The organism is Alteromonas lipotrueiana (assembly GCF_019249245.1).
Lineage (GTDB): Bacteria > Pseudomonadota > Gammaproteobacteria > Enterobacterales > Alteromonadaceae > Alteromonas > Alteromonas lipotrueiana.
The window spans coordinates 1-115,343 of record NZ_JAESDK010000005.1 but is presented as its reverse complement, the minus strand read 5'-3'; the positions used below and the strand labels follow the sequence as shown (position 1 = coordinate 115,343).

General features: G+C 45.0%; 97 protein-coding genes, 3 tRNA genes, 1 other RNA gene, 2 pseudogenes and 1 riboswitch (1 of these 104 running past the window's edge). Of the genes and pseudogenes, 71 read left to right on the top strand and 32 right to left on the bottom strand.

Translation table 11 applies throughout. The features are described from left to right. Window positions 1-823, bottom strand: the 5' portion of a protein-coding gene (locus tag JK130_RS05355) for a GNAT family N-acetyltransferase (RefSeq protein ID WP_218353185.1). It extends 356 nt beyond the left edge of the window; only the first 823 of its 1,179 coding nucleotides appear in the window; its start codon is at window positions 821-823; its stop codon lies off the left edge, out of view. A 58-nt stretch (window positions 824-881) separates the two neighbouring features. Between JK130_RS05355 and JK130_RS05350 the strand changes: the two genes are divergently transcribed. The 8 genes from JK130_RS05350 to JK130_RS05315 all read left to right on the top strand — a co-directional run bounded on the left by JK130_RS05350 (window position 882) and on the right by JK130_RS05315 (window position 8,774). After that, entirely contained in the window at window positions 882-1,355 is a 474-nt protein-coding gene (locus tag JK130_RS05350; protein WP_246587700.1) for a regulatory protein RecX, read from the top strand. A 133-nt stretch (window positions 1,356-1,488) separates the two neighbouring features. Further along, entirely contained in the window at window positions 1,489-4,086 is a 2,598-nt protein-coding gene (alaS, locus tag JK130_RS05345; RefSeq protein ID WP_218353184.1) for an alanine--tRNA ligase, read from the top strand. 134 nt (window positions 4,087-4,220) lie between these two features. Continuing rightward, the gene (gene csrA, locus JK130_RS05340; protein WP_218353183.1) at window positions 4,221-4,418 is read left to right on the top strand and encodes a carbon storage regulator CsrA; all 198 of its coding nucleotides are present in this window, start codon (window positions 4,221-4,223) and stop codon (window positions 4,416-4,418) included. Between the two features lie 491 nt (window positions 4,419-4,909). Further along, a tRNA-Ser gene (locus JK130_RS05335) sits at window positions 4,910-5,000 on the top strand. Between the two features lie 38 nt (window positions 5,001-5,038). Then, a tRNA-Arg gene (locus JK130_RS05330) sits at window positions 5,039-5,115 on the top strand. 414 nt (window positions 5,116-5,529) lie between these two features. Then, entirely contained in the window at window positions 5,530-5,796 is a 267-nt protein-coding gene (locus tag JK130_RS05325; RefSeq protein ID WP_218353181.1) for an OadG family protein, read from the top strand. A 14-nt stretch (window positions 5,797-5,810) separates the two neighbouring features. Continuing rightward, window positions 5,811-7,640, top strand: a complete 1,830-nt coding sequence (gene oadA, locus JK130_RS05320) for a sodium-extruding oxaloacetate decarboxylase subunit alpha (protein WP_218353180.1) — start codon at window positions 5,811-5,813, stop codon at window positions 7,638-7,640. 3 nt (window positions 7,641-7,643) lie between these two features. Then, entirely contained in the window at window positions 7,644-8,774 is a 1,131-nt protein-coding gene (locus tag JK130_RS05315; RefSeq protein ID WP_218353179.1) for a sodium ion-translocating decarboxylase subunit beta, read from the top strand. Here JK130_RS05315 and JK130_RS05310 read toward each other — a convergent pair. From JK130_RS05310 to pspF, 6 genes are read right to left on the bottom strand one after another with little or no spacing between them, the layout of a single operon-like run. Then, window positions 8,771-9,577 (bottom strand): ATP-binding cassette domain-containing protein, encoded by an 807-nt coding sequence (locus JK130_RS05310; protein ID WP_218353178.1) that lies wholly within the window; start codon window positions 9,575-9,577, stop codon window positions 8,771-8,773. The two genes, JK130_RS05315 and JK130_RS05310, sit on opposite strands and share 4 nt — an antisense overlap. Then, window positions 9,574-10,569: an oligopeptide/dipeptide ABC transporter ATP-binding protein gene (locus tag JK130_RS05305; protein ID WP_218353177.1), complete on the bottom strand. Its 996-nt coding sequence runs from the start codon at window positions 10,567-10,569 to the stop codon at window positions 9,574-9,576. The genes JK130_RS05310 and JK130_RS05305 overlap by 4 nt, the downstream gene beginning before the upstream one ends. Beyond that, on the bottom strand, window positions 10,569-11,462 hold the full coding sequence (locus JK130_RS05300; RefSeq protein ID WP_218353176.1) for an ABC transporter permease subunit: 894 nt from the start codon (window positions 11,460-11,462) through the stop codon (window positions 10,569-10,571). The genes JK130_RS05305 and JK130_RS05300 overlap by 1 nt, the downstream gene beginning before the upstream one ends. Beyond that, window positions 11,449-12,480, bottom strand: coding sequence for an ABC transporter permease subunit (locus tag JK130_RS05295; protein WP_343210981.1), 1,032 nt, complete (start codon window positions 12,478-12,480; stop codon window positions 11,449-11,451). The genes JK130_RS05300 and JK130_RS05295 overlap by 14 nt, the downstream gene beginning before the upstream one ends. Beyond that, window positions 12,477-14,093 (bottom strand): ABC transporter substrate-binding protein SapA, encoded by a 1,617-nt coding sequence (sapA, locus tag JK130_RS05290; RefSeq protein WP_218353175.1) that lies wholly within the window; start codon window positions 14,091-14,093, stop codon window positions 12,477-12,479. The genes JK130_RS05295 and sapA overlap by 4 nt, the downstream gene beginning before the upstream one ends. 8 nt (window positions 14,094-14,101) lie before the next feature. Beyond that, complete coding sequence (gene pspF / locus JK130_RS05285) at window positions 14,102-15,202, bottom strand: phage shock protein operon transcriptional activator (RefSeq protein WP_218353174.1); 1,101 nt, start codon at window positions 15,200-15,202, stop codon at window positions 14,102-14,104. A 197-nt stretch (window positions 15,203-15,399) separates the two neighbouring features. Between pspF and pspA the strand changes: the two genes are divergently transcribed. The 9 genes from pspA (at window position 15,400) to maiA (ending at window position 23,675) form a co-directional block, all read left to right on the top strand. After that, window positions 15,400-16,071, top strand: a complete 672-nt coding sequence (gene pspA / locus JK130_RS05280) for a phage shock protein PspA (RefSeq protein WP_218353173.1) — start codon at window positions 15,400-15,402, stop codon at window positions 16,069-16,071. An 86-nt stretch (window positions 16,072-16,157) separates the two neighbouring features. Continuing rightward, complete coding sequence (pspB, locus tag JK130_RS05275) at window positions 16,158-16,397, top strand: envelope stress response membrane protein PspB (protein WP_218353172.1); 240 nt, start codon at window positions 16,158-16,160, stop codon at window positions 16,395-16,397. Continuing rightward, on the top strand, window positions 16,394-16,849 hold the full coding sequence (gene pspC, locus JK130_RS05270; RefSeq protein ID WP_218353171.1) for an envelope stress response membrane protein PspC: 456 nt from the start codon (window positions 16,394-16,396) through the stop codon (window positions 16,847-16,849). The genes pspB and pspC overlap by 4 nt, the downstream gene beginning before the upstream one ends. A 218-nt stretch (window positions 16,850-17,067) precedes the next feature. Then, the gene (gene phhA / locus JK130_RS05265) at window positions 17,068-17,877 is read left to right on the top strand and encodes a phenylalanine 4-monooxygenase (protein ID WP_218353170.1); all 810 of its coding nucleotides are present in this window, start codon (window positions 17,068-17,070) and stop codon (window positions 17,875-17,877) included. An 80-nt stretch (window positions 17,878-17,957) separates the two neighbouring features. Then, window positions 17,958-19,514 carry a transcriptional regulator TyrR gene (gene tyrR, locus JK130_RS05260; RefSeq protein WP_218353169.1) on the top strand — a complete coding sequence of 519 codons (1,557 nt, stop codon included), beginning with the start codon at window positions 17,958-17,960 and terminating at the stop codon, window positions 19,512-19,514. Window positions 19,515-19,718: 204 nt separating this feature from the next. Continuing rightward, window positions 19,719-20,825, top strand: coding sequence for a 4-hydroxyphenylpyruvate dioxygenase (hppD, locus tag JK130_RS05255; protein WP_218353167.1), 1,107 nt, complete (start codon window positions 19,719-19,721; stop codon window positions 20,823-20,825). Then, entirely contained in the window at window positions 20,818-21,960 is a 1,143-nt protein-coding gene (locus JK130_RS05250) for a homogentisate 1,2-dioxygenase (protein WP_218353166.1), read from the top strand. The genes hppD and JK130_RS05250 overlap by 8 nt, the downstream gene beginning before the upstream one ends. Window positions 21,961-21,987: 27 nt before the next feature. Then, on the top strand, window positions 21,988-23,001 hold the full coding sequence (locus JK130_RS05245; protein WP_218353164.1) for a fumarylacetoacetate hydrolase family protein: 1,014 nt from the start codon (window positions 21,988-21,990) through the stop codon (window positions 22,999-23,001). 17 nt (window positions 23,002-23,018) lie between these two features. Continuing rightward, complete coding sequence (gene maiA, locus JK130_RS05240) at window positions 23,019-23,675, top strand: maleylacetoacetate isomerase (RefSeq protein ID WP_218353162.1); 657 nt, start codon at window positions 23,019-23,021, stop codon at window positions 23,673-23,675. Between the two features lie 37 nt (window positions 23,676-23,712). On the opposite strand, the gene JK130_RS05235 is transcribed toward maiA, so the two are convergent. After that, a complete protein-coding gene (locus JK130_RS05235; protein ID WP_218353161.1) occupies window positions 23,713-24,180 on the bottom strand; it encodes an Lrp/AsnC family transcriptional regulator in 468 nt (155 codons plus the stop codon). A gap of 190 nt (window positions 24,181-24,370) precedes the next feature. Between JK130_RS05235 and JK130_RS05230 the strand changes: the two genes are divergently transcribed. Continuing rightward, a complete protein-coding gene (locus JK130_RS05230; protein ID WP_218353160.1) occupies window positions 24,371-25,429 on the top strand; it encodes a Glu/Leu/Phe/Val dehydrogenase dimerization domain-containing protein in 1,059 nt (352 codons plus the stop codon). Between the two features lie 79 nt (window positions 25,430-25,508). Continuing rightward, window positions 25,509-25,605: signal recognition particle sRNA small type (ffs, locus tag JK130_RS05225), an RNA gene on the top strand. A gap of 17 nt (window positions 25,606-25,622) precedes the next feature. Here ffs and JK130_RS05220 read toward each other — a convergent pair. Continuing rightward, a complete protein-coding gene (locus JK130_RS05220; RefSeq protein ID WP_218353159.1) occupies window positions 25,623-25,898 on the bottom strand; it encodes a late competence development ComFB family protein in 276 nt (91 codons plus the stop codon). A gap of 97 nt (window positions 25,899-25,995) precedes the next feature. Between JK130_RS05220 and JK130_RS05215 the strand changes: the two genes are divergently transcribed. The 4 genes from JK130_RS05215 (at window position 25,996) to JK130_RS16730 (ending at window position 36,163) form a co-directional block, all read left to right on the top strand. Continuing rightward, window positions 25,996-27,081, top strand: a complete 1,086-nt coding sequence (locus JK130_RS05215) for a tryptophan 2,3-dioxygenase family protein (protein ID WP_218353158.1) — start codon at window positions 25,996-25,998, stop codon at window positions 27,079-27,081. 238 nt (window positions 27,082-27,319) lie between these two features. Then, on the top strand, window positions 27,320-30,238 hold the full coding sequence (locus JK130_RS05210; protein ID WP_218353157.1) for a TonB-dependent receptor plug domain-containing protein: 2,919 nt from the start codon (window positions 27,320-27,322) through the stop codon (window positions 30,236-30,238). A gap of 368 nt (window positions 30,239-30,606) precedes the next feature. After that, entirely contained in the window at window positions 30,607-33,495 is a 2,889-nt protein-coding gene (locus JK130_RS05205; protein WP_218353156.1) for a TonB-dependent receptor domain-containing protein, read from the top strand. Window positions 33,496-34,342: 847 nt separating this feature from the next. After that, window positions 34,343-36,163, top strand: coding sequence for a 2OG-Fe(II) oxygenase family protein (locus JK130_RS16730; protein ID WP_218353155.1), 1,821 nt, complete (start codon window positions 34,343-34,345; stop codon window positions 36,161-36,163). On the opposite strand, the gene JK130_RS05195 is transcribed toward JK130_RS16730, so the two are convergent. Next, a complete protein-coding gene (locus JK130_RS05195) occupies window positions 36,150-36,857 on the bottom strand; it encodes a 2OG-Fe(II) oxygenase (protein WP_218353154.1) in 708 nt (235 codons plus the stop codon). The two genes, JK130_RS16730 and JK130_RS05195, sit on opposite strands and share 14 nt — an antisense overlap. 571 nt (window positions 36,858-37,428) lie before the next feature. Here JK130_RS05195 and JK130_RS05190 point away from each other — a divergent pair. The 6 genes from JK130_RS05190 to JK130_RS05165 are packed head-to-tail and all read left to right on the top strand — an operon-like array spanning window position 37,429 to window position 42,375. Further along, entirely contained in the window at window positions 37,429-38,193 is a 765-nt protein-coding gene (locus tag JK130_RS05190) for a DUF3450 domain-containing protein (protein WP_218353153.1), read from the top strand. 6 nt (window positions 38,194-38,199) lie between these two features. Next, the gene (locus JK130_RS05185) at window positions 38,200-39,558 is read left to right on the top strand and encodes a MotA/TolQ/ExbB proton channel family protein (RefSeq protein ID WP_218353152.1); all 1,359 of its coding nucleotides are present in this window, start codon (window positions 38,200-38,202) and stop codon (window positions 39,556-39,558) included. A gap of 1 nt (window position 39,559) precedes the next feature. Next, window positions 39,560-40,084 (top strand): MotA/TolQ/ExbB proton channel family protein, encoded by a 525-nt coding sequence (locus JK130_RS05180; protein ID WP_218353266.1) that lies wholly within the window; start codon window positions 39,560-39,562, stop codon window positions 40,082-40,084. 11 nt (window positions 40,085-40,095) lie between these two features. Next, on the top strand, window positions 40,096-40,494 hold the full coding sequence (locus JK130_RS05175) for an ExbD/TolR family protein (RefSeq protein WP_195809974.1): 399 nt from the start codon (window positions 40,096-40,098) through the stop codon (window positions 40,492-40,494). 1 nt (window position 40,495) lies between these two features. Continuing rightward, on the top strand, window positions 40,496-41,107 hold the full coding sequence (locus JK130_RS05170; protein WP_218353151.1) for an energy transducer TonB: 612 nt from the start codon (window positions 40,496-40,498) through the stop codon (window positions 41,105-41,107). Window positions 41,108-41,109: 2 nt separating this feature from the next. Next, a complete protein-coding gene (locus JK130_RS05165) occupies window positions 41,110-42,375 on the top strand; it encodes a tetratricopeptide repeat protein (RefSeq protein ID WP_218353150.1) in 1,266 nt (421 codons plus the stop codon). Between the two features lie 191 nt (window positions 42,376-42,566). Here the strand turns inward: JK130_RS05165 and JK130_RS05160 are convergent, their stop codons facing one another. After that, window positions 42,567-44,657 carry a GNAT family N-acetyltransferase gene (locus tag JK130_RS05160; protein WP_218353149.1) on the bottom strand — a complete coding sequence of 697 codons (2,091 nt, stop codon included), beginning with the start codon at window positions 44,655-44,657 and terminating at the stop codon, window positions 42,567-42,569. A 59-nt stretch (window positions 44,658-44,716) separates the two neighbouring features. Here JK130_RS05160 and JK130_RS05155 point away from each other — a divergent pair, with 59 nt between their 5' ends. Further along, complete coding sequence (locus JK130_RS05155) at window positions 44,717-45,145, top strand: acyl-CoA thioesterase (RefSeq protein ID WP_218353148.1); 429 nt, start codon at window positions 44,717-44,719, stop codon at window positions 45,143-45,145. Between the two features lie 3 nt (window positions 45,146-45,148). Here JK130_RS05155 and JK130_RS05150 read toward each other — a convergent pair whose 3' ends face one another. Further along, on the bottom strand, window positions 45,149-46,912 hold the full coding sequence (locus JK130_RS05150; RefSeq protein WP_218353147.1) for a helix-turn-helix domain-containing protein: 1,764 nt from the start codon (window positions 46,910-46,912) through the stop codon (window positions 45,149-45,151). 397 nt (window positions 46,913-47,309) lie between these two features. Next, window positions 47,310-47,410: riboswitch (TPP riboswitch) on the top strand. A 55-nt stretch (window positions 47,411-47,465) separates the two neighbouring features. Here JK130_RS05150 and JK130_RS05145 point away from each other — a divergent pair. From JK130_RS05145 to lysS, 19 genes are all read left to right on the top strand, one after another. After that, window positions 47,466-49,526: a TonB-dependent receptor gene (locus JK130_RS05145; protein WP_218353146.1), complete on the top strand. Its 2,061-nt coding sequence runs from the start codon at window positions 47,466-47,468 to the stop codon at window positions 49,524-49,526. A gap of 9 nt (window positions 49,527-49,535) precedes the next feature. Further along, window positions 49,536-49,799: a YkoF family thiamine/hydroxymethylpyrimidine-binding protein gene (locus JK130_RS05140; RefSeq protein WP_218353145.1), complete on the top strand. Its 264-nt coding sequence runs from the start codon at window positions 49,536-49,538 to the stop codon at window positions 49,797-49,799. Window positions 49,800-49,804: 5 nt separating this feature from the next. Next, on the top strand, window positions 49,805-50,416 hold the full coding sequence (gene pnuC / locus JK130_RS05135; RefSeq protein ID WP_218353144.1) for a nicotinamide riboside transporter PnuC: 612 nt from the start codon (window positions 49,805-49,807) through the stop codon (window positions 50,414-50,416). Continuing rightward, window positions 50,403-51,170: a phosphotransferase gene (locus JK130_RS05130; RefSeq protein ID WP_218353143.1), complete on the top strand. Its 768-nt coding sequence runs from the start codon at window positions 50,403-50,405 to the stop codon at window positions 51,168-51,170. The genes pnuC and JK130_RS05130 overlap by 14 nt, the downstream gene beginning before the upstream one ends. 120 nt (window positions 51,171-51,290) lie before the next feature. Further along, window positions 51,291-51,367: transfer RNA gene (locus tag JK130_RS05125), tRNA-Trp, on the top strand. A 66-nt stretch (window positions 51,368-51,433) separates the two neighbouring features. After that, the gene (locus tag JK130_RS05120; RefSeq protein WP_218353142.1) at window positions 51,434-51,925 is read left to right on the top strand and encodes a hypothetical protein; all 492 of its coding nucleotides are present in this window, start codon (window positions 51,434-51,436) and stop codon (window positions 51,923-51,925) included. A 5-nt stretch (window positions 51,926-51,930) separates the two neighbouring features. Then, complete coding sequence (gene rimI / locus JK130_RS05115) at window positions 51,931-52,398, top strand: ribosomal protein S18-alanine N-acetyltransferase (RefSeq protein WP_218353141.1); 468 nt, start codon at window positions 51,931-51,933, stop codon at window positions 52,396-52,398. Between the two features lie 244 nt (window positions 52,399-52,642). Continuing rightward, entirely contained in the window at window positions 52,643-54,589 is a 1,947-nt protein-coding gene (locus JK130_RS05110) for a hypothetical protein (protein ID WP_218353140.1), read from the top strand. Window positions 54,590-54,762: 173 nt separating this feature from the next. Beyond that, complete coding sequence (locus JK130_RS05105) at window positions 54,763-55,062, top strand: 2OG-Fe(II) oxygenase (protein WP_218353139.1); 300 nt, start codon at window positions 54,763-54,765, stop codon at window positions 55,060-55,062. Window positions 55,063-55,149: 87 nt separating this feature from the next. Then, window positions 55,150-57,009, top strand: a complete 1,860-nt coding sequence (locus JK130_RS05100) for a DUF294 nucleotidyltransferase-like domain-containing protein (protein WP_218353138.1) — start codon at window positions 55,150-55,152, stop codon at window positions 57,007-57,009. After that, window positions 57,006-57,731: an exonuclease domain-containing protein gene (locus tag JK130_RS05095; protein ID WP_218353137.1), complete on the top strand. Its 726-nt coding sequence runs from the start codon at window positions 57,006-57,008 to the stop codon at window positions 57,729-57,731. Before JK130_RS05100 ends, JK130_RS05095 begins: the two co-directional genes overlap by 4 nt. A gap of 837 nt (window positions 57,732-58,568) precedes the next feature. After that, complete coding sequence (locus JK130_RS05090) at window positions 58,569-59,861, top strand: hypothetical protein (RefSeq protein ID WP_218353136.1); 1,293 nt, start codon at window positions 58,569-58,571, stop codon at window positions 59,859-59,861. After that, a complete protein-coding gene (locus JK130_RS05085; protein ID WP_218353135.1) occupies window positions 59,851-60,189 on the top strand; it encodes a hypothetical protein in 339 nt (112 codons plus the stop codon). Before JK130_RS05090 ends, JK130_RS05085 begins: the two co-directional genes overlap by 11 nt. Before the next feature lie 5 nt (window positions 60,190-60,194). Beyond that, window positions 60,195-61,013 (top strand): hypothetical protein, encoded by an 819-nt coding sequence (locus tag JK130_RS05080; RefSeq protein WP_218353134.1) that lies wholly within the window; start codon window positions 60,195-60,197, stop codon window positions 61,011-61,013. A 180-nt stretch (window positions 61,014-61,193) separates the two neighbouring features. Next, window positions 61,194-62,777 carry a peptide chain release factor 3 gene (gene prfC, locus JK130_RS05075; protein ID WP_218353133.1) on the top strand — a complete coding sequence of 528 codons (1,584 nt, stop codon included), beginning with the start codon at window positions 61,194-61,196 and terminating at the stop codon, window positions 62,775-62,777. Window positions 62,778-62,786: 9 nt separating this feature from the next. Next, window positions 62,787-64,520: an arginine--tRNA ligase gene (gene argS, locus JK130_RS05070; protein ID WP_218353132.1), complete on the top strand. Its 1,734-nt coding sequence runs from the start codon at window positions 62,787-62,789 to the stop codon at window positions 64,518-64,520. A gap of 95 nt (window positions 64,521-64,615) precedes the next feature. Continuing rightward, window positions 64,616-65,191, top strand: a complete 576-nt coding sequence (locus tag JK130_RS05065; RefSeq protein ID WP_218353131.1) for an NADPH-dependent FMN reductase — start codon at window positions 64,616-64,618, stop codon at window positions 65,189-65,191. A 136-nt stretch (window positions 65,192-65,327) separates the two neighbouring features. Continuing rightward, a protein-coding gene (prfB, locus tag JK130_RS05060; protein ID WP_218353130.1) for a peptide chain release factor 2 occupies window positions 65,328-66,426 on the top strand; the annotation gives its coding sequence in 2 pieces (ribosomal slippage) (window positions 65,328-65,402 and window positions 65,404-66,426; 1,098 coding nt in all). A gap of 19 nt (window positions 66,427-66,445) precedes the next feature. After that, a complete protein-coding gene (gene lysS / locus JK130_RS05055; protein ID WP_218353129.1) occupies window positions 66,446-67,984 on the top strand; it encodes a lysine--tRNA ligase in 1,539 nt (512 codons plus the stop codon). Here the strand turns inward: lysS and JK130_RS05050 are convergent. From JK130_RS05050 to JK130_RS05040, 3 genes are read right to left on the bottom strand one after another with little or no spacing between them, the layout of a single operon-like run. Then, window positions 67,975-68,898, bottom strand: coding sequence for a ketopantoate reductase family protein (locus JK130_RS05050; RefSeq protein ID WP_218353128.1), 924 nt, complete (start codon window positions 68,896-68,898; stop codon window positions 67,975-67,977). The two genes, lysS and JK130_RS05050, sit on opposite strands and share 10 nt — an antisense overlap. Window positions 68,899-68,916: 18 nt before the next feature. Beyond that, on the bottom strand, window positions 68,917-69,600 hold the full coding sequence (locus JK130_RS05045; RefSeq protein ID WP_218353127.1) for a pseudouridine synthase: 684 nt from the start codon (window positions 69,598-69,600) through the stop codon (window positions 68,917-68,919). Continuing rightward, window positions 69,601-70,146, bottom strand: a complete 546-nt coding sequence (locus JK130_RS05040) for an Hpt domain-containing protein (RefSeq protein ID WP_218353126.1) — start codon at window positions 70,144-70,146, stop codon at window positions 69,601-69,603. It abuts the gene before it with no gap. A 227-nt stretch (window positions 70,147-70,373) separates the two neighbouring features. Between JK130_RS05040 and JK130_RS05035 the strand changes: the two genes are divergently transcribed. The 3 genes from JK130_RS05035 to JK130_RS05025 all read left to right on the top strand — a co-directional run bounded on the left by JK130_RS05035 (window position 70,374) and on the right by JK130_RS05025 (window position 75,648). Then, complete coding sequence (locus JK130_RS05035; protein ID WP_246587699.1) at window positions 70,374-73,256, top strand: M16 family metallopeptidase; 2,883 nt, start codon at window positions 70,374-70,376, stop codon at window positions 73,254-73,256. Between the two features lie 93 nt (window positions 73,257-73,349). Continuing rightward, on the top strand, window positions 73,350-74,948 hold the full coding sequence (gene gshA, locus JK130_RS05030; RefSeq protein ID WP_218353125.1) for a glutamate--cysteine ligase: 1,599 nt from the start codon (window positions 73,350-73,352) through the stop codon (window positions 74,946-74,948). A gap of 67 nt (window positions 74,949-75,015) precedes the next feature. Then, window positions 75,016-75,648 (top strand): transglycosylase SLT domain-containing protein, encoded by a 633-nt coding sequence (locus tag JK130_RS05025; protein WP_218353263.1) that lies wholly within the window; start codon window positions 75,016-75,018, stop codon window positions 75,646-75,648. 390 nt (window positions 75,649-76,038) lie between these two features. On the opposite strand, the gene smrB is transcribed toward JK130_RS05025, so the two are convergent. Next, window positions 76,039-76,602 (bottom strand): endonuclease SmrB, encoded by a 564-nt coding sequence (gene smrB, locus JK130_RS05020; RefSeq protein ID WP_218353124.1) that lies wholly within the window; start codon window positions 76,600-76,602, stop codon window positions 76,039-76,041. Here smrB and JK130_RS05015 point away from each other — a divergent pair. Genes JK130_RS05015 through JK130_RS04995 form a run of 5 tightly spaced genes read left to right on the top strand, consistent with a single transcriptional unit; the run spans window position 76,601 to window position 80,966 of the window. Continuing rightward, on the top strand, window positions 76,601-76,747 hold the full coding sequence (locus tag JK130_RS05015) for a hypothetical protein (RefSeq protein ID WP_218353123.1): 147 nt from the start codon (window positions 76,601-76,603) through the stop codon (window positions 76,745-76,747). The genes smrB and JK130_RS05015 overlap by 2 nt on opposite strands. Beyond that, a complete protein-coding gene (gene prmB / locus JK130_RS05010; RefSeq protein WP_218353122.1) occupies window positions 76,747-77,688 on the top strand; it encodes a 50S ribosomal protein L3 N(5)-glutamine methyltransferase in 942 nt (313 codons plus the stop codon). The genes JK130_RS05015 and prmB overlap by 1 nt, the downstream gene beginning before the upstream one ends. 3 nt (window positions 77,689-77,691) lie before the next feature. After that, window positions 77,692-78,792: a chorismate synthase gene (gene aroC, locus JK130_RS05005; protein WP_218353121.1), complete on the top strand. Its 1,101-nt coding sequence runs from the start codon at window positions 77,692-77,694 to the stop codon at window positions 78,790-78,792. 3 nt (window positions 78,793-78,795) lie between these two features. Continuing rightward, window positions 78,796-80,004, top strand: coding sequence for an MFS transporter (locus JK130_RS05000; protein ID WP_343210980.1), 1,209 nt, complete (start codon window positions 78,796-78,798; stop codon window positions 80,002-80,004). Window positions 80,005-80,030: 26 nt separating this feature from the next. Next, window positions 80,031-80,966, top strand: a complete 936-nt coding sequence (locus tag JK130_RS04995) for a hypothetical protein (protein ID WP_218353120.1) — start codon at window positions 80,031-80,033, stop codon at window positions 80,964-80,966. On the opposite strand, the gene JK130_RS04990 is transcribed toward JK130_RS04995, so the two are convergent. From JK130_RS04990 to JK130_RS04975, 4 genes are all read right to left on the bottom strand, one after another. Next, window positions 80,963-82,483: a SpoVR family protein gene (locus JK130_RS04990; RefSeq protein ID WP_218353119.1), complete on the bottom strand. Its 1,521-nt coding sequence runs from the start codon at window positions 82,481-82,483 to the stop codon at window positions 80,963-80,965. The two genes, JK130_RS04995 and JK130_RS04990, sit on opposite strands and share 4 nt — an antisense overlap. 1 nt (window position 82,484) lies before the next feature. Then, a complete protein-coding gene (locus JK130_RS04985; RefSeq protein WP_218353118.1) occupies window positions 82,485-83,771 on the bottom strand; it encodes a YeaH/YhbH family protein in 1,287 nt (428 codons plus the stop codon). Between the two features lie 35 nt (window positions 83,772-83,806). Next, window positions 83,807-85,729, bottom strand: a complete 1,923-nt coding sequence (locus tag JK130_RS04980; protein WP_218353117.1) for a PrkA family serine protein kinase — start codon at window positions 85,727-85,729, stop codon at window positions 83,807-83,809. Window positions 85,730-85,963: 234 nt separating this feature from the next. Next, window positions 85,964-86,548, bottom strand: a complete 585-nt coding sequence (locus tag JK130_RS04975; RefSeq protein ID WP_218353116.1) for a superoxide dismutase — start codon at window positions 86,546-86,548, stop codon at window positions 85,964-85,966. Between the two features lie 395 nt (window positions 86,549-86,943). On the opposite strand from JK130_RS04975, the gene JK130_RS04970 reads away from it, so the two are divergent. The 5 genes from JK130_RS04970 to JK130_RS04950 all read left to right on the top strand — a co-directional run bounded on the left by JK130_RS04970 (window position 86,944) and on the right by JK130_RS04950 (window position 95,169). Then, window positions 86,944-87,291, top strand: coding sequence for a Grx4 family monothiol glutaredoxin (locus tag JK130_RS04970; protein WP_218353115.1), 348 nt, complete (start codon window positions 86,944-86,946; stop codon window positions 87,289-87,291). A 348-nt stretch (window positions 87,292-87,639) separates the two neighbouring features. Beyond that, window positions 87,640-90,231 (top strand): TonB-dependent receptor plug domain-containing protein, encoded by a 2,592-nt coding sequence (locus JK130_RS04965; RefSeq protein WP_218353114.1) that lies wholly within the window; start codon window positions 87,640-87,642, stop codon window positions 90,229-90,231. Window positions 90,232-90,437: 206 nt separating this feature from the next. Continuing rightward, window positions 90,438-90,995, top strand: coding sequence for an RNA polymerase sigma factor (locus JK130_RS04960; protein ID WP_218353113.1), 558 nt, complete (start codon window positions 90,438-90,440; stop codon window positions 90,993-90,995). Continuing rightward, window positions 90,992-92,080 carry a FecR family protein gene (locus tag JK130_RS04955; protein ID WP_218353112.1) on the top strand — a complete coding sequence of 363 codons (1,089 nt, stop codon included), beginning with the start codon at window positions 90,992-90,994 and terminating at the stop codon, window positions 92,078-92,080. The genes JK130_RS04960 and JK130_RS04955 overlap by 4 nt, the downstream gene beginning before the upstream one ends. A gap of 206 nt (window positions 92,081-92,286) precedes the next feature. Beyond that, window positions 92,287-95,169: a TonB-dependent receptor gene (locus JK130_RS04950; RefSeq protein ID WP_218353111.1), complete on the top strand. Its 2,883-nt coding sequence runs from the start codon at window positions 92,287-92,289 to the stop codon at window positions 95,167-95,169. Between the two features lie 38 nt (window positions 95,170-95,207). On the opposite strand, the gene JK130_RS04945 is transcribed toward JK130_RS04950, so the two are convergent. Both JK130_RS04945 and rnt read right to left on the bottom strand, forming a co-directional pair. Beyond that, window positions 95,208-95,402 carry a (2Fe-2S)-binding protein gene (locus tag JK130_RS04945; RefSeq protein ID WP_218353110.1) on the bottom strand — a complete coding sequence of 65 codons (195 nt, stop codon included), beginning with the start codon at window positions 95,400-95,402 and terminating at the stop codon, window positions 95,208-95,210. 456 nt (window positions 95,403-95,858) lie between these two features. Beyond that, window positions 95,859-96,533 (bottom strand): ribonuclease T, encoded by a 675-nt coding sequence (gene rnt / locus JK130_RS04940; RefSeq protein WP_218353109.1) that lies wholly within the window; start codon window positions 96,531-96,533, stop codon window positions 95,859-95,861. Window positions 96,534-96,753: 220 nt separating this feature from the next. Here rnt and JK130_RS04935 point away from each other — a divergent pair, with 220 nt between their 5' ends. Further along, entirely contained in the window at window positions 96,754-97,626 is an 873-nt protein-coding gene (locus tag JK130_RS04935; protein WP_218353108.1) for a flagellar protein MotY, read from the top strand. On the opposite strand, the gene glpQ is transcribed toward JK130_RS04935, so the two are convergent. Together glpQ and JK130_RS04925 are read right to left on the bottom strand one after the other, a co-directional pair. Further along, window positions 97,623-98,621 (bottom strand): glycerophosphodiester phosphodiesterase, encoded by a 999-nt coding sequence (gene glpQ, locus JK130_RS04930; protein WP_246587698.1) that lies wholly within the window; start codon window positions 98,619-98,621, stop codon window positions 97,623-97,625. The two genes, JK130_RS04935 and glpQ, sit on opposite strands and share 4 nt — an antisense overlap. Window positions 98,622-98,650: 29 nt before the next feature. Then, window positions 98,651-99,361 (bottom strand): SDR family oxidoreductase, encoded by a 711-nt coding sequence (locus JK130_RS04925; RefSeq protein ID WP_218353107.1) that lies wholly within the window; start codon window positions 99,359-99,361, stop codon window positions 98,651-98,653. Between the two features lie 126 nt (window positions 99,362-99,487). Here JK130_RS04925 and JK130_RS04920 point away from each other — a divergent pair, with 126 nt between their 5' ends. After that, complete coding sequence (locus JK130_RS04920; RefSeq protein WP_218353106.1) at window positions 99,488-99,835, top strand: hypothetical protein; 348 nt, start codon at window positions 99,488-99,490, stop codon at window positions 99,833-99,835. Between the two features lie 95 nt (window positions 99,836-99,930). Here JK130_RS04920 and JK130_RS04915 read toward each other — a convergent pair whose 3' ends face one another. Beyond that, window positions 99,931-101,130, bottom strand: a complete 1,200-nt coding sequence (locus JK130_RS04915) for a benzoate/H(+) symporter BenE family transporter (protein WP_425514589.1) — start codon at window positions 101,128-101,130, stop codon at window positions 99,931-99,933. Between the two features lie 83 nt (window positions 101,131-101,213). Here JK130_RS04915 and JK130_RS04910 point away from each other — a divergent pair, with 83 nt between their 5' ends. Then, window positions 101,214-101,771, top strand: coding sequence for a helix-turn-helix domain-containing protein (locus JK130_RS04910; RefSeq protein ID WP_218353105.1), 558 nt, complete (start codon window positions 101,214-101,216; stop codon window positions 101,769-101,771). A 214-nt stretch (window positions 101,772-101,985) separates the two neighbouring features. On the opposite strand, the gene JK130_RS04905 is transcribed toward JK130_RS04910, so the two are convergent. Next, window positions 101,986-102,876: a LysR family transcriptional regulator gene (locus JK130_RS04905; RefSeq protein ID WP_218353104.1), complete on the bottom strand. Its 891-nt coding sequence runs from the start codon at window positions 102,874-102,876 to the stop codon at window positions 101,986-101,988. A 103-nt stretch (window positions 102,877-102,979) separates the two neighbouring features. Here JK130_RS04905 and JK130_RS04900 point away from each other — a divergent pair, with 103 nt between their 5' ends. The 3 genes from JK130_RS04900 (at window position 102,980) to JK130_RS04890 (ending at window position 106,427) form a co-directional block, all read left to right on the top strand. Further along, window positions 102,980-103,978 carry a zinc-dependent alcohol dehydrogenase family protein gene (locus JK130_RS04900; protein ID WP_218353259.1) on the top strand — a complete coding sequence of 333 codons (999 nt, stop codon included), beginning with the start codon at window positions 102,980-102,982 and terminating at the stop codon, window positions 103,976-103,978. Window positions 103,979-104,133: 155 nt separating this feature from the next. Next, the gene (locus JK130_RS04895; RefSeq protein WP_218353103.1) at window positions 104,134-104,934 is read left to right on the top strand and encodes an SDR family NAD(P)-dependent oxidoreductase; all 801 of its coding nucleotides are present in this window, start codon (window positions 104,134-104,136) and stop codon (window positions 104,932-104,934) included. Window positions 104,935-105,191: 257 nt separating this feature from the next. After that, a complete protein-coding gene (locus tag JK130_RS04890; protein ID WP_246587697.1) occupies window positions 105,192-106,427 on the top strand; it encodes a Vgb family protein in 1,236 nt (411 codons plus the stop codon). A 299-nt stretch (window positions 106,428-106,726) separates the two neighbouring features. Here the strand turns inward: JK130_RS04890 and JK130_RS04885 are convergent, their stop codons facing one another. Then, entirely contained in the window at window positions 106,727-107,770 is a 1,044-nt protein-coding gene (locus tag JK130_RS04885; RefSeq protein WP_218353102.1) for a WD40 repeat domain-containing protein, read from the bottom strand. 280 nt (window positions 107,771-108,050) lie between these two features. Next, window positions 108,051-109,301, bottom strand: coding sequence for an APC family permease (locus JK130_RS04880; protein WP_218353101.1), 1,251 nt, complete (start codon window positions 109,299-109,301; stop codon window positions 108,051-108,053). A gap of 82 nt (window positions 109,302-109,383) precedes the next feature. On the opposite strand from JK130_RS04880, the gene JK130_RS04875 reads away from it, so the two are divergent. Then, the gene (locus JK130_RS04875) at window positions 109,384-109,689 is read left to right on the top strand and encodes a PadR family transcriptional regulator (RefSeq protein ID WP_218353100.1); all 306 of its coding nucleotides are present in this window, start codon (window positions 109,384-109,386) and stop codon (window positions 109,687-109,689) included. A 66-nt stretch (window positions 109,690-109,755) separates the two neighbouring features. On the opposite strand, the gene JK130_RS04870 is transcribed toward JK130_RS04875, so the two are convergent. After that, the gene (locus tag JK130_RS04870; protein WP_218353099.1) at window positions 109,756-110,073 is read right to left on the bottom strand and encodes an integrase core domain-containing protein; all 318 of its coding nucleotides are present in this window, start codon (window positions 110,071-110,073) and stop codon (window positions 109,756-109,758) included. Window positions 110,074-110,593: 520 nt separating this feature from the next. On the opposite strand from JK130_RS04870, the gene JK130_RS04865 reads away from it, so the two are divergent. After that, window positions 110,594-111,685 (top strand): MBL fold metallo-hydrolase, encoded by a 1,092-nt coding sequence (locus JK130_RS04865; RefSeq protein WP_246587696.1) that lies wholly within the window; start codon window positions 110,594-110,596, stop codon window positions 111,683-111,685. A gap of 157 nt (window positions 111,686-111,842) precedes the next feature. Here JK130_RS04865 and JK130_RS16810 read toward each other — a convergent pair whose 3' ends face one another. Then, a complete protein-coding gene (locus JK130_RS16810; RefSeq protein ID WP_425514590.1) occupies window positions 111,843-112,007 on the bottom strand; it encodes a phage integrase N-terminal SAM-like domain-containing protein in 165 nt (54 codons plus the stop codon). Window positions 112,008-112,790: 783 nt separating this feature from the next. Here JK130_RS16810 and JK130_RS04855 point away from each other — a divergent pair. Further along, window positions 112,791-113,387: pseudogene (locus JK130_RS04855) on the top strand (pyridoxine/pyridoxamine 5'-phosphate oxidase); the annotation flags it as partial. 215 nt (window positions 113,388-113,602) lie between these two features. Here JK130_RS04855 and JK130_RS04850 read toward each other — a convergent pair. Together JK130_RS04850 and JK130_RS04845 are read right to left on the bottom strand one after the other, a co-directional pair. Then, complete coding sequence (locus tag JK130_RS04850; protein WP_218353097.1) at window positions 113,603-114,724, bottom strand: serine hydrolase domain-containing protein; 1,122 nt, start codon at window positions 114,722-114,724, stop codon at window positions 113,603-113,605. A 278-nt stretch (window positions 114,725-115,002) separates the two neighbouring features. Then, window positions 115,003-115,343 (bottom strand): annotated as a pseudogene (locus tag JK130_RS04845) (transposase); the annotation flags it as partial.

Below are 115,343 nucleotides of genomic sequence, written 5' to 3'. Positions count from 1 at the left end.
AGAACAGGGCACTTGCGCAGCGTTCATCGTTTTGTTTTGCCATAACAAGTAATACGTTGTCTGACATAGCAGCAAAAATATGCCGTAAAAAGGGCTCACTTAAATAGCCGGTATGACCACTGCGTTTAAGATAGGTGCGCTGATAGCACAAAATGAAAAAATCGATATCCTGTTCGGTAATTGTGGCAGCTACCTTGCGTTCAATGGTTATCTGCTGGCGGGTAAGTTGTTGCCGGGATTTTTTAAAAGCGCGACGTTTGCGTGAGGTCAGTGCCTGAAGAAAGTCGTCAAACTGCGCATAGTCATAGTTGTACCACTGAAACTGCACGCTATAGCGGGGATGCCACGAAAGACTTGCGTCGAGGGGACCAGCAAATGCAAACAAGATATGTAGCGAGGATACCTGAGTGCCCAGCAAGGCTGCTGCCTCACGGTAAAGCTGGGAACTTACAGTATCAGCCGGATAATCGGGATGCACCAATACTCGCTGACCGCTGACCGGGGTAAAGGGAATAGCGCTTACCCATTTAGGGTAATAGTTTAAGCCGTGTTGTTGATAGGCCTGAGCCCAGCCCTGGTCAAACACGTATTCGCCCAGGCTATCGGTTTTCAGATAGCCCGGCATTACCGCTATTAAGGTTGCCTCATCATGCATCACCGCAAAATAGGGCTGCCAGCCCGTATCCTGGCCTACGCAATAATGTTCTTCAAGGCCTTTTAAAAACTCGTAGGCCAAAAAGGGGTTCGCATTTTGAGCTAAAATCTGCCAATCACTGGACTGAATTTGCGAAATACTATTGAAAAACGATGTTTGATATCCCATAAAGAAACGACGCGCCGCAGGGTGTGAACTAACCGTTATTGAAAAAGGGAACAAAAAATTGCCCTGTGATAGTCAAAGTACCATGTCAGACCCGGATAGAAAAATCATTATCGACGCGATTACCCGCATGTTGGCACGACGAGAGCACAGTGTGGCTGAGATTGTCAAAAAGCTGGCTCAAAAAGAGGTAAACGAAGCTACGGCATTACAGGTGATCAGTGAATTCTGTGAGGCCAACCTACAAAGCGATGAGCGCTATGCAGAGGCAAAGGTGCGTTCATCGGTTTCTCGTGGAATAGGGCCTCGCCGGCTCAAGGCTGAACTTAGCCAACATGATATCAGCGAGTCGATGACGGCACAGGCAATAGAAGAGGTAAACCCGGACTGGTATGCACTAGCTCTGGCCGTTAGGGAAAAAAAGTACGGTTTGGCCGAGCCTGAAGATTTTAAGCAGCGCCAAAAGCAAATGCAGTTTCTACAGTACCGGGGATTTTATCAAAGCCAGATTCAGTACGCCATGAGCGGCGACTGACGACAATGCAAGTTGCTTAACAAAACCTTGTGTTCCGTGGTATTGTTATGCTAGCCCAGCGCCTGCCTGATATGGTTTGCAGCGCTACTCACTTTTGTATATCAACAGTTTTAAATAGGAAGTTTGGATCTCAATGACATTATCAACTGCCCAGATTCGCCAGAAGTTTATCGACTATTTTAAACGTCATGGTCATCAGCCCGTGGCCAGTAGTTCGTTAGTACCGGCAGACGATCCAACGCTGTTGTTTACCAATGCCGGCATGAATCAGTTTAAAGATCTATTTTTAGGCGCAGAAAAGCGTAGTTACACCCGTGCCACATCATCACAACGTTGTGTGCGCGCCGGAGGTAAGCATAACGACTTAGAGAATGTGGGCTATACCGCACGCCACCATACTTTTTTTGAAATGATGGGCAACTTTAGTTTTGGTGATTATTTCAAACACCAGGCCATTGAATTTGCCTGGAACTTTTTGACTCAGGAACTGGGGCTGGCGAAAGAAAAGTTATTGGTAACCGTTTTTAGTGATGATGACGAAGCATTCGATATTTGGGAAAACCATATTGGTGTGCCCAAAGAAAAAATCATCCGTATCAGCACGTCTGATAATTTCTGGTCTATGGGCGATACCGGCCCGTGCGGGCCCTGCTCAGAAATTTTTTATGACCACGGCGACCATATTTGGGGTGGTCCTCCGGGCACGGCAGAAGAAGACGGTGACCGGTTTATCGAAATCTGGAATCTGGTCTTCATGCAGTACAATAAGCAGGAAGATGGCACCATGGCGCCATTGCCAAAACCTTCTATCGATACCGGTATGGGGCTTGAGCGTATCTCTGCCATTATACAAAATGTGCATAGCAACTATGAAATCGACCTGTTTCAAAATTTGATTAAGGCTTCAGCGCAGTTAGTCGGCGCATCCGATTTAGACAACAAATCATTGCGGGTAATTGCCGACCACATCCGGTCGTGCAGCTTTTTGATTTGTGACGGCGTAATGCCCGGCAATGAAGGTCGTGGGTACGTGTTAAGGCGCATCATTCGCCGGGCGGTACGTCATGGTTACAAATTGGGCGCCAAAGATATATTTTTCTACAAGCTTGTCGATGCGCTTACCAGCGAAATGGGTGAAGCTTACCCTGAACTTGCTGACCAAAAACCGGTCATTGAAAAAGTGCTAAGAGTTGAGGAAGAACAGTTTAGCAAAACATTAGCACGCGGTATGACTATGCTTAACGATGTACTTCGTGATTTAGAAGGTAACGAAGTACCAGGCGAAATTGTTTTTAAATTATATGATACCTATGGCTTTCCGGCCGACTTAACTGCTGATGTTGCCCGCGAGCAAGACTACACGATTGATGAGGCAGGCTTTGAAGCCAGTATGCAGCAACAACGTAAGCGTGCCCAACAGGCCAGTAACTTCGGTGCAAACTACAACAGTCAGCTGACCACAGAGCACGTTACTGAATTTACCGGGTACACTGATGAACAGGGTGAAGGTAGAATTCTGGAAATAATTCGTGAAAACGAATTTTCTGATTCTCTGAATTCTGGCGAAGAAGGCGTATTATTATTAGACAATACTCCTTTTTATGCTGAAGCGGGCGGTCAAACTGGCGACAAAGGTGTGCTGAAGATTGGTGATAGTGAATTTGTTGTTTCTGATACCAAAAAAATGGGCAATGCGTTTGCTCACTATGGTAAAGCCAATGGGCCCGTTTCAAAAGGCGATAAAGCTGAAGCCAGCATTGATGCTTCTAACCGGGCGGCGATAAAGAAAAATCACAGCGCCACTCATTTGTTGCACGCGGCGTTGCGTGAAGTACTGGGTGACCATGTTACTCAAAAAGGCTCATTAGTTGACGCCGAACGTATGCGCTTCGACTTTTCGCACTTTGAAGCACTGACCGGTCATCAGGTTACGCAAATAGAAAAGCGTGTAAACGAAGAAATTCGGGCAAATCATACGCTCACCACTGAACTTATGGAGTTGGATGAAGCCAAAGCATCAGGTGCTATGGCATTGTTCGGTGAAAAGTACGACGAAAAAGTACGAGTGGTAAAAATGGGCCCGTTTTCTATAGAGCTGTGCGGTGGCACCCATGTAAAGCAAACGGGTGAAATTGGCTTATTCAAAATCGTCAGCGAAAGCGGTATTGCCTCAGGAGTACGCCGGCTTGAAGCCATTACCGGTGAAGCAGCAGTGTCGTATGTACAACAACAGCAGCAGCTGCTTTCTGAAATAGGTAGCTTATTGAAAAGTGATGTTTCGGGTATTTCTAATCGAATTGGGCAAATACAAGCGCACCAAAAAGAATTAGAAAAAGCATTGGCAGCGGCAAAGCAAAAACTGGCCAGTCAGCAAGGCGCGGATATGCTGGGGCAGGCCGTAGAAATTAACGGTGTAAAGGTGCTGGTTTCAAAGCTAGACGGTGTGGAAGCGAAAGCATTACGCGGCATGGTTGACGATCTTAAAAACCGAATCGGCGAAGGTGTCGTAGTACTAGGTGTCTCAGGAGAAAATAAGGTAAATCTTATAGCCGGCGTCACCAAAGGACTAACCGCAAACGTTAAAGCCGGCGAATTGGTTAATTTTCTGGCTAAACAAGTGGGCGGTAAAGGAGGAGGCAGACCCGATATGGCTCAGGCGGGCGGTGATCAGCCTGAAAACCTTGGTACTGCTCTAGACTCTGTTAACGCTTGGCTGTCAGATAAGCTATAATCTTTTGTGAAGGGTACACAGCGAGTTTTTGCAAGTGACACAAAAACACGGAATCGCTGCTGCCTTTATCGGGTCGTGCCGATAGGGGCAATAAATAATGGAAGTGTCCATAAATAAGGAACAGGAGCAAGCGAATGCTTATTTTGACTCGTCGTGTGGGCGAAACATTGATGGTAGGTGACGAAGTTACCGTGACCGTACTGGGTGTTAAAGGCAATCAGGTACGTATCGGAGTGAATGCACCTAAAGAAGTATCGGTACACCGAGAAGAAATCTATATGCGGATTCAGGCTGAAAAAGGTGGTCAGGCTGGCTCTACAGACTCAGAATAATCTGAATAGACTTTTTTGTATTACAAGGCCGGTTATTTAATACCCGGCCTTTTTTATGTCCACCATAAAATCAGTTGAAAATGCGGTAGCAGAACGACATCAGGTAGCTCTGGTCTAGTGGGATGACTCCGTTATAGAGGGGCAATTCAGCAACGGTATCCAAGCCGCGAGCCTTATTTAGTTTGAAAAATAACCATTACGCTCATTTTTTAAGTAAACAGTGTAAAAATTTCATCTTATCGTTTTTCTTATCGCTGAACTTTGTTACTATTCTTCGCGTTGACAAAGCAGACATATTTTAACGAAAGTCTTGAAAGACTTGAGTTTTTGTTCTGCCCGATAATGTAAGTGTTCTTTCATATAGAAGTTATTATGAAAGATACAATATGAAGATTATTTGTATTGGCTTAGGTTATCATCGGGTTTGCATTTTTCTTTGAAAAAAGAATTGACACCATCAGGTGAATCCGTAAAATGCAGCCCCACGTCACGGAGAGGTGGGTGAGTGGCTGAAACCAGTTCCCTGCTAAGGAACCATACCTATTACTGGTATCGAGGGTTCGAATCCCTCCCTCTCCGCCATTATTAAGGTTGGATGTGGCAGCCAACAAAAGTTTTGCGCGTGTGTAGCTCAGCTGGATAGAGTACCTGGCTACGAACCAGGCGGTCGGAGGTTCGAATCCTTCCACACGCGCCATATATAAAAGCCCACCTCAATGGTGGGTTTTTTTTGCCTTTAAAAAGGTCGAAATTATGGTTCAACGTTTTTACTGAGCACATCGTTTTTTCTACAGCATGTACTTTGCTATCCGGCTTTCTTCTGAAATAAGATCCCGCCCTCTGCCATTGCCTGAACCGCCAGGAGCAGAATCGAATCTGTTACCTCTATGGCAATCTTTTGTTGATATACCAATCTATGGCAATCTTTTGTTGATATACCAATCTGAGGCAAAGTGCGTGTGCATACACGTATTATTAAAGAACAGAAAAAAACTAATATTTCATTATAAAATGCTTTTTTTATGAATATATATTCAATATTACGTATCGGAATTTGTACTTGGCGGGCAATCGTGATACTAAAAGCAATCCAATAGAGAGTAGGCGTGTTATGAACAGTGAAATTACCGCTCAGCTTTATGAAGCTGCCAGCTTAATGATGGTAGGAATGGGCTTTGTGTTTGCCTTTTTAACGTTACTTATTGGTGGCGTTAAAGTTATTGAACAGTTTTGCCAGCGCTTTAGTGGCCCGGCCCCTGCGGCTGCAGCGATAAAGCCAGGATCTGCGGCCAAACTGAAACAAGATACCATGCCCGATTCTTCCACAGTGGCGGCTATTAGCGCCGCTATTCATCTTCATCGCCGTTCAAACAAGTGATATCAGGAGAACCCATGACAAAACCTCTGGCGTTAACAGAGCTGGTGTTACGAGATGCCCATCAGTCATTATTAGCTACCCGCATGCGTATTGACGATATGCTACCTATTGCTACAGAACTGGATGATGCGGGTTTTTGGTCAGTAGAGTCCTGGGGCGGGGCCACCTTCGACTCCTGTATTCGCTATTTAGGTGAAGATCCGTGGGAGCGCATACGCAAGCTAAAAGCCGCCATGCCAAAGACCCGACAGCAAATGCTGTTACGCGGTCAAAATTTGCTGGGCTACCGGCACTATGCCGATGATGTAGTAACACGGTTTGTAGAGCGGGCACGCAGCAATGGTGTGGATGTTTTTCGTATCTTTGACGCTATGAACGATGTTCGTAACCTTAAAACAGCGATAGCGGCCGCGATTGACTGCGATGCACATGCTCAAGGCACAATCTCGTATACCGTAAGTCCGGTACACACGCTAGATACCTGGTTAACTATGGCGCGTCAGCTCGAAGATATGGGGGTTCACTCAATTTGTATCAAAGACATGGCTGGCTTGTTGAAACCCTATGAGTGCGAAGCGCTTATCAAAGGATTAAAAGAGACGGTAGATGTGCCTATTGCCATGCAATGTCATGCCACAACCGGTTTATCGACAGCAACCTATCAAAAGGCAGTGGATGCGGGCATAGATATGCTTGATACGGCTATCTCTTCAATGAGTATGACCTACGGACATACTGCTACTGAAACTATGGTTTCTATAGTGGAAGGCACTGAACGTGATACCGGATTGTCGTTACCCCACCTTGAGTCTATTGCCGCGTATTTTCGCGATGTGCGTAAAAAATATGCGCAGTTTGAAGGCAGCCTGAAAGGGGTTGATGCCCGTATTTTATTGGCTCAGGTGCCTGGTGGAATGTTGACCAATATGGAAAGCCAGCTAAAAGAGCAGGGCGCCGAAGATAAATTTGACGAGGTTCTTAAAGAAATTCCCAAAGTTCGTGAAGACTTAGGCTTTATTCCCTTGGTGACGCCTACCTCACAAATTGTGGGTACGCAGTCGGTACTAAATGTACTGACCCAGGAGCGCTATAAGAGCATTACCAAAGAAACTGCGGGTGTATTAAAAGGCGAATACGGCGCGACTGCCGCTCCGGTTAATAAAGATTTGCAGCAACGGGTGCTTGATGGCGCAGAACCTATTACCTGCCGGCCCGCTGACCGTATTGAACCTGAGCTCGACAGGCTGGAAGATGAGCTTAACGAATTAGCGCAAACAAAATCTTTTTCACTGGCAGACGATAAAATTGATGATGTGCTGACCTACGCTTTATTTCCGCAAATCGGTTTAAAATTTTTAGAAAATCGGGGTAATCCTGATGCCTTTGAGCCTGCGCCTTCAAACGCTGATGAAACCCAGCAGCCAACATCAACCCAAAAGCCTGCTGCTAAACCAGCCGCTTCAGAGCAGGGAACCGGCGCTGCCAGCTATGACGTCAGGGTTGACGGTAAAGTGTATCAGGTGGAGGTAGCAGCTAGTGGCGAGCTGGAAACCATTAATGAAAAACCGGCAGCAAGCGCTGCCTCGTCGCCGGCAGCTAACCCTGCACAACCTGAATCAGACGCTAACAGTGCCCATACTATCGAAGCGCCTTTGTCAGGAAATGTGTTTAAACTGATGGTTAGTGAAGGTGAGGCCATTCAAGATGGCGATGTGGTAATGATAATGGAAGCCATGAAAATGGAAACTGAGGTACGCAGTGCCTTCGAAGGTACGGTAGCGCGTATTATGATTAAAGAAGGCGACTCAGTCTCCAGTGGTCAACCCTTGATAGAGCTTAGTTAATTCATGGAACAACTTGCCATACTTTGGGACAGCACCGCGCTGGCTCATTTTCACTACCAGCAGGTCATTATGATGGCGGTAGGTTTGTTATTGCTGTATTTGGCTATCGTTAAAAAATTCGAGCCTTTACTGCTGATTCCTATCGGGTTTGGAGCCATTTTAACCAATATCCCCTTAGCGGGATTTTCTGAAGCTCAAGGCTTACTGCACTACATTTACGCGGTGGGTATCGAAACCGGGGTGTTTCCTCTGCTTATTTTCATGGGCGTTGGCGCGATGACCGATTTTGGTGCATTAATTGCCAATCCGCGCATGTTATTGTTAGGCGCGGCCGCGCAATTTGGAATTTTTGCCACTTTATTCGGAGCCATAGCGTTAAACTTTGTGCCCGGTTTTGAGTTTACTCTCAAGGATGCCAGCGCCATTGCCATTATCGGAGGGGCCGACGGTCCTACCGCAATCTTTTTGGCATCGCGGCTGGCCCCCGATCTTTTAGGTGCCATTGCTGTCGCTGCCTACTCTTACATGGCGTTGGTTCCTATTATTCAGCCACCCATTATGAAAGCGTTAACCACCAAGGCGCAACGCGAAATTAAAATGGAACAATTGCGGCATGTCTCTCAGCGCGAAAAAATCATTTTTCCACTGGCTGTACTGATGTTGACAATTTTGTTCTTACCTTCGGCCACGCCGCTGGTAGGTATGTTTTGTTTTGGTAACCTGATGAAAGAATGTGGCGTGGTTGACCGGCTAAGCCATACTGCCCAGAACGAGCTTATTAATATCGTAACGATATTTTTGGGGCTGGCGGTAGGCTCAAAGTTGTCGGCAGATAAATTTCTTACCGTAGAAACATTAGGTATTTTAGGCTTGGGTGCCATAGCCTTTGCCATTGGTACTGCCACTGGAGTGTTAATGGCTAAATTACTGGCGCGCTTTTCCGACTCGCCTATTAACCCGCTTATCGGCGCCGCCGGTGTGTCGGCGGTACCTATGGCTGCCCGGGTAGTCAATAAGGTGGGTCTTGAAGCTAATCCGCATAATTTTTTGCTGATGCACGCTATGGGCCCCAACGTAGCCGGAGTTCTAGGCTCGGCGGTGGCGGCGGGGGTTTTACTGGCGCTGGTTGGCTAATTAAGCTTTTGCTGGGGCACCAGCGACTGATACGCCATGATCAGCTTTTTGGTCATGGCGTGCTCTGGCCAGCGAAATATTGTTTCAGTTTTACCCGACTCTACAATCTGGCCTTTTTGCATGACGATAACTTTGTCGGCAATATGACGGACAATGCCCAGGTTGTGGGAGATAAAAATAAACGACAACCCAAGCTCACTTTGCAACCTCAGCAGCTGATTAACAGTTTGTGAGCGAATAGAGGGATCGAGTGCGGCAAAAGGTTCATCGGCCACCAGAATTTTAGGCTGCAATACCAGGGCACGCGCTAGCGCAACCCGTTGCTGTTGACCGTCAGAAAGCATGTGGCGATAAAAATAGATATGGTCACGTAACAAACCCACTTTGTATAATGTTTCTTCTATACGCGCGCGGCGCTCTTTGTCTGAAAGTCGTGTATTGAGCCGCAGGGGTTCGTCTAAAATCATGCCTACGGTAATGCCCGGATTCATCGCTTCGCTGCTATGCTGAAAAATCATGCGAATATCATTACTGCTATTATAACTTTTTATCGCTTTGCGTTTAGCCGCATCAAAGCGTGAGTTACTTAAATAAATCTCACCTTCATCAGCGGCTATAGCGCCCACCAGCATTTTTGCCAATAACGACTTGCCGGCACGGTTTTCGCCAATAATAGCAATGGTTTCGCCGCGGTTTACCGTCAAATCGATAGGGCCCAGGCTAAACACTTCAGGCTTTTTCATCCAACGTTTCTTATCACTATGGCGAAACATCAACCCCTTAACCTGCATCAACTCTTTCATAGTTTTTCCATATGTAGCGGAAAGTGACAGCTGTAAGTGTGGTCATGTATACGTCTTACGGCAGGGGTAATAACACAATCTTTTTGCGCTCTGGGACATCTTGGCCCCAGTCGGCAACCTATAGGCACATGTTTAAGCGATGGAATCGTGCCATCCATATTAGGTAATATACTTTTTGGTGGTAAATCGTGCCGAAAGCTGGGAGCGCTATCAAGCAGGGCTTTAGTGTAAGGATGTAAAGGCCGTTTACGCAGCATTTTCATTCTGCCTGACTCTACACTTTGTCCGCAATACAACACGGTCATCGTGTGCGCCATACTGGATATTGCCAGCAAGTCGTGGCTAATAAATAATATCGATAATGACCGTGTTTGGTTTAGCCGGGTTAACAGCTTTAGCACTTGTGTTTTGGTGGTGGTTTCCATTCCCCGGGTTGGGTCATCTACTATCAGTAGTTTTGGCTGAGAAATAAGCGCCATAGCAATCATAAATTTTTGACCAATATCGGTCGGAATTTGGTGCGGGTAGGCGTTTAAATAGTTACGGTGATGTTTAATACCCACTTTATGAACTGTAGAGATAGCTGCTTTACGGCGCGATTTGCGGCGCTGCCAAAACCATTTTCCTTCTACCAGTTCGGCAGGGATACTTTCTTCTAACTGCTCGCCAAGAGTGGCCGAAGGATCCAGCGCACTGATTGGATTTTGGAACACCACCGCAATGTCCCGGCGCATTATTTCACGGCGCTGTTCTGAGGACATACTTAACAGGCTCTCGCCATTCCAGTCCATGCGATCAGCCGTTAAGTAGAATTGATCCGGCAGCGCGCCGGATATTGCGGCTACGATTAAACTTTTGCCCGAACCTGACTCGCCGACTAACGCGCGAATTTCGCCACTTTTAATGGTCAGATTGACCCGGTCTAATGCTTTTACCCGGCTGGTGCCGTTGTCTATCTCAAGGGTCAGGTTTTTTATATCTAACATTGGCATTAGCGACTGACCCTCTTGCGCAGTGCTGAACGTAAACCATCACCAACAATATTTATTGCCAGCACCATTAAAAAGATAGACAAGCCAGGCAGTGCTACGTTCCATGGGGCTAAATACGCTACATCCAGGCCGTCGGCTAATATTGCGCCCAATTCTGGCAATGGCGGTTGAGCTCCTAAATTCAAAAAGCCTAACGCGGAAACATCGATAATAGCAATAGACAACGCCAACGTGCCCTGTACCACCAGCATTTCAATCATATTAGGCAAAATAGAATGGGTAAACAGCTGCCACGCGTTAGCACCATCAAGCCGTGACGCCAGAACATATTCTTTTTTCATTTCACTGCGTACAAATGTCCGGGTGTAATGAATAAATTGTGGGGTTAGCGCTAATGTAATAGCCCACATACTGTTTACTAAACCGGTACCCACAACCGCCACGATAATAATGGCAATAAGCAAGGTAGGAATGGCCATCAACGCATCAAGCAAATGGTTCACTACGCTTGAGCGCACGCCACTTAACATGCCAGCCACGGTACCAATGGTGACGCCTAATCCCATGGCAATGATAACCAATAGCAGGCTTGAGCCAAAGGTTACTCGGCAGCCATAGATTATCCGGCTAAATACATCGCGGCCCAAAGCATCGGTACCAAACAGGTGGTCGATGGTCCCGTTACGTTCCCAGCTAGGCGGAATCAACAGCGAATTCAAATTTTGCTGAATAGGATCATAAGGAACGACCAGCGGCGCAAATAATGCAAAAAAGAAAAAGACGGCAAGCACGACCAATCCGACAAAGGCGATGTGGCTGGCCCGAAACTCCCGCCAGGTACGCTGTAGGGGAGTAGGGTGGCTTTCTTCTTCGTAAAGGCTAAACTGCGACACGTTCGTATTTTTCCCTGCTTGGGTCAATAACCCGATTAAATAAATCGATAAGAATAGTAAGAGTAACCACCATAAAGGCTACCGCTAACATTCCTATTCGCAGCGCCGGATAATCGCGTTGATAAATAGCCTGAATTAACCAGTTCCCGATGCCCGGCCACGAAAATAACGTTTCAACAATCATGGCGTTAGTGATCAGAGTGGTTATCTGGATTGCCATAAGCGGGAGTATTGGCAATAACGCATTGCGTAAAATGTGTCGGTAAAAGATTTGCCCTTGTGATAATCCGCGCGTGCGGGCCGCGGCCACAAAAGGCTTGTTTTTAACCTCAATAACCGAACGTCGGGTAATGCGTACCATTGAAGCGATAGAGATCACACTGATTGCCAAAGTGGGAAGCATCAAGTGGTGCAGAGCATCCCGAAACGCTAATAAACGATTAATATTATCAGCAAACAAAATATCAATAAGAATAAAGCCAGTTTTAGGGGGCACCTCGAACAGTAAACTTATACGGCCAGACAAGGGCGCGATGTTCCATTCCAGACTGAACATCAAAATAAACAGTAGAGCCAGCCAGAAAACCGGAAAAGAATAGCCTATCATACTGGCTGAATTTATCGTGTAATCGGCCGCGGTATAGCTGCGCAAACCTGCATAGCACCCTACCGGAATACCAATCACAATGGCTAACAGCATCGCGTAGGTGGCCAGCTCAATTGTTGCTGGTAATGCCAGCCTGACCTCCTCGCTAAGCGGCATGCCTGAGATAAAGCTGTAACCCCAGTTTCCGGTTAACAGGTTTTTCAAATAATGATAAAACTGAACAATATAGCCTGAGTCTAAATGAAACTGCTGAGCCAGGGCAGCGCGCTGCATCTCATTTTGTGCGGTAATACCGGTAAGATTAGCTAAAACATCTCCCGGAAATAAATAAGCCAGCGAAAACGACAGGCCCGCTAACACCAGCAGGGTTAGTACAAACAAAATGATATAACGCAATAATATACGAATCACAGCTTTTTGGTTACCCCGCCAAAGCGTATCCCGCCGTAGGGATTAATTTGCATGCCTTTGAGTTCTTTTCGATAAGCCCGATACCGAAAGGCATGGGCAATTGGAACAAGTGGTAATTCGTCAAACAACAAATTATTGACCCGTTGATAAATGGCTTTACGCTTGGCCAGATCTTCAGTTTGTAACGCTTCGTTTATCAGCGCATCATATTTTTCGTTGCACCACATCGCCCGGTTGGTTCCAGAAGGGATAGCCCCGCAACTTAACAACGGTCGATAAAAATTATCAGGGTCACCGTTATCGGCAGACCAGCCAATTAAAACAGAGTCGTGCAACCCTTCGCGTAAATGTTTGCGAAAAGTAGTCCAGTCATAGGTGACAATATTAACGACTATGCCCACATCAGCCAAATACCGTTGCATTAGTTCAGCCATTTTAGCGGCATTGGGGTTGTAGGCACGTTCAATGGGCATGGCCCATATTGTCATGGTAAACCCCGGCTCTATTCCCGCCTTTTTCAACAACTGCCTGGCCACCGCAGGATTATACGCCGTATCTTCAGCGTCGGCCTGATATGCCCAGCTTGCAGCAGGCAAAAGGCTACGAGCGCGGGTAGCACTATCAAAATAAACGGCTTCTAGTAGGGTGTTTTTATCAATAGCGTAGGCCAGCGCGCGGCGAACATCCGGATTGTCAAAAGGGGGTCTTCGAGTGTTGAAGGCCCAAAAACCGATATTCAATCCCGGCTTTTTAGCTAATTCAAGCTCTTCCCGGTCGCGTATGATATCTAACTCTGTTTGCGCCGGAAACGCAATAGCGTCACATTCTCCGGTAATCAACTTGGCTAAACGTAATGAGCTTTTGGGGGTTATATCGTAAATTAGTCGCGGTGCCTGAGAAAGCGCTTTCCAGTGTTCGGTATGGGTAACATACCGTATATGATGATCCTTTCTATAGCTTTCGAATTTATAGGGTCCAGTACCAATAGGGTAGTGGTCCAAACGCTCGGGCGCAGCTTCGCGCAGAAGGGCTTCGGCGTACTCAAAAGACAAAATAACTGAAAAATCGGTGGCCAGATTAGCTAAAAATGAACTGTCGCGCTGAGACAGAGTAATTTTGACCCGGTAGCCATTAATACGCTCAATTTGGCGAATATTATCGGCAAGGCCAAGGCTTTCGAAGTAAGGGTAACGCCCACCTGAAACCTGATGAAACGGATGTTGCGGTAAGCGCCAGCGGTTCAGGCTAAAAATAACATCATCTGCGTTCATCGGCCGCGATGGGGTAAAATAATCGGTAGTATGAAACGGCACATTTCGGCGTAGCTGGAATGTGTAGGTAAGACCATCGTCAGAGACTTTCCAGCTGCTGGCAAGGCTGGGAATAATACGTCCTGAATCTGCATCAAAGTCGAGCAGGCGATCGTAAATTTGATGTGAGGAGGCATCGGATGTGGTTGAGGATGTATCGAGCTGAGGATTAAAGTTTGCTGGGTTGCTTTCTGAACAATACATAATTCCGGATTGATAAAAGCCCTCTTTTGGCGGCTGACTGCACGCGCTTATCGCCACTAACGAAATAAAGCAGATAAGTATAAATTGAAGGCTATTCATTATAAGTTTCACTGGGTATCAACCGTTTCAGGTGCTGAGTCTAACAAATTGTATTTCTTTAGATAACCTCGTAGCTGATGATAGGTCAGAGATAATTTTTCGGCAGTCTTTTTTTGATTGTACTGACTGTCGGCCAACGCATGTTTAAGCATATCAATTTCATATTGCTGTGAACGCTCTTTTAAATCAATAGGGTAATGATTACCCAACACGCCGGTTGCTATGGGTTCTGTCACCGGTTTGTCCTCTACCGGTTGCCGGGGTTCACTATTTACGCTGGGGGCAGGTGTACACCGGTCCTGCGTTTTAATACGTCCGGTGGGGCGAAAAGGTGAATCAAACGGGTCAAGGACAATCTCGTGCACGGGCACATGTGAATTGTTACAACGGTATACCGCACGTTCTACAACATTTTTCAGTTCTCGAATATTACCTGGCCAATGATACTCAAGTAAGCTGCGGCGGGCTCTTTCGGTAAAGCCGCTAAATAATTCCATTTCCATTTCGCGCGCCATATTAATGGCGAAATGCTCGGCTAACATAAGGATATCGTCACGGCGTTCGCGTAACGGGGGGATAGTAATAACATCAAAGGCCAGACGGTCGAGCAAATCGGCTCTGAATTCACCTGCGGCGGCCAGGGCCGGTAAATCCTCATTAGTGGCGGCCACTAAACGAACATCGGTTTTAATGGTTTTACTGCCACCCACACGTTCAAATTCGCCGTATTCAATAACCCTTAACAATTTTTCCTGAATAAGGCCTGAAGTATTGGCTAATTCATCCAGAAACATGGTTCCGCTGCTGGCAACTTCAAAGCGCCCTTCCCGGCGTTTAGCCGCCCCGGTGAAGGCCCCCGCCTCGTAACCAAAAAGCTCACTTTCAAGCAGGTTTTCGTTTAACGCAGCGCAGTTTAGCTTTACATAGTTTTGATCCCAGCGCTGTGATAAAAAATGCAGTCGCGCTGCCACTAGCTCTTTTCCTGTGCCGCGTTCCCCAATAATTAAAACGGGTTTGTTCAGTGGCGCAAGCCGAGAAATTTGCTCTAACACCTCTAAAAAGCTATTGGCCTGACCTAATAAATTGTCAGATTGGCGAAATCTACTCATCTGTGTCCTTAATGTTAGCCAATTCGACCAATTAATAGTGTAGATGAAAACCACCCTAGAAACGATGTTTTATTAGTCAATAAAAAATGTTTAGTTTCAATAGGTTAAAATTATGGCTTAGCTGGCAAGCAAATTGAATAGTGTTATACCAGTAGGTGCTTTGTGCACCGTTTTTAAAACGAGTCTGAGGAATTTTTATGGGTATCTTCTCGCGTTTCACCGATATAGTGAACTCAAATATCAATGCATTACTGGATAAAGCTGAAGATCCAGAGAAAATGGTTCGCCTGATTATTCAGGAAATGGAAGACACGCTGGTTGAGGTACGCTCAGCCTCAGCAAAAACATTAGCCAGTAAAAAGGAAATTGCAGCGCAAATTTCAAAGTACGAATCTGATGCTAATGATTGGTCTGCTAAAGCAGAGCTGGCGTTAAGTAAAGATCGTGAAGACTTAGCCCGGGCAGCCCTTCAGGAACGCAAAAAGTCGGCCGAAGCGGCTGATGCGTTGAACCGAGAGTTAAGTATTGTTGATGAGCAAATTAGCAAGTTGCAGGAAGAGATAGGCCAGTTACAGGAAAAACTGGCAGATGCTAAAGCACGGCAAAAAACCATCATAATGCGTCAGAAAACGGCGAGTTCAAGGCTTGATGTTAAGCGTACGCTCGACAGCAGCAAAGTCGATTCAGCGATGGGCCGCTTTGAACAATACGAGCGTAAAATTGATGACCTGGAGTCGCAGGTTGACGCGTATGATCTGGGTAAAAAGACACTCAATGATGAGTTTGCTGATTTAGAATCTGATGATAAGATTGATGAAGAATTAGCCGCATTAAAAGCGAAAATCAATCAAAATAAGACAGCTCAGTAAGCTGCTAACTGGTGCCTGTCGCTTTGCTCACAGCGACAGGTCAGTTTTATCTGGTGAGCATATCACCTGATACGGAGGAAAATAAGATGGATGAAGCAATTTTAGGACTGTTGATTACGCCTATCGTCTTGTTCATGATTTTGGTTGCACCTATTTGGCTTATATTACATTACCGCAGTAAAAAACGCATTGGCCAAGGGCTTAGCCAGGAAGAGCATGCCGCGCTGGAAGATTTAGCCAGAAAAGCCGATACAATGGCTGATCGCATTAAAACCCTGGAAGCGATTTTGGACAGCGAAGCGCCACAATGGAGGAACCGGGCATGAAAGTGAACCGTCAACTTTATCGTGACACCGATCATAGTCAGATTGCGGGTGTATGTGCGGGAATTGCTAACTATTTTGGTTTAGAGCGCTGGCTAGTGCGTATCATTGTGGTTACTGCGTTTTTCTTACTGGCAGGCTCTTTTATTTTTGTGGGCTATATTGCCTGTTGGTTTATTCTTGAAAAAAAATCAGCCGGGCAGGACAACGAACCTATTTACGATCAGGTACAAGCAACCGGCAAAGGTTGGCGCAATAGCGATAGCACTGATCAACATAATAAAGAAAGCTCGGTTGAGGTTAAAACTAAGGTATGGCAAGCCGGACAGCCACCCGGGCAGGCATTAGCGCATATAAGCGAGCGCTTTGGTAACAATGAAAAGCGTCTGCGGGATATGGAAAAACACGTTACATCGCGCGAATTTTTACTGAACCGTGAAATCAATCGGCTGTAAAACGTAGTATAGTCTGCGCCACCCAAAACCGTCTTTTCAGGCGGTTTTTGTTTTTTGTGGTGTGGCAACCTGCTGTTATTTTTAACAATTATTAAGTCATGTAAAACATTTGTTACATTGGATTGAGTTGTCGACTTTAGCCTGGCGCTGTTGTCTGCAACCGATTTCGATAAACTGAGTCGTATAGAATAAGCAACAACGTTAAAAGGTTCATAGGTATGGCAAAGTCAACTGGCTACAAGTCAAGAGAATCTGATACCCAGGGGTATATTCAGTGGAGCGCAGAAGAAAATCAAATATGGTCTGAGCTGTACGAGCGCCAGGCGGGTTTGATTCAGGGGCGTGCTTGTCAGCAATATCATGACGGGTTGGACTACATTGGATTAAGCGCCAAAGAAATTCCTCAGTTGCCTGATTTAAATAAACGTCTTCAACAGTCTACAGGCTGGCGCACAGCTGAAGTCCCCGCGCTGATTAATTTTTCAGAGTTCTTTCGGTTGCTGGCAAACAAAGAATTTCCAGTGGCAACATTTATTCGGACCCGTGAAGAGTTTGATTATCTACAAGAGCCCGACATTTTTCACGAGGTGTATGGCCATTGTCCGTTATTAACAAACCCGGCGTTTGCTCATTTTACCCATACTTATGGAAAGTTGGGTTTAAAAGCCAGTAAAGAAGATCGTGTTTACCTGGCTCGCTTGTACTGGTTTACGGTTGAGTTCGGACTGGTAAATACCTCAGAAGGTTTGCGTATTTTTGGCGGAGGGATTTTATCATCGCCAGGCGAAACCGTTTATTCGCTAGAAAGCGACAAACCGGTCAGAGCACCGTTAGACCCTATCGATGCACTTAGAACACCTTATCGTATCGATATAATGCAGCCTTTGTACTATATACTGCCTGATTTTGATGACTTATTTACGCTGGCCGAACAAGATATTATGGCTATGGTAGAGAAGGCTAAAAAGATGGGATTGTTTGAGCCGTTGTTCCCGCCTAAAAATAAGCAGGTCAGCGGCCAGAACTAAACCGTTTAAGTTTAAAAAAGGCTTCACATGTTATAGCCTTGTGATACTCTGTAAAATATACTTTACATGCAGAGTGAGCTATGCGCTTAGAGATAATCTGTCAGGACAGACTGGGTATTACTCAGGACGTTCTGGATATACTGGTCGCCCACGAAATCGATTTACGTGGAATCGAAATTGATGTGGGCGGCAAGATTTTTCTTAATTTTCCCAATATCGAATTTGCTGACTTCCAGCATCTGATGCCCAAAATACGTCGAATCGAAGGTATCGATGACGTTAAAACAACGCCGTTTATGCCTGCAGAACGGGAAAGAAATCAACTTTCTGCCATCTTACAAACGCTTCCCGATCCTGTTTTTTCTGTCGATACCCGTGGGCAAATTTTAATGTGTAACGAAGCAGTTACCAGCGGATTAGAATTATCCCTCAGCGAGATTAAAAAAACCGAATTAGAAGAGTGGGTGAAAGGCTTCAACTTTCACCGCTGGATTGAAGCGGATGATCTTCGTCCCCAGTCAGTTAAAGTGCAGTTTATACAGCAGGATTACCTGGCTGATGTATTACCTATTCATGTTCCAGATGGCGAAGACGGTACAATAATCGCAGGTGCGGTGGTGCTGCTAAAATCAGAAATACGACTTGGTCAGCAATTTAGCGCCTTCCATCAAAACGATTGTGACAGCTTTGACCACTTTATCGTACAGTCGCCTGCCATGGCCAAAACCGTTCGTGAAGCCAGAAAAATAGCCGATCTTGATGCGCCTATTTTAATTTTTGGCGAAACCGGGACCGGCAAAGAAATGATAGCTAAAGCGTGCCATCAGGCGAGCCGCCGAAACGAAGGCGAATTTTTGGCATTAAACTGCGCCTCGTTACCCGATAGTGTCGCCGAAACCGAATTGTTTGGTTATGCGGCCGGGGCATTCAATCAGCCAGAAGGTAAGGCCGGACTATTAGAGCTGGCCGCTGGCGGAACATTACTGCTTGATGAAATTGCTGATATGTCTGCCCAGCTTCAGGCGAAGTTATTGCGGGTAATGGAAAATGGTGAGTTCAGACGGGTCGGAGATGACCGCCCGGTGAGTATTGATGTACGTTTTATCTGTACTACCTGCCGCGATTTGGGGCAATTAGTTGAAGAAGGCCGTTTTCGAAAAGAGTTGTATTACCGGCTGAATGTCTTAAGTCTGGTGATGCCGTCTTTAAAAGAGCGAAAAGCGGATATTGTGCCGCTGGCCGAAGCGTTTATTGTGCAGCATAGCTCTAAGTTGGGTCGCCGCCCGGCCAAGCTTAGCAAATCCTGCGTGGAGTTTTTGCAACAATATCCATGGCCAGGCAATGTTCGACAACTACAAAACGCTTTGTTCCGAGCGCTGTCGTTACTAGATGGCAAAGAGGTAACTAAAGAAGACATACAGCTACCAAGTTGCGCGCCAAGCATGTCTTACATTGATGAAAACTTTAATGGCTCACTTGATGAAGAAGTGAAAAAGTTTGAACGTGATTTGCTTAAGCGACTGTACCCGTCGTACCCCAGCACCCGGCAGTTAGCTAAAAAGCTGGGACTAAGCCATACCGCTATTGCTAATAAACTTCGTGATTACGGAATCAATAAAGCGACTGTAAAGTTTTAATTCCGCTTTAGTCCGCTTTGGTTTACGCCTGCTGGCTCTGAGCAGGCGTTCTCTCTATTTAAAATCGACCCTCGTTAAAAGTGGAAGCTATTCGTTACACTTAGTAGCATTCTCCCCCTGCCAGTTATTCTATGTGAAAACTTTTCAGCGCCGTTATTTTATTGTTTAGTGTGTGAATACTTTGTAAATAATTAAGGCGCTTTTATGTCTCAGGCACAATCTCAAACCGATATTTCTTATAACCCTCTGGGCACTGATGGTTTCGAATTCGTCGAATACACCGCTGCGGATAAAGCGGGTATTGATGCGCTGAAACAACTTTTCTCGCTGTTGGGCTTTGCCGAAGTGGCCAAACACAAATCAAAAGAAGTTTGGTTGTATAAACAGAACGATATTAATTTTATTGTTAATGCAGAACCGACCTCGCAGGCAGCAGAATTTGCTCGTTTGCGCGGCCCTAGTGTGTGCGGTATGGCCTTTCGGGTTAAAGATGCTTCAAAAGCGATGTCACATGCGCTTGACAATGGCGCGAAACAATTTTCGGGCAACCTTGGTCCGATGGAGCTGAATATTCCGGCGGTGTATGGCATTGGTGAAAGTACGCTGTACTTTGTCGACCGTTATCAGGACAGCAACATTTATGAAGTCGATTTCAGGTTTTACGATGATGCTGATGAGCGCATGAGTAAAGCACAAGCGGGTCTGACAGTGGTTGATCACCTTACTCATAATGTACGTCGCGGCAATATGGCGGTATGGGCGAACTTTTATGAGCGTTTAGGTAACTTCAGAGAAATTCGCTACTTTGATATTGAAGGCAAACTTACCGGACTGGTAAGTAAGGCGATGACATCACCGTGCGGCAAAATTCGTATTCCTATCAATGAATCTTCTGATGACAAATCACAGATTGAAGAGTTTATCCGCGAATACAAGGGTGAAGGTATTCAGCATATTGCTATGACTTCTGATGATATTTATCAGACTGTAATGGATCTGAAAAAGCGTGGCATGAAGTTTATGAATACGCCTGACACCTACTACGAAGCTGTAAATGATCGAGTAGAAGGTCATACGGAAGACCTTGAAAAACTGCAAGAACTGAAGATTTTAATTGATGGCGCACCCACAAAAGACGGCATCTTATTACAAATATTTACCGATACCGTTATTGGTCCGGTGTTCTTTGAAATTATTCAGCGTAAAGGGAACGAAGGCTTTGGTGAAGGTAACTTTAAAGCCTTATTTGAATCGATTGAAGAAGATCAGATTCGTCGGGGTGTAATTACTCAAGAGCAGCAAGATGCGTAACTGGATTCGGTTTCCTACTGCGCAGGGAACCCATTCGCGTCAGGCTCACGCCGACTTTCCTGAAAAAGGAATTTATGAGCGAGAGCTTGGTCGAAATGGTTTTTTTGGCCCTGCAACGCATATGCATCACAAGCATGCACCTACCGGGTGGAGCGAGTGGGAGGGGCCATTAAGGCCCCGTGCATTTGATTTAAACCAGCTGTCGGGTACCGATCATACGCCGGTATGCGACAGCCCCTTTGATGCACCTTCAATACTTAGCAACGCGCATTGTCAGTACCGGTTATGGCACTGCAAAAAGGCCATGTCCAAACTGGCCCGAAACGCCGATGGCGATGAACTTTTGTTTATTCATGAAGGCGAGGGCGAGCTGTATTGTGATTACGGACATTTATCGTTACGTGAGGGTGATTATATTGTCATCCCCCGGTCTACTATGTGGCGGCTAGAGCCGGCTGGTAGTATGCAGGTATTAATGATAGAGGCCACCAATGATGCGTACCAGCTTCCGGAAAAAGGAATGGTAGGCGGACACGCTATTTTTGATCCGGCGGTACTTGATACTCCGCAAATTAATGACACCTTTTTAGCGCAGCAAGACGAAAACCAGTGGCAGGTAGAAGTAAAACGCCATCATCAGCGCTCGCTAATTACCTACCCTTATAATCCGCTTGATGCTATTGGATGGCATGGGGACCTAAGTGTTGTACGTCTTAACTGGCGTGACATTCGGCCTTTAATGAGCCACCGGTATCATTTGCCGCCTTCGGCTCATACCACCTTTGTAGCAGCCAGATTTGTGGTATGTACCTTTGTACCAAGACCCATTGAGTCTGACCCGGGCGCGTTAAAAGTCCCCTTTTATCACAACAATGACGATTACGACGAAGTTCTGTTTTATCACGCCGGCGATTTTTTCAGCCGCGATAATATCGAAAAGGGCATGGTGACGTTTCATCCTGCAGGCTTTACCCATGGCCCGCATCCCAAAGCTTTTGCTGCGGGTCGGGCGCATAAGAAAACGTTCACTGATGAAGTGGCCGTTATGGTTGATACCCGCGATGCACTGAACGCTACAGACGCCGCGCTGGCGGTGGAAAATCCAGAATATGTATACAGCTGGCGGGCAGAATAGTTTGTCAGCTAAGGGAGCAAGATAGCAATGAAATTAGCAACCTATAAAAACAACACACGCGATGGACAGCTTATGCTGGTTTCGCGCGATTTAGCGGTAACCTGTCAGGTTTCTGATATAGCCGAAACCATGCAACAGCTGCTCGATAACTGGCACACTCTGGAAGGTCAGTTGGTACAGCGTTATGACGCGCTTAACAAACGCCAAACCGAACACGAAAACTTTGACCAGGAGCGGTGTGAGTCGCCATTACCGCGAGCCTATCAGTGGGCCGATGGCAGCGCTTATGTTAATCACGTAGAGTTAGTGCGCAAGGCTCGTGGGGCCGAAATGCCCGAAAGTTTTTGGACCGACCCGCTGATGTATCAGGGCGGCAGCGATGACTTTATAGGTCCTCGTGACGATGTGGTGCTGCCCAGTGACGAGTGGGGTGTGGACTTTGAAGGTGAAGTGGCGGTAATCACCGATGATGTGCCTATGCAATGTTCGGTGGACGATGCCCAAAGTCGTATACGCTTAATCATGTTGGTAAATGATGTTTCTTTGCGTGGGCTGATACCGGGTGAACTGGCTAAAGGCTTCGGCTTTTTTCAGTCTAAACCGGCTTCCAGTTTTTCACCCGTGGCCGTTACGCCTGACGAACTGGGCGACGCCTGGAACGATTCAAAAGTTCATTTGCCCTTATGCTCTACTTACAATGGTCAGTTGTTTGGAAAGCCTGAAGCGGGTGAAGACATGACCTTCAACTTTGCTCAGCTGATCAGCCATGCAGCCAAAAGCCGCAACCTGGGAGCCGGAGCTATTATCGGTTCGGGCACTGTGTCTAACAAACAAGGTACCGAACACGGTTCAGCTATTAAAGATGGTGGAGTGGGGTATTCGTGTCTGGCCGAAGTGCGCATGATTGAAACCATTCGTGATGGCAAGCCAGCTACTCCTTTTATGCAGTTTGGCGACACCATAAAAATGGAAATGCAGGATGCTTCAGGTCACAGCATTTTTGGCACAATTGAACAACAAATTAAACCCCTCAAAAAATAATAAACAGGGCACATACTATGGCATTGAAACTGTATGGATACTGGCGTTCTACAGCCAGTTACCGGGTTCGAATTGCGTTGAATCTCAAACAGCTTGAATACGAGTATGTGCCCGTTCATTTGGTCAAAGATGGAGGCGAACAACACCAGGTAAACTACACGCGTCTGAACCCAAGTGCATTAGTCCCCACCCTGATTGATGAAAATGAAGACATCGTACTTAATCAGTCGCTCAGTATCATTGAGTATCTTGATGAAAGGTATCCGCAGGGTTGTATGTTACTGCCTGAAGACCCCGTAGAAAGAGCCCGGGTAAGAGCATTAGCTCAGGATATCGCCTGTGATATTCAGCCATTGGGCAATTTACGAATAATGCAGGCACTGGAAGCCGAGTTTGGTATTGCCAAGCCAAAACAGCTCGAGTGGGCTGCACTCTGGATTCGGACAGGGTTTGATGCATTAGAAAAGCGGTTGGTTAATCAGTCTGGAAAATATTGCTTTGATTTTACCGTATCGCTGGCAGATACCTGTTTAGTACCCCAGGCCTATAATGCAAAACGCTTCGGAATTGATTTATCGCAGTATCCTCAGATAAATAAAATTGTAAACAACTGCGAGCAATTGCCCGCGTTTATTGCGGCGCGACCAGAAAACCAAAGTGATGCGCCGGCATAGTTGTTATAGGGTTGCAGACAGGCAAATAAGGCATAAACTATTGCTGTTTGATCGGCAGTTCCGTGGTGTTTTTTACCTGCTTTAAGGCAAACGTAGAGCTTAAATGGTCAACTAAAGGTAAATGCGTTAGCTTAGACTTTAAAAGTGTTTCGTATTCTTCGATGCTTTCAACCACAACTTTCAGCAAATAATCTTTTTCGCCACTGGTTGTGTGGCATTCAACAATCTCATCCACAGACTGGACGGCCTGCTCAAAGTCGGTTAGCGAGTCGCCATCATGGTTTTTCAAGGTAACAAAGATAAAAACCGAGACACCCAGATTGAGTTTTTTACTGTTTAACAGGGTAACTTTACCAATGATAATACCGTCGGCTTCCATTCGTTTAACACGACGCCAGCACGGTGTATGCGACAAGCCCACCCGTTGGCTTAAATCTGCCATTGAAACGGTCGCATCTTGTTGTAAAACCCGCAAGATTTCACGGTCAAATTTATCTAATTTCATTACTGTCTTGTCCAACCAATGATGATGTGCATTATACAATAAAAAGCTTTATAGGATAAACGTCCTAGCGCATCGGGGTTTATAGTAAGATTATCTCATGGTGTTAAATCCATTAACAAACTTTGCAACGCATATCCTCCGTGATTTTCGCTATCATTGCGTAAACTAAATTCTACATATTAGAGGGTCTATGGCGGTTTTCGATCACCCAGAGTTTGATAAGCACGAACACGTCGCATTTTATCACGATGAAGAAGCGGGTCTAAGCGCCATCATCGCTGTTCACAATACCAATCTTGGCCCAGCTCTGGGCGGCTGTCGTATGTGGCCTTATATCAACAGCGCCGAAGCGCTTACTGATGTCTTGCGTCTGTCAAAAGGTATGACTTACAAAGCGGCAATGGCAAATCTTAAGCTGGGCGGTGGCAAGTCAGTTATTATTGGCGATCCGCGTAAAGCAAAAACCCCTGAAATGATGACGGCAATGGGTAAGTTTGTTGATTCATTAGGCGGTAAATATTTTACTGCTGAAGATTCAGGTATTGCGGTCACTGATTTGCAGATTATGGCTGAAGAGTCCGAATTTATTGCCGGTGTTAATGCGCAATATCATATTGCCGGAGAAAAACCCGATGGTAACCCGGCGCCCTCTACGGCTTATGGTGTATTTGTTGGACTACGCGCCGCCGTGAAATACAAATTAGATCGCGACCTTCAGGGAGTAAAAGTGGCTATTCAGGGGATGGGACATGTTGGTTACCGTCTGGCAAAACACCTGAAAGAAGCCGGTGCTGAACTGTACGTGACCGATATTTATCCTGAAGGGGTAGAGCGTGCAGTTAATGAGTTAGGCGCTAATGCAGTTGCCCCTGAAGAAATCTATGCGCTGGATGTTGATGTGGTGGCCCCTTGTGCAATGGGCGCATCCATTAACGATGTGACCTTACCCACCATTAAAGCCCAGGTAATTGCGGGTGCGGCGAACAATCAGTTAGCACGCGAAGAATTGGGTGACATTTTACAGCGTCAGGGCATTTTATATGCGCCAGACTATGTAATTAACGCAGGTGGGGTGATAGACATTTATCATCAGCGTATGGAAACCTCCTCAGACACCGCTATGCGGGAGCATATTGAACAGATTGGCGATACTCTGAATGAAATCTTCACTCGTGCCGATACTGAGCAAAAAGCGACCAATCGGGTAGCAAATATGATTGCTGAAGAGCGTTTTGCAATCAAAGGTTGAAACTTGTTAAACAAGACGTCATAATGCGCGCCGCTGGTTAGGAAGCAGACGCTTTCAGGCCAGCGTATCAATGGTGGGCTTTTGGTCCTCTTGCAGTGATACTCTGTGAACTCGGTCAGGCCTGGAAGGGAGCAGCCGCAGCAGACGACTCATGTGCCGAGATGCGGCTGGAAGCCTGCCACCCAATCTGCTTTTATTTTGTTTCTCGCTTACTGTTTTTCTTCAAAAAAGCCACTGCTTTTTCAACGGCATACTGTACGTTCATCTCCATTTGTCGACGCTCGCTTTGTGGTAAGTAAAAGGCCATATCTACTTCATAACGAATGTATCTTGGCGGTACCTGGTTTAATGCCAGACAGCAAACATCGGCCAGATAATCGGCTGAGTTATTTTTATCTAATCCCAGTTTTTGAATATGCTCGGTGACCAGGTGTTCATAATAATTATGGATATCATCATGCAACTTCATACACGCTTCCCTGTAAATATTTTGTTGGATCATTGTCTAATTTTTGTGTCATAAATGGTAGACTAAATTTACCTAAAAACAACAAGAAATCGGTGTTATGAAACGCAACAAAACGCCTGTGTATTACGGTGATTATCTTCAGCTGGATAAAATATTAGGTGCACAAAAGATGCAAAGCACAAATTATGGCGAAACTGCCCATGATGAAATGCTGTTTGTTATTGTTCATCAGGTCTATGAGCTGTGGTTTAAGCAGATTTTACATGAGTTAAACGCCGTAATTACTGTTTTTAATGAAGCAGAAATTCCTGATGATGCGCTTATTGAAGTTGTACACCGTCTGCATCGTATCATCCAGATACAACAGCTTTTAAATGATCAGATTAGCGTTATGGAAACAATGACACCCCAGCAGTTTCTTTCCTTTCGTGATTATCTGGTTCCCGCCTCGGGCTTTCAGTCGATCCAATTTAAGCGTTTAGAAATTTCTCTGGGCCTGAAACGTGAGTATCGAATTGATTTTGACAAACAAAGCTTCTACAACCGTCTGGCAAAAGAAGACCGTCGTATTCTTGAAGAGTTAGAAAGCAAACCAAGCCTTTTTGAACTCGTAGAAAAGTGGTTAGCCCGAATGCCATTGCTAGAAAAAGATGAGTTTGCATTTTGGCAGCATTTTAAAAAAGCATCGGACGCCTGTTTACAATCAGACAAACAAATTATCGAAAATAATGAAACATTGTCTGAAAAGGAAAAACGTCAGGAATTAAAAGACCTGGACTCTACCCGTGAAAGCTTTGATGCATTGTTTGATAAAAAAGCGTATCAAAAATTAAATGACGACGGCACATTCAGATTAAACCACGATGCCATGATGGCAATGTTGTTTATAAAGCAATACCCAGAAGCGCCTATATTTAACCTGCCTTTTCAGCTTATTACTGCACTAACTGAAATAGATGAAAAATTAACCATCTGGCGTTACCGGCACGCGATGATGGTACAACGTATGTTGGGCACTAAAATTGGTACAGGAGGCTCGTCAGGCCATCAATATTTAAAAAAGACCACCGATTCAAACCGTATTTTTATAGATTTTTTTAATGCGGCCAGTTTTCTGTTACCCAAAGATATGTTGCCGCCTTTGCCCCAACAGGTGAAACGTTACTTCGGATTTTATAAGTAAAAGGTAATGTATAACTCGCCGATATTAGTTATTGCTTATGTAATGAAGTGAAATATAGGTTGTTAACAAAGTGTTACAGTGCGGGGTGAATTTGTAACCAAAAGTTGTTGAAAAAAGCTTCCGATTAGGTTTTTATAATAGGGTGAGAATAAAAAATATCTCACCCTTCACGGGACATAATAAATATCATAATAGATAAAACAGAAACCCACATTTTCTGTTTTCAGGGAGACACTTCATGTTTAAAAATTCTAAACTGGCCTCGTCAGTTAAGATCGCCTGTGCGTTAGGCTCTACTGTAGCACTACTCTCTTCAGGTAATGTTTTTGCTCAGGAAACGGCCAAAGAAAGCGAGGCTACCGTTGAAAAAATTGCGGTAACAGGGTCGCGAATCGCCAGACCCGAACTTTCTACACCGGCTCCGGTAGTAACTATTGATGCAGCTGAAATACAGCGTTTTGGTGCACCGGATTTAGGAACCTTACTTGCCGAGCTTCCAGCTATTGGTGCGGCCAGTACTTTGATTGGTAACAATAACAGCAACGCCAATGCTGGTATCAGTTCTCCTGATTTACGCGCATTGGGTGCTACCCGTACACTAACCTTGGTAAATGGTAAGCGTCATGTTGCAGGCTCTCCGTTTTCAAATGCGGTAGATACCGGCACCATCCCTACTGCCATGATTGACCGTATCGAAGTTATTACTGGTGGTGCCTCGGCAATCTATGGTTCTGACGCGGTAGCCGGTGTTATCAACGTTATTTTAAAAGACAACTACGAAGGTTTTGAGGCGCGTTACTCGCATTCTTCAGACCTTGAAGACGTAGGTACTCAAAATACAGCGTTTAGCATTTTGGCCGGTGCCACCAGCCAGGATGGCCGTGGTAATGTTACCTTTTTTGCTGAAAAAAGCTCAATAACAGAAGTATTAACGCCGAGCTTACAACAAGCTCAGAATTTCGGAACGGTTAATAACCCTGAAGATGGCGGTGAGGATGATGGCATTGCGGATAAATTCAGAGTTCCTAATGTAGGTTCTGAATTTATCAACCAGTTCGGTGTTCTGAATCCGTTTTCCGGTGGCCCAAGAATTACCTTTACCCCAGATGGCACAGGTATTGTGCAGGTTGAACGAGATCTGACCAACAGTTTCGCCTTCGGTAGCTTTGATCAGGCTTATGATACTGTATTTTTCACCGAACAATACGAAAACTACATTCCGGCTCAGGATACCTTAACCTTAGCCAGTACCTTTCGTTACGATATCACCGACAACATTCGCTTTTATGGTGACATGAAGTATGTCGACAAAGACATTGAGCAGCAGTTCCAACCATCTTTCCGGTTTGGTAATGTTTCAATTAACGCCACAGACAACCCATTCTTAGATGACGGAACACGTCAGCAACTGTTTGATGCTGGCCAGACCGGTGATGTAGCGATGGCGCGTTTCTTTGATGATATCGGTAACCGTTCAGCAGCGAATGACCGTCGCTTGTACCGCATTGTTTCAGGCTTCAAAGGCTACTTTACGCTTTCTGATACAGACTTTGATTATGATGCTTATTACACCTACGGCGAAACTTCAAATGTTCGTCGTACGTTAAACGATCTTATTCCATCAAACCTGAATGCTGCATTAGACGCAGTCATTGACCCTGAAACAGGTGAAGCTGCATGTCGAAGCCAGGTGCCTTCGGCGCAGGGCGATGACTATGAAGATCCAGCAGAGGTTAATGGTGGTAACTGTGTGCCGTTTAACCCGTTTGGTTTTGGAAATGCAAGTGCTGAAGCCTATGATTACATTTCAGGTGATGTAACACGTGAAGACCAGCTTACTCAGGAAATGTTCGGTGCAACCGTATCGTTTGACACTGCAGAGTTCTTCTCATTGCCAGGTGGCGCAATTGGATTTGCACTAGGTTTTGAACATCGAAAAGAAGATGTTCGCACCACCACTGACGAATTTACCAAAGCCGGTTTTTATACGGGTGCGGCTACGCCTGACTCGTTTGGCGGTTACGATGTTGAAGAGTTTTTCGTCGAAACACGTTTGCCAATTTTATCAGGGGTATTTTTAGCTGAAGAGTTATCAATTGATGCGGCATTCCGTTCAGCAGACTATTCACACGCAGGTAATGCTGATGCCTGGCAGGTTGGCTTCTTATGGACGCCGATTGAGCAAATTAGCTTACGCGGTACGGTAGGTGAGGCGGTTCGTGCACCAAATGTTGATGAAGCATTTAGTCCACAATCACCCGGCTTTGCCCGTGTATCTGATCCATGTGATGCCGACAACATTGATGAAGATGCGGATCGCCGTGCAAACTGTCTGGCTCTAGGTATTCCTGAAGGGTTTGAAGCAAACGATAACGTAAGTGTTAATACGCTATCTGGTGGTAACCCTGACCTGACACCAGAAGAAAGTGAATCGCGTACCGTCGGTATTGTTTGGCAGCCAACCTTTGCCGAGAATCTGGCGATAACACTAGATTGGTACGATATTGAAATTACCGATGCCATTACCAGCGTAAGTGCCCAGGATATAGTAGATAACTGTGTAGATGCTACAGGTGGACCGGATACAGCGTTCTGCTCGCAGGTAGATCGTAACGAAAACTTTGATGTTGATCTGGTACGCTCAGGCTTTGTAAACGCTGCGGCGTTACAAACTTCAGGTTTAGAGATGCAAATTCGTTATACTACCGATTTAGCACAATTTGACCTGCCTGGTGAGTTACGCTTCAACGTTCAGGGTAACTATGTTGATGAACTGGAAGAATTTGCGTTCCAGGAAAGACCTGATGAAATTAACGTAGAAGTCGGCGAAGTTGGCGATCCTGAACTGCAATTCAGAACCAGTGTAGATTACCGTCTTGATAACTGGAAGTTTAACTACACCAGTCGGTTTATTGACCGCAGTGCCTTGTTTGATGTTTCACCAGACGGTGGTACTGAAGAAGATGTGGATATTAGCTATATAGGGTCTATCTGGACTCACGATTTGGCGGCGAATTACTATATGGGTGAAAACCTTGAAGTGTACGCTGGGATTCGTAACATTTTCAACAAAGTACCGCCTGGTTACACGTTCAACCCACTGTATGACTTGGTCGGACGTCGCTTTAACGCAGGGGTTATCTATCGCTTTGAATAAAGCTAACTCACTTACCTAAGTAAAATAAAACACCCAGCTAATGTTGGGTGTTTTACCCTCAACTTCTGCATTTCTATTCTTTTTATTGTTTGTACCTTCTTTCTTTATAATACGCCAAAGTAACGTTTTATTTACAATAAAAAACTTATATTTTTCTATGGGTTAACGATTTTTAAACAAAAGTCGTAAAATTAATACGAAAATAAATGGAACTTTTCTTCTATCTTATCTCAATGGTAGTTGACCGCATCTAAGCTATGTGGTTATTATCACCTCAAGGTTTAGTGCCTTAACGAATAAAAAGTCGATTAAACGGCTTATATTGCAAACACTGAACATAACGTTTTAGTGGTCCAGGGAGACTATACATGTTTACAAACAATAAATTGGCTAAGTCAGTAAAACTGGCGTGTGCCTTTGGCGCAGCCTCAGCAGCTATTTTCAGCACCAATATGGCTGTTGCACAAGAAGATGTAACTGCAGAAGAAGCGGTAGAAAAAATCTCGGTAACGGGTTCTCGTATCCGTAAAGTAGATTTTGTATCTAATGCACCGGTTGCTACTGTTGGCGAAGAGCAATTTGAATTAACGGCTACGGTTAACACCGAGTCACTGCTAAATACACTTCCGCAAGTTGTTCCTGGATTAGACCGTACGTCTAACAACCCAGGTAACGGTACAGCGACAGTTGACCTTCGTGGTTTAGGTACTAACAGAACATTGGTTCTGATTAACGGTTTGCGTGCGGTTCCAACTACTGCAGGCGGTACCGTAGATATTAACTCTATCCCAACTGCGTTAATTAAGGACGTTGAGGTTCTAACCGGTGGTGCATCTGCAGTATACGGTTCTGACGCGGTAGCGGGTGTTGTTAACTTTATTCTTAAAGACGACTTTGAAGGCGTTGATATCGCCACTGGTTATGAAATCACTGAAGAAGGTGATGCAGAAATCTGGAATGCAGATTTCACTATCGGTGGTAACTTCGCAGATGGTAAAGGTAACGTAGTATTTAACATCAACTACACCGATCGTAGCGACCTGTTCCAGGGCGACCGTGATTTTGCCTCTGTAGCACAATTTGACGATGGTGCTGGCGGTCTGGAGCCGGGCGGTTCATCAGGTGTACCGGCAACAGCTATCTTTGCGGGTGGTTTTGCTGGTTTCGCACCAGATTCAAGCGGTATCATCTTTAATCAGGACGGCGGTGTTCGTCCATTCGTTGCAGGCGGCGCTACTAACGATTTTTACAACTTTGCTCCTGTAAACTACATTCAGCTTCCTCAGGAACGTCATCAAATTACTGCTATCGGTTCATATGATGTTACCGATAATGCTGAAATTTACGCACGTGCCATGTTTACTGACAGCAACGTTCCACAACAGCTTGCTGCTACGCCAATTTTCCAAAGCTCTACTTTTACTTTGGACGGCAACCCTTACATTACCCCAGAAGCTCAGCAAACTATTTCTGATGCCATTGGCGGTGACGTAGATACTGATGGCGATGGTATTGCCGACACGGGTTCTGCCTTGTTACGTCGTCGTATGCTAGAGGTTGGTCCTCGTCGTTCGCAAAGTAACTTCCAGTCTTACCAAATGGTAACGGGTGTGCGTGGTAGCATTGGTGATACTGCCTGGACATACGATGTTTTTTATCAAACAGGTCAGGTTACACAAACTGAAGCTCAGTTAGGTAATGTTAACCGTGGACGTTTTGACCAGGCACTGTTGCTGGCAACTGACGAAGACGGAAACGTACTGTTAGACGAGAACGGTAACCCTTCTTGTGCAGACGGCTCTGAAAATGGTGCAACTATTGGTTGTGCGCCTCTGAATATCTTCGGTGAAGGTAACATTTCAGAAGATGCAGCAGCCTTCTTACGTACAGCGGTATCATCTTCAGCAGTATTCGACCAAATCATGTGGGGTGGTAGCATCGCCGGTGATTCAGGCGAATGGTTTGAACTACCAGGTGGTCCGGTTGGTATCGCGGTAGGTTACGAGCACCGTAAAGAAGATTTTGAATTCTTACCTTCACAAGATTTAGCCGCAGGTACCATTGCTGGCTTTAACGGCGCACCGCCGGTTGCTGGTGGATACTCTACTTCAGAATGGTATGCAGAAGCTTATCTTCCAATTTTATACGGATTGCCTTTTGCTGAATCTGTAGATATGGAGCTGGCTTATCGTTCTGCTGATTACAGCACAGCGGGCACCGTAGAAAGTTATAAAATCAGTGCGTCATGGGCCATTAATGATGACCTTCGATTCCGCGCTGGTTTTAACACAGCGGTTCGTGCTCCGAATATTGCTGAGCTGTTCTCACCTGCAGGTGAAAACTTCCCAGGTGCTGCGGATCCATGTTCTGCATCAGGTTCACCTGATGCACCAAGTGCTGAGTTAGAAGCTTTGTGTCAGGCAACTGGTGTTCCGGCTGATGTATTGTTTAGCTCAGCGATTGACCCGGCTTCAGGTCAGGTTCGCACCCAAGTAGGTGGTAACCCGGATCTGAAAGAAGAAGAAGCTGAGACATTAACTGTTGGTATGGTTGTGACTCCGTTTGAAGACTTTACTTTCAGCATCGATTACTTCGATATTGAAATTGAAGATGCGGTTGCTACTGTTGGAACTAACAACATCCTTAATCTGTGTTACAACACAGGCGCCGGTGGTGTAGGTTCACAATACTGTGACGCGGTTACTCGTCGTGCAGACGGTACCATCGACTTTGTTTCTGATGGCTTCCAAAATGCTGCATCTGTGAAACTGTCGGGTATAGATGTTATTGCAAGCTACAATGTAGATGCAGGCCCGGGTAACTTAAGCCTTGATTACTTAGGTACTTACACTGACGAGTCTAGCTATGAAGCTTTCCCAGGCGCTGATTTAATTGAGTGTGCGGGTAACTTTGGCGTAAATTGTGGTGAACCTTTGCCAGAATATAAGCACCGTGTAACGGTTAAGTACAGCATTGATGACTTCACTGGTCAGTTGTTGTGGCGCTATGTTGGCGAAGTTAACGATGATGATGATGCAACTGACTTCACTGTTGAGCAGATTGATGCACACAGCTACTTTGATGCATCTGGTACTTACTACCTTGGTGAAAATTATCGTGTAACTGCTGGTGTGGACAATGTGTTTGATAAGCAGCCACCTGTCATCGGTGACAACGATCAACAAGCTAACACATACCCTGCAACTTATGATGTATTCGGCCGTACTTACTATGTAAGATTCGCCGCTTCGTTCTAAGCAATAGCGTATAAGAAAAGGCTCCTTTAAGGAGCCTTTTTTGTTTTAATTGGCCTGTACCAAACCCTAGACAGTGCACTACCCAAAAGCGGCATTAAAGTTTTCTCTTATCTACGTAGACAAGTAGCTACCTCAGCAACTCCACTCTTTATAAAATAGATAAGCACATTCATTCCCTGTTGCACTATTACAACGTGCTTCAGTCGCTGTAGCCCCATGTATTGATAGGTTTGCATTACGCCCGTTATCTGGTCTATTTAATTGTATATTGCTTTGTGAATTAATTAACTTTTTAGGTGCCAAGCCTCCTCATTTTACTGTGAACCGAGTTTTGTAAAGCGAACTACCTTCCTTCAATAGGCCTTACCTGATTTTTAAATGGTGGTTGAAGTCAATAGTCAGCGTAGGCTGATAAAAGTCTTAATATAATTATACAATCTGGAATCCAGCCATTTTATAGCCTCTATAAAATGCCTTTAATACGCAGTGTTGGATTACACCAGGTTTAAATCTTGTTTTTAACGCCACGGTTTACTAAATCCTTTTCTTTGCAATCTGTTTTTACCAAATGTTATTTACCGGTAAGCGTTTTTATATGAAAAAAGGGGAGGGAATAGACTGTAAAACTCAATCGCTGATTCGGGTTCACAAACTCCCAAGGTAAGTAGCGGGAGATGATTTGTATGTTATTTAAGCAAATAGATATGCCTGATTGTAATAAAGGCATAGCGTTAAACCGCGACTAAAAATATCATTAGACTAAATGTCAATGTTATTTGGCATTAAATACTACCTATTTTGACGCAAAGACCTTAATATAAGTTATTGGTAATATTGAGGCAGAATTGTGAACCCAGGTAATCAGGTTGTACAAGCACTCCAGACGCTGTTGTATAAAAAAGACTTTGTATCATTACAAAAGCTATTGGTGCCGTTGTTACAACGTCAGCCTGGTAATCAGCTATTATTAAGGTTCAGAGCCGCTAGCTCTTTTTCAACTGGTAATTATAAGTCTGCTATTACTGATATTTTAGTGTGTCTTAAACATACCCCCGAAGACATTGAACTAAAACTTAATGCAGCGAAGTGTTTTGCGTATGCTGGCGATGCAGTGAAAGCCAGGGAATTTTGTGACAAAGCCTCAAACTCTGATCGTCCTGAATGTATCCCGGCACTCATTTTTTATTTTGAAAAACTGAGTAAGCAAGCGTGTTCTGCATCTTTAAACTTAATGACTAAGCGCGCCCTTAATCATATTAATGCCTCTGAAAAACTTGCGCTTGCATTGCTTAACACACTTATTGCTGTTGAAGATATTACTTTAGCTAACCGTCTCTGGCCCAAGATAAAAAAACGCTTTTGTACTAATGAAAACGCCAATGATTTTATTCTCATAGAAGCACAACTTAACCGAGCGAACGGTCATCACCAGAGCGCAATAAAGAGTTATCATCACCTTCTGAATAAGGTAGGGCAAAACTACGCAATTCATCATAATCTGGCTAACTGTTTGTGGGATGTGAATGATACAACCGCTGCAATATCTCACTATGTACAGGCACATAAATTAAAGCCCGATTTTCTACCCACTATTAAAAATTTAGTAGAGCTATGGTACGAATCAGGACAATCTGCGCTTTGCTCTGACTTGTTTAACCGCTTAGCGGACAAACAGCAGTTAGGCGATGAGGTTTTAGATTTTTACATTACCTTTTTAATTAAGGTAAAGCAGCATACCAAGCTGTGGTCTGTTTTAGATTATTACAATGAAGCTATTGTCCCGCATAAGCTGGCCTTTTATAAAAGTGAAGCATTTAGAATACAAGGAAAAACAGAGCGCGCGGGCGACGTTGCCCGGCAGGCGGTATCGAGACGTCTAAGTTGTGATGAACGATGCCAGTTAGCACAAACCTTGCTTGTAAGTCATCAATACGAGCTGGCAACGACATGTATAGAGACCGTATTAAGTGAAGATCGCCAAAATCAATGGGCGTTATCTTTAACGCGATATTGTGGTTCCGAATTTTCACCCGGGCAAAATTCAGACATACAAGAAACAGACTATATCTTTGAAGAGTTTATTCAGCCGCCTGAGAGTTATACGAGTCTCCATAGGTATCTATCCGATGTAGCCGAATATCTTGATGAACTGCATGTTGGTGACGATTCGCCATTGTTTCAGACATTGCACCGCGGAACACAAACGAAAGGCAATTTGTTCTCACATCGACATGCGCTGTTAACCCATCTTCAAGCAGAATTGACCCGGATTGCGAATAATGCGCTTAATTATTATAAAACGATACCTAATCCGTATTCAGGTTTTGCCGACGGGGCAAATGCGGCGGTAAATACAGCCTGGTCGGTGAATTTAAAAACAGAGGGATTTCATAATGATCATATTCACCCGATGGGGTGGTTGAGTTCGGTGGTCTATATTGCGTTACCTTCGCTTGATAACGATAAACATGAAGGCTGGCTACGCTTTGGTCAGACTAATTTTATTCGCTCAAAAAATACTGTGTTTCATAATGTGATGCCAGAAGAAGGTAAGTTGATAATATTTCCTTCATATTTTTGGCACGGCACGTACCCATTTAACCATGAAGGCCGACGCCTGACCGTGGCATGTGACTTTGTACCTGAAGAGGCAGTTACAGCGGTTTAGCTCGAAACCAGCCCGAAAAAGCGTACCGTGACTGTTTAGCAAAAGGCGTAACATAGGTAACGCTGTGAATTCTATCGACGCTAAATAAATTAAGACTGTTATAAAACGGCGCCCAGCTTTGCAAAGGTGCGCCCGCCTGGCTATAAAATTGTAACAAACCGCCCCAGTCGGGATGCCACTCACGATTAAAATTAGCCACAAAAGCGACCCGGCGTTGTTCCGTTTTATGAATATCATTGTGTCGCGTCAAAAAGTGGCCGGGCTCAAAACAACTCGCCTGTAAAGAAGCAGCACAAATATCATTATAGCCTGATATCCGCTTGACCCAGTCGAGAATCTGCTCGTTATTTAACCATTCTGAAAAGACTTTAAAATCAGGTTTCTGGTGCTGTGCACCTTCTAACGAAGAACGCTTATAACAGTAACCGATGCCGTGCGCAGCATTATGATTTATCATCTTAAACAATTGCTGCTGTTGAGCGTCGCTGAAATTGCGATACTGCTCTGTTGGCAGATTAAGTACCTGATTATTCACGAACGTTGCCAGGCTGTAGTTTTTATGCGACTCCAGCGCCAAAGTCATTCGCTGTGCAAACTCATCAGTAAAGGCCGAGGCAATATTGATGTGCTGATTCGTTTTAAACGATTGTTCATGCATCAATTGATTGGTATCTATAAGCGTATTCTGCAGCAAAAAAAAGTCCTTGAACCTGACTGATTGCAATAAGGATATCAGAAAAATGTTATATGTCAGTGGCTAATTGAAACAGTTTTCACCCAAGGTGTTGTAGTAATAAAACAACGCATACAGCGATGTGATCTTACCTTTTAATAAGGCCGGCAGAGGCAACATATAATTAACGATTCGTACCGATAGTGTTAGCTACCTGTCTAAATGAAATAATCTGGCTGAGTATTTATGCTTCGCTAAGACTATGGGTTCTAGTTGGAGACTGGAGGCGCAGAACAAGGCGGTTGGCGCAATTGCGGTATTGACTTTACATCGGTTTTGCCTATTTATGTGAAAAGGATGAATGAATTGCTCATCAAACAAACAGGCAGTAAATAGCTATGGGTGTTAAGACTGTGTTACTTGACTCTTTCTGTCATTCCATGTGATTATTACTAATTCGTAGTGCTGGCGAAACCACGCCACTGGCTACCATTTCCGAAAACAAAAAAATTGTAACAGTTTATACGCCCCTTGCTTGAGATTTGCTCGGCAAGGATTTAAATAAGAAATTTGGTTGGGAACTATGTCCAAGATGAGCAAGAGAACTCTTATTGCTTCTACTGTCATGGGTGCATTTGCACTGACAGGCAGTGCAGCCGTCTCTGCAGTTACTCTTAACGATCTTCATAAAGAAGAAGCTAAGATCCATGCGGCTGCAGCGAAATCTCAAGAAAAAATCAACGCATTATTCGAGCAGTCACAAGAGTTGTTGGTTGAATATCGTCAAACTGTTGACCAAACAGAAAATCTGAAAGTTTATAACGACTATATTGCAAGCCTGGTTTCTGACCAACAACGCAGTATCGATTCTTTGCAACGCCAAATCGACAGTATCGAGCAAACGAAGCAGGGCATTGTTCCGCTGATGTTCCGTATGATCGACAGTCTTGAAAAGTTTGTTGAGCTAGATGTTCCTATTCATTTAGAAGAACGTCGTGAGCGCATTCAACGTCTTCGTGATGTTATGGCTAACTCTAACGTAACTGTTTCTGAACAATTTCGTCAGGTTATTGAAGCCTACCTGGTAGAAGTCGAGTACGGCAGTAAAATGTCTTCTTACCAAGGTACTATTGATGACAACGGTACTGAAGTAACCGTAGATTTTTACAATCTTGGACGTACCGCCTTGATGGCTCTTTCACTTGACCAAACCAGTGCATGGGTTTGGAACAAAGATGCTCGCGAATGGCAGGCTTTGGGTGATGAGTACCTATCTTCTGTAGTAGATGCTGTGAAGATGGCCAACGGCACTATCACACCAGATCTAATTAAGTTACCAATAGAAGCAGCGGAGTAAGTTTTAATGAAACTAGTATTTAAATCTCTGGTAGCCGCTGCAACGATGGCGGTTATGGCGACCGGTGCTCAGGCACAGGAAGCAGCAAGTCTTTCTGACCTGCTAGATCAAGTAAAAAACAACCGGGTTTCGCAAGCCCGCATCAACCAAGAGCGTGAAGCTGAATTCCGTTCAGACCGTGCAGATAAGCAAGGCCTTCTGCGTACAGCACAAGCAAACCTGCAATCTGAGCAAGATCGTGGCGACCGTTTACAACAACAGTTTTCAGACAATGAAACGACGTTAAACGACAAGTCAACTGAACTTGAACAAGCTACCGGTACATTGGGTGAGATGTTCGGTGTGGTACGTCAAGCGGCTTCTGAAGCGTACGGACGTATTTCTACATCAATCGTTAGTGCTCAATTTCCTGGTCGTGATGATTTTCTAGCTGAAATGTCTGAAGAGTCTAAAGGCTTGCCAAACATTCAGGAACTAGAAGATCTATGGTTTGCACTACAAACTGAAATGACTGAGTCAGGTCAGGTTGTTCGTTTTAATACTGAAGTAGTCTTACTTGATGGCGGCAGTAGCCAGCAAGAAGTTGTTCGTGTTGGTACCTTTAACTTAGTGAGCGAAGAAGGTTACCTGACCTTTGATGCAGAAAACGAAGTAGTTCAGCCGTTAGGTCGTCAACCTGAAGGCTATCTGGTTTCTTCTGCCGAAGAGCTGGCCACAGCAACGTCTGGTATCGTTCCGTTCTATGCCGATCCTTCACAAGGCGCTATTTTAGGTCTGTTGAAAGAAAAAGCGACCATGACAGAACGTTATCATGCAGGTGGGGCGGTAGGTTATACCATCACAGTCATGCTGATTATCGGTTTGCTTATCGGTATCTACAAGCTTGTTACTTTAGGTATCACGGGCAGCAAAATTAAGTCTCAGCTTAAAAACCCAGGTAATCCTTCTAACAGCAACCCACTGGGTCGTATCCTGAATGTTTATCAGAAAAACAAGCACTCTGATGCTGAAAATCTTGAGCTTAAACTTGATGAAGCGATTCTTAAAGAATTGCCTTCAATTGAAAGCGGCATCAATGTTATTAAGATCTTCGCAGCAATAGCACCTTTATTAGGTCTGTTGGGTACGGTTCTTGGTATGATTGCAACGTTCCAGACAATCACATTGTTTGGTACCGGTGACCCTCGTCTAATGGCGGGTAGTATCTCAATGGCGCTAGTAACTACAGCCCAGGGTATTATTGCAGCATTACCACTGATTCTGACTCACAGCATTGTTGCTTCACGCAGCAAGTCTATTGTGCACATTCTGGATGAGCAAACTGCAGGTATTATTGCAGCTCACACAGAGTCGGGGAAAGTCTAATATGAATAGCCTGATTGGATTATGGGAATCTGTCAGGGACTTTATCGCTACCGGCGGTGACGTGTTGTACTTTGTTGCCGCTGCGCTCTTTCTCATGTGGGTATTAATGATTGAGCGCTACTGGTACATCACAGCGGTCTTTCCAAAGGTGAAAAAAGATATTATCGCCAAATGGGACGCCCGCGCCGATACTACCTCATGGTATGCGCATAGAATCCGTGAAGCTTGGATTTCCCAAGCGTCTGATAATCTAGACGCAAGGATGTTAATTATCCGTACATTAGTGGCAATGTGTCCATTAATAGGGTTGCTGGGTACAGTAACCGGGATGATTAGTGTATTCGAGACAATGGCAACGCAAGGTACTAGTAACGCACGTTTGATGGCATCTGGTATCTCAATGGCCACAATTCCGACTATGGCCGGAATGGTAGCGGCGCTGTCTGGACTGTTCATAAGTTCTCGTCTTGAAGCCAAAGCTAAGTTGGCAAAAGAAGGCTTGGTTGATAGCCTGCCACATCATTAGAGAGAGATATTATGGCGCGGAAAGTCAGAACCGAAGAGGAAGATGCGCAGATTGATATGACGCCGATGTTGGACGTTGTATTCATCATGCTAATTTTCTTCATCGTTACCACTGTTTTCGTAAAAGAAGCAGGTATCGAGGTAAACAAGCCAGAAGCGAATCAGGCGTCACTGCACAAAAATGCCAATATCTTCATCGCTATTACAGATGATGGAAGTGTATGGTTAGATAAACGTGAAGTGGCGGTTGAAAGTGTCCGAGCAAATATAGAGCGATTATTGACGGAGCAGCCGACAGACTATGTCATTATCCAGGCTGACGTTAAAGCCAAGCATGGGGTCGTCGTGAAAGTGATGGACCAGATTAAAGCTGCAGGTGTTGATCGCATATCAGTAGCAGCAAGGGGATAAGATGGTTCGATTTATCGTTTCTATATTATTAGGTGCAGCGGTTGCCTTTGGTTTGTTCGTATTAATGGCAAAGTTAATCGAAAACTCAGGTCGGCCGGCCGATGAAATTCCTGATGCACCGGTTATTGATGTGGTGATGCAGGAGCCTGACGCAGATACACAGACACGTCAGCGTACTCCGCCACCACCTCCACCACCGCCTCAACAGCCGCCTAAAATGCAGCCTGTTGAGCCGGATGCCTCAGAAGTAGATTCTGATGGGTTCAGCCTGGCTGTACCAGCAGTTGATACTGGCGGCGTTGGGGTAAACATTGGTGCGGTAGGTGCAATGCAACAAGATGGTGAAGCAACGCCTATTGTTCGTATTGATCCTAAGTATCCGCCACAGGCAGCCAGAGATGGTCGTGAGGGTTGGGTTAAACTTTCTTTCACTATCACAGAAGCCGGCGGCGTAGAAGACATTGATGTAATCGATGCCGATCCTAAGCGTATTTTCGACCGTGAAGCACGACGTGCTTTGAGCAAGTGGAAATACAAGCCCAAAATTGTTGATGGTAAACGTGTTAGACAACCTAATATGTTCGTTCAGCTAGACTTCAAACTGGAGCAGTGATCATGATGAAAACAACATTCAAAATGTCAGCCCTTGCTTTAGTCATGGGAGTCTCAGCTGTAATGTCTGCGCCAGTAATGGCGCAAGCATCATCACCCGTGGTTTGTCCTGGCTATGAAAAGGGCAAAACGCAGTTGGTTGGTGAACGTGCAGGTAAAAAGGTTCAAAAAGCGTTTGAAGCGTATAACGAAGACCTTGTAGGTGAAGCATTAGAGATTCTGTACGATGCCGACCCTTCAGATGCGTTTGACAAAGCTTATGTCGGACGCTTTATAGGTAATTTGTTAGCGTCTCAGGATGGTAAAGGCGAAGAGTCGTTGCGATACCTCACCAGTGCGGTTGAGCCAAAGGTATTAAACGACACCGAGCATGCACAAACGCTAAAGCTGATTGGCGACCTGAATCTTCGTGAAGAAAACTACAAAGATGCCATTAAGTGGTATAAAGAGTGGATGGACTTCACCTGTAAAGAAGATAAAGACGTTTATGTTCGTATGGCTCAGTCTTACTTTGAAACTAAGCAATTAGACAAAGTAATTGAACCTGCTGATAAAGCCATTGCGCTTTATGAGGAACCGAACAAAAACCCTTACGTTTTAAAGCTGCAATCTTACTATCAACGTAAGATGTATCCTGAAACGGTTGAGGTTGCTGAAACACTGGTAAATACGTTTCCTGAAACACCGGCGTGGTGGACTCAGTTAGGTGTTTTCTACATGTTAGTAGAAAACTATTCTGATGCCTTAGCGACAATGGAAATTGCCTATAATGCGGGCTACCTGGAAAAAGAGTCTCAGTTTAAAAACCTGGCTCAGCTATATTCCACTAATGGTATTCCGTACATGGCGGCTAAAATTCTTGAGAAGCACGTAGAAAACGGCGATATCAAGAAAGACGATAAGATGATGCGCAGTATTGCAAACTCATTCCATCAAGCAAAGAACTATGACATTGCAGCAAACTATTATGGTAAAGCTGGGCAGATGAGTTCTGATCCTGAAGATTTCCAAAAACAAGGAAGCTTGTTGTTGGTAGCTGAGGATTATAAAGGTGCGATTAGTGCCTTAAATAAAGCTTTGGAACGGGGTGCAGAAGAAGAAGGAAAAATCCATTTCTCTTTAATGGAAGCCAACTTCTATCTGGGTAACTTCAAAAAAGCGTGGGAACATGTACAGCTTGCGAAGAAAGAGAAATCTATGCGTCGTAATGCATTAGCATGGGAACCGTACATTAAAGAAAAAGCGAAGAATCGTGGTATTAACATTTAATCGATGATTCTCAACTTAAAAAAGCCCCCTTTTATAGGGGGCTTTTTGTTTCTGGCGTTTAAAACTTAAAAAATAATGACAGACCGTAAGAACTCTTTGGTCGAGTCCAGCTAATCCATCGCCTTGCAAATGGCGCTAACTTATATAACTTCGGCTATGTGTGACGTAATAAGCATGTATAAAAATATGTTTCAGCTATTTATAGCTTTGTATAATGCGCTGGAATGACGTGTAAGTTCAGCTCGTATTAACGTCTCAAACTCTTTGCGCCCATTCAGGCTTTTTGTATCAATAAGTTGTGTCATCGAGAGGTGGGTTATATAAAAAGCGCTAAATAGCGGCATGTCTGCCAATACTGATTGGCTCAGCCTCCTAGCCAGATATGCCAACGTATTAACTGTTTGCTGACGAGTACGTGATTGATTTAAATACCCTTGCAGACGTCTTTTTACAACATTTTGTACCCAGCTACTGTAATTTTTGTTGTCAGAATTATGACTTGATGTGTCGAATCGGTACAGTTCTTCTAAACAAAAGAGCTGACGTTCTGCTTTTTGAGTTAACGGCTTTAGGGCAAAAGCACTTGTCTGGCCGCTCGCTTTATCGGGTTTTTCGCCCTGCTTGACTTGTTTAAAACCCACTTGTTGCCAAAAATATAAAAGGTGCGGGGCATTACCAAAGCTAGTCGCAAGCCAGTCAATGTTTGCTTTTTGCGCCAATTCTTCAAGTTTTTTCAGCATTGCGCGGGCTACGCCGTGTCGACGGTACGTATCACGTACGGCAATGCGGCTTATGCGCCAATAGCTTTGTAATACCAGTCCACTTTCGCCGGTCAGAAGACCCAGACTTTGTGCACCCAAATGTCCACTTACCCTTCGGGTGCCATCTGCAATAGCATGAGCCAAAGGTTTCAATGTTCTGCCGCCTTCGATATTTATAGCAATAGCACCCACCAGTTCGCTATCGGCCCATGTCAGCAATAACAGAGTGTCGGGCGCATCGTGAAAGCGGACTAAATCATCGGGGGAGGTTTGATAGTGCGCACTACTTAATAAGGTAAACACAGCATCGCGATGCGTAGCCGTTAGTTCACAGGCTTTAATCAATTGATGCACAATATCCGCAGCACAGGGTGGGGGAGGCAATTGTGTAATGGCCTGCGGTGAATTTTGGTGAGAAATGTCGGGTGGCAATGAGCCAGGTAACAACGTTTTGGTCAGCACAGATTCTAACGGGTCGTTATTAAACCAGCGTAAAGGTTGTTCGAGCTTCACTTCAACTAGCTTGTTGGCCTGTTTAAGGGGGGTTAAAAATCGATGAATAAACCCAAGTCCTGAGCCTTCAAAGCCCATAGTCGTGGTGCTTAGAACACACTGATTATGGGTGGCTATTAATGTATTAAGTACCGGAAGCGGTATTGCCGCTGCTTCATCGATAAGTAATACGTCGGGGCGCATAGTGTTTAGGTCGGGGTGGTCCAATGCTAACCATCTAATCTCAGGTTCTGGTGTATTTATAGTGGCGCGGTATTTTTCGATAATTGAATAAAAGACGTTCTGGCTTTGTTGCGCTGAACTGGTGAGCCAGACGGTTTTTCCACTGGCTTGCCAGTGTAGCGCTAACAAAGCTAATAAGGCTGACTTACCGCGCCCTCGGGGCGCAGTAATGGCGCAAAGTTGTCTGCCATTTTCTACTTCATCTATTATTTTGTGCCAGGCAGCAAGCTGATCGTTATTATTAAACCGGGGGTGCTCAAATTCAGAACAAGCTTCGGCAATACTGACGGGAAGTGAAGCATTGTTTCTCTGGAGCCACGCTACATTTGTATCGTCATTAAGCTGCTTTAGCCAATGTTGGGTAAAGGCACTGCGGTGCATGGTAAAGCCGTATGACAGAAAATGCGGGGTTGTTACGCTGTCATGGTAAGGCCAGTGCGAGGGCTCTGGGGCTAATATAATTAGCACACCTCCTCTTTTTACTGTACCTGCAATTGCAAGTATTGCGTTGGGGCGCAAGCCATCAAATGCATTATAAACCGCCACATCGAACTCCTGGCCCAACGTTTGCCGATATAAAGGCAGACTACGGTGTGTGTTCACAGCAATATCAAGGGGTTTGCTACCCAGCCAGCAGCTGCTTGCTGATGAAGGTAGTAATGTAAAAAGCGAAGAAATTTGTTCGTAAGCCCAGGGCAATTCGCCGGTTAGCATAAGTAACTGTCGGTGAGCCAATGCGCATGCTGCGCGGCGTTGTAACCAGTGCTGAAGATTTGCCAAAGCCATAATACAAAAATTATCGTATAATAACGCTGAAGTTTAAACATTTACCTAAAGGAATACGAATGCGTTTTTTATCGCGCCGTTTAGTAATGCCCAACGATTTGAATTATGCTGACTCTTTATTTGGCGGCAGAGCATTAGAATGGATTGACGAGGAGTCAGCGATTTATGCAATTTGTCAGTTAGAAACAAACTGTTTGGTGACAAAGCATATTGGCGAGATCAATTTTGACTCTCCAGCTATGAATGGCGACATTGTCGAGTTTGGTCTTGCCACAAAGGCTGTGGGGCGTTCTTCTATTACTGTTAGCTGTCTGGTGCGTAACAAGGCGACTAAGAAAACAATTTGTCTGGCGGATGATATTGTATTTGTAAAAGTCGATCCTATCACCCGTAAGCCAGTACCCCACGGTAAAACACTTGAAAGCCTTGAAACTCAGACAGAAGCTGAACTAAAAGCATTGAATTTACTTACCGAGAAAAGCCAGTAGGGTTTATTGCCACTGGCTTAAAATTGACTGTATGCGTGCATTGGATGCCGCCGGAAAGGTAGACAAGATATCTGAGCGCTGATTTTGCCCCATGGCGCACAACGTAAAGCTGATGTTGTGCGCATCAACAATACGACCCGCCGTGCCCGACGTTTTTTCCGTGTCGGTCGTTTGACATAGCTTCCAGAGCTTTTGGTTAATATCGCTATTAAAGCCCCAGCGAAGCAACATTAAAGAAGTTGCGCCATAAAGACAAATTCCAAACTCAGTATTGAGCAAATCGACAAACTCACTAAATGTTTTACAGCTTTCCCATGCCCGCATTACGCCATCCACAAACAGGCATTTGTCGTGAAAAACCAAAAATACCGACAATGTACTAAACAAAATTAACTGCTTTGATACTTCTGTGTTCGCGGCCGACACTTCCGTTTCCGCAGTTAATGCATTAAATATTGGTAAACTCAATAACATCGCATCGGTAAGTTTTTCCACTTCCCGGTGCCGGCATTGTGCGTTTAATTGTTGTTGAGCTGCAAACAATACCGCCAGGTTTTTAATATTACTCAGGCCCAGATTTCGGCCAATGGCTTGTTCTAAGGTATCGGGCGACGAGCCATAAATAGCTTTACTGGCCTTGCTCATAATATGAGCCTGGAAAATGGGATCTTTTTCGATAAGTTGTACCACCGACTTCAGCGTCATGGTGTCATCGTCAAGTTGCATTAACGATTGAATGGTCGCGGGGAGCGGCGGCAGGTTGTCAACAATGTCCAGCAAACTATGATTGCCTTTATGAAAGCGCAGCCGGTTACCTAGCTGTCTTAGCTGACCGGCACTAATACCCGCATATTCTTTGAAGCTTCGTTCAAACGATCGTCTGTCTGAAAACCCTAAGGCCACAGCGGTATCTTCAGTCTTATCGCCAGCCAGTAGTTTTTGACAGGATTTGTCGTGAATATATTCTTTAAGCACGGCGCTAAAAGTAATATTGTGCGCACGCAATAACCGGCGTAAACCTGATTCGCTCTGGTTCATCTGCTGGGCCACCCATTCAGCACGAATTCGGGCTGGCGCTTCTGCTTTGGCAAATACATGTAATAATGTTTCTCTAAGCCCGGGCGCTTCAATACGACTTAAGGTGGGGGCCAGAAGTTTTTCCATTGCCTGGCTATGGTAAAACGAGGGTCTTTGTAGCCACTGGGGGTCAAATTGCAAAGAAACCTGCTTACCCGTCTGCCATTCGTTCTGGCTTAAGGCAGTAAGCAGTGAGGGGGCATGCCCGGAAGGGCGACAAATACTGGCAAAATCAAAACGTCTACCCGCTAAGTGACGAAATAAAGCTAATAAAAAATAGCTTTGCATATCATCTAACAGCAGAGTGGAACCCGCCGGCCAGGTTAATTCGATAAAATCATTTTTGTTTTGAGTTTGAGTTACTTTGCTATGAAGCCATTGTTCAGAACGCGGAATTATTGCCTGTAATGCTGCTTCAATATGTTGAGCTGAGGTAGCATAAACGACCAGGTTACCCATTTTATTAAAGTCAAAATAGCCAATCAAAGAACGTCCTATCAATGGGCGTTCAGCCTCTGGGCACAGGGGCTCTAGTAATGCACTGAGTGCTGTCTCGTTAATCAACCCCGCTTCAAGGTCGGGTAGGGCTTCCAAGGCATTAGCATCGGCCATCGACATATTGTCCTGATCGCGCCGCATACTTAAAATAGCACGCACTACTGCAGACCAAAATAAACCTCTGTATTGCATAATGCTCCTTAAAAAGCCGGCGCTATTGGCCTCTACCATTATATAAATTAAGAAAATTGTCCCATATATAGTAAAAGGTGTCCTGTCTTATTACCTCCTCTTTTTTTACTATTTATAGGTGCCAACAGGATAAATTCTCAATCAGAGGCAAGATTGTCTTTTTCAGAATACTTTTGCCTGTCTTTATTTATAGCTGTTGGTATCAGGTCAACCGGCAAAACCGCTTACCGCCAAGCAGGTTTTGTAAATTTAATAGTGCAATAGATGCTATAAATCCGGGCTTCGACGACCAATCTGAAGAATGCTCGCGCCGTCACTAATAGCGGGCATTCTTTTTTCTTTCGCTTGACGATTTAAATTCACTTGTTAGACTCCTTCCCCAGTAAAATATTAAGTAAGACAGACCAAGGGGCGCCTAAACCGGCTGAGATCCACATTCGTGGGGACCCTTTACCTGATCCGGATAATACCGGCGTAGGGATGGTGTTTACATCTGACCAGTTTACCTGCCGTTAAGCCGGATCTTTTTTCGCTATAAGAACAGAGATCCTTGATGAAAAAAAATCCTATCATGGTTGCGTTATTGTCCTGCATGTCGTTTGCAGCAACCGCTGACGAAACAAGTATTGAAACCATTGTGGTTACCTCAGACTTTCAAAAAGCAACACTGGACCAGCTCAGCGCCAGTGCAACAATTGTGGGCGAACAGCGGGTTCAAAGTCGTCAGGCAGAATATTTAGCTGATATTTTGAATATTGCCCCCAATGTTAATTTTGCAGCAGGCGCCTCTCGCGGCAGGTTTGTTCAAATTCGGGGTATTGGCGAGCGTTCTCAGTTTGCTGAACCTATCAACCCGTCGGTAAGCTTTTTAGTAGACGATTTTGACTTTTCTGGTCTTGGGGCTACGGGGGTCTTGTTCGATACACAGCAGGTAGAAGTATTTCGCGGGCCGCAGTCAACCCTGTTTGGTACCGGGGCTTTAGCCGGAGCTATAAAAATTGTCAGCGCGCAGCCTACAGAAGATCAAACCAGTCATGTGCAATTACGCGCCGGCAATAAAAACAGCTATCGAATAGAGGGTGCAGCGGGCCAGGCCCTATCTGACTCTGTACGCTACCGAGTGAGTGCTGTTCACAATGCCAGCGATGGTTTTGTAGAAAACCGTTTTTTAAACCGCAGTGATACCAATAATATTGATGAAACCGCAGCACGGCTAGCCGTGCAATGGGATATTGATAACAATACAGTGGCAGATATTAGCTACCGTTGGTACGACATTGATAATGGGTACGATGCTTTTTCGTTAGACAACACCCGCGAATCTTTTGCTGATGAGCCAGGGTTTGATGAACAGCAAACCCATGCGGTAAGTGCAAGGGTCACGCAAAATTTTGACGCAGGGCAACTGACGATATTAGCCACCCACGCGAGCCATAATACCGCGTATGGTTATGATGAAGATTGGGTTTTCCCCGCGTTTCATCCCGCTACCTACAGCTCATTTGATGCATACTTTAGAAGTATCGATACGCAGACGGCAGAAATTCGCTTCACCTCTTCACCGTCAACACGCTTGTTTAATAATACTACCGGCTGGACACTGGGGGCTCACTTTAAAGGTACCGACGAAGCACTTACCCGTGAGTACACTTACGCCCCAGAAGATTTTGTGAGTGAGTACACGCCAACCACTAAAGCCTTTTACGGTGAAACACAGTCGCAGTTGAGCCAGGATTTAGCGTTAATCGTAGGTTTGCGGTTTGAAAACTATGATTTTGACTATGCCGATAACCAGGGGATGCAACAAAGTCACAATACGGACATGGTTGGCGGCAAAGTTGCGTTGCAGTACAGCGCATGGGAAAAGCTCTGGTACGCCAGTGTTAGCCGCGGTTTTAAGGGCGGGGGGATCAACCCTGCGCAACGTGTATCATCTGATAATCGTTTTTTTGAAGAAGAATATAACTGGAACTATGAATTAGGAGTCAAAGGGCCTTTTATTAATTCTGATATCACATTAAGAGCGGCATTATTTTATATGCAACGCGACAATACCCAGGTTAACGATTTTGATGTCGAAATTAGAGCCGATGGTACACCTGATTTTATTGATATTATCGACAATGCCGATTTGGGAACCAACCAAGGGTTTGAAGCTGAAGCAAACTGGCAGGTAAATAGCCGTTGGCAATTACAGGCAAGTGTGGGTTACCTTGATGCGCGTTTTGAACAATACACCAACGCTAAAGGCGAACAAGTTGATGAGCAGCGTCAGGCTCAGGCGCCCAAATGGACAGCGAACCTTTTCAGCGACGTAGTCCTTACCGAGACATTAAGCTGGCGTGCTGAAATTGACTTTAAAGATCGCTATCGCTTTTCAGACGGTCACGATGTAATGTCGCCTTCTGCTACCTTGTTTAATACTCAAATAAACTGGCAGCAAGAAGTTTGGAGCACCACGTTGTGGGTTAAAAATCTTTTTGATAAGACCTATTACGTCAGAGGTTTTGGTGGCTTTAGTAATGACCCCCGCGACAATTACGCGTTTAATGAGCCCTATTATCAATTGGCCGAAGGCCGTCAGTTTGGTATTACCTTCAACTACCAATTTTAGGAGCATACTATGCAGGTTATGGTTGAAATTTCATTGTATCCACTAATGAATGAGTACATTGAGCCAATTAAGCAGTTTATTGCTCGGTTGAACGAACATACGCAGCTATCAATAGACACAAAAGCCACCAGTACGACAGTGCACGGCGATTACCAAACCGTCATGAAGGTGCTGGGAGAAGAAATGCAGCGTACTCACGAAGAAGTAGGTCAGGCGATTTTTGTAGCGAAGTTCTTAAACTTTGATGCAATGCACGCTAATAAGGGGTCTTAAACAACATGATAGATACCTTTATACAGCAGTTGATTGACACATCAGCGCTGGAGTGGGCTGCTGTCCTTTTTGCCTTAGGGTATGTTTGGCTGGCCGCGCTTCAAAGCAGTTGGTGTTGGTTGTGTGCATTCATCAGTACGGGTATCTACACTTTTTTGTTTTGGCAGGTCACGCTGCCTTTTCAGTCGGTTTTAAACTTCTTTTACATGCTGATGGCAATTTATGGCTATTACCAGTGGCAGCGTGGAGATGAAGAAAAACAAACTATTTATTCGCTTAGCTGGGGCTGGCATCTGGTTATGGTGCCGCTGTTGCTAATAGCAGGGTGGGGATTAGCAACGGTAGCCGAAGGCCAGTTTAGCAACCAGTTTTTATGGCTTGATGCCTGTATTCAGGTACTGAGTGTAGTAACCACCTTTATGGTTGCGCATAAAGTTTTGCAAAACTGGGTGTACTGGTTTTTTATCAATCTGGCATCGGCTTACCTGTACGGGCAGACCGGGTTGGTATTAACCGCGTGCCTGTTTACCTGTTACGTTGGTTTTTCAGTTTATGGGTATCTTCAGTGGCGCACTGAATATCGCGAGCAGCAAGATCCCCAGCATGCTTATACCTGATGAGTTGTATAACGCGTTATCGATTCATCGCGATACAATAGCAGAGCCTGTTCAGGGTGGGGCGGTCAACCATGTTTATGCGTTAAAAGACCGCAATGGCCAGTATTTGATAAAATGGTTGGGCGACGATACGTTTAGCGGAATCGACCGGCAAGCGCAGTTCAGATTGCAGCAACAGTTAGCCCGCTACCATATTGCGCCAGAGCCTTTGTGGTTAAGCCCAGATAACAATTGGTGGGTGGAACGTTTAGAAGCACGTCACTTTGTAAAAGTTCAGCCAGGCACTTTAGGTGAAATCTTAGGGAAAATTCACAGCTTACCGATAACCGCACCGCTGTTAAACCTACCAGAGCGGCTTCGCCATTATCTAACACTGGCAGCACCACCGCCAGACAGTCAGTTAAACAAAAACGCCCAATTAATAATTGATGCCTTGTATCGCAAACCGATTGAGCAGACCGAACAAGTGTGTGGGCACAATGACTTATCGGCCGGGCACATATTACGTTTATCACCGCTGATGATTATTGACTGGGAATACAGCGGGGCGGTTAACCGGTTTTTTGATATCGCCAGTTGTTGTGCCATAAATAATTATAGTGAAAGCCAGTGTGGGCAGTTGTATCAGGCGTATGCCACCGCTACCGGCATAGCCTTGCCACACATTACAGAACAAATCAGCTTTTATAATAAGGTAGTGAATATTACCGACCAAGTGTGGGTTGCAGCGATGAATGCGACCAGTGGCAATTGAGCCGAATCAGGTCAAGTGTACAAGGCCTGTACAATTTGCTGAAATGATAAGCAGTTGGTCATGTCTTTGGTAAAAAGTCTTTACCTTTTGTATTGCATACGTATAATGCGAAACCGCGCTAGGGGTGTAGTTCGAATTGGTAGAACAGCGGTCTCCAAAACCGATGGTTGGGGGTTCGAGTCCCTCCACCCCTGCCACTTTCCTTTCTTTTATGATTATTTCAGTCTAGTGTATTACCTCTTTGGCTTCAGGTTGAACAAACCGTGTTAAATTTTTCTCAAATAGCGGCATTGCAACAAATGGGTATTTGCGTATGGTTGCCCGCTGAACAGCACGTATCTTCTGAAGATTCTTCCGGGTCAGAAGGGCCCCAGGCAGTAACAACCAGAATCCAGGCTTCGCCAAATCGTATAGAGCAACTTGCTGCATTACGCTCTAACCTAAATGATGATACAAAAAGTGCGGCTAGTGAAACACAGCCCGATACAGTATCTCCTGCCCAGCCTAAACCTAAAACCGCATCAGCGGCTTCGGTAACTCCGCTTACCGCCGCCCAACAAACCGACGCTAAAAATTTACTCGTTGATATTGAGCACGCCCTAGCTTTGATTATGCCAAATGCTAAGGCCTGTGAGGTAGTCATTGGTACATCACTAAAGGTAACCTCAACCCTCGTTGTTTTACCGGTAGCCCCGGCAGATTTGACCGCCGCAGATAAGAAGCAGCTATGGCAAGCAATGTTACAGCAGGGGTGAAACGTATGGATTCATTTTGTATTGACACTGCAAACGAACGGGAAATTGCGTTGGCACATGCGCTTCACTGTCAGGTAGTACCGAATCCCTGGCGATTTGAAACCTTTGTCGATAGCACCACCACACCTTACTGTTTACGTGTTGTGCGTCAGCGTGAAAAGCTGATTGGGTATGCCATTGTATTGATGGTAGCAGACGAAGCTACACTGATTGATATTGGAATTCACACGGCGGCACGCGGCCAGCAGGCTGGTCGAAGGCTATTACACGATGTCATAAACTATTGCGCTACGCATAATATGGCAACGCTATGGCTTGAGGTGCGGGCAAGTAACCATGTTGCGATTTCACTGTATACATCCAGTGGGTTTAAACTTTTTGAAACGCGTAAAGGCTATTATCCTGCCGCCGACTCAAGCTCTTCAGCAGAAGATGCGCTTATCATGAGTTGTACATTAAATCCTGAAAATTAGGGTTTCCTAATTTATACCTTTCAAATTTTCCACGATTTTTAGCTTGCTAACTAAAAATCAAGTTATTGTTATTTAAACTAAAAAAATACACTTTAGACAAAGTTTTACGCCCTGTAAATACTTGCGTATTAGTACTTATACCTCGTTTTCATAGGGGTTTACCAACCAAGAAGCTACTCTTACTGCTCCTGCCCTGTCAGCTTGCAAAACGCAAATTCTGACGTTAACGAAGTGTGTTGCAGTTATGAACAAATCAATTATTTACATCTCGATGATAGCCTGTACAACCCTAATCACTGCATGTGGTTCAGGCGGAAGCAGTGAGCCTGAAACGCCCCAAAGTGTGCCTGAAGTAAACCAGGCAACACCAGTGCCAAGCGCTTCCGGTCCGCTTCCAGGTTCATCTTCTAATATTCCTGTTCAGCAACCACCCACCAGCACACCGCCACCAGCAGGTCAGTCGGGAGGGTTAATTAATGTTCCGGTGGGCAACCTGACCGAAACGGTTAGTGCTGCACCTGAGCAGTTCAGGCTGGGCGCCCAGCTGGCAAAAATTAATTCAGATATGACCGCCTGGACATTTACCGATGTGATGAAAACATCGGGTAAAACAGGTGAAAGTCTGGACAGCCTTCAACACGGCTGGTTTGTAAAACAGGCAAAAAGCTTCGATGCTCAGCTAAGTCAAAAAATCAACGTTGATGCTGACGGCTGGCCGGTAAGTATGCAGCTAAAAAATGGCGATCGTGCTGAGGCTATTTTTACTACGGTAATGACCGCCGACATAGATAACGCTTATGCTCCTGGCATTTATACCTTCACCTTTGAGGGTGAAGGAGAGTTTGAATTTGAAAACGTGAGTATTGTTGACCAGCAGGCTGGCCAGATCCAACTTGATTATGCCGGGCAGGGCGCAGTCACGGTATCTATTATTGATACCGACCCGCAACAGTCGGGTAATTATCTACGCAACCTACGGTTGCTGCGTCCTGATAGTCAAAACGATGCTTTGTTTACTCAGGAATATCTGAACTATTTAAAATCAGCAAAAGTCATTCGGCCTACACAGTGGATCAGCAATGCCGCATTGTATGGTGTGTTTGATGATGAGCAAACGGCCTTGACCCTGCAAGACTGGAACAGCCGGGTTAAGTTAACGCATAGCCACTGGGGCACAGGTAGCGGAGCGCCTTACGAGCTTATGGCTGAGCTTGCTAACCAGTCAGCGTCGCATCTGTGGCTAAATGTGCCGCTGGCGGCCGGCGATGACTATATAAAAAGTTTAGCCACCTTGTTACACAACCAGCTTGCAACCAATCGGGTGTTGTATCTTGAATTAGGCAACGAGTTATCTAAGCGAACTTTTCCGCAACGTCAGGGCCGAGACTATGCGCTGGCGCAGGCTTTAATTCGCTGGCCCGACGCTCATGGCGCACCAGCTATGGAAAACCTGTCGACTTTACAGCAGGAAAATATGCTCATTAGCAACTGGCAGGCAGCCCGTACGCTTGAAATTGCTGCATTGTTTGATGATATCTGGGGCAACGATGCTGAACGTGTGGTAAGCGTGCTGGCAGGCACGGTTCAAGACACCAAAAGTCCGCTTACTTACAATCAACAGTTATTAGAGGGGGCGTTAATTACCCACTTTGAGCAAAGTCAGGCGCCCGGACATCTTATCGACAGCCTGGCGGTAGATCCTTTGGTATACAATACCTCTGCGACTCAGTTCAGCATTGACAACGCTCAGGCTATGCTTACCGATACACGTCAGTTTGTAGATGGCACTGGCCGGTTTTATGAGCAAGGTAGCACGCCGGGTCTGCGCTACGGTATCAGACAAGCTGCAACATTGGTCAGTCAATATAATATTGCACTGACCGCCTATGCGGGTGGCCATGGATTTGACGCTTCGTCTTATCTTAACTATCAGGTGATTAAAAGTCCTGAAATGTATGATCTGTACGAAACGGTCTTTGATGTCTGGAATGAAGAAAGCGGTGGGGTGTTTGTTGCAGGCAAAGGTATTACAACCACCGCTTTGCCAAACTATTGCAACAGCAACAATTCAAATAGTAAAACAATGCAGACTAGCATCGGCCTAAAAGAAACGATGCGACAAAGTGAGCAGGAGGCTCATATGTACCGGGCCTGGCGTGACCAAATGCGCAAAATTGGTCAAATAAAATAGTTTGCTAACAGGGTTGAACCGAACATTGTGGTTCAACCCTGATTTACTCCTGCCAAAACGTTACACGTCATAACAAATTCATCTGCTTACGCCCGGTTTGCTCCTTCCTTTACATTTTGTCCTATGCCAGTATTTGATGCCTGTCTCTACGGTAAAATATTAAGGCAAAAACATTGGCCAAAGTCACAAACAAACCCCTCTTTAGTTTTAAAGGAGTGGCACTGAATCTGGTGACCTACCCCACTGGTCATCAGGTTTTACGTCATCATGACCCTATGGGCAGCGGTCGTTATTACAAACTTAATATTGTGATTAAAAAGCCTGAGGCGGGCGGGGAGTTTTCGGCCGACAAAGTAATATTCTCATGGCTAAAGCGAATCTATTTATTCAGACCCGATTTATATTCGCACAGTGTTAGCCGAATTGAAAAAGGCCAGCGAAAATTGCTTAGCCTGGCGGTATATATTCCCTGACATACGCTTGTTGTCAGACCCAGGCGGTAACGTGAGCAATAAAGTGCGACTTCGCCCCCAATAGCTTTATAACCGGTGAGACAAATTATGGAATCTGCATTACTGCCAAATATTGTCGGCTTTTTAGCAAAAATTGATCCCTTCGATCTCCTCAGCGATGAGGAACGTGAGTCGCTGGCCACGTCGGTCGATATTATGTATCTGAAGAAAAACGAGGTATTGCCGGGCGAGCAGATTGTTGGGCAGGGTCTGTATATTGTCAGAACCGGAGCAGTGGAGCAGCGCCATCATGATGGCAGCCTGCGTACCCGCCTGGCCGATGGCGATTTATTCGGATTTAGCCAGCTGTACCGTGAGGGTGAATGCGGTTATACCTTACGGGGAATTGAAAATACGCTCCTGTATCGCATACCTAAAAAAGTATTGTCAGCTTTAATCGATCAGAATCCGAACATACGAAATCACTTTTCTTCTCAGGAATCGGTTCGACTTGCGCATTCCTCTGCCCATCAGGAAGGCGAAGAAGCACTGTACTTGCGAAGTGTGAAAGAGGTAATGAACCGCCGGGTTGCGCGGGTCGACACAGAAATGTCAATTCGCGAAGTGGCTCAGGTTATGGCAAAAATGCATCGTTCCAGCGCATTGGTATTTAACGGCGATACACTGGTGGGGATGGTAACCGACCGAGATATGACCACGCGCGTACTGGCCACTGGAATGGATACCTCGGTGGCGGTAAAAGAGATAATCACCCGCCATTTGCGTACGGTAAATCCTGAAGCGCCGTTATTGCAGGCTATCGAGATTATGATGCAGCATAATGTGCGTAGTTTACCGGTTATAGAAAACGACGCTGTAGTCGGCGTTCTGACCGCGACCAGTCTGGTAGAAAACTCTCACGTTCAGGCAATATATTTAATCAGTCAGATTTATCGACAAACCACGCTTAAAGAGTTGATTGCACTGGTGCCTCAGCGTCAGTCTGTGTTTGAAGCACTTCAGGCGGCCCGGGTTGACTCCCGGGCAATTCAGCAAATGGTCACCTTAATTGCTGATGCATTTAACAAGCGTATTTTGCAGTTGGCTGAAACAAAGCTGGGGCCACCGCCCATACCCTATGCCTGGTTTTGTGCCGGTTCGCAGGCGCGTTTTGAAATGCATCTGGGGTCGGACCAGGACAACGGTATCATTTTACAATGGGAGCCCCAGGATGATGAAATTAAATACTTTAAAGCATTGGCAGACTATGTTTGTGATGCCCTGAACGAATGTGGTTATCCCCATTGTACGGGTAATATTATGGCCAGTAATGAACGCTGGCGGGTGCCCCTGGCCACCTGGCAAGACTATGTCAAAGAGTGGGTGGCAGAAACTGAGCTACAAAACTTGCTCGATATCAGTGTGTTTCTGGATCTTCGATTTTTGTATGGAACCGATCATCTGGTGGCGGCCTTAAAGCAATCGTTATTAGCCCGGGTTGAAGGACACAACCGCTTTTTTGCAATGCTGGTGGCCAACTCTTTACGTGTCAGTCCGCCCCTGGGTTTATTTCGAAAATTTGTGCTAACCCGTGATGGGGACAACCGGCAGGTACTGAATATTAAACGTCAGGCCGTTAATTTAATAGTAGACCTGGCCCGGGTATACGCGCTGGTGGCAGGTAGCTCGGCAACCGAAACTACCCATCGCCTGCGCGATGCAGCAAATAGCAAGGTTATTAACGAAGTCAGTCGTAACGAGCTTATTGAAGCATTTCAGTTTATCAATATGGTTCGTTTTAAACACCAAAGCGAACTCGTCTGTCATGGGGCAAAGCAGGATAATTTAATTGCCCCGTCGCAACTTACCGCTTTTGAACGAAACCACCTTAAAGACGCATTTCGCATTATCTCACGTTATCAGGAGGCAGCTCAGCTACGTTTTAATTCGGCAGGTTTGCTTCGATGAAACAAAACTTCTGGCAGGCCTGGCTAACACGTTTTCATCCGCTGGTGAGCGCCGAAAAAAAACGCCGTTATGCTTTAGCGAAAAACCACTTTGACCCCCAGCTTAAAACCTTTTTTGACCACAAATTGCCGCACCCAGAAACCCGGCTTAAAGATGTTGAATGTGTGGTGCTGGATTTTGAAACATCGGGCCTGGATGCATCCATGGATGCAATATTGTCGGTAGGCATGGTAAGCCTGAAATTTCCGGTATTATCGTTATCAACTGCACAGCATTACTATGTAGATACAGGTCATAGTGTGGTGCCTGATACCGCGATTATTAATCATATTGTTCCTGAAACACTTAACCGCGGAATGGCGGTAGTGAAGTTAGGCCCTTTGCTGCTACAGGCATTGGCTGGCAAGGTGGTGATTGCCCATGGCGCATGGATTGAGCGGCAATTTTTGCATACTTTACTTGATTTACCTGAACACATAGAGCTACCGCTGGTGTTTTTAGACACGTTGGCTATTGAGCGTTCGATGTCAGTAAGCTCTGGTATGGTTAAACCCGACCTGCGCTTAACCAGCATACGGGAAAATCGCGGCTTGCCACCGTACCTGGCGCATAATGCTTTTGCCGATGCAGTGGCTACCGGCGAGCTGTTCCTGGCTCAGGTAACGGATATTTTTGGTCTGCAAAATGCCAGGCTGGGCCCATTAGTTAAACGGTCGAGATAAGTTCAGACTCAATATGTTTTAAAAAGAGACACGACATTAATACAGTTATTCGCCATTCTGGGGAACGTGTTATAATAGCAAAATCACTGTGGTATCGGCCGTATACGTTGTTGAAGCCCACGGTCGAGGTTTGTAAAATACAGCCGGATAAGCGTATGGGGGTCTGTATTGACTTGTAACCCAGTTACTGTGAAGTTCGACAGACATCCCATAAATTAGGGACAAAAATATTAGGTTAGGTCATCGTATACAATATGTACACTCAAGTAGCGAAATGCTCTCGATGTATCGATAATGATGGTCCCCCCCTCACCGCGTTACAGAGGGGCGAAACAAAGATGGTGGCATAAGGGCGGGTCAGACTTCGAACTGCCCTAAAAAGAGAGATAAGATTTACACTTTACTATATATCCAACCTTAATACGAAAGCCTATAATAACTCATAGAGTGTAGTGGCTCATACAGGACTGTCATGTTTACTGATAAGTTCATACTCAAATTGACAGTTAAGTAGTAGTGGAGTTCCGTGTTTCCAATAAAGTCGAGGTCGGCTATACTTTTCTTGGCTTTAAAGAGCGCTTATATATTTATCTATATAATGATTACCAACTCATATTGATACTCTAGCGTCAGTACCGTGATCCTGAAATGAAGAAATTAAATTTTTTAAATTTAAAATTTTGGTAATTAATTGTCGTTCTTTGTTTTTAATTGATAGTAACTTAACTTAAGTATATTGCTTTTTTTCAACCTAAAATTTGTATTTTTACCGTCGTTACAAAATTTTTATATAAATGGAATGATTTAATAATAAAAAATGGGATTTACTTTAAAAATATGAAAAAGATGACAGATTCTTTTCTTTACCTTCAGAGAAAGCATGCAAAGCAGGCAGGTCGTTCAGTACGACAAAATGATGGAAAAGATAGCCAATATCTAGAAGCGAGAGCGTTTGTTTTAGAGCAGCTTTGTTCAATTAGCTCAACAACAAATTTACCTAAAAATAGAAGTGTAACGGCAAAGATAACTGAAGATTTTTCAATGCTTACTAATCCAGAGTGGACATTGACATTGATTTCAGACATAACAAAAATAGGCAGGCAGAAGAAGCTTAAAGAATTAATTATTGATCATTCTGAAATGCCAAAGCATGATCTTTCCGCAGAAGTGCTGCTAGGTCAATCTGTACTTAGTGTCAAAACGAAAAAAAATAAAAACAATAATCGTATTAGTATTAAAGGAGTTTATCCAGAAAATGAAGATCTTTCTCCAATGTTAAATTCTATTGGAATCGTAGAGCATATAAAAGCGGAAAAACTTCAGGTATCAAAATCTGATCCAAAGACGATTAAAGTTTTTAAAACAATATGCACTAAAAAAGAGAAGATCGATTTATTCTGTAGCGATAAGAAAACTCAAGCAGCAGTCAATTTCATAGAATATATGGATGAATGTTTAGAAACAGTAGATCGCAAACTTACCGAAGAGGCTGGGACAGAACTGGCTGCTATAATAGGTGAGCTAATTGGAAATGCAGAAGACCATGCGGATATTGATGAAACTCATTGGCAGTTCTATGGATACATGGACAGAAATTCAAAAGATGAAATTTATCAACAAATTTCAATTTTCAATTTCGGTAAATCAATAGCTCAAACATTTATTGATAAGCTTAATGTAGATGAAATAAATAGCAGAGTCGACGGTTATACTAACCTACATAGAAAAAATGTTTCGCTAGAAGAGCTTTTGACAGTTATGGCTTTTCAGGAAAATGTATCTTCGAAACTCGATATTGATAGTACAAGAGGTCAAGGTTTCACTGACTTGTTATTATTTTTTGAAAATATTACACAAGAATGTACAGAAAATGGAGATAAGCATATTGAAATGTCTGTCGTAAGTGGAGATATTTATGTTTACTTTGATGGAAAATATATGCCATCGAAGGATCATGTATCTAAAAGGCACTTACTTTATTTTAATGAAGATAATGACTTTTTTCAGCCACCGAACGCCAATTACATCCGTAAAATGAGTAAAGCTCGCTTTCCGGGTACGATAGTTACAATTAAGTTTCACTTAAAAGAGAGTGATACTGAATCGTTGGAGCAACGTTATGACAGTTAGAAAAAACAAACCTATAGATTTTACTAGGATTGGTGTGCGCGCTTATGTCGGGCGCCCTAACGGCGAGAAAGCTCGTGTTCATTTTAATATTGAAGACTTCGATCTGGTTAAAAGCGAATGTTCAGTGGATGTAATATTTCCAGATACTACTAGAACTATATCTAGTTCTTTTTTCTTGGGCATGTTCGGGAAAAGTATACTCAATGCCGGTGACAAAGCTGAATTTTATAAGCGATATAATTTTAAAGCAAAAGAGCATATTTTGAATCAGATAGATAAAAGTGTAGATAGGGCTTTAGCTTCATTGAACAGCGCATATGAAAGGTAAATAACTTGCGAATATTTATATTTTTTATTACTTTAGTTTTCACACTTGATATTTTAGCAGATGACAAAAAAATTTCAGCGCAAAAGATTGAAAATTTAGTTCAAAATTTTGGGGTTTGTGATTCAAAGAAAGAATCATGTGAGGTGAAAAAAAAAGAAGAAGTAATAAAGCAAGATAAATTTCTCGAGATTAGCTGGGAATTGAAAGATGTTCTATATTTATTAACTCCATTGGTTGCTTTATTGGCTTTAGTATACACTATTAAAAGTAACAGAGTTGGCAGACTGAACCGACTTGAAGACCAGTTTTTAAATGAAATTGATAACTTTTGGTTCAAAGAATTTATTACCCCTAAGATTCTTAATCCAATTTTTGATTTTATAAGCCAACAGCATCTTAAGTTTAAAAGTTTATCTCCCCTTTGTGAAGAAGCTGAACAGGATATTATTACTATCATTGAGAAAAGTATCGAACAACTTACTGATGCCACTACTGAGCTTCAGCTCTCCTTGAATTTATTGTCAAATATTCCATATGGTGAAACTTATTCAAAATCAGTGACAGAGGTAATAGATGAATTGGAAGATCATTTGAGTTGTTTTTTGTTTTCGGCAGAAGAGTTACCATTTGTCGCAGACGATAGTAACACGCTACAGTCTTTTAGCTCTATACAGGATATTTTTTCGTTTACACAAAGTAAAGTCCTTGAGCTTACGAAAGATTATAGAAATGACACGAAAGTTCGTATGAAAGATTACGCTTTAGAAAGCCAAAAATCTTTTTTAGCTCGTTTTACCAATGCAATCAAAAATCGCTACGGTTAATCAGAAATTTTCAAGTTTTGACTGCTATAAAATGACTTTTCATGTCCCAAGCCTATCAAAAAAGAGGCTAAACGCTCCTTTTTTTTGTTATCATTCGCCACCCAATTAAACAATGCCGAGAAATGCCAAGAAAGACTTTACGGTAACCGTAGCGGCACCAGAAACCCAGATTAAATTTTTATGAGCGCAATATCTTTAGAAATCAGTAAGAGACGCACGTTTGCTATTATATCGCACCCCGATGCGGGTAAAACGACTATCACTGAAAAAGTCTTATTGTTCGGCAATGCATTACAAAAAGCCGGAACCGTCAAGGGCAAAAAGTCGGGCCAGCACGCAAAGTCTGACTGGATGGAAATGGAAAAAGAGCGGGGCATCTCGGTTACTACCTCGGTGATGCAATTTCCTTATCGTGAACATCTGGTTAATCTTTTAGACACACCAGGACACGAAGACTTTTCAGAAGACACATATCGTACATTAACTGCGGTAGACTCGTGCGTGATGGTTATTGATGCTGCCAAAGGGGTCGAAGCCCGAACGCGTAAGTTGATGGAAGTTACCCGTCTGCGCGACACACCTATTATTACCTTTATGAATAAGCTGGATCGTGACATTCGCGACCCAATGGAGTTGTTAGACGAGGTTGAGACCGAGCTAAGTATCGCGTGTGCCCCCATTACCTGGCCCATTGGTAGCGGTAAAAGCTTTAAAGGGGTATATCATCTGCACCGTAACGAAGCCATTTTATATAAAAGCGGGCAGGGTCATACTATTCAGGATGTCCGTATTATAAAAGGCATTGATAATAGTGAGCTTGATGAAGCGGTAGGCAGTGACTTAGTGCAAACCCTGCGCGACGAACTGGAGCTGGTGGTCGGCGCTTCGAACGAATTTGATCATGAACTGTTTATGGCAGGTGAAATAACACCGGTGTTTTTTGGTACCGCGTTAGGTAACTTTGGCGTAGACCATATGCTTGATGGATTAGTTGAGTGGGCACCAGCGCCTTTAGGTCGTGAGACCGAAGAGGGCAGAGTAGAGTCCGACTCGCCCGGGTTTAGCGGCTTTGTATTTAAAATTCAGGCAAATATGGACCCTAAACACCGCGACCGCATCGCCTTTTGCCGAATTGTATCGGGAAAATACGAAAAAGGCATGAAAATGAAACATACCCGCATTGGTAAAGATATCCGTATTGCCGATGCGCTGACCTTTTTGGCCGGCGACCGGTCACTGCTTGAAGAGGCGTACGCAGGCGATATTATTGGTTTGCATAACCACGGCACTATTCGTATTGGTGATACATTTACCGCCGGCGATAATTTTCGATTTTCGGGCATTCCTAATTTTGCACCTGAATTGTTCAAACGTATTCGTTTGCGCGATCCGTTAAAACAAAAGCAGTTATTAAAAGGCCTTATACAGTTGTCTGAAGAAGGCGCAGTACAGGTTTTTCGTCCGCTTATTAACAACGACTTAATTGTGGGCGCAGTGGGTGTGCTGCAGTTTGATGTGGTCGTTGCCAGGCTAAAAGCCGAGTATAATGTTGAAGCGATTTATGAGCATATCAGCGTTAATACCGCGCGCTGGGTTTACAGCGAAGACGCCCGAAAACTAGAAGAGTTTCAGCGCAAAGCCGGACAAAACCTGGCCCTTGATGGCGGAGATAACCTAACCTATATCGCTCCAACCATGGTGAATTTGCAACTGGCGCAAGAGCGTTACCCCGACATCCAATTTACCCACACCCGGGAACACTAAGACACAACTATGAATATACATGCATTATTAATCAGCCGGTTTAAAGAAGCCTTAACCGAACTGAACGCCGCTGATGCTCCGGTTCCTATTGCCCGCAGCGCTCGCCCGGAATTTGGCGAATACCAGTTTAATGGGGCGATGGCCCTGGCCAAACGGCTTAAGCAAAAGCCGCGTGATATTGCCGACAAGATTGTTGAGCGGGTAAAGCTAGACGATGTGGCCGACAAACTCGAAGTGGCCGGCCCTGGATTTATTAATATTCATTTAAGCGACCGCTGGCTGGCAAACCAGTGTGAACTTGCCATACACGACCCGCGCCTGGGTGTGGCCAAACAGCCAAAGCAAAATGTGGTGGTTGATTATTCTTCGCCTAACCTAGCCAAAGAGATGCACGTAGGTCACCTGCGTACCACTATTATTGGTGACAGCGTAGTAAAGCTGCTTGAATTTTTGGGTCATAACGTCATTCGCCAAAACCACATGGGCGACTGGGGAACCCAATTTGGTATGTTACTGGCGCATTTGCACGACAAGCTACAAAACAATCAAATGGCCGAAACAGCACTGTCCGATTTAGAAGACTTTTATCGTGAGGCGAAAATCCGCTTTGATCAGGAAGCCGACTTTGCTGACCGGGCCCGCGAGTTTGTGGTTAAACTGCAAGGCGGCGATAAAGCCTGTCTGGCGTTGTGGGAACAGTTTATTGATGTATCGATTACCCATAGTGAAGAAGTATACGAAAAGCTTAATGTTAGCCTGACCCGCGACCATATAATGGGAGAGTCGGCTTACAATCACGATTTAGCCCAGGTAGTGTCTGATTTAAAAGAAAAAGGCATTGCGGTAGAAGATCAGGGGGCTCAGGTCGTCTTTATTGAAGAGCTGGCCGATAAAGAAGGCAATCCTGCTGTTTACATCGTGCAAAAGTCAGGTGGCGGCTACCTGTATGCTACGACCGACCTGGCCGCAATGCGTTATCGCAGTGGTAAGCTGAACGCCGACAGAACCCTGATACTTACTGATGCCCGCCAGGCATTGCATTTCAGGCAAACTGAAATTGTCGGCCGTAAAGCTGGCTTTATGGCGCCTGAACAAAGCTACGAACATTGTCCGTTTGGCATGATGTTAGGCAGCGATGGTAGACCTTTTAAAACCCGAACTGGCGGCACCGTTAAGCTGGTTGAGTTGTTAGATGAAGCCGTAGAACGGGCTCGCAATTTAATTGCACAGCGTGACAACGAGTTAACTGAACAAGAGCTTGCCGAGGTTGGACGCAAAGTTGGTATTGGCGCGGTAAAATACGCGGACTTAAGTAAAAACCGCACCACCGATTATGTGTTTAACTGGGATACCATGTTAAGTTTTGAAGGAAATACGGCCCCTTATCTGCAATATGCTTTTACCCGGGTAAAAAGTATTTTCAGAAAAGCCGGTGTTTCGTTAGCTGACTTACCAATAGACATCTCGCTAAACGAAAAGCAAGAACATGTGTTGGCCGTGCAGCTATTGCAGTTTGAAGAAACCATCAATGTAGTGGGCCGCGATGTTACTCCGCATGTTATGTGTGCTTATTTGTATGATTTAGCCAGCAGTTTCATGAGTTTCTATGAAGCATGTCCGATTTTGCGTGATGACACTCCGGTGCAGGTACGCCAGAGTCGCTTAGCCCTGGCAGCTTTGGTTTCCAATACCATGGCACTGGGCTTGTCCCTACTGGGTATCGAAACCCTGGAAAAAATGTAAACTAAGTACTAAGCCATTACAAAATAATGCAATTGTACATTGTTGACTAAAGGGCTGTTGTCTACAACAGCCCTTTTTTTTAAGGAATAAAAATAATGCCAAAACTTCTCGCTTTTTGTGGCAGTACACGCCGTAATTCATTCAATAAAGCTATTTTAAAGGTTGCCGCGCAAGGCGCCGAAGAGGCAGGCGCCGAGGTAACCTTAATCGATTTGGTTGACTATGCCATGCCGATATTTAACGAGGACGAAGAAACCGAGCAGGGAATTCCAGAACGGGCACAGGCATTTAAAGAACTGATGATTGAGCATGATGGCTTTCTTATCGCCTCGCCCGAATACAATAGCAGTTACCCCGCGCTTTTGAAAAACACCCTGGACTGGGCCTCACGCGCAGCAGAAGGTGAGTCTATGATGCAGGCATATCGTGGCAAGGCGGCCGGTATTATGGCGGCGTCAGCGGGCGGGTTAGGCGGGTTGCGGGTGTTAATGGCCCTGCGTATGTTGCTTGAGAATGTGGGGGTGCTGGTTCACCCAAACCAAAAAGCGATTGCCAAAGTTGATTCCCTGCTCGACGAAGAGGGCAATGTGGCTAATGAAAAAACCATTAAACAGCTCAAAAAACTGGGCGCAGATACGGCCAAACTGTGCGCTAATATTAATGCTAATTAACAATTAGTTCCGCATTAAGCCACTAAAGCCGATAATACGGCTTTAGTGGCAATTTCTTTTTGTGCTTACCGCTATCAAAATTTCACTATTTTCGTTACTATTCGCGGTCTCAATTTTTATCTGAATGTAGCGGATTATGTTGGAAACAAACCCTGTTCAAAACGCCATAGTCGATATTCGCCAGCGCACCGAAGCGCTTAGGGGGTATCTTTGACTACGATGCAAAGTCAGAGCGTTTAGAAGAAGTTAATCGTGAACTTGAAAACCCCGACGTATGGAACGACCCCGAGCGGGCCCAGGCGTTAGGTAAAGAAAAAGTAGCGTTAGAACTCATTGTCGATACTGTCGTTCAGCTTGAGCAAGGTGCTGAAGATATCGATGGTTTAGTTGAGCTGGCCATTGAAGCTGATGACGAAGAAACCTTTGAAGAAGCGAAGGTTGAGTTAGAAACATTACTCAAAAAGCTTGAAGGATTAGAGTTTCGCCGGATGTTCTCAGGCCCTAATGATGCTGCTGACTGCTATCTTGATTTACAGTCTGGCTCAGGCGGAACCGAAGCCCAGGACTGGGCGAATATGCTGCTAAGAATGTACCTGCGCTGGGGCGAAGCTCACGGTTTAAAAACCGAAATTATTGAATTGTCAGAAGGCGATGTGGCGGGCATCAAAAGTGCGACTGTGCGTTTTGAAGGCGAGTATGCCTTTGGCTGGCTGCGTACTGAAACCGGTGTGCACCGGCTGGTAAGAAAGTCTCCTTTTGACTCGGGCAATCGCCGCCATACCTCTTTTTCGTCTGCATTTGTGTACCCTGAAGTGGATGATGATATTGACGTGGATATCAATCCTTCTGATCTGCGAATCGATACTTACCGCGCCTCAGGCGCAGGTGGTCAGCACGTAAACCGAACCGATTCAGCGGTACGGATCACCCACGAACCCACCGGAATAGTGGTGCAGTGCCAAAATGACCGCTCGCAGCATAAAAATAAAGATCAGGCGATGAAGCAGCTAAAAGCCAAAATTTATGAGTTTGAGCTACAAAAGCAAAATGCTGAAAAGCAGGCGCTGGAAGAGAGCAAGTCTGATATTGGCTGGGGTAGCCAGATTCGTTCGTACGTGCTTGATGACTCACGTATTAAAGATTTACGTACCGGTATAGAAAACCGCAATACCCAAGCGGTTTTAGACGGTGATTTAGACAAATTTATTGAAGCCAGCCTGAAGTCCGGGCTTTAACAACACAAGCGATTAGGTTATGACCGACCAACAAGACGAAAATCGATTAATTGCCGAGCGCCGGGCTAAACTGAGCGCAATTCGTGAAAACTGCAAATCTAACGGTTTTCCTAATGACTTTCGTCGCGAGCATTACGCTGACGATTTGCAGCAAAAATTTGGTGAGCTGGACAAAGAAACGTTAGCCGAACAACAGCATAAAGTCAGTATTGCGGGACGCATTATGGCCAAACGTGGGCCGTTTTTGTTGCTTCAGGACATGAGCGGGCGCATTCAGTCCTATGCTGCTAAAGATACCCAGAAAGACATCAAAGCCCGTTATGGCGCGCTGGATATCGGCGATATTATTGGTGTGTCGGGCGTACTGCATAAGTCTGGTAAGGGTGATTTGTACGTAGATATGGCGCAATACCAATTGCTGACTAAAGCCTTGCGCCCATTGCCTGAAAAGTTTCACGGTTTAAGCGATCAGGAAACTAAATATCGTCAGCGTTATGTTGACCTTATCACCAGTGATAAAACCCGTGAAACCTTTCGCATTCGCAGCGCGTTGATCAACGGTATTCGCCAGTATTTGACCGAGCGCAAATTCATTGAGGTGGAAACCCCGATGCTGCAGGTGATCCCGGGTGGCGCTACGGCTAAGCCGTTTACTACCCATCACAATGCGATGGATATTGATATGTATCTGCGTATTGCCCCTGAGCTGTATTTAAAGCGTTTGGTAGTGGGCGGCCTTGAGCGGGTATTTGAAATCAATCGCAACTTTAGAAATGAAGGATTATCAACGCGTCATAATCCTGAATTTACCATGCTGGAGTTTTATCAGGCATACGCTGACTACAACGATCTGATGAATCTGACAGAAGATATGCTGCGCACGCTGGCGCAAAATATTCTGGGCTCTACCAAGCTGGAAAACACCGTGCGTAACAGCAGCGGTGAGGTGACCGATACCAAGCAGTATGATTTTGGTCAGCCGTTTGTGCGCCTTAGCATGGGCGAGGCTATTTTAAAATACTGGCCAGACGCCAACGAAGCGGCTATTCGCGACCCAGAAGCCCATTTGGACGAGCTTAAAGCAATGGCCAAACAGCTACATATCAAAGAGCCCGAAGTAGACGGTATTTGGGGCCCTGGTAAGTATTTGTGCGAAATTTTTGAAGCCACTGCCGAAGAACAGCTGGAACAGCCAACGTTTATTACCGAGTACCCGTGGGAAGTATCTCCGCTGGCACGACGCAACGATGATAATCCGTTTATTACCGATCGCTTTGAATTTTTTGTGGGCGGACGTGAGCTGGCTAACGGATTTAGTGAGTTAAACGATTCAGCTGACCAGGCCGAACGTTTTCGCAAACAGGTTGAAGAAAAAGATGCTGGCGATGATGAAGCCATGCACTTTGACGAGGACTATATTCGGGCGCTGGAGTTTGGCTTACCGCCAACCGCAGGGCAGGGTATTGGTATTGACCGGTTAGCGATGTTGTTTACCGACAGCCCTACCATAAAAGATGTTATTTTATTTCCGCATATGAAGCCGCAAGCTCAGGAATAATTTTTCTCTAGCGACTTTATTTTATTATGTAAGAAGGTATTGACGGGAACGTCGATACCTTTTTTTTCGGCCTGTTTTACAATAAATCCGTTGATGGCATCGTTTTCGCTTGTCCGTTTAGCCGAAATATCCTGGTGCATACTTGAATAGTTATTCGCAGTATTCGCGATGATCAGCTGTACATTCTCTTTTAGAAAATCAGAGGTTAGATCAATCTTACACGCCTGGGCAACTTGCGCGACTTCATCGCAAATGTCGCCGATTTGCCCCCGAAACTGTAAGCTGTCGAGTTTGCCGTTGGTAATATCATAAATTGCTGTCAGGGGATTAATTACCGCGTTAATAGCCAGTTTAGTCCATAAAGCCCGCTCAATATCTTCTTGCCAGGTAACCGGCTGTAAGCAGCGACTAAGAACTTTCATCACCATTTCGCTTTGTTCACCAGAGCCATTGCGATTATCCGGGGCTTCGCCAACCATAGTGCGACCAAACCCGGTATGCTTAACTTCGTGTTGATTGATTTTCATTGCCCCATGGCTGGTGGTGGCCAGATAGATGGGTTGCTTTTTCAATACTTCACGTACCGACTCTAATCCTCCCATCCCATTGTGCACCAATAAAACAGGCGTATTATCCTGTATTCTAGGTTGCCATTGGGCCGCGGCCTGAGCCAGCTGATGCGCTTTAACAGGCATAATCAATAAGTCTGTTTCGGCCAGTTTTTCAGGCTCTGGAAGATTTTGGTTTAATAATATCGATTGCCCACTATAGGTAATAAGTCGCTGAGTCAGCTGGTCGGCTCTGCGCGGCGAAAGACTATAAGCAATGTTGTTATGCTGCGCGCCAACGGCAATAAGCGAACCGATAGCGCCACTGCCTACAATATGAATTCGACCCAGGTTGGGAAGAGGCATTCAGGTTTCCTGTAAATGTTAATTTGGTAACTGATAATCAGGCCATTGGAGCTGGGTGACCGGTCCCAGTGAATCTAGCCATTGTCCAAATTCTACTGATTCGAAATGTGCACCAAAAGGGGGGCTGGTGACATGAATCAAGCTTTGGTTATATTTAAATACAATTTGCCAGGCATGTAAATACAGTCGTTCGGCTGAAGTGCCTTTATATAAGACATCACCCATTATCGGGGAACCAAGGCTTTTTAGTGCTACCCGAATCTGGTGTGTTTTACCGGTTAAAGGTTTAACCACAAAACCCCGCACGCCGGGCACCGTGGCTTGGCTGAAAAACTGCGTTACTGCCGGATGCGACTGGGTTTTTAATAAAACATGCTGACCCTGGCGGCGATTTTTCATATCTCCGGCCACGGTACCCTGTTTTTTCTTTGGTTTGGAGGACGCTACAGCCAGGTAATATTTTTGCACCTGGTGGGTAGCAAACAACTTGCCTATAGTCGCAGCCGCCTGTGCATGTCGCGCCAGTATCAAACAGCCCGAGGTCCCATCGTCAAGACGATGACACAGATGCAAGTGGTCATCGTCGACCAGGGCCTGAACTTGCGAAACAATACCGCACTGTTTATCGTGCATGGTCACACCCACAGGTTTATCGACCACATAAAAGTCGGGGTGTGTAAATAAAATTGTTGGCTCCGGCATTTAGCGTTCTATAAGTTCTATCGCCTGTTCATAATCAAGTTCGTCAATCGCGTCGCGTATCTCGTTTTTCGTACTTTCGTCAAAACTGAGTGAATTAAGCCAGTTGTCTAATTGTGACTGAGGAATAAATTCGTGTTGCTTTAATGCCCCAAGTAATGCTTGTTTTTGGATGTTATCAGATTCTGCGGTAGGCGTCTGAACCGTGTGGCCGTTAAGCTCATCAATAGTACTCAAGGTCAGTTGATGCGCCTGACTGAACTGCGCTACATTGTCGGGCACGCTGGCTTGATCTTTTAAATGGTTTTCAAACGCCCGGGCTTCTTCAAACAGGGCATTGCAACCCAGATTTCCGGCTACACCTTTTAATGTATGAACCAGTACACGGGCATCGTCCCAGCGATCATCTTTAAACGCCTGGTCTAGCTGCGCTGGAAGTTGACGATATTCATCTGCAAATTTTTGTAGTAACTTCAGCAACAAAGTGCGGTTACCACTTAATTGAGAAAGGCCGAAATCCAGGTCAATAATTTGAGGTGTGCTATTCATGATTTTTCCTTGTACCTTATTAGCAAATTGTAGGGCAAGCTGCGACAAATTGATACATTTCAGTTGGATGAGCTAAGGCCATTTACCTGATATTCTGGTAATCTGACCATAACTGCTGGCTCAGTGACATTTTTGTAACCCCCCGTAATTCAGCGGCAGGTTGCAAGAGCAACTCTTTGTGTGTTTCGGGGAAATTCACAAAACAACATTATATAAAAGGAAGTAAAATGTCGTTAACCCCTGTTTTTACCATTTCTGCAATGATAAGTAGCTTATTATTGTTAGGAGCTTGTCAGCAACAAAGCAACTCTCAATCAAAGTCTGGCAATTCGAGCACCATAGAGTCAACTGCTGCCGCTGAAAAATCCGCAGTGAGTATTAATTATCAGCGCTATGAGCTGGATAATGGCCTGGTAGTTATTTTACATGAAGATAATTCTGACCCATTGGTACATGTAGATGTGACTTATCATGTGGGGTCGGCGCGCGAAGAGCCAGGTAAATCAGGCTTTGCGCATTTTTTTGAACATATGATGTTTCAGGGGTCGCAAAATGTCGCCGACGAACAGCATTTCCAGATTGTTACTGAAGCGGGGGGCAATTTAAACGGCTCTACAAACAACGATCGCACTAATTATTATGCCAGTGTACCGGCTAATCAGCTTGAAAAAGTGTTATGGCTAGAAGCGGATCGTATGGGGTATTTATTGCCGGCAGTTGACCAGCAAAAATTTGAAAATCAGCGTGAAACCGTTAAAAATGAACGGGCCCAGCGGGTAGACAACCAACCGTATGGGTTGCGTCACGAACGAACCGTTGAAGCACTTTATCCATCTGGTCATCCGTATTCCTGGTTACCCATTGGCTATGTGGCCGACCTGGACCGGGTTGATGTAAACGATCTGAAAGCATTTTTTAAGCGCTGGTATGGACCTAACAATGCGGTTTTGACCATTGGCGGTGATATTGATATTGCGCAGACAAAAGCGTGGGTCGAACAGTATTTTGGGCCCATAGCAAAAGGGCCGGCAGTAGAAAGTGCGCAACCTGAGCCCGTCACTTTAGCGCAAGACCGGTATATTACCTTGCAAGATAATGTGCACCTGCCATTATTGCAAATTACCTACCCAACGGTTTACGCCCGTCACGAAGACGAAGCACCCCTTGATGTTTTATCAAACATTTTGGGGGGAGGTAAAACGTCCTTATTGTATAAAAATCTGGTAAAGGCCGGGGTGGCCGTACAGGCAGGGGTCAATCATCCTTGCAAAGAGCTGGCCTGTGAATTTCAAATACTGGCGCTTGCGAATCCGGCCAAAACAAAAGATCTGGCCCAGCTTAATCAGCTTATCGCGCAAACATTAAGCGAGTTTGAAGAACGTGGTGTGAAGCCCGATGACCTGGCCAGAACAAAAGCATCAATAGAAGCTTCCACCGTATTTGGTCTTCAAAGCGTCGCCGGCAAAGTTTCGGCATTGGCGAGCGGACAAACTTTTCAAAATCAGCCAGATCTCATCTCCGAAGATATCAAGCGCTATAACGAAGTTACGGCCAATGATGTGATGCGGGTTTATCGTAAATATATCAAAAAAGGACATGGTGTTTATTTAAGCGTGGTGCCAAAAGGCCGTACTAAACTGGCTGTTAAACCACAAAACTTTACTGTGCCAGAGCGTAATATAGAATCCTCAGATACCACTTCACAGATAACTGCTGCTCCTAAGCCGGACACGTTCAATCGTTCGGTGGTCCCGGATGCAGGCCCGGCACCTATAGTCACCGTTCCGTCGTTCTGGGAAACCCAGCTACCTAATGATATTCCCTTGTTGGGCATCACCAGTAGCGAAACCCCCACGGTCACTTTTACCTTACGAATGGAAGGCGGGGTTATTATGGATCCGCTTGAAAAAGCCGGTACTGCAGCATTGACCGCCATGATGATGAACGAGTCGACCGAAAATTATTCAAACGAAACACTGGCGAATGAGCTGGCTAAATTAGGAAGTCAAATTCACTTTAGTAGCGAAGGACGTTATACCCAGGTCAAGGTGTCAGCGTTAACTAAAAACTTACAGCCTACGCTCGCGCTTTTAGAAGAAAAGCTATATCGTCCGGCCTTTTCAGACGCAGACTTTACAAGACTGAAAGGACAGTTACTCCAAAGCATGCAGCAACAACTTAAAAATAGTGCGGCACTTGCTTCAAGAGCGCGTGATTTACTTCTGTTTGGCGCTAATAACAGGGTAAGTATGCCCGATGAAGGAACGCTTGAATCTATTGCTAACATTGAGCTAAATGATTTAAAAGCCTATTACCAGCAGTATTATTCACCCACTAAGGCTCACGCAGTGGTGGTTAGCGATTTGTCTGAAGCTGAGGTAAAACAACATTTTTCTTTTTTAACCCAGTGGCAGGGGTCAGAATACGAATTAGAACAATTTACCGCGTTTCCTGAAAATCAGCAGCAGAGCATATATCTGGTAGACAAGCCTGATAGCGTGCAATCGGTTGTAAAATTGGTCCGTCGAGGTCCATTATTTGATGCAACCGGAGACTATTTTAAATCGAAGTTGATGAACTTTGCACTGGGAGGCGCGTTTAATAGTCGTATAAACTTAAACTTGCGCGAAGATAAAGGCTATACCTACGGTGCCGGCACCGCCTTTGTAGGGGGCAAAACAATTGGATGGTTTGAAGCCAGTGCCGACCTTAACGGTGAAAATACCGCGGCCGGAATTACTGAAATACTGAACGAGATACGTCGCTATAAAGCCTCGGGCATGACTTCTGAAGAGCTGGCATTTATGCGCAATGCATTTACCTTAGGCGATGCATTAGACTATGAAACCCCTAGCAGTAAGGCTCGCTTTTTAAGTCAGTTACTGGCTTACGATTTGCCAACCGACTATCGTACTGAGCAATTAAAGATTATAAAAAATATTTCTTTAAAAGAGCTAAATACATTGGCGGCTCAACAGCTTGCGCCTGAACAATTGCAGATAGTTGTGGTGGGTAATAAAAAGGCGGTATTGTCACAGCTTCAGGGTTTGAATATGCCAATTGTCGAGTTGTCGCTACAGGATAATAGCCGTCGCCAATTAACACCATAAATACGCGGTTCATCGTATAGTCGGTGCGCCACAATTGATTTGTTTATGCTCAGCCTTATTTGGGTTGAGCATTTTAAATAAACGGATGAAGATTTGACTGTGACTGAACTGAACTTCGAGCAGCGCCTGGCTGCCTTGCAATCTTCCGGTTTTGCCAAAAGCCTGACTCAAATTAAACGTGGGGTAGAACGTGAAGGACTGCGAATTAAACCCAGTGGCGCCCTGTCTCAGGCTGAGCACCCCAAGGTGTTGGGTTCGGCGTTAACCCACGAAAGTATTACCACAGACTTTTCAGAGTCTTTGCTTGAATTTATCACTCCCCCTGCTGAATCGTCAAAAACGACCGTAGAGCAGTTAAATGATATCCACAAATTTGTACTTAGTAAGCTTGATAACGAATTGCTTTGGCCAATGAGTATGCCTTGCTTTATTGATGACGATAACGGTATTCCTATCGCTAATTTTGGTTCTTCCAATGTAGGTAAAATGAAGCAGGTCTATCGTATTGGTTTAAAAAACCGCTATGGCAGTATGATGCAGGCCATCTCAGGCGTTCATTTTAACTTTTCTTTATCTGCCGATTTTTGGAAGCAGTGGGCGCAGCTGCATAATACATCGCCTTCTCAACAACAAATTGATGCGGATTATTTTGCCCTTATTCGTAACTATCGTCGCACATGTTGGTTAATTCCTTATTTATTCGGGGCATCCCCTGCGTTGTGTAGCTCATTTTTAAAAGGTAAAGAACATAAGCTTCCTTTCAAAAAAGTGGGTAAAGGTACGTACTACATGCCTTATGCAACTTCTCTGCGAATGAGTGATTTGGGTTATACCAACGCAGAACAGTCATCCCTTGAGATTTGTTACAACGAACTTGATAACTACGTACGTTTGTTGCGTGATGCCATGCAACGACCGTCAACCCGTTTTAGTCAATATGCCGCGGGAGAAGAGGGGCACTGGCAACAACTGAGTCACAATATTTTGCAAATTGAAAACGAATTGTATGCACCGATTCGTCCAAAGCAACCCACACAAGCGATGGAAAAACCCTCTGATGCTCTGGTGCGTCGTGGTATTAGTTATATAGAGGTACGCGCGTTAGACATTAATCCGTTCGACCCTAATGGTATTGACCAACAGCAGATGGACTTTTTAGATGTGTATCTGGTTACCTGCTTGTTAATGCCCAGTGAAGAGTTGACCTTAGAAACCATTGCTACCGCCCGCGATAATATGAACAAAGTGGTATTGGAAGGCCGCGATCCTGAATTAACGCTAAGCCATCAGGGTAACGAGGTTACAATGCTGCATTGGGCCGCAGAGCTGTTTGATAAGTTTGAACAAGTCGCCGCCATTTTTGATAATGCCTACGATACCCAAAACTACACTACCGCGGTGGCCGTGGAACGCGCTAAGTTAGCGGATCCGGCAAAAACGCCTTCAGGGCAAATTATGGACATGCTGCTAAAAGATGATGCTGATAATTCTGCATTAGGACTTTTGCTGGCCAAAGAATATGCCCAGGCTTATGCTAAGCTAGATTATACTCACCAGAATGAGAACGACTTTCAAGAGCTGGCGAAATCTTCGTTGCAGGCACAAAAAAAGATTGAAGACGCTGACGAGGAGGACTTTGAAACATTTATTCGTAATTATTTCAATGAACCGCCGGCGAAAAAAAACGCCTGACAATGTCAGGCGTTCAAAGCGTTCCAGGGAAACACACATTTTGCTAGAACAATTGTTTGGACACGCGATGTCAGAAAAGTTCAAATCTATTTATCAGTTTTTTGTAGCAGGGCTGGCTTGCTTACTATTAACAAGTTGCGCTACCGCACCGCCTAAAGATATTAGTAACATTTGCAAAATCTTTGACGAAAAAAATGACTGGTACGATGCGGCAGCCGACTCTCGCGATAAGTGGGGGGTTCCTATCCATGTTCCTATGGCGATGATGTATCAGGAAAGCTCTTTCAGACACAACGCTTTACCCCCCAGAGATTATGTTTTTTTTGGCTTGATTCCTTGGGGACGGGTAAGTACCGCCTACGGTTATTCCCAGGCTAAAACCATGACCTGGAGCGATTATATCAATGAAACCGGCAATAGCTGGGCTGACCGCGACGACTTTGACGATGCCATGGATTTTATGGGCTGGTTTATTTATAAAGCCTATTTGATAAACGGCACCTCAAAATGGGACGCTTACGCACAGTATTTGAATTATCACGAAGGGTGGGGCGGCTACAAACGTCGAAGTTACGATCGTAAACCCTGGTTGAAAAAAGTTGCTTCTAAAGTAAAGTCACGCTCGCTTCGTTACGCCTCACAGTTAAAGACCTGCGAAGAAGACTTAAAGAAAAACTGGTTTATGCGGTTGTTTACGTAAAAAAGGGCTGAGCAAGCGCACCACACACCTACCCAGCACGGGCGTTAAGCCAAGACCGTTAAATCACCTTAACGCCAAACAGGCAAACTCAGGTTATTGCAAATGATAATGATTTGCAATAGCGACTGTGTATTTTTATTTTCTTTTGCGGGTAGGCTTTAATGGGTAGGCTTTAAATGTCAGTTAACGTTGGCAAAAAAATAAGGTAACCAGTTATCGCGATGCTGAAGCATTGACCAATAGCCTTGTATTCATAAAAGAAAGTCGATTCGCCAATACCACGCAATAATGATGTACCTGGCCAGCAAGTACTCAAGATATAGCGTAGGCTAACGTACTGAATAAAACAAAAACGCGCTAGGTTTTAACAAGCACACAGCAGTTTGCGGATTATTTAAAATGTGTAGGTTCGGCAGTTTCTACCAATACCAGCAGCGCTCCCTGGCCCCCGTGTTCAAGGGGAGCCTGATGAAATGCCATAACATGAGGATGCTGGACCAATAAGTGAGGTAAAGCTCGCTTGAGCACACCTGAACCAATGCCATGCACCACCCCCACACAGTTAATCAATTGTTTATGAGCGGTATGCAATAACGCGCTAAGCTCTAGTTTGGCAGATTCACGGGTCAGGCCATGTAAATCAAGAATCAGCTCAGGGTAATAGTCGCCCCGGCGCAATTGTTTCAGGTAGTGGGTGGATACATTCTCGCGGCAATAGCGCATGGGTCCCTGTTCAGGCAAAGCTGCCTGATAAATATCTGAAAAAGCAAAGCTTGCTGTGGCCTGTCGCTGTTCAGCCTGATCGCGTCGCCGCGCCTTTTGAGCGGGTGTAGACGAAAGGGTTTTGTATGGGGTTACTTTATCTTGTGATAAAGGCTTTACCGCGCCCATGGTTTCACGAAACAGTGCAAAATCTTCGTCTGGTGAACCCTTGTCAAAAGTATCGTCTGCCATGCTAACCTTTTTTGTACGAAGCGTTGCCTGTGTTGCGCCCGGATATGTTCAAATTCGTGTCGGTGCGGCCAAATTAGTCATGGGCGCGCTGGTTATCTTTGGGTATGATACCAGCTTTATTTTAGCGGATGTACCGGGTGCCTGATGACAGACAAAATTTATCTGGATGAAGCTATAAACGATCTTCACTGTATATTAGATATGGTGCGCTGGTCGGTTAGCCGATTCAATGATGCTCAATTGTATTTCGGTCATGGTACCGACAATGCCTGGGATGAAGCAGTTTCGTTGGTTTTATACGGTTTGCATTTACCCCAAAACCTGCCTGCCCAGACCGGAGACGGTTTGTTTTCGGCGCGGTTAACCAAAAGCGAGCGTGAAATGATTGCCGAGCTGGTTTTAAAACGGGTTCAGACTCGGTTGCCACTACCTTATATTACTAATGAAGCCTGGTTTTGTGGGTTGCCATTTTATGTCGACGAACGGGTATTGATACCCCGTTCGCCATTTGCCGAGCTTATCGAAAGTCGCTTTGAACCTTTTCTGACGGGGTCTCCGGCAACAATTTTAGATATGTGTACCGGTGGCGGATGTATTGCCATAGCCTTAGCACATCAGTATCCGGATGCGCAAATTGACGCGGTTGATATAAGTCCTGAAGCGCTTGAAGTGGCAGATATGAACATTCAGGAGCATCAACTATCAGACAGGGTGTATCCTATTGAATCGGATCTGTTCAGCAGCTTACAAGGCCAGCGCTACGATCTCATTGTTTCCAACCCTCCCTATGTTGATGCTGAAGATATGGCCGACTTGCCCGACGAGTTTCAACACGAGCCAGAACTGGCTTTAGCGGCAGGCAATGATGGCCTTGATTTAGTCGAACACATGCTTAAACAAGCGCCTGACTATCTTAATGAGGGTGGCTGGATGTTTGTCGAGGTGGGAAACAGTGAAGTACACATGCAGCACCGTTTTGCAGGACTTGAGGTACAATGGCTGAGCTTTGCTCAAGGCGGCCATGGTATTTTTGCGATTTCAAAAGAATCCCTGATTCAGTTTTTTAATTCAAAGGAAAGTCATTAAACAATGTCTGGAAACAGTTTTGGTAAACTTTTTACCGTAACCACATTTGGCGAAAGTCACGGCATCGCTATTGGCGGAGTTATCGATGGATGTCCGCCGGGCCTTGAAATTAACGAGTCTGATTTGCAGGTGGATTTAGACCGGCGTAAACCCGGGACCTCGCGTTATACCACGGCGCGTCGTGAAGATGACGAAGTGCAAATTTTATCCGGGGTATTTGAGGGTAAAACCACGGGTACCAGCATCGGGCTGTTAATTAAAAACAAAGATCAGCGCAGCCAGGATTATTCAGACATAAAAGATCGGTTTCGTCCTGGTCATGCAGACTATACCTATCAACAAAAGTACGGCGCCCGGGATTATCGCGGCGGCGGGCGTTCATCGGCCCGTGAAACAGCAATTCGCGTGGCAGCAGGCGGCATTGCTAAAAAATACCTCAAAGATTATTTTGGCGTGCACATTCACGGTTATTTATCGCAGCTTGGGCCGATAAAAATTAAACAGGTAGATCCTAAGGTAACCAACACCAACCCATTTTTTTGCCCCGATGAAAGCAAACTTGACGCGTTGGATGACTACATGCGCACCCTCAAAAAGTCGGGTGATTCTATTGGCGCTAAAGTGTCGGTAGTTGCTTGCGGAGTCCCCGCGGGCTGGGGCGAGCCCGTGTTCGACCGGCTCGACGCGGATATCGCCAGCGCCATGATGGGGATCAATGCGGTGAAAGGCGTAGAAATAGGCGATGGTTTTGGCGTAATTGAACAAAAAGGCAGTGAGCATCGCGATGCCTTAACTTCTGGAGGTTTTGCCAGCAATCATGCCGGTGGCGTACTGGGGGGAATATCTTCGGGGCAGGATGTCGTGGTACACATGGCACTTAAACCAACGTCGAGTATTTCGGTACCCGGTAAAACCATAGATGTAAATGGCAATGAAATTGAAATTGTAACCAAAGGCCGTCACGACCCCTGTGTAGGGATACGGGCTGTGCCCATTGCTGAGGCTATGTTAGCCATTACGTTACTTGATCATTGTTTACGTCATCGTGCTCAAAATGCTCATGTGCAAAGCAATACGCCTTATATTTCAGGGCAGGCAGACTAAAGCGTGAACAAAGCCTCAGTTCAGGGAAAAGGATCTGCCCACAGTACGCTTAACTTTATATTGCTGGCCGTGACCTATTTATTGTATTTCGGCCAGCTAGGCGTTCTGGTTCCCTACCTGGGAATATTCTTAGATGGACGCGGCTTTAGTTCTGCGGATATCGGCAATTTGTTTGCCGTCATTACCTTATCGCGAATTATAGGGCCATCTTTATGGGCGAGTCTGGCTGATAAAACCGGCCGAACCGCCTTTATTTTGCGCACTGGCTGTCTGTTAAGTGCAATTTGCTTTGTAAGTGTCTTTTATTTCTCAGGGTTTTGGGGGCTGACACTATCATTTGGCTTAATGATGATGTTTTGGACCGCGGTCTTACCTCAACTTGAAGTTATCACCATGCAAGCTGTAGCCCCTACCAACATCAGCTATGGCAAAGTGCGACTGTGGGGCAGCATAGGGTTTATTGTCTTTACGGTGGCGGTAGGCAAAGCGCTCGATATCTTTAGTTCAGAAACACCGGTAATAGTGAGTATGGGGGTGCTTAGCGCGCTCTTTGTGGCCTCACTGTTTATTCGCCAGCCCGATATTGACCGGCACTCTGTAACTTCCGCTGGCTCGATATGGGGCTATGTCACCCGACGGCCTTTTGTGGTTTTTCTTCTTAGTGCTACGTTACTACAAGTAAGCTTTGGTCCTTACTATGGATTTTTTGCGCTGTATCTCCGTGATTTGGACTACACCGGACAACAAACCGGTTTACTAATTGCGTTGGGGGTGGCGGCTGAGGTCGGCATATTCTTACTTGCAGCACGTTTGATACAACGCTTTGGCATCTGGTGGCTATTGATGGTGTGTATGCTGCTTACCGCTCTCCGGTGGTATGCATTTGCCAGTTTTGCCCACTATGTGTGGGTGGTCATCGCCGCACAGCTTATCCATGCACTTAGCTTTGGACTGACACACGCAGTCTCGGTACACTTTATTCACCGTTTTTTACCCGCACAATTTCATAGTCGCGGGCAGGCATTGTACATCTCTATCGCGTTTGGGTTGGGTGGAGCGGTAGGGAACTATGGTGCCGGGCAGCTATGGGACCAGGGAGCAAATGCACAGCTTACTTTTGGGTTAGCCGCTATTATAGCATTAGGAAGTGCGATAGTTTTGCTGGGAAGTCGTGAACAACAAATGAAACAAAGCGCTTTAACGCGAGCATAATAACAACGATTATAAAGGGATGAGATATGAAACGAGGTGTCGCAATAATAGCAAGCTTGTGGTGGGGTATCGCCGGGTCAGCTCTGGCCCAGACCACGGTATCAAATTTATGGTTGTTCGATTTGACATATGACGACCAAAAACCCGTCATTGAACACGCAAGAAAACTGACAGACACCGATAGCTATACAAATCAGCCCTATTTTTTCTCTGAGCAACAAGCACTTTATTACACGCAAAGCTACGCTAAAGGTGATGCTTATCAAACTGATATCATGAAATTTGATATCAGCCGGGGCTTTCATCGTAATCTTACTCATACCGCTGTAGCAGAATACTCTCCTACGCCCTTACCTGAGCAAGCCGGATTCTCAGCAATTCGGGTGGATAAGCAAAACAAACAATGGTTATGGATTTACACCCAAAAAGAAAACTATCGGTTTAGCGAACTTGAACCGATTGGCTATCATGTATGGGTAGATGCCGAAGAGGCCTTAGTGTTTGTGCTTGGACAAACCCACACTCTGCAACGCTTATCGCCAGGTTTGTCTCCCTCGGTTGTCGATAAGAATATCGGTCCCAGTTTATGGGCAATTCCTAACACACGCTTATTTAGTTATACCAAAAACCCGGCACCCGAAGAGCAACCCTGGACATTAATGAGCTATGATCCCGAGGCCGAAAAAACCAGTTTGTTGGTGACCTTGCCTAAAGGCGCTTATTACATGGCATGGGCTCCCGAAGCCCGGGCATTAACACTGGTAAATTCGCAAATATATTCGTGGGACTTTACCGAACCGGTAGCCGATGTTTCGCCAACGACAAACTCTGCTAATGTGACCGATCGGGGCGCATGGCAACCTTGGCTCAATTTAAATACATATTGTCCTTACGGTGGCAGTCGACTTCATATCAGTAGCGATGCGCGCCAGCTGGCGGTAGTCTGCAACGAAGCCGGTTAAGCAGCGTTGTTGGAGCGCCGGCAGGCAGCAATAACTTCAATTGCGCCATCTTCGTGTTGCTGTTCCAGACTCACATCAAATTTCCACAAGCGATGCAAATGTTGCATCACTTTGTCGCGCGACTCATCAAGGGGGATCCCCTTTTGGGGAATATACCGTAATGTCAAAGCGCGATCGCCGCGAACATTCACGTTATAAACCTGAATGTTGGGTTCGACATTACTCAGGTTGTATTGGGCCGAAAGCTTCTCGCGAATAGCCTGGTATCCGTGTTCATCATGAATAGCACTTATGCTGACATAGGGTCTGCTGGCATCATCCTCTATAGCAAATAAACGAAAGTCACGGATAAGCTTGGGTGACAAAAACTGACTAATAAAGCTTTCATCTTTAAAGTTGCGCATCGCAAAATGAACCGTATCCAACCATTCTTTACCAGCAATATCAGGTAAGTATCGATAATCTTCTTCGGTCGGGTGCTGGCAAACACGCTTAATATCCATAAACATATTAAACCCTAATGCATAAGGATTAATCCCCGAATAATAAGGACTATTGTACTCGGGCTGCATCACCACGCTGGTGTGATTATGTAAAAACTCGAGCATAAACCTGTCGGTTACCAGTCCTTCGTCATACAGCTGCGTTAAAATATGATAATGCCAAAAGCAGGCCCAGCCTTCGTTCATTACCTGGGTTTGTTTTTGCGGATAAAAGTATTGAGAAATTTTACGTACAATACGCACCAACTCACGCTGCCATGACTCAAGTAAAGGAGCGTTTTTCTCAATAAAGTACAATAAGTTTTCTTGTGGTTCCTTTGGAAAATGTACCGGCTGTGGGCGATCATCCGTTTTAATGTCGGGCAATGTACGCCACAACTCGTTTACCTGAGACTGCAAATACGCTTCACGTTGATGTTGGCGGCTCATCTCTTCAACAATCGATATTTTTTGTGGACGTTTGTAACGGTCTACGCCGTAATTCATTAATGCATGACACGAATCAAGAGTATCTTCGACCTCAGTGGTGCCATACTTTTCCTCGCATTTCGTAATGTAGTTTTTTGCAAAAACCAGATAATCAATAATTGATCCAGCGTCAGTCCAGGTTTCAAACAGATAATTCCCTTTGAAAAACGAATTATGTCCATAACAGGCGTGAGCCATAACCAACGCTTGCAAAGTAATGGTGTTTTCTTCCATCAGGTAGGCAATACACGGATCGGAATTAATGACAATTTCATAAGCCAGCCCCATCTGACCACGCCGATACTGTTGTTCTGTTTGAATAAATTTTTTACCAAACGACCAGTGACTGTAATTGATAGGCATACCGATACTGGCATACGCGTCCATCATCTGCTCGCCGGTGATAACTTCGATTTGATTCGGATAGGTTTCCAGACGAAAATTTTTTGCAATGCGGTCAATATGGAATTCATATTGTTCTAAAAGGCTGAAATTCCAGTCTGGGCCATCACTTAACGGTTCATGGGTCTGATTCGTTTTTGGCATACTACACTCCCACCGCGTTCGAATGTTGGTCTTTTTTAAAAAGCTCACGAAAAACCGGGTAGATGTCTTTAACAGTTTGAATGTGCTTCGAAACAAAATTTTCGCAGCTGGCTTCGATTGCCTGATATTCTCGCCAAAGACTTTGGTGCTGACGTTCGGTTATCTCAATATAAGCAAAGTAGCGCGTAAGCGGTAAAATCTCTTTAAGTAATAAGTCGCGACAATAGGGAGAGTCGTCAGCCCAATTATCGCCGTCTGAAGCCTGGGCACCATAAATGTTCCAGTTGGCATCGCTGTATCGGGCTTTAATAATCTCGTCCATCAACTTTAACGCACTTGAGACTATGGTTCCGCCGGTTTCCTGCGAGTAAAAAAATTCATGCTCGTCAACTTCTTTAGCCTGCGTATGATGGCGAATATAGACCACTTCAACGTTTTCATAGGTTCGGGTTAAAAACAGATACAGTAAAATATAGAAGCGTTTTGCCATGTCCTTTGTGGTCTGATCCATTGAGCCTGAGACGTCCATTAAACAAAACATCACGGCTTTGCTGGTGGGTATAGGGCGCTTGTCATAGTTTTTGAAGCGCAGGTCAAAGGTATCGATAAACGGTACCCGCGCTATTTTTTCCCGCAATTCGGCGATGTCTTTTTCAAGCGCTATGATGGCTAAAGTGTGGTCGTGTTTATCGGCGTGTAAAGTAGCAAGCTCTGCTTCAAGTTCGCGCAGTTTTCTGCGATCACGACCGGTTAAAGCTATACGTCGGGCGATAGAGCCTTTTAATGACCGAATGACATCCAGGTTACCGGGCACACCGTCGGTTTGATAACCCGCCCGATAGGTTTCGTATTCGACCACTTTATCAAATTGGGACTTTTTAAGATTAGGTAAGGCCAGGTCTTCAAACAATAGCTCTAAATATTCGTCTTTTGAAATAGCGAAAACAAATTCGTCTTCGCCTTCCCCTGAATTACTTGCTTCGCCATCGCCCTGACCGGCCCCTTTGCCCTGCGGAGGCCGTTCGATACGGTCGCCGGCCGTAAACTGGTCGTTACCCGGATGCACAACAGAGCGTTTACCTCCTTTGCCTGTGTGAAAAACCGGCTCGCTTATATCTCGCCCCGATATGCTGATTTGCTCACCACTTTCTAAATCAGTTACCGAACGATTGCCTACCGAGTCTGACACCGCACGCTTTATTTGCTGTCTGTAACGCCGCAAAAAGCGTTGCCGGTTGACGGTACTTTTGCCCTTACTGTTTAGTCGTCGATCGATAAAATGCGCCATAAACACCTACTCGTTGTTTGCACATGGACAGCAAGTTACGAGGCTTTACGCACTCGTAAATACCATTCACAAAGCAATCTCACCTGTTTCTGGGTATAGCCTTTTTCGGTCATACGATTGACAAAATCATCGTGTTTTTTCTTGTCTTCAGTAGACCCTTTTGTATTAAAAGAAATAACCGGTAGTAAATCTTCGGTATTCGAGAACATTTTTTTCTCAATAACGGTGCGTAGCTTTTCATAACTGGTCCAGGAGGCATTTTTACCATTGTTATTGGCCCTGGCCCTGAGTACAAAATTGACAATTTCATTGCGAAAATCTTTTGGATTTGAAATACCGGCAGGTTTTTCGGTTTTTTCAAGCTCTGCATTTAGTGATTCGCGGTCAAAAAGTTGTCCGGTTTCAGGATCGCGGTATTCCTGGTCCTGAATCCAGAAATCGGCATAGGTAACATACCGGTCAAACAAATTCTGACCGTATTCTGAGTAGGACTCTAAATAAGCGGTTTGAATCTCTTTGCCAATAAACTCAACATAACGAGGCACCAGATAGCCTTTTAAAAACTCCTTGTACCGCTCGGCGGTATCCTGAGCAAACTGCTCGCGCTCAATTTGCCGCTCTAAAACATAGAATAAATGTACTGGATTAGCCGCAACTTCCTGATGATCAAAGTTAAATACGCGGGACAATATTTTAAAAGCAAACCGGGTCGACAAGCCCTCCATGCCTTCATCCACGCCGGCATAATCCCGGTACTCCTGATAAGACTTGGCTTTAGGATCGGTATCTTTAAGGCTTTCACCATCGTAGACACGCATTTTCGAATATACGCTGGAGTTCTCAGGTTCTTTTAATCGCGATAACACCGTAAACTGAGCCAGACACTCAAGAGTATCTGGTGCACAGGGCGCGCCACAAAGCTCGCTGCTATCAAGAAGCTTGCGGTATATTTTGAGCTCTTCAGACAAGCGCAGGCAATAAGGTACTTTAACAATGTAAACACGGTCTAAAAATGCTTCGTTGTTTTTATTGTTGCGAAACGTCTGCCATTCTGACTCATTCGAATGCGCCAGAATTAACCCATCAAAAGGCAAAGCCGAGAAGCCCTCAGTGGGATTATAATTACCTTCCTGAGTAGCGGTAAGCAACGGGTGCAAAACCTTTATCGGGGCCTTGAACATCTCGACAAATTCCATCAAGCCCTGGTTGGCCTTGCACAAAGACCCTGAATAACTGTATGCATCGGGGTCATTTTGAGCGTATTGCTCTAATCGTCGAATATCGACTTTTCCTACTAAAGCTGAAATATCCTGATTGTTTTCATCACCCGGCTCGGTTTTAGCAATGGCGATTTGATCCAGGACAGAAGGAAATACCCGAATAACTTTGAACCGGGTAATGTCGCCGCCAAATTCGTGTAATCTCTTGCGCGCCCACGGCGACATAATTGTTTTGAGGTAGCGTTTTGGTACCCCATATTCTTTTTCAAGAATACTGCCATCTTCATTGACATCAAACAGACAAAACGGATGGTCATTAGTTGGCGAGCCTTTTAGCATGTAGATCGGAATCTTTTGCATCAGCTCTTTCAAACGCTCGGCCAGGGAAGACTTGCCCCCGCCGACAGGACCCAGTAGATATAAAATTTGTTTCTTTTCTTCAAGCCCCTGGGCGGCGTGTCGAAGATAAGCAACAATTTGCTCAATGGCCTCTTCCATTCCATAGAATTCGCCAAAAGCAGGGTAGCGGGCGATAACCCGATTGGAAAAGATGCGGCTTAAAGCAGGGTTAGCAGAAGTATCAATCATTTCTGGTTCGCCAATTGCCTGTAGTAAGCGTTCGGCAGAGTTTGCATAAGCCATGGGATCGGTCTTACAAATTTCCAGAAACTCTTGAATGGTAAATTCTTCTTGTTGTCGTTCTTCATACCGATGCTGGTAATGTTCAAAAATACCCATACGTACCTCTAAGTCAAAAAACGGTCTCCCGTACTTTCAGCTTAGTCTGTATTTAGAAAACCTGTACTTTTTTTGAACATATTTTGATATAGCGAAAGTATTAAAAAATCTATGATTAAATGAACTTTTGGCATTTGTATAGCGAAAGGGTAAAACCTATTACGAAATAGCGGCAACGACAGGCACAAAAAAGCCCGCATCGAGGCGGGCTTTCAATATTAATTAAAGCGCAAATTATTTTGCAAAATTCTCTGCAGCAAATTCCCAGTTAAGAACAGCCCAGAAATTTTCAAGATACTTTGGACGTGCATTACGGTAATCGATGTAATACGCATGTTCCCATACATCACAGGTAACAACAGGTGTGTATTCGTTGCCAGCTATTGGGGTGTCTGCATCATCAGTGTTAACGATATCAAGTGTACCGTCTGATTTTTTCACTAACCATGTCCAGCCTGAACCAAAATTGCCAGTGGCTTTATCATTGAATGCAGCTTTAAAGTCGTCAAACGAGCCCCATTTAGATTTAATCGCATCGGCCAGCTCGCCTGTCGGCTCGCCGCCACCATTTGGGCTTAAGCAATTCCAGTAAAAGGTATGGTTCCATACCTGCGCAGCATTGTTAAAAAGGCCACCATCAGCAGACTTGATAATTTCTTCAAGGCTCTGGCTTTCTTTTTCAGTACCTTCAACTAAACCGTTCAGTTTAGATACGTAGGTCGCATGGTGTTTACCATAGTGATACTCCAGCGTTTCAGCTGAGATATGCGGTTCTAAAGCATTTTTTTCATAAGGTAGTTCTGGTAATTCAAAAGCCATTACGAGTCTCCATGTCGGTGATAATATAAAGTTGTGCCTACCGCTCATCTTCGTGGTGTCAAAGCGCGACATCAACAACGGTCTCAACATAACAAAGTTATATGGGCGATTTTTTATAACCCAATGACAAATTTAAAAATTTACCTCGTAAAAAAGATAAATTTATTAAATGTCGGTTTATCTAAACCGGACAACTCTGCAACTTTCATAGCGCTGGCTAGTCGGTTAAGATCACCTGCGTTAAGATTTTATTCTATGTAGAACGTATTTTGAGGTGAGCGACGCGAATTTGGCCGTAAACGTTAGACCTGTGTTAGTATACAAAGACTTGAAAATCACACCAGCTGACCGCATATACCCGCTATTACTCAGTTGTCTGTATAAGTGAGGACTTAATGGAAAACACTACCCCTGAAGCGACCGTCGAAAAAATTAAAGAGCAAATTGCAGAAAATCCCATCCTGCTTTATATGAAAGGCTCTCCAAAATTGCCAAGTTGTGGATTTTCATCGCAAGCTTCACAGGCTCTTATGTCTTGTGGAGAACAGTTTGCCTATGTCGATATTCTACAAAATCCGGACATTCGCGCCGAGCTACCGAAATACGCTAACTGGCCTACCTTTCCTCAGTTGTGGGTAGATGGCGAATTAGTGGGTGGCTGCGACATTATTATTGAAATGTTCCAGCAAAACGAACTGCAGCCATTAGTAAAAGAAGCAGCCGAAAAGAATAAAAGCGAATAAGCTTTTGTAGTAAATAAAGAAGCCTGGCATCGACCAGGTTTTTTTGTGTCCGAAAGAAAAAATCGACTCCCAAAAGGCTATGTTAAAAGCTATATTTATCTGTGTTTAAATCCCGCTAATACTCTTATAGACAAGTGACAAAACAGAATCCTCTACGCGGCAAAAATAAATAATTTTTTCATCTCAAATGGTTTGTTTTACTGCCCCTTAATGTTTATAACGAAGACGTTGGTGAGTGACTCATCAGCATAATCAACAAGTAAATAAGAACCTTGTCACACCGGCAAAACCAAGAATAAAGAGCCGGAACATCGTGTAACAAGCATAAAAATAAACTGGGGAACTCATATGAAAACGTCTATATCGTTGCTGACCAAAAATGTACGCACGGTACTTGCTGCTTCTGCCGCTATGTCGGTACTGACCTTTAACACAGCGGTGGCTCAGGAGCAGGAAGGTAGCGCCGATACACCAGAAGATATGGAAAAAATTGCGGTAGTCGGAACACGCGCTGCGCCACGTTCGGTAGGCGAGTCACCGGTACCGATTGATATTATCTCTGATGAAGAATTCAAAAATCAGGGCTCGACTGACATGGTGTCCATGTTACAAACGGTAGTACCCTCGTTCAACGTGAACGACCAACCTATTAATGACGCCTCGTCGCTGGTTCGTCCGGCGAACTTACGTGGTATGGCATCTGACCATACACTCGTACTGGTTAACGGAAAGCGTCGTCATCGCTCTGCGGTTATCACTTTTCTAGGCGGTGGTTTGTCTGATGGTGCACAAGGACCGGATATCTCAGTTATTCCGGCGGTAGCACTTAAACAAATTGAAGTATTGCGCGATGGCGCGGCGGCTCAGTATGGTTCAGATGCCATTGCCGGTGTTATCAACTTTGTTTTAAAAGATAACAATGACAGTGGTGTGGTTGAAGCGCGTTATGGCTCTTATTACGAGGGCGATGGCGACATGATGCAGGTATCCGGCAATATTGGTTTGCCGATGAGTGATGACGGGTTCATAAATTTAAGTGCGGAATATCGTACTGCCGATCCTACTTCACGTAGTGTTCAGCGCGATGACGCTGCTGGTTTAATCGCCGCTGGTAATACGTTTGTAAACGATCCTGCCCAGATTTGGGGCAACCCAGAAATTAAAGAAGACATCAAACTGTTTGCTAATGCAGGTCTTGATTTGGGTAACGATGCTGAAGCTTATATCTTTGGTAACTACGCTGAGCGTGAAGTTGAAGGTGGTTTCTATTATCGTAACCCCCACACGCGGGGCGGTGTGAATGCCGGAGGCCTGGATGAAGACGGTACACCGCTATTGTTGGTTGGCGATTTAGATGGCTTGAACACCGGTATAGAGTGTCCTGCCGTACGTATTAGTGACGGCAATGTGCTTGATAATGCTGATTACGGCCTGATTGCTGATAATTCTACGGCAGTAGGCGCTAACTGTTTTGCTTTTAACGAACTGTTCCCGGGCGGCTTCACTCCACGCTTTGGCGGAACTATTACTGATATGTCTTTGGTGTTTGGTACACGAGGCGAATTAGACAACGAAGTTACCTATGATGTCAGTGTTAACCTGGGCCAGAACGAAGTAGATTTTGCCATTTCAAATACGGTCAACCCGTCATTAGGTCCAAATACGCCAACCTCGTTTAAGCCAGGACGATACACTCAGTCAGAACAGACCTTTGATTTTGGTCTGACCAAACCGTTTGATATTGGTATGGCTGATCCTTTGTTTGTGGCAGGGGGCTTTCAGTACCGTCACGAAACCTATGAAAGCTTTGCTGGTGACCCGGCTTCCTACGAAATCGGTCCATTAGGTTCACAAGGCTTTGGGATTGGTTCAAATGGCTTCCCGGGTCTGTCAGCACGAAGCCAGGGCGAGTCATCACGTCACAACATTGCCTTTTATCTTGATGCTGAAATGTATCTGACAGAAGACTTCTTGGTTGCCGGTGCAGTACGTTACGAAGACTTTTCAGACTTCGGTGACACCACCAAAGGAAAAATTTCGGCCCGCTGGCAGGCAACCGAGAATATTGCCTTTCGCGGTGCCTTTTCTACCGGCTTTAAAGCACCAACTATCGGCCAGAGCAACGTACGTAACGTAACCACTGCATTTGGTACCGACGGCGAATTGATTGACCGGGCAACCTTGCCTCCTACAGATCCCATTTCTGTACAAAAAGGCGGCACCGTACTGACACCTGAAGAATCAGAGAGCATGAGCTTTGGTGTGGTAGCCCAGTTTGATAACGGCTTATTTTTAACTGCTGACTATTACAATATTGAGCTTACTGACCGTATTAGTACTACTTCAGGTATTAAACTAACCGCAGAAGATATTGAAGCGCTGTTGGCGCAGGGCGTGAGCGATGCGTCTAGCTTTACTGAAGTCAGCTTCTTTACTAACGACTTTGATACCACCACCGAAGGCGTAGACTTAGTTGCCAACTATAGTCATGAAATGTTTGGCGGTGATACGAAGTATTCATTGGCGTACAACTGGACCTCGACCGAAGTTGACCAGGCTTCTGAAAACATCTCTGCTGATCGCATCAGAATGCTGGAAGATAACCTGCCTGCGGTTCGCTGGAGTTTAACAACAAATCATACCAATGGCGACTGGCGCTTGCTGGGCCGGGTTAACTATTACGGCAGCATTTATGAAGATCACTTAGATTCCGCTTTGCCAATTGATGACATTGGTAGCGAATTTACCTTAGATTTGGAAGTCGCTTATCATTTCAGCGAGCAGCTTCAGGTTGTTCTGGGTGCCAAAAATGCCCTGGACGAATATCCTGATGACAATGTTTTGTATGACACAGAAGTTGCCGGTGCTGCTTATCCGGTTACCTCGCCAGTAGGCATTAACGGCGGATTTTATTACTTACGGGGTATCTATACCTTTTAATTAATCCGGCTTTTAAACGGGGCGCAGGGTCGCCCCTTTTTACTGGTAAGCCCTCAGTATTTTTATCTTAAAATAATGAGGAGTTACTGGTAATGCTGTGCCAAAACGGTTTTTTTGCTCCTTAGCCAAAAGGCGAAAAAGGATGACAAAACCAATAGGCTGCTGCATTATTAGGCGGATTTTTTCAGGCATATTTGACGCAACCTATGACACATAAGTCAACACTGGCGGATACGTACATCCGGTACCGTTCAAAATTAATGCGTGCAATAAGCAATATTGTCAACAAAGACGATATTGAAGATATTGTGCAAGAAGCATTTATAAAAAGTTATGAAGCGGGTCTTAGCCAGGATATACAGTATGAGCGAACTTACATGCTTCGGACGGTAAGAAACCTGGCGCTGAACCATGTTTCGAGCGCGGCTAACCAGTTGAATGATGCTGTCGAAAATATGGATGCATTACCGTACGATTTGGTAGGTCATAGCCTTGAAAAGCACTTAGAAAGCAAAGAGCGTTTTATACATTTTTGTCGTGCTACCGATACTCTTTCTGCCGAAGTTAAACGTGTATTTTTATTAAAGAAAGTATATGAGATGAAGCAAAAGGACATTGCTGAACTGGTTGGGCTCAGTGAAAGTACGGTAGAAAAGCATGTCGCGAAGGGGCTGTTATTATGTTCTCGTTATTTGGCTGGGCTGGCCGATAATCAGGCACCTTCCGGCTCATCATCCAGCAGTCAGGGTGTACGAAGCCGATGAACAATATAAGTCAGTTTACCAGTAAAGAAGATATTTACGACCAGGCTTCGCTATGGATAAGCCGGGTTGACCGCGGGTTAACAAAAGTTGAGCAACAAGAGCTGAATGAATGGATGGCTGCAAGTAATGGCCATCGTCGGATTTTATTTGAACTGGCCGAGCTGTGGGATGATATGAGCGTCTTAAATGAGCTCAAAAATCAGCTTCCAAACAAGCTGGAAACATCCAGCAAACGTCAGCGAGCGGGCAAAGCGTTGCAGCGGGCTCGTTATGGCGCAGCGGCTGCGGTTGTATGTACGATACTCTTACTGGGGCTTGTTTCTGATTGGTCGTGGTTAGCAGGCCAGAACTCCTCGGTGGCCCAAAATAGCCGACGTGTGGCTACTGCAATCGGAGAGCAGCGGTCGGTTAAGCTTGCTGATGGCAGTATTGTTCAATTAAACACGAATTCCATTATCAGTATTCAGTTTAGTAATAATATTCGTCGAATTACCCTACAAAAAGGCGAAGCCCATTTTGCGGTCGCACACGACCACTATCGGCCCTTTGTTGTAGAGGCCGCAGAAAATACCGTTACCGCGATTGGTACGGCGTTTAATATGCAGTACACCGATGAAGATTCTTTTGAACTGGTGGTCACCGAAGGTAAAGTGCTGGTTCGTGAAAAAATAACCGATAGTCAGGCCAGTGACGCTACAGCGTTGATCAACCCCGATGCAACGAAAAGCGGCCAGCTGCTGGTTTCGGGTGAAAAAGCCAATATAAACGGCGAAGTAGGTCAAAGACACAATCTGAGTACCGATGCTATGCAACAAGATCTGGCCTGGCAACAAGGTATGATCGTATTTAAAGGCGAGCCTTTAGAAGATGCATTAAAGGAAATTGGTCGTTACACCCCGGTTAACTTCAAAATAGCAGATCCGGAATTACGAAAAAAACGCGTAGCGGGATATTTTAAGGTTGGCGATATCAGCGGTCTGCTGTTTGCGCTGAAAAATAGCTTTAATATTGAGCATTCCCGTAATACGGGGATGACAATTGAGCTCACAGAAGCAAATAAAAAACCTGGGTCCAACGCTGGCTAATTTATAAAGCTACAGTGGAATTGTATCGACACTCTGTCAACGTATTGTCATGTGCTTATATGTTGTGACAATATAGCCAAAAGTTTTTGGGTTTTCTGTTTCGTGTATTTTTGGTTTCTGGCTCTACTTAACACAGTTGGTTCGGTGCTTACTGACTGCCTTTTACCCAAAAAGGCAGTTTGGTGCGTGGGTGACCGTTTATAGCTATGTCCAGGTTTGGTAAATGGTTTCTTAAAATAGGCCTGCTTAGTGCGGTCTCTTTTGGTGTGCATGCCAAACAAGTCTTCGAATTTTCTATTCAGGCGCAAAGTGCCGATGAAGCACTGACTGAGTTCGCCCGACAGGCCGACACCACCTTATTATTTTCTTATGAGCTGGCCCAGCAGGTAAAAGCAAACCCACTTACCGGAAAATTTACGCTCCAGGAAGGTTTGCAGGCATTGTTACAGGGTACCGAACTAGCGGTTCAGGTGGATGCCCGCGGTATGCTTACCGTAAGACATGTTGATGAGATTTCAAAGACCACGGCTCCGGTGGTTAAGACATCTGACATTAGCGACGAGCCCGAAACCTTTTCGCTTGAACGCATTGCTATTGTTGGCTCGCGTAATACCTCACGCTCGGTCGTTTCCTCTGCGGTACCTTTAGACATACTCACAAGTGATACTTTCAAAGCACAAGCCGGTGCCGATCTCTTAGGTATGCTTGCTTCAGCGGTGCCCTCTTTAAATGTAAACGACCAGCCCATTAATGATGCCACCAGTCTCGTTCGGCCTGCCAATCTTCGGGGTATGGCATCTGACCACACTTTACTCTTATTAAATGGTAAACGCCGGCATCGCTCTGCGGTTATTACCTTTTTGGGCGGTGGGTTGTCAGACGGCGCGCAGGGCCCGGATATTTCAGTGTTGCCCGCCAGTGCTATGAAGCAAGTCGAGATATTGCGCGATGGTGCCGCAGCGCAATATGGTTCAGATGCTATTGCGGGGGTGATTAATTTTGTTTTAAAAGACGCAGATGAAGGCGGCACTGTGGCTGTAAAAACCGGTCAGTATGGGGCGGGTGATGGCGAACTGGTTCAGTTTCAGGCTAATGTGGGTTTGCCATTATCTACCAATGGTTTTTTAAATTTGTCAGCAGAGTATCGTCAGCAAAACTCTACCGCGCGTTCGGTTCAGCGGGATGATGCTCAGGCACTTATTGATGCCGGTAATCATCAGGTGGCCAGCCCGGCTCAAGTATGGGGGTCGCTGGCAGTTGACCACGATATAAAACTGGCGGCAAATGCAGGGTATGATATTAATAGCAACCATCGTCTTTATGGCTTTAGTAATGCCGCACGACGTAAAACCGGGGGAGGCTTTTTTTATCGCCATCCTCATTTTCGTAGTGGGGTGTTTAGTCAGCCTCAGGGCGATGAGTTAGTATTGCTGGTGGCTGACCTGGATGGGTTGAACACCGGGATTCAATGTCCTGATATCCAAATTACCGAGCCTAATGTATTGAATCAATCTGATTATCAGCAAATAGCAGATAACAGCACTGCACTGGGGGCAAACTGCTTTGCCTTTAATGAATGGTTTGAAGGGGGATTTACTCCACAGTTTGGTGGCATTATTGAAGATGCTTCTTTGTTTGGTGGTATAGAAGGGCAGCTTTTTTCACAGTGGCAGTACGACATAAGTTTTGGCGCTGGGTATTCGAATATTGCCTATGAACTGATAGATACTGTGAATCCTTCTTTGGGTCCTGAATCGCCTTTGCGATTTTCTCCGGGCGCGGTTTCGCAAATAGAGCGAACATTTAATTTTGACCTCGCCGGACCGGCGATAATCGGACTGCCTGAACCTGTTTATCTAGGGGTAGGCGCAGAATGGCGAAGAGAAACTTATCATCAGCGTGAAGGAGATGAGTTGTCGTGGCAAACCGGGCCCTATGCATTTGATCAGGCCACCCAGACAGCGCAGGGATTCAGTATCGGTTCGAATGGGTTTCCCGGGTATCAGCCACAAACCGCCGGCCACTGGAGCCGCCAGAACTGGGCATTGTATGCCGATGCTGAAAGTCAGCTGCATACAAATTTAGAGGCAGGGTTGGCGGTTCGGTTAGAACATTATTCGGATTTTGGCAGTACATTTAACGGAAAATTCAGCAGCCGGTGGCAAATGACTGAATCCTACGCGTTGCGTGGCTCGCTAAGTTCCGGTTTCAAAGCACCCACGGTGGGACAGAGTAATGTGATTAACGTAACGACTGCCTATTCAGCTCAGGGATTGCAAGATCAGGCAACACTACCGCCGACACATCCTATATCTCAGCAGCTGGGAGCCAATGCATTAAGCCCGGAACGCTCGGTTAATGTTAGCCTGGGCGCTGTGGCAATGTGGAGCGAACAGTTTTACCTGACCCTGGATTATTTCAACATAAAACTAAAAAACCGAATTAGCACGACCTCGGCTATCGCGCTGACCCCAAGTGACATCACCGCATTGGAACGCCAGGGTATTGAGGGAGCAGATGAATATGGTGCGGCAAAATTTTTTACGAACGATTTTGATACTCATACTCAAGGCTTAGATTTAGTTTTAAATTACAACTTTGCCACAGGCGCCGTCACCAACGAGCTGACGGCTGCTTACAATTGGACGCATACCGAAGTAGACAGTGTCACCTTGTATCCTACACAAACCGAAACGGACGATATCATTTACGCCCCAAATCTGACCAGTGCTCGCATCAATATGCTCGAAAGCAACTTACCGGCGCATCGGGCTACCGTTACGTTAAAACAGTATTGGCAGGCATTTTCCGTATTTTGGCGGGGGGGGTATTTTGGAAGCTATTATGAGGATCATCTGGATGCCGCAGCGGGCTTTGACATCAATGGTAAGCCGATGTTTACTTTAGATGTTGAATTGGGATGGTTGGTTACCGAGCAACTTACTTTGGCGATAGGTGCAAAAAATGTTTTTAATACCTATCCGCAGTTGAACCCTTATCGGGGTGAAGTAGGCGCAAAATATCCTGCGACCGCGCCAGGGGGAATAAATGGCGGCTTTTATTATGCAGAAGCGCGTTTTACCTTTTAATTACTTACCCAGATTGAGCAAAAGAAGACGAGGCTGAATTAGCATACTTCGCGAAACAGTGATTCGTCGATAATGGTTGAATCGATAACTTGTTGAGCCATGCTGATACATTTACCACACTGACTGCCGATGTCCATAACTTCACGAAGTTCACGCAAATTACCGGCGCCGTGCTTTTCTACCGCCTGTATTATTGCTTTGTCTGTCACGCCGTAACACATACATACGTACATCTGATTAACCCCGTAAACGTTATATAAATGATAATAATTGCTATTTGCACACAATGCAAGACAGATTGGGATGAAAATCATTCGCGTTTGCAAATTTCGGGGTTGATTCTTTTTTAAACGCTCATAATGGGTGGGTTATCTGAAAAGTTAGCGCTAACTAAAGTGAGCATCGATAAAAAAGCACTGATAAAAATTTACCGAGCAAATTGTTACGACCGTACCGCAGGTGTGACTGTCCAGTGTCAGAGCAGTCCAGTGTCAGAGCATAGTCCTATACCAGAGCGGTTATCGCAAAAAGCCATTGTTTCCATTTACTGTACAATGGTAGACATATGCAAAAAGCCGGCAATGTAAGAATCCCGATAGTTGAACCTTGGCTTATCAGGGCTATTACGCCGACTTTTTAGTTAGTGGGTTTTAGATGACTACATCGATTAAACGGCCGTAATGGGCTCTTTACTCAGAAGCAGGGGAGTCTGATACGTTATTATTGTCAGTACTTTGAGCCGGCAATGGCCAGCCGCCTAAAGCCTTGTAGCGGTTTACCATATAGCAAAAAAGCTCAGCAGTACGTTGGGTATCGTATAAAGCACTGTGCGCCTCACTTTGATCAAACGCAATGCCAGCGGCTCTGCATGCTTTAACTAATACCGTTTGCCCTAAAGCCAGACCCGCCAGGCTGGTGGTGTCAAACGAGACAAAAGGATGAAAAGGGGTGCGTTTTATACTACTGCGTTCAATGGCCGCATTCACAAAGCTTTGATCAAAAGTAGCATTGTGCGCCACTATGACAGAACGCTGGCATCCGGCGGCCTTTTGCGCTTTGCGAATGGTTTTACACAAGTCTTTCATTGCCTGGGTTTCATCAATGGCACCCCGCAGAGCACAAGTGGGATCAATACCATTAAACTCCAGAGCAGCCGGCTCCAGATTAGCACCTTCAAACGGCTCGATATGGGCGTGAAAGGTTTGGTCAGAGACCAAATTGCCATGTTCGTCCATTTTTAATGTAACAGCTGCTATTTCAAGAATGGCATCGGTGGCGGCGTTAAAGCCAGCGGTTTCGACGTCTATGACGACCGGAAAATAACCGCGAAAGCGCGTAGACAAGGGGGTGTTATCGTCTGACATAATTCCTCTGAAGGCAGGCAAAATAATTTCGGTTTCAGCGGGCTGCCCCACTAAATACGCGAACCGTAGCAAATTATCTCAGCTATGGTCAGGTATATCCAGCTTTGCCCGCTTGTTAAGCGCCCATCCAGCTAGTCGGGCAACATGGCAAATGTGTGCTAAACTTTTTTTGGTTTATGACGATACCCTAAACATAGAATATAGCACGGTGTATAGAACAATGATCATCAGGCAAGGCTTAATAATTGCGCTGGGCTTAATGTGCAGCTTGCCCGCTTTTGGCGCTATGCGTCATTATTCTGCCTCAATAGAAAGCTCTGACTGGGCTATTGCAGACCCTTCTCGTTTACAATGTGAGCTGAGTCACAAAGTCCCCGGTTACGGTGAAGCTAAATTTGTCAGCGTGGCTTCTAAACAGCTGAACATGGAATTTGATATGCAAATGGCGCTGCTGCCGAAAAAGTTTTCGATAGCCTCTGTCTATGCTGTACCGCCTAATTGGATGCCGGGGCAAATGCCACGAAAAATTGCCAATATGCAGCTACGTAAGCAATACCATGGTGATTTACCCGAAGAGGCCGCCTGGACTATGCTAAGCGAACTCGAAAAAGGCTTTTGGCCAACCCTTTATTATCAGGACTGGTACAACCGACATGATCAGGTGGCGGTTGCTCTTAATGCCAGTAACTTCCGTCCCATCTATCATAAATTTGTGCAGTGTGTGTCACAGCTGCTGCCTTATAGTTTTGACGATATCGCTTACACCGTACTTTCGTATGAAAAAAATAGTACCGAGTTGACAAAATATTCGCAAAAGCGCCTCACCATGATTGGTGAATACTTAAAAGAAGACAGCAGCTTAGATTTGGTCTTATTAGATGGCTATACCGACAGCTACGGAGGTCGCTGGACTAATGAGCAACTTTCCGAAAAGCGCGCAGGCGATGTTAAGGGCTATTTAACGGCGTTGGGGGTGGCAGACGACCGAATAGAGGTCAACGGCCACGGCGAGAAGCGGCACATCGCCCCTAATACCACCAGCGATAGCCGCGCATTAAACCGGCGTGTAGTGGTTCGTTTGTCAAAAGGCTAATTATTCGCTTTATTACTGAGGCGGGCTTTGACTGCCGGTACCTGATCGGTAAACAAACCCTGAACCCTAGCGGTGTGTTGCAAATAACGAATAAGCCTGGTACCGCTGAGGTTGTCGGGCAGGGCGTCCTGCCGATAAGTATATGGATGCAACAAAAGCCCGTGTTCGTGAGCCCTGTAGACCCAGTCTGGTACGTTAAGTGTCTTCGATGAGGTAAGCTCATAAAGTTGGGGTAACCATGGACCTAACCCATCCGCTACTTCGGCTACTTCTTTAAGACCAGCATCACTTATGAGCCATTGATAGTCAGTATTGGACTCATTCCAACTGTTTTCGCCTACCAATTGAATCAACTGACCCTTATATTCTAACGTAGTCCTGATGCGTTGCGTTTCGGCAAAATCAAAGCACTGGAGTACGACGGGCATTTTAGGGTCGACCTGCTGCTGAATCAGCGCTACTACTCTGGCAGAAATATCCACACCCTGGCGTCGGTGCCAGGCGGGTGCTTTAATCTCAACATACAAGCCGACATTAACAGCAAACTGTCGGTTAAGTTCGGCTATAAGCTCAATGTGTTCTGTTAGGGTAGCGATGCGAAATCCGGCACTGTCACCTTGATAACGCTGGCTGAAAACTGCTTCGCCCTGAGAATTATGGCGTTCATGTATACTTAGCCGGCGTAGCTCGGCCAGCGTAAAGTCGATAGCATAAAAGTGTTGATCGGCGCGGTGGCGGTCGGGAAAGACCTGCTCAACATTAGTCACATCCTGCAATTGAATATCATGTAAGACCACTGGGATATGATCTTTGGTCATCACTACATCTTGCTCGATGAAGTCAGGGCGCTGGCTATGGGCAAGAGTGGCTGCCGCCAGAGTATGCTCCGGCAGATAACCTGAGGCCCCGCGGTGCGCGATGATGTCAAAACCCGCGCACAGGGGGGCGTAAAGCAAGCAAGTTATTATCAGTGTTCTAATCCACGCCAGCATCATAAAGTAGTCCTATTAAATATTTTGGAGTTTTAAAAACCCCACATACCAATATTATCAATTTTCAACCGGCGAGGCTGTTTGAGCAAAAACAGCAAGGTACTAGCAATATCTTCGTTTTGTACCAACCCCTCATCAATCGCTTCGTCTGAGCCACGATGCGACTGAATGAGTGCCGGATTTAAGGAGTGTACATGAATATTATATTGCCGAACCTCTTCTTGTAGCGCTTTTGCCAGGCCAACCATAGCAAACTTCGACGCACAGTAAACCCCAGCATTGGCGTACCCATTGAGCGCCGCCTGTGAAGCAATGTTAACGATATAGCCAGACTGTTGCGCTATCATGACAGGCACCACTTTTCTGGCCAATAGAAAAGGCCCTTTCACATTGGTGTCCATTACGTCGTTCCAGTCTGTTTCGCTGGTTTCCCATACCAGGGTTTGTTTACCAAAACCGCTATTATTAATCAGCACATCAATACTATTAAAACGCCGTTTAACCGCATCTATGAAGGCATCCACCTCTTCAGCCTGGCTTACGTCACATGCCTGCCAGAATAGCTGATTGGGGTAGTCTGCAATGAGCTGTCGGCCTTCTTTTTCAAGCGCAGCGGCCTCACGACCACAGATGGCAACCTGCATACCTTCTGCAAGTAGTGATTCAGTCAGTGTCAGGCCCAGACCTTTAGCGCCGCCGGTAACGATAGCAACTTTGTTGTTTAATATAGAAGTGGGTGTCATTAAGTCATACCTATTGCATCAAAATGCCAAGCCTAAGTGAAGCCAGCCCTTACCGCTATCAACATACGTATGCGAAAGAGTTTTTTATTGGCCGATACTGTCTTGGAAGCTGTTTTCAGGAGATGTTTGAAAAACGAGGTAGCGGCATACAGTGAGCAGCGCACAACTCGTGGAAGCAGGTGGCCGGAATATAGCCAAGACATGGACACCCACCTAAAACCAAGTGTGGACACCCATCTTAGCCAAGACATGGACACCCACCGAATCCAAAGCCCTCAGGGCCAGACAGTCACTCGTTTTTATCCAAGTAGTCAAGGCATGGATACTCACTTAAATCCAATTATGGACAGCCACATAAGCCAAGGCTCGGGCACCCACCGAATCCAAAGCCCTCAGGGCCAGACAGTCACTCGTTTTTATCCTCAGGGTGGAAAGTTTATACAGAGTCCGGGCTCTTCAGCTTACGATCGTTGATAAATAAAGTGGGTGTCCATAAAAGCTGGTACTAGTCAAAGCATGGACACCCACCTAAATCCAAAGTTGAGTACTCATACATAATTGTAAATTCTCTATTCCCGCTTAATGTTAAAAACGCAATTTTTACCATATTTTTGAATACTTAATAGTAGACAACCAGCCATGAGCCCCCATAAAACGGAGCTTACACCCCACAAAGATAGATCCGAAGAGGTGACCAGAACTGTTACGATCGATGCTTCTGAATACTCTTCGGCAGTAAGTGACTGTTTGAAGCTGTTGGTTATGGTGGCGAAAAGAGCGATACCAGCTAGGGCCAATATGAGAGAGGAGGGGAGAGAAGAAAAAATGTTCATTAAATACTCTGCTGAAATGGCCATGAGTATATAAAAAAAACCTCCCGCTACTGAAGCCCAGTAACGTTGTTGAGGTTTACTACTCACTTCGTCTGTCATACAAATAGCAGCTGTGATTGCTGCTAAATTAATAGCATAACTACCAAACGGAGCGGCAACAAAATTGACACAGCCGGTAACACTTAAAACGGAAGAAACCGGAGCTTTGTAGTGGTGGGCTTTGAGAACCGCAATGCCGGGAAGATTCTGCGCAGCCATGGTTACGATAAACAAAGGCACACCAATTCCAAGTATTGCAGACAGGCTAAACACAGGTGCAATGTAAGTGAACTCACTTATCGTGAAGCCGTAATCCAGTTTTTCAGTAAGCCCTAAAAGCCGGGCCGACACAATACTTACCAGTAAAACCAGTAGCATGGTAAATTTTGGTGTTAACTGCCGGCCCACAAAATACGTTGACAGCATGAACGCAACCAGGGTCGGTTGTGCATTCATTTCATCAAAAACACCAATCCCAAAATTTAATAAGATACCGGCCAGCATCGCCGAAGCTAATTGACCGGGTATTTTATTTACGAGCTTCTCGAACCAACCGGTAATCCCACATAAAAAAATCAGTATGGCAGAGCACATGAATCCTGCTATCGCTTCATTCAAGGTATAGTTCTGAGTGCCGGCGAGGAGTAGGGCCGCACCAGGGGTCGACCAGGCTATCAATATTGGCACGCGATAATATAGTGATAAGCCGATGGAGGTTACGCCCATGGTCAGGCCCAGCGCCAACAGCCAGCTTGCCGCAAGTTGCGTATCCCCACCCAGGGTGATTACGGCCTGATAAATTAAAGCCACCGAGCTGGCAAACCCCACAATGACCGCCACCAAGCCGCCAATGCTGGCACTTACGAGACGATTGACTAATAACAAAAACGAATTCATAATTGAACATCCTGTGCGTTATAGCGCACAATTTAACATTGTATGTTATAACGCACAATTGAAAGATAAACAGAGCGATAAAAATGAAAGCTAAGCAAATTGCTGAAGGTATCGGGGGGCAACTGAAGCTGGCCAGAAAAGCGAAAAACTGGAGCCTCGATAAGACCAGCCACTTCACCGGCGTTTCTAAAGCCATGCTCGGACAAATAGAAAGGGGGGAATCAAGTCCTACTATCGCGAAACTTTGGGCCATTGCAAATGGCTTTGAGTACCCGCTGAGCTATTTTTTAGGTGCGGCAATCGACGGTGAAATACAGACACAACCTGAGCAGGAATCTTATGACAAAGGACTTTTTATCAGTACTGTCTTTGCCTATGATAAAGCAACCAATATTGAAGTTTTCTCGATAACGCTCACGCCTCACCATGAACACGTATCACAGCCTCACAACCCCGGGGTTATTGAACACATCATAGTGACGTCAGGAGTCATGGAGTATCTTTCAGACGGCCAGTGGCACCCGCTCGAAAAAGGGCAGTGTGTGAAGTTTGATGCAAAGACAAAACATGGGTATCGAAATCGCACTGACGCACGGGCGACGTTCCAAAATATCATCGCCTATACAAAGGGAGCTAAGTGATTTAACCGGGATTTTAATCGCAAAAAGCTGGTGCGGGGCTCAGCCCAAGCAAAACCTTGCCTGTAACGCCGCCTGGTAGATTGAAAGTGTCTCGCTACGGCTCAATGCAAATAACTTTTATGTTGCTTCTTGAGGGAAGGATGCCGTCTTTGCATAGGAAAGTAGTACCTAGGTTTTATATCGCCGGCGAGTGGGTGCATAGTGCCAAGGGCGATTAGTGCCAATACGACTCATCCCCAAATTTTTCTGAAAAATAATCTATAAAAGCCCGGACTTTAGGCGCTAGTTGTCGTGAACTGGGGTATACCGCCCAAATAGCAGTGTTCGATACCAGTGGGTAGTCCTTTAACAGCTGAACCAACTTTCCGTCTTTCAGCGCCTGAAATGCACTCCACCGAGAGTTAATGGTGATCCCCAGCCCATTTATACAGGCATCTCGTACCGCCTCACCGTTGTCAGTACGAAACCGTCCCCGCACCTTGATGCTGGTAATCCCTTTTGAAGTGTTAAATTGCCAATTATCCAGCCCTATAAGAGAGATACATTGATGAAAGTTCAAATCATCTGGCGAGCGTGGGTGTCCATAGTTGGCTAAATAATCTGGCGACGCACACAAAATACGACTGTCTTCAGCCAGCTTACGGGCCACCAGACTTGAGTCTTTAAGTTCAGAGTTGCGAATAGCAATATCAAACCCGCCCTCAACCAAATCAATGATGGTATCGGAAAGCATTAAATCTATCGTTAAGTCGGGATAACGTTCAAAGAAATCGTTGAGTGCCGGCAGCAAATGCATTCGCCCGAATGAAGCTGGGGCGGCCACTCGTAAGGTGCCTCTTGGCGAAGTTATTCCTGCGCCTACCGAAGCCCGGGCGGCCTCCATACTTGCCAGCACATCTTCGGCATGAGGCAAAAAGCTTATTCCTTCTTCGGTAAGCGAGACTTTGCGGGTCGTGCGATGTAACAACCTGACTCCAAGTCCTTCTTCGAGTTTATTGATATACGCGCTCGCCACGGCGGGCGAAACGCCCATTTCCTGCCCGGCCATACTGATATTGTGCGTACTGGAAATTCTGATAAATAATCTGAGATGGTCAATATTCATAATTATCAATAAAATCTATAAAGTGATTGTTTATTTTGCTCTATTATAAATTTAATTAATAGGGAATATACTTTTCTTCGTCAACTAACGGAGAACAGCAATGATGAAAGCAATGGTAGTAAAAAAATTTGGTGATGAAGATGTGTTTGAAGCCGCTGATATCGCCATACCCGAACTAAAAGCGGGACACGTGTTAATAAAGGTTGCAGCAACCAGTGTTAACACGGTGGATACCATGATCCGGGAGATGGGCAACGATTTACCTTTTGCCCCGGCATTGCCTGCCGTTTTAGGAATGGACTTTGCGGGTACGGTAGAAGAAGTCGGCGAAGGTGTAACTGGTTTTGCAAAAGGCGATGAAGTGTACGGGTGTGCCGGCGGTCTGGGCGATCTTCAGGGTACCTTAGCTGAGTTCATGGTGGCCGATATTAATTTAATCGCCAAAAAGCCTGCAAACTTATCAATGCCAGAAGCGGCGGCACTACCTTTGGTTGCTATCACTGCTTATGAAGGGCTAATGCGCGCCGGCATTCAGCAAGGCGCGGCCAGCGCCAAAAAAGTATTGGTTCACGGTGGTTCTGGCGGGGTGGGTCACGTGGCGTTGCAACTTGCCAAATACTTTGGCGCCGAAGTTTGCTCCACAGGCGGGGGCGACAAGCAACTCGCTTTGATAGAAAAACTGGGCGCAAAAGGCATTAATTATAAAACCGAGAAAGTTGCCGATTACGTCGCCAGCCATACCGATGGTAAAGGTTTTGATATTGTTTTTGACACTGTGGGCGGAGAAAACCTGAAAAATTCATTTGAAGCCGCTGCACTTAACGGACAAATCGCATCAACTATCTCTATGCTTGAATTAGACCTGACACCGTTGCACTTTAAAGGTCTGTCTTTGCATGTGGTCTTTATGTTGATTCCGATGATTCACAATACCATGCGAGCACAACACGGCCATATCTTAAGTGAATTAACTAAGATTGTTGAGCAGGGCGGTTTACAGCCTGTTCTTGAGGAGCAGCGCTTTTCATTAGCGCAGATTAGCCAGGCTCACGCCCGTTTGGCAAGCGGACAAGCAATGGGCAAGGTTGTGGTCGAGATTTAGCAGCACCGCCTAGCCATAACCGATACGCGGGCTTGCGGATCGAATTGTCGCCGGACAGTGCGAAAAATGGCGAAAACTTGCTGAAGCTGCGCTTTAAAACGCGCAGCGCTTTTGCTTTATTCAGTTTTCATATCAAGCGTTAAAGAGGAGGCATTATGCAAAAAACTATATTAATTACAGGGGCAACCGATGGTATCGGTCTGGCCACCGCAACAAAACTAGCCTCTGAGCATCATCATCTTTTATTGCATGGACGCAGTACTCAGAAATTAAAAGAGGTTGAAGCACAATTATCCTCTTTCTCAGACGCAGGCAGCGTTCAAACCTACCTTGCTGATTTATCTGAGTTAGCCGACATCAACGCATTGGCAGAAAAAGTAGCCGCAGAGCACAAACACATTGACGTGCTTATTAACAACGCGGGTATTTTTAAAGCCTCGGAAACAATTACTCAGGGCGGGCTGGATATCCGGTTTTGTGTTAACACCATTGCCCCGTTTGTTTTAACCCGACAACTCGCCCCTGTGCTTGGTAAATCAGGCCGGGTTATCAATCTTTCTTCTGCGGCTCAGTCTGCGGTAAATTTACAGGCTTTAGCGGGTAAGGTCAGACTTACAGACATGGAGGCTTATTCCCAGAGTAAACTAGCCATAACCATGTGGACCCGCAGCCTGGCTGAACACTATAAAAATAGCGGACCAACAATTATCGCGGTTAATCCCGGCTCTTTATTAGCCAGCAAAATGGTGAAAGACGGTTTTGGGATAGATGGCAATGATATAAATATCGGCGCGGATATTTTAGTGCGTATAGCCTTAGAAGAGGGCTTTGAAAAGCATTCAGGCCAGTATTTTGACAATGATGCTGGCACGTTTGCCGCCCCTCATCCTGAAGGTATAGATTTGAAAAAATGTGAGCAGGTGGTTGAACATATTCAGGCTATTTTAAATAAATAGGGGGAAACAACTAACGCGCAGGCCCTTCACGTGTTCTGTGTTAATGATATAGACACAGTTAGCTTAGCGGCGAATTTTTCAGCTCTTTGCCCCGAAAGGTTTGTTTGGCTAAATTCACCTCCGGTTTTTCACCGTGCCAATCAACCGGGGCGTTAATTCTATGGCTACTTTTTACCCAATATTCTACTCATCGTTTAACAAATGCCTTATAGTTGCCCTTGCCCATAAGCGTGAATATCAATTATTAAAGGTGATTTATGTTTAATTGCGTAAATACGTGCCTGCTACTGCTGGGCCTGACACTTGTTGGTGTTTCGGGCGATGCGCAGGCAAAAGAATTGCCTGCCGGTGATGGCAAAGAGCTGGTAGAGGGACTATGTTCCTCGTGCCATACCCCCAACCGTATTCACGCCAGCCTGGGTTACAGCAAGAAAGACTGGGCAGCCCTGACCGGTACCATGGTTGATTTATCGGCAAATAAACCCCTTCAGCGGCGGTTAGTGACTTATTTAGCTGAGCATTTTCCGCCGAATAAAGACCGTTTTCCCACGTTAATCAGCGGCGATGTCGATATTCGTTTTAAAGAGTGGGTAGTGCCTACGCTGGGCCAGCGTTCAAGAGATCCGGTTGAAGCCCCCGATGGTAAAATCTGGTGGGCGGGTCAATGGGGAAACCTCGTCGGTAGTATCGAACCTGATACCGGCAAGATGCAAGAATACCCGTTGCCTGCCGGAGCCATGCCACATTCTGTCAGTGCCGACAAAAATGGTATGATCTGGTACATGGGAAACAAAAATGCCAGTGTAGGCCGGCTTAACCCCAACACCGGGAAGATCAAGGTTTATCCCATGCCAAATGACGACGCCAGGGACCCGCACACCGGTGTGTTTGATAACAATGGCATTTTGTGGTTCACCCTTCAGCACTCCAATTATATTGGAAGATTAGACCCCGCCACGGGCGAGGTGCAGCTTAAAGACATGCCCACCCCCAACGCCAGACCCTATGGCATTAAAGTCGATTCTTCAGGAAACCTGTGGGTAGCCTGTAATGGAAGCAATTGTCTGGTGTCGGTGAACGCCGAAACCTTTGAATTATCAGAGGTCAGACTGCCAGGGGAAGACACCACGGTCAGACGGTTAGACATAGCCTCTGATGGAATGATTTGGTACGTAAACTCAGGCCTAGGCAAATTAGGTCGCTACAATCCCCAAACCAAAGAGATAAAAGAGTGGCCCTCGCCAAGCGGTCCTGATTCACATCCTTATGCGATTGCGGTACTTAACGGTATTGTATGGTACAACGAGTCGGGTATGCGCCCTGACGCATTAGTCCGGTTTGATCCCACCACCGAACGTTTTCAAAGCTGGGCCATTCCTTCCGGAGATTTTTACGCTGGTATTCTACGCCATATGCGGCCAACCTCTGATGGCGCATTGCTGATTCACCAAAGCGCGACAAATCGTATTATTCGCGTAGATATCGAGAATTAATACAAGCCGCTATTAGAAAGAACAGCGCAGGCAAGGCGGCTTTCCGGGGGCTGTTTACCTAATAACCCATGGGTGGCTGTGGGGTTATAGTACAAAAAACCTGCTGACGATGAGACCCGGATCTAGCTTTGTACTCATTCCAGCTTTACGTCACCTGCTTTTTCAAGGTTTTTGCCCGCTGACTGACTCAATTTTTACCCATGATCGATTTGCAGCGGTTAAATACAAAAAAAGCAGATGCACAGCGCGGTAACGAAACCGCTAAATAATGTGGGTATGAGATGACGCTCACCGTGTTTTTAAGTCGGTTTTAAAGCAAAAGAACTAAGATTCCAGTCTTGTAGCACCCCATCGGTGCTTAGCGTGCGCAGGTGTTCAGTTCCAATCATTTTGATATCTGCTACCGAAGAGCCTAAAGTTTGTGATTCTACACGCCAGGATCCTCGCATCGTCATATCGTCTATGTTCCAAAGATGCATCTCGGTTTTAGGAGAGGAAGTAACTAACCAACGCTGGTGGGGGGCAAAAATGGCGTGGCGAAACCATTTAAAGCGCTGCCAGTGCGTGATTCGTCCAACCACCGAGTCCTGCGAGCTATCCCACAGAATATGATCTTTCAGGGCATCGGAAATAAATATTTGATTATCACTACCAATGGCAAGACTGACGATTCGAAATGGTAAGATTTTTGTGACAACGGGCTGGTAATCAATCAAATCCCACTTAACCACCAGACCATCGTTGCCACCACTAAAAAGCGTGCGTTTGTTTTTGGACAGTTTGAGCTGAACTACATCGCTTGTGTGACGCCGGTTGACTCGGTAGCTATCGTTAAGGCTGTCAGCAAAAATCACATCACCGCTGCTGGTGCCAATTAAAAACTGATAAGGTGAGGCTCCAAAACGGATTTGGGTGATTCTGGCATCACCCAGGTGCTTTGAAAAATTGACACTACCCAAAGACTGTTCTTTATCCGTGTGCCAAATCTGAACCGAATTATGATTCGCAGACAAGATAAATTCTGCTGAGTCTGAAAGGTCAATAAATATTGTTTCTGGTACTAACTGGTCTGGCCGCCAAGCTGAAACTTTTTTCCGGACTTTGTTATTCCAAAGCTCAAGACTGTTATCGGCCAATAACAAGGACGTAAACTCCCCATTGGCCGATAATTTTCCATCAACAATAAAGCCCTCAGTTATTTGCCATCTCTGGGTTGCCGATAAACGAACTTCATCATTCTGGCAAGACAAAAGTAAGGGCGATAAAATAATTAAAATCAGTAATTTAAATGGCTTCATAATAATTGCTTTAGCAACTTTGGCAGACAAAAGAATAGCGCGCATTTTGTTTGCTGGCTATGACGAAACCACCAAAGATGATACGCACACGCTGGCAAGAACAATATTACTCAGTATTTTGTTTACGTTGTGGGTGTCCATGGTCTACTGGCTGGCCGGACAGCTCACAATGAGGTATCCCAATTCTTACAAATCTTCCCGCTCCAGGAATCTTTGAAAAATGAGCCTTTGAAACCCTTCAAAAAAGACACGCCAAAAAAACAGTATTGTGAACAAGAACGTCTAATTTCCTGTGCCCGCATTAAGCCAAAAATTAACCGCGCTACTATCTCTCATTATTTCTCCAATTACGGCATAGATAAGATAAACCTATCAATACCGCTGCGGTTACGCTTGCGCTTATCACAACGTTCAACGGAATGAATGCGGCCAGACTGATACAACTTAGTAGCCCAATAACAGACACAAACTTAGGTATGAATCGGTCTTTATGCGGTACACGTAATGCGGCAAGGTTGGTTAACCCATAGTAGATCAGAACCGTGAAGGCGCTGAAGGCCCAGGTTAACTGGATACTGCCAACCATAACAATCAATGACATCAATAAAAAAGTGACCCAGGTGGCAGTAGGTGCAGAGTTACCCGCCTCGTCAAGCACCGACAGCTGTTCGGGTAAATCTCCCCGGCGTCCCATCGCCATAAAAACGCGGGAAACGCCCAATATCAGATTAATTACTACGCCACACATGGCTGTCATGCCTCCCACCACAATAACTACCTGAAAAGGGTTATCGTCAAGCAGCCTCGCGATATTGAAATCACTGCGAGATAACGCTTCCGGATTGCTGACATGCAAAATTGCCATACCCACGGCCAGATAAATAATAGTGATTACTGCCAAGGTGATCACCACTGCACGCGAGATATTTCTGCGAGGTTTTTTTATTTCTTCCCCCATTGTTGCAATTCGACCATAACCCGTGAAAGCAACAAACATAAGCGCAGAGGCATACAGCAACGATGATGAGCTCGTCGAGACATCATTAGCAGCATAAGCAGCAGGTTGCTGAGAAAAGGCCAGGCCGACAAACACAGCAAGCCCGAGTAAACTGATAGCGACCAGGACCACATTTAGCCAGTTTGTTCGTCTTACTCCAGCCAGCACAAATATCGTAAATAGCAACAACAACCCTATAGCAATAGCATTGACTGATGACCCACCCACACCCAGTTTGTCGCTGGCATACCAGGCGATACCCAATGCAGCAGTAGCCGCGGACGCGCTTTTTGCAATCAGAAATAAGACGCCGGCCAACATACCGCATGACGGGTTTAAAAATTGATATCCATACTCGTAAGTCCCCCCACTTACCGGATGGGCCGAAGCCAATTGCGCCGAAGACAGCCCATTGCACAGTGCGGTCACCGATGCAATGAAAATAGCCAGCACTAACATTTCGTTGGCGATTGACGCACTTAACCCAATACTGACATAAGCACCTGTACCCAAAATTGAACCTAAGCCGATGATCAGCGCACCACCCAGACCAGTTTCTCTTTTTAACTTTTGTGTCATAATCCTTTCCGTCGCACTAAAAAGTAATCAGGTATCGTATTGCGATATCGAAATTCGATATACATAGTCTAAGAGAGTTCACGTGCAAGATAAAGATTTATATGTAGGCTTGATTCGGCTACACATTCTTTACCATTGCTCTAAAGAGCAGGTGTATGGAGCAGGAATGATTCAAGAGTTGCGCCACCATGGCTATTCACTGAGTCCTGGAACGCTATACCCGATGCTACACAAGATGGAAAAAAGTGGATACCTGACGAGTGAGTCCGCTTTGGTGGAAGGTAAGATAAGAAAATACTATCACTGTACGCCCCAAGGAATAAATGCGCTGAAGCTAGCCAAAATAAAGGTTAAAGAGCTGTTTGGAGAACTTTTTCAGAACGAATAAAAGACAGCAGAAACAGTGCATCGTCAGTAAATACCCCCTTAATAACACCGCTTTTTCGTAGAATATTCAGACAGCGTTTCTATACTCAGCAGGCGTCATAGCCCTGAGCGCGTTATGCGGTCGTTCGTGGTGATACATCTCTATCCAATCTTCAGTAATTTGCTGCACTTCATTCAGGTCACTGAAGGGGTAACAGTCTGGGAGGTCGTTTCGGTAAGTGCGGTTAAATCGTTCAGCATAAATATTCTGGTAAGGGAAGCCGTGTAAAATATAGTCAATGTTAATATCGTGCGCTTTGGCCCAACCTACAAAAGCGGTTGATGTGTTCGATACCGCTATTGTCGCCCATAATATTAATGGCACCCACCAGCACGACTGGTTCATCAGCCACTTTTCGTCAAGTGACTGAACAGCCGTTATTCAACGCTCTAGTCCAATCGGGGATGGGGCGGGGCCGGTTACCAGCAGCAAAATGCAAAACAAGTCCTGTGAAACGTTATGAAGAACGTTGTCACACTGTTACAAGAGGGTGCTGAAAAAAGATTTTGCGAGGCCCGGGAAGCGCTGACTAATGATGGTACATGAGATTAAAAAATGACAAATAAATTAAAAGCATCGATAGAGAGCATGCTTAACCTCATTAACGAACTTGCGCCTGCTCGTTCAGCAAAGGTTTGAAAACTCTGATTTAGTCACCAGTGCAAATCACCTGCCTGCATAGGCGGAACATCGTTTTCATTTCTTAAAAAGTGAAATTTTTTACTTTCTCTAATCTACGGGTGTTTGCTACTACGTGGTAGTGACACTTGTAACTTGTTGTAACAAGAACGCGCTGGTAACGGGATTACGCAAGCTCTTATACTGCTCACGAATAAAGCGAACCAGGCAAGGAGATGCCACGACGATGGCTTTTATGTCCCGTTTAATTTTTACCTTAGCGATGATTCTCTCACTTAAAGGATGCGGCATCCTTGCTACTTCAAATTCAGTGGTAAGAATAACCCATGAGTCCGGTCCGGTTAACCGGGCAAGTGACGGTAGATATCACAATATGTTTTCAGGTGAAAAGGACTATCCTGTCACCTGCGATAAAAACTGTTACCCCAATTTTGAACAACTCAAATGTAATAAAGACAATGGTGAGTGTCTTTTCAGCGGGGTAAATCAGATACCGAAACGCAAATCAGGCTTTGATGTAACCTGGCTGGGCCATGCAAGCTTTATGGTTACCTTACCTGATAACACTACACTGCTGTTTGACCCTGTCAGTGGTCAGTTTGACTGGCCTATTAATTGGCTTCATGCATTAAATGGCGGGATGACACGAAATTTGCCAGACTGGCCTGACTCAGCAAAGTCAGATGTAGATGCGGTGTTGTATTCACATTTGCACTATGATCATTTTAATAAGGCAGACATCAAAAAGCTAGGCAGTAAGCCAGTATATTTTGTGCAACAGGACACAGCAGATTATCTGCCTCAGCAAGGGCTTAGCGTTAAAGAAATGAGCTGGTTCAGTAAGTATCAGTTGGGTTCCGTTACTGTCAGGGCGGTTCCTGCACATCATTTCAACAGCCGTTACTGGATCCCCTTAGTTTATGATGATAATGAAAAAGCGTTATGGGGAGGCTGGATAATAGAGTATGAAGGACAAAAGCTATTTTTCGCCGGCGATACGGGTTACTCAGCGCATTTTAAAACAATCAGACAACGCTATGGCAGTATTGATGTCTGTTTGTTACCTATAGCGTCTTATTATCACAGCGAATACGCTAACTGGTATCGCTATGTGCATACTACGCCTGAAGACGCGCTAGTTGCTGCAAAAGATCTGGACTGCAAAGTTATGATCCCGTGGGGCTACGGAAATGCAAGCTGGCAGATGGGTGATCATTCCTCTCATTCACCGCTTAAGCGGTTATTAAAAATGCATAAGAAAGTAAATACCTCTTTGCCATTGGTGATCATGAATGAGGGCAAAAAGGTATCGCTTTGAGTTTTACACTTAATGTCTCAGGGCAACTATTGTAGTGGTTAATCAATATCCGTAATTCGCTATGCCACTACACAGCGCTTCTTAGTGCGAAAGTACAGTAGGGACTCTGGCAGGTGCTCTTGTCCTCACTGCATCTAGAAGAAGCGTTAATTCTCTTTCAAACAACATATTTGTACATAAATACAATGGGGAAAACCGCTAAGTTCTGTGTGGATGATGTGACTTCTCGATTTACCGCTAGATGAGTGAGTAGATGCGTTACCTCTTGCTCGTCCAAGTCTTTAGGATGACGCTTTTGATTAAATAGAATGAATCGTTTTATCCATAGCAGCTAGGTTTTCTCCGTTTGTATTGAATAGTGCTTCGTTCGCATGACATACCGAATGTTTTCTAAAATAGTGAATTAGCCATTTATGACTCCTTTGCTATTAAGTGTGGTGACTGAAAATGTTCAGTAAACCGATTCATACAAAAGAGACAAGTGGCCTACAGATCAGAAAATTTAGTACTTAGAGGTAGATAGGCACAGGCTGTTACTATGCATACATTGTAACAGCGTAAAAAACAGTAGAAATAATCAACAAAAAAGGGGTAAGCTATTGATAAAAATGAACTATGAGGCGTTTGTAAAATGACAATGCAGCGTTGTTACAATGAAGTCTTCATAATAAGTTGTTATACATCATAATGAAATTAAAGCATTTCCAAATTTTTAATGTAATCATTTTTCTCAGCTGCTTCCAGAAATTTTTCGCAGAAGATTTAACTATTTCAAACAAAGCGAGCGCAGCAGCGAAACAGTGGTTGTTGTCAAAAAACTATCATGAATCTGAGTTTTCCATAAAAACAAGGTGCAAAAAGTCACATTGTGAAATTTCCATTTTCTCTAGTGACCATAAGGGCAGCGACGTTTCAATCCGTGGTTGTTTAGCAAGATATTGTTTAACAATGCAGTATGATATTAAATTAAACAAAATTACCGATGTTGTGCATATAAGGTAGCGGTGCATAACAAAAAAATTAAAACGCGCATGGGGCGGACCGGGACAAAAACACAGTGTCGCTGTAAGCTTAGCACAGCGTTTTTGCCCCTTATTTAAAAGTAGGCCTTCGGAGAATTCACATGGATGAACAGCTAGCAAATAAAATTAAAAAAATTTGGGAAAATGCAAAAACTAATTCTCCCCTTACTCAAAAAAGTGCAGTGTGTGTTTCAACCATCGATTCTGCAGGCTTTCCCCAATCTCGCTTCGTTGACCTCAAGGAAATCGATCAGTGCGGCTTTACTTTTTGCACTTCTTACAACTCAGAAAAAGGAAATCAGCTCTCGCAAAACCCCAAAATTTCGTTACTTGCTTGGTGGGATCACATTGGCTATCAAGTTCGTGTTGTTGGAAAGGCGGTAACTATTTCTAACGATCGAGCAGACAAATTTTGGTTTACTCGTTCCAAAGAGGCGCATGTCGCTACTACTTGTTTTAAACAAAGCGAAGTCTGGAATTCTACAGTTTCAATGGAAAACCAATACTCTTCTGCGCTCTTTGCTTCACCAACATCAATTGCTCGCCCGAGCTCATGGGGTGGTTATTCTGTTGTACCAAATTCAATAGAAATACTTAAATTTAGAGCCAATCGAGTACATATTAGAGAACAGTATTTAAGGGACGGTTCCTCATGGAAGATGCGGTTGTTACAACCTTAGTAAAATGGCATAACAAACCATTTTAGCTGCCCGCAAGCGGGCTGGGACAAATAGACGTAGGCTCAGTCGCTTTGCTCCAGTTTAAGTCTATGCGTTATTGCCCGTTATCGAAAATTTATGCCCAATTAAGGATGAAGTGGGCAATATCATCTACGTCTGCTAATTGCTGCCTTTGTGCTACTATTAAGTGCAAATTGCAAAAGCGGACTTATATACTATTTATAAGACATCAGATATTGCGCCAATGTCTGCATCGCTTGGATTGAGTCATCGTTCATATCCACATTCATTAATATAATTATTCCGTCTCGAGAAGTTGGATCGAAATAAAAAGCGCAAAAAGTACCAATATCTGAACCCATATGACCAGTTAAACCCATCTTATTGTCGATCCAGAAAAAACGTTGGCTTTTTGATATATCTGGTGGGAGTTGAAGAGTTAGCATTTCGGCGTAACTAGAGTTAGACAGTAACTTATTTCCATCAGTGTCTTTATTTTTTAAAATTCCTATCATCAATTTTGTTAAATCTTGAATGCTACTCCTAACACCTCCGTCGGGATACTGGGGGTTACCGATATGCGCATGAGGAAGAAACTTCTGTGTATCTGAAATGCTATATGGGGTAGCTAGCTTACGAAAATCCAGTCCATTTAAGAGCCATGCCGTATCATTCATTTTCAACGACTGGAATAATGTCTGTTCGCTGTAGTCGAATAAAGGTACTCCTATGACGCTCTCAATAAGAAGCCCGGCAACTCCAGCCGCCAGATTGCTATATTTCCTTTCTTCCCCAGGCGTGTGATTGAGATAGTATTTTTCACTTTGGTAATTGCTGCCACCTTTAACCAGTAAAGACTTCACATGCTGTTCCAGAGAAATTGGAGAATCGTTGTTTTTGGAAAAGCTGTCTGGTTGATAATAGTCAGCAATACTGGAAGTATGAGTAGCCAAATTACGCAACGAAATAGCTCCATCAGTAAAGTAGGGGTTGTCTATTTTAAAAGGTAGATAATCGTTTATGTTTGCATCTAAGGACAGAAGCTTTTTATCGACCAATTGAAGTAACGTTACCCCCATAATAGGTTTGCTTATCGAGGCAACATTAAACATAGTTTCTTTCGTCACTTTAATATTATTGGCTACATCTGCATACCCATAAACCCCCATAAAGGATAGTGTTGCATTGTTTATTTTTGCAATCGCTAAGCCTGGGATATCTCTTTCGCGCATTAGCTTACTAACTTCGGTGTCACGAAGTGGATTGCTTTGCTCTCCTTCCAATGCAAATGATTTATGTGCAATTGCTAAGCACAGTAGAACTATTAATATCTTCATCTAAGTGAGATTTCCATATGTCCGGGAAGACTACGAGGCAGATTTAATGCCATATAATTAAATAATTGAATTATATAATTATTAATAAAAACCTTGATAAAATTCACTGACAGATTAGTCAGATTAGTCAGATTAGTGAAATGATATATGTTTAGAGCACACGTTTTCGTAACGAAAGGCCCACATTCACTCGTGTCGGTCATAACGTTTTTTGCTGTCATGGCTCAGGGGGCAAATTGAGACTGTAAAATATTTTGTGTAAATGGCTGATTGCACTGTTAAATCCGATCTTGGTACATGATCTCGAATTGCGCCATGGCCGGTTTCCAGTTGCGTATGGGCATCGTCCACTTTTTCGAAGCCTGATGCAAGGCTAAGTACAGCACCTTCATGACGGCTTCGTCATTCGGGAACGACCGGCGGGTCTTGGTGATTTTTCGCAGTGACGCGTTCAGAGACTCAATCGCATTGGTGGTGTAAATGGCCTTGCGTATCTCGGTCGGATAATCGAAGAATACGCATAAACGTTCCCAGTTTGCGCGCCATAAATCAGCTTTAAGTCCGTCGCGATAATCTTACGCTGCTTCCAGTTCACGTAGCGCAGCGAGTGGCGAATTTG

Bases quoted from the DNA above. Each gene is read 5' to 3' on its own strand.
- alaS (WP_218353184.1), top strand. From the start codon at position 1,489: ATGACATTATCAACTGCCCAGATTCGCCAGAAGTTTATCGACTATTTT.
- csrA (WP_218353183.1), top strand. From the start codon at position 4,221: ATGCTTATTTTGACTCGTCGTGTGGGCGAAACATTGATGGTAGGTGAC.
- JK130_RS05325 (WP_218353181.1), top strand. From the start codon at position 5,530: ATGAACAGTGAAATTACCGCTCAGCTTTATGAAGCTGCCAGCTTAATG.
- oadA (WP_218353180.1), top strand. From the start codon at position 5,811: ATGACAAAACCTCTGGCGTTAACAGAGCTGGTGTTACGAGATGCCCAT.
- JK130_RS05315 (WP_218353179.1), top strand. From the start codon at position 7,644: ATGGAACAACTTGCCATACTTTGGGACAGCACCGCGCTGGCTCATTTT.
- JK130_RS05310 (WP_218353178.1), bottom strand. From the start codon at position 9,577: ATGAAAGAGTTGATGCAGGTTAAGGGGTTGATGTTTCGCCATAGTGAT.
- JK130_RS05305 (WP_218353177.1), bottom strand. From the start codon at position 10,569: ATGCCAATGTTAGATATAAAAAACCTGACCCTTGAGATAGACAACGGC.
- sapA (WP_218353175.1), bottom strand. From the start codon at position 14,093: ATGAATAGCCTTCAATTTATACTTATCTGCTTTATTTCGTTAGTGGCG.
- pspF (WP_218353174.1), bottom strand. From the start codon at position 15,202: ATGAGTAGATTTCGCCAATCTGACAATTTATTAGGTCAGGCCAATAGC.
- pspA (WP_218353173.1), top strand. From the start codon at position 15,400: ATGGGTATCTTCTCGCGTTTCACCGATATAGTGAACTCAAATATCAAT.
- pspB (WP_218353172.1), top strand. From the start codon at position 16,158: ATGGATGAAGCAATTTTAGGACTGTTGATTACGCCTATCGTCTTGTTC.
- pspC (WP_218353171.1), top strand. From the start codon at position 16,394: ATGAAAGTGAACCGTCAACTTTATCGTGACACCGATCATAGTCAGATT.
- phhA (WP_218353170.1), top strand. From the start codon at position 17,068: ATGGCAAAGTCAACTGGCTACAAGTCAAGAGAATCTGATACCCAGGGG.
- tyrR (WP_218353169.1), top strand. From the start codon at position 17,958: ATGCGCTTAGAGATAATCTGTCAGGACAGACTGGGTATTACTCAGGAC.
- hppD (WP_218353167.1), top strand. From the start codon at position 19,719: ATGTCTCAGGCACAATCTCAAACCGATATTTCTTATAACCCTCTGGGC.
- JK130_RS05250 (WP_218353166.1), top strand. From the start codon at position 20,818: ATGCGTAACTGGATTCGGTTTCCTACTGCGCAGGGAACCCATTCGCGT.
- JK130_RS05245 (WP_218353164.1), top strand. From the start codon at position 21,988: ATGAAATTAGCAACCTATAAAAACAACACACGCGATGGACAGCTTATG.
- maiA (WP_218353162.1), top strand. From the start codon at position 23,019: ATGGCATTGAAACTGTATGGATACTGGCGTTCTACAGCCAGTTACCGG.
- JK130_RS05235 (WP_218353161.1), bottom strand. From the start codon at position 24,180: ATGAAATTAGATAAATTTGACCGTGAAATCTTGCGGGTTTTACAACAA.
- JK130_RS05230 (WP_218353160.1), top strand. From the start codon at position 24,371: ATGGCGGTTTTCGATCACCCAGAGTTTGATAAGCACGAACACGTCGCA.
- JK130_RS05220 (WP_218353159.1), bottom strand. From the start codon at position 25,898: ATGAAGTTGCATGATGATATCCATAATTATTATGAACACCTGGTCACC.
- JK130_RS05215 (WP_218353158.1), top strand. From the start codon at position 25,996: ATGAAACGCAACAAAACGCCTGTGTATTACGGTGATTATCTTCAGCTG.
- JK130_RS05210 (WP_218353157.1), top strand. From the start codon at position 27,320: ATGTTTAAAAATTCTAAACTGGCCTCGTCAGTTAAGATCGCCTGTGCG.
- JK130_RS05205 (WP_218353156.1), top strand. From the start codon at position 30,607: ATGTTTACAAACAATAAATTGGCTAAGTCAGTAAAACTGGCGTGTGCC.
- JK130_RS05190 (WP_218353153.1), top strand. From the start codon at position 37,429: ATGAGCAAGAGAACTCTTATTGCTTCTACTGTCATGGGTGCATTTGCA.
- JK130_RS05185 (WP_218353152.1), top strand. From the start codon at position 38,200: ATGAAACTAGTATTTAAATCTCTGGTAGCCGCTGCAACGATGGCGGTT.
- JK130_RS05180 (WP_218353266.1), top strand. From the start codon at position 39,560: ATGAATAGCCTGATTGGATTATGGGAATCTGTCAGGGACTTTATCGCT.
- JK130_RS05175 (WP_195809974.1), top strand. From the start codon at position 40,096: ATGGCGCGGAAAGTCAGAACCGAAGAGGAAGATGCGCAGATTGATATG.
- JK130_RS05170 (WP_218353151.1), top strand. From the start codon at position 40,496: ATGGTTCGATTTATCGTTTCTATATTATTAGGTGCAGCGGTTGCCTTT.
- JK130_RS05165 (WP_218353150.1), top strand. From the start codon at position 41,110: ATGATGAAAACAACATTCAAAATGTCAGCCCTTGCTTTAGTCATGGGA.
- JK130_RS05160 (WP_218353149.1), bottom strand. From the start codon at position 44,657: ATGGCTTTGGCAAATCTTCAGCACTGGTTACAACGCCGCGCAGCATGC.
- JK130_RS05155 (WP_218353148.1), top strand. From the start codon at position 44,717: ATGCGTTTTTTATCGCGCCGTTTAGTAATGCCCAACGATTTGAATTAT.
- JK130_RS05150 (WP_218353147.1), bottom strand. From the start codon at position 46,912: ATGCAATACAGAGGTTTATTTTGGTCTGCAGTAGTGCGTGCTATTTTA.
- JK130_RS05145 (WP_218353146.1), top strand. From the start codon at position 47,466: ATGAAAAAAAATCCTATCATGGTTGCGTTATTGTCCTGCATGTCGTTT.
- JK130_RS05140 (WP_218353145.1), top strand. From the start codon at position 49,536: ATGCAGGTTATGGTTGAAATTTCATTGTATCCACTAATGAATGAGTAC.
- pnuC (WP_218353144.1), top strand. From the start codon at position 49,805: ATGATAGATACCTTTATACAGCAGTTGATTGACACATCAGCGCTGGAG.
- JK130_RS05130 (WP_218353143.1), top strand. From the start codon at position 50,403: ATGCTTATACCTGATGAGTTGTATAACGCGTTATCGATTCATCGCGAT.
- rimI (WP_218353141.1), top strand. From the start codon at position 51,931: ATGGATTCATTTTGTATTGACACTGCAAACGAACGGGAAATTGCGTTG.
- JK130_RS05110 (WP_218353140.1), top strand. From the start codon at position 52,643: ATGAACAAATCAATTATTTACATCTCGATGATAGCCTGTACAACCCTA.
- JK130_RS05100 (WP_218353138.1), top strand. From the start codon at position 55,150: ATGGAATCTGCATTACTGCCAAATATTGTCGGCTTTTTAGCAAAAATT.
- JK130_RS05095 (WP_218353137.1), top strand. From the start codon at position 57,006: ATGAAACAAAACTTCTGGCAGGCCTGGCTAACACGTTTTCATCCGCTG.
- JK130_RS05090 (WP_218353136.1), top strand. From the start codon at position 58,569: ATGAAAAAGATGACAGATTCTTTTCTTTACCTTCAGAGAAAGCATGCA.
- JK130_RS05085 (WP_218353135.1), top strand. From the start codon at position 59,851: ATGACAGTTAGAAAAAACAAACCTATAGATTTTACTAGGATTGGTGTG.
- prfC (WP_218353133.1), top strand. From the start codon at position 61,194: ATGAGCGCAATATCTTTAGAAATCAGTAAGAGACGCACGTTTGCTATT.
- argS (WP_218353132.1), top strand. From the start codon at position 62,787: ATGAATATACATGCATTATTAATCAGCCGGTTTAAAGAAGCCTTAACC.
- JK130_RS05065 (WP_218353131.1), top strand. From the start codon at position 64,616: ATGCCAAAACTTCTCGCTTTTTGTGGCAGTACACGCCGTAATTCATTC.
- lysS (WP_218353129.1), top strand. From the start codon at position 66,446: ATGACCGACCAACAAGACGAAAATCGATTAATTGCCGAGCGCCGGGCT.
- JK130_RS05050 (WP_218353128.1), bottom strand. From the start codon at position 68,898: ATGCCTCTTCCCAACCTGGGTCGAATTCATATTGTAGGCAGTGGCGCT.
- JK130_RS05045 (WP_218353127.1), bottom strand. From the start codon at position 69,600: ATGCCGGAGCCAACAATTTTATTTACACACCCCGACTTTTATGTGGTC.
- JK130_RS05040 (WP_218353126.1), bottom strand. From the start codon at position 70,146: ATGAATAGCACACCTCAAATTATTGACCTGGATTTCGGCCTTTCTCAA.
- JK130_RS05035 (WP_246587699.1), top strand. From the start codon at position 70,374: ATGTCGTTAACCCCTGTTTTTACCATTTCTGCAATGATAAGTAGCTTA.
- JK130_RS05025 (WP_218353263.1), top strand. From the start codon at position 75,016: ATGTCAGAAAAGTTCAAATCTATTTATCAGTTTTTTGTAGCAGGGCTG.
- JK130_RS05015 (WP_218353123.1), top strand. From the start codon at position 76,601: ATGCTAACCTTTTTTGTACGAAGCGTTGCCTGTGTTGCGCCCGGATAT.
- smrB (WP_218353124.1), bottom strand. From the start codon at position 76,602: ATGGCAGACGATACTTTTGACAAGGGTTCACCAGACGAAGATTTTGCA.
- prmB (WP_218353122.1), top strand. From the start codon at position 76,747: ATGACAGACAAAATTTATCTGGATGAAGCTATAAACGATCTTCACTGT.
- aroC (WP_218353121.1), top strand. From the start codon at position 77,692: ATGTCTGGAAACAGTTTTGGTAAACTTTTTACCGTAACCACATTTGGC.
- JK130_RS04995 (WP_218353120.1), top strand. From the start codon at position 80,031: ATGAAACGAGGTGTCGCAATAATAGCAAGCTTGTGGTGGGGTATCGCC.
- JK130_RS04990 (WP_218353119.1), bottom strand. From the start codon at position 82,483: ATGCCAAAAACGAATCAGACCCATGAACCGTTAAGTGATGGCCCAGAC.
- JK130_RS04985 (WP_218353118.1), bottom strand. From the start codon at position 83,771: ATGGCGCATTTTATCGATCGACGACTAAACAGTAAGGGCAAAAGTACC.
- JK130_RS04980 (WP_218353117.1), bottom strand. From the start codon at position 85,729: ATGGGTATTTTTGAACATTACCAGCATCGGTATGAAGAACGACAACAA.
- JK130_RS04975 (WP_218353116.1), bottom strand. From the start codon at position 86,548: ATGGCTTTTGAATTACCAGAACTACCTTATGAAAAAAATGCTTTAGAA.
- JK130_RS04970 (WP_218353115.1), top strand. From the start codon at position 86,944: ATGGAAAACACTACCCCTGAAGCGACCGTCGAAAAAATTAAAGAGCAA.
- JK130_RS04965 (WP_218353114.1), top strand. From the start codon at position 87,640: ATGAAAACGTCTATATCGTTGCTGACCAAAAATGTACGCACGGTACTT.
- JK130_RS04960 (WP_218353113.1), top strand. From the start codon at position 90,438: ATGACACATAAGTCAACACTGGCGGATACGTACATCCGGTACCGTTCA.
- JK130_RS04955 (WP_218353112.1), top strand. From the start codon at position 90,992: ATGAACAATATAAGTCAGTTTACCAGTAAAGAAGATATTTACGACCAG.
- JK130_RS04950 (WP_218353111.1), top strand. From the start codon at position 92,287: ATGTCCAGGTTTGGTAAATGGTTTCTTAAAATAGGCCTGCTTAGTGCG.
- JK130_RS04945 (WP_218353110.1), bottom strand. From the start codon at position 95,402: ATGTACGTATGTATGTGTTACGGCGTGACAGACAAAGCAATAATACAG.
- rnt (WP_218353109.1), bottom strand. From the start codon at position 96,533: ATGTCAGACGATAACACCCCCTTGTCTACGCGCTTTCGCGGTTATTTT.
- JK130_RS04935 (WP_218353108.1), top strand. From the start codon at position 96,754: ATGATCATCAGGCAAGGCTTAATAATTGCGCTGGGCTTAATGTGCAGC.
- glpQ (WP_246587698.1), bottom strand. From the start codon at position 98,621: ATGATGCTGGCGTGGATTAGAACACTGATAATAACTTGCTTGCTTTAC.
- JK130_RS04925 (WP_218353107.1), bottom strand. From the start codon at position 99,361: ATGACACCCACTTCTATATTAAACAACAAAGTTGCTATCGTTACCGGC.
- JK130_RS04915 (WP_425514589.1), bottom strand. From the start codon at position 101,130: ATGAATTCGTTTTTGTTATTAGTCAATCGTCTCGTAAGTGCCAGCATT.
- JK130_RS04910 (WP_218353105.1), top strand. From the start codon at position 101,214: ATGAAAGCTAAGCAAATTGCTGAAGGTATCGGGGGGCAACTGAAGCTG.
- JK130_RS04905 (WP_218353104.1), bottom strand. From the start codon at position 102,876: ATGAATATTGACCATCTCAGATTATTTATCAGAATTTCCAGTACGCAC.
- JK130_RS04900 (WP_218353259.1), top strand. From the start codon at position 102,980: ATGAAAGCAATGGTAGTAAAAAAATTTGGTGATGAAGATGTGTTTGAA.
- JK130_RS04895 (WP_218353103.1), top strand. From the start codon at position 104,134: ATGCAAAAAACTATATTAATTACAGGGGCAACCGATGGTATCGGTCTG.
- JK130_RS04890 (WP_246587697.1), top strand. From the start codon at position 105,192: ATGTTTAATTGCGTAAATACGTGCCTGCTACTGCTGGGCCTGACACTT.
- JK130_RS04885 (WP_218353102.1), bottom strand. From the start codon at position 107,770: ATGCGCGCTATTCTTTTGTCTGCCAAAGTTGCTAAAGCAATTATTATG.
- JK130_RS04880 (WP_218353101.1), bottom strand. From the start codon at position 109,301: ATGACACAAAAGTTAAAAAGAGAAACTGGTCTGGGTGGTGCGCTGATC.
- JK130_RS04870 (WP_218353099.1), bottom strand. From the start codon at position 110,073: ATGAACCAGTCGTGCTGGTGGGTGCCATTAATATTATGGGCGACAATA.
- JK130_RS04865 (WP_246587696.1), top strand. From the start codon at position 110,594: ATGGCTTTTATGTCCCGTTTAATTTTTACCTTAGCGATGATTCTCTCA.
- JK130_RS04850 (WP_218353097.1), bottom strand. From the start codon at position 114,724: ATGAAGATATTAATAGTTCTACTGTGCTTAGCAATTGCACATAAATCA.